108 protein-coding genes, 3 tRNA genes and 1 other RNA gene (1 of these 112 running past the window's edge) are annotated in these 115,343 nt (G+C 41.6%); 47 read left to right on the forward strand and 65 right to left on the reverse strand.

Going from position 1 to position 115,343, the window contains the following annotated elements; genetic code table 11:
• The 3 genes from OO007_RS00005 to OO007_RS00015 form a co-directional block, all read left to right on the forward strand.
• Positions 1–765: IS3 family transposase (locus OO007_RS00005; protein WP_325807104.1), on the forward strand; the 765-nt coding region annotated here is incomplete at its 5' end.
• A gap of 1,013 nt (positions 766–1,778) precedes the next feature.
• On the forward strand, positions 1,779–2,222 hold the full coding sequence (locus OO007_RS00010; protein ID WP_325807105.1) for a pilin: 444 nt from the start codon (positions 1,779–1,781) through the stop codon (positions 2,220–2,222).
• Positions 2,223–2,326: 104 nt separating this feature from the next.
• Positions 2,327–2,440, forward strand: a complete 114-nt coding sequence (locus OO007_RS00015) for a pilin (protein ID WP_325807106.1) — start codon at positions 2,327–2,329, stop codon at positions 2,438–2,440.
• 111 nt (positions 2,441–2,551) lie between these two features.
• On the opposite strand, the gene OO007_RS00020 is transcribed toward OO007_RS00015, so the two are convergent.
• On the reverse strand, positions 2,552–3,289 hold the full coding sequence (locus OO007_RS00020; protein ID WP_325807107.1) for a UDP-2,3-diacylglucosamine diphosphatase: 738 nt from the start codon (positions 3,287–3,289) through the stop codon (positions 2,552–2,554).
• 60 nt (positions 3,290–3,349) lie between these two features.
• Positions 3,350–4,042: a peptidylprolyl isomerase gene (locus tag OO007_RS00025; protein WP_424273793.1), complete on the reverse strand. Its 693-nt coding sequence runs from the start codon at positions 4,040–4,042 to the stop codon at positions 3,350–3,352.
• 115 nt (positions 4,043–4,157) lie between these two features.
• Here OO007_RS00025 and cysS point away from each other — a divergent pair, with 115 nt between their 5' ends.
• A complete protein-coding gene (gene cysS, locus OO007_RS00030; protein WP_325807108.1) occupies positions 4,158–5,579 on the forward strand; it encodes a cysteine--tRNA ligase in 1,422 nt (473 codons plus the stop codon).
• Positions 5,580–5,852: 273 nt separating this feature from the next.
• Here the strand turns inward: cysS and ftsZ are convergent, their stop codons facing one another.
• From ftsZ to OO007_RS00120, 18 genes are all read right to left on the reverse strand, one after another.
• Complete coding sequence (ftsZ, locus tag OO007_RS00035; RefSeq protein WP_131904011.1) at positions 5,853–7,007, reverse strand: cell division protein FtsZ; 1,155 nt, start codon at positions 7,005–7,007, stop codon at positions 5,853–5,855.
• A 129-nt stretch (positions 7,008–7,136) separates the two neighbouring features.
• A complete protein-coding gene (gene ftsA, locus OO007_RS00040; RefSeq protein WP_131905019.1) occupies positions 7,137–8,372 on the reverse strand; it encodes a cell division protein FtsA in 1,236 nt (411 codons plus the stop codon).
• A gap of 95 nt (positions 8,373–8,467) precedes the next feature.
• Positions 8,468–9,289: a cell division protein FtsQ/DivIB gene (locus tag OO007_RS00045; protein ID WP_325807110.1), complete on the reverse strand. Its 822-nt coding sequence runs from the start codon at positions 9,287–9,289 to the stop codon at positions 8,468–8,470.
• Between the two features lie 7 nt (positions 9,290–9,296).
• Positions 9,297–10,250, reverse strand: a complete 954-nt coding sequence (locus tag OO007_RS00050; RefSeq protein ID WP_325807111.1) for a D-alanine--D-alanine ligase — start codon at positions 10,248–10,250, stop codon at positions 9,297–9,299.
• Complete coding sequence (murC, locus tag OO007_RS00055; RefSeq protein ID WP_131904013.1) at positions 10,250–11,671, reverse strand: UDP-N-acetylmuramate--L-alanine ligase; 1,422 nt, start codon at positions 11,669–11,671, stop codon at positions 10,250–10,252. The genes OO007_RS00050 and murC overlap by 1 nt, the downstream gene beginning before the upstream one ends.
• Positions 11,658–12,983 carry an undecaprenyldiphospho-muramoylpentapeptide beta-N-acetylglucosaminyltransferase gene (gene murG / locus OO007_RS00060; RefSeq protein ID WP_325807113.1) on the reverse strand — a complete coding sequence of 442 codons (1,326 nt, stop codon included), beginning with the start codon at positions 12,981–12,983 and terminating at the stop codon, positions 11,658–11,660. Before murG ends, murC begins: the two co-directional genes overlap by 14 nt.
• Positions 12,973–14,223, reverse strand: coding sequence for a putative lipid II flippase FtsW (ftsW, locus tag OO007_RS00065; RefSeq protein ID WP_325807115.1), 1,251 nt, complete (start codon positions 14,221–14,223; stop codon positions 12,973–12,975). Before ftsW ends, murG begins: the two co-directional genes overlap by 11 nt.
• Positions 14,220–15,650 carry a UDP-N-acetylmuramoyl-L-alanine--D-glutamate ligase gene (murD, locus tag OO007_RS00070; RefSeq protein WP_325807116.1) on the reverse strand — a complete coding sequence of 477 codons (1,431 nt, stop codon included), beginning with the start codon at positions 15,648–15,650 and terminating at the stop codon, positions 14,220–14,222. Before murD ends, ftsW begins: the two co-directional genes overlap by 4 nt.
• 117 nt (positions 15,651–15,767) lie before the next feature.
• Complete coding sequence (gene mraY / locus OO007_RS00075; RefSeq protein WP_325807117.1) at positions 15,768–16,850, reverse strand: phospho-N-acetylmuramoyl-pentapeptide-transferase; 1,083 nt, start codon at positions 16,848–16,850, stop codon at positions 15,768–15,770.
• Complete coding sequence (locus tag OO007_RS00080) at positions 16,850–18,217, reverse strand: UDP-N-acetylmuramoyl-tripeptide--D-alanyl-D-alanine ligase (RefSeq protein ID WP_325807118.1); 1,368 nt, start codon at positions 18,215–18,217, stop codon at positions 16,850–16,852. The genes mraY and OO007_RS00080 overlap by 1 nt, the downstream gene beginning before the upstream one ends.
• The gene (locus OO007_RS00085) at positions 18,217–19,689 is read right to left on the reverse strand and encodes a UDP-N-acetylmuramoyl-L-alanyl-D-glutamate--2,6-diaminopimelate ligase (RefSeq protein WP_325807120.1); all 1,473 of its coding nucleotides are present in this window, start codon (positions 19,687–19,689) and stop codon (positions 18,217–18,219) included. The genes OO007_RS00080 and OO007_RS00085 overlap by 1 nt, the downstream gene beginning before the upstream one ends.
• Positions 19,686–21,596 carry a peptidoglycan D,D-transpeptidase FtsI family protein gene (locus tag OO007_RS00090; RefSeq protein WP_243651414.1) on the reverse strand — a complete coding sequence of 637 codons (1,911 nt, stop codon included), beginning with the start codon at positions 21,594–21,596 and terminating at the stop codon, positions 19,686–19,688. Before OO007_RS00090 ends, OO007_RS00085 begins: the two co-directional genes overlap by 4 nt.
• Positions 21,589–22,002, reverse strand: a complete 414-nt coding sequence (gene ftsL, locus OO007_RS00095; protein ID WP_325807122.1) for a cell division protein FtsL — start codon at positions 22,000–22,002, stop codon at positions 21,589–21,591. Before ftsL ends, OO007_RS00090 begins: the two co-directional genes overlap by 8 nt.
• A complete protein-coding gene (gene rsmH / locus OO007_RS00100; RefSeq protein WP_325807123.1) occupies positions 21,999–22,943 on the reverse strand; it encodes a 16S rRNA (cytosine(1402)-N(4))-methyltransferase RsmH in 945 nt (314 codons plus the stop codon). Before rsmH ends, ftsL begins: the two co-directional genes overlap by 4 nt.
• 13 nt (positions 22,944–22,956) lie before the next feature.
• Positions 22,957–23,412 (reverse strand): division/cell wall cluster transcriptional repressor MraZ, encoded by a 456-nt coding sequence (mraZ, locus tag OO007_RS00105; protein ID WP_131904020.1) that lies wholly within the window; start codon positions 23,410–23,412, stop codon positions 22,957–22,959.
• A gap of 353 nt (positions 23,413–23,765) precedes the next feature.
• Positions 23,766–24,506, reverse strand: a complete 741-nt coding sequence (locus OO007_RS00110; protein WP_325807125.1) for a hypothetical protein — start codon at positions 24,504–24,506, stop codon at positions 23,766–23,768.
• A 262-nt stretch (positions 24,507–24,768) separates the two neighbouring features.
• Positions 24,769–25,126: RNase P RNA component class A (gene rnpB / locus OO007_RS00115), an RNA gene on the reverse strand.
• A gap of 63 nt (positions 25,127–25,189) precedes the next feature.
• Entirely contained in the window at positions 25,190–25,942 is a 753-nt protein-coding gene (locus tag OO007_RS00120) for a TetR/AcrR family transcriptional regulator (RefSeq protein ID WP_325807126.1), read from the reverse strand.
• Between the two features lie 174 nt (positions 25,943–26,116).
• Between OO007_RS00120 and OO007_RS00125 the strand changes: the two genes are divergently transcribed.
• The 8 genes from OO007_RS00125 (at position 26,117) to OO007_RS00160 (ending at position 37,962) form a co-directional block, all read left to right on the forward strand.
• Positions 26,117–28,588, forward strand: coding sequence for an acyl-CoA dehydrogenase (locus OO007_RS00125; protein ID WP_325807128.1), 2,472 nt, complete (start codon positions 26,117–26,119; stop codon positions 28,586–28,588).
• 173 nt (positions 28,589–28,761) lie between these two features.
• Positions 28,762–31,185, forward strand: a complete 2,424-nt coding sequence (locus OO007_RS00130; RefSeq protein WP_325807130.1) for a 3-hydroxyacyl-CoA dehydrogenase/enoyl-CoA hydratase family protein — start codon at positions 28,762–28,764, stop codon at positions 31,183–31,185.
• Between the two features lie 263 nt (positions 31,186–31,448).
• Positions 31,449–32,633 carry an acetyl-CoA C-acyltransferase gene (locus tag OO007_RS00135; RefSeq protein WP_325807131.1) on the forward strand — a complete coding sequence of 395 codons (1,185 nt, stop codon included), beginning with the start codon at positions 31,449–31,451 and terminating at the stop codon, positions 32,631–32,633.
• A 348-nt stretch (positions 32,634–32,981) separates the two neighbouring features.
• Positions 32,982–33,788 (forward strand): SDR family oxidoreductase, encoded by an 807-nt coding sequence (locus OO007_RS00140; protein WP_325807133.1) that lies wholly within the window; start codon positions 32,982–32,984, stop codon positions 33,786–33,788.
• 186 nt (positions 33,789–33,974) lie between these two features.
• Positions 33,975–34,853 (forward strand): LysR substrate-binding domain-containing protein, encoded by an 879-nt coding sequence (locus tag OO007_RS00145; RefSeq protein ID WP_325807134.1) that lies wholly within the window; start codon positions 33,975–33,977, stop codon positions 34,851–34,853.
• A 249-nt stretch (positions 34,854–35,102) separates the two neighbouring features.
• Positions 35,103–36,161 (forward strand): sterol desaturase family protein, encoded by a 1,059-nt coding sequence (locus OO007_RS00150; protein WP_325807136.1) that lies wholly within the window; start codon positions 35,103–35,105, stop codon positions 36,159–36,161.
• Complete coding sequence (locus OO007_RS00155; RefSeq protein WP_325807138.1) at positions 36,154–36,948, forward strand: 3-methyl-2-oxobutanoate hydroxymethyltransferase; 795 nt, start codon at positions 36,154–36,156, stop codon at positions 36,946–36,948. Before OO007_RS00150 ends, OO007_RS00155 begins: the two co-directional genes overlap by 8 nt.
• 66 nt (positions 36,949–37,014) lie before the next feature.
• The gene (locus tag OO007_RS00160) at positions 37,015–37,962 is read left to right on the forward strand and encodes a PDR/VanB family oxidoreductase (RefSeq protein WP_325807140.1); all 948 of its coding nucleotides are present in this window, start codon (positions 37,015–37,017) and stop codon (positions 37,960–37,962) included.
• 138 nt (positions 37,963–38,100) lie between these two features.
• On the opposite strand, the gene OO007_RS00165 is transcribed toward OO007_RS00160, so the two are convergent.
• Together OO007_RS00165 and rsmI are read right to left on the reverse strand one after the other, a co-directional pair.
• Complete coding sequence (locus tag OO007_RS00165; protein WP_325807142.1) at positions 38,101–38,937, reverse strand: GIY-YIG nuclease family protein; 837 nt, start codon at positions 38,935–38,937, stop codon at positions 38,101–38,103.
• A gap of 154 nt (positions 38,938–39,091) precedes the next feature.
• Entirely contained in the window at positions 39,092–39,958 is an 867-nt protein-coding gene (gene rsmI, locus OO007_RS00170) for a 16S rRNA (cytidine(1402)-2'-O)-methyltransferase (RefSeq protein WP_325807144.1), read from the reverse strand.
• A 116-nt stretch (positions 39,959–40,074) separates the two neighbouring features.
• Here rsmI and OO007_RS00175 point away from each other — a divergent pair, with 116 nt between their 5' ends.
• The 4 genes from OO007_RS00175 (at position 40,075) to OO007_RS00190 (ending at position 44,334) form a co-directional block, all read left to right on the forward strand.
• Positions 40,075–41,946, forward strand: coding sequence for a penicillin-binding protein activator (locus OO007_RS00175; RefSeq protein ID WP_325807146.1), 1,872 nt, complete (start codon positions 40,075–40,077; stop codon positions 41,944–41,946).
• 38 nt (positions 41,947–41,984) lie between these two features.
• Positions 41,985–42,464, forward strand: coding sequence for a YraN family protein (locus OO007_RS00180; RefSeq protein ID WP_325807147.1), 480 nt, complete (start codon positions 41,985–41,987; stop codon positions 42,462–42,464).
• A 68-nt stretch (positions 42,465–42,532) separates the two neighbouring features.
• On the forward strand, positions 42,533–43,822 hold the full coding sequence (argA, locus tag OO007_RS00185; protein WP_325807149.1) for an amino-acid N-acetyltransferase: 1,290 nt from the start codon (positions 42,533–42,535) through the stop codon (positions 43,820–43,822).
• 74 nt (positions 43,823–43,896) lie between these two features.
• Positions 43,897–44,334 carry a protein tyrosine phosphatase family protein gene (locus tag OO007_RS00190; protein WP_325807151.1) on the forward strand — a complete coding sequence of 146 codons (438 nt, stop codon included), beginning with the start codon at positions 43,897–43,899 and terminating at the stop codon, positions 44,332–44,334.
• A gap of 279 nt (positions 44,335–44,613) precedes the next feature.
• Here the strand turns inward: OO007_RS00190 and OO007_RS00195 are convergent, their stop codons facing one another.
• From OO007_RS00195 to OO007_RS00225, 7 genes are all read right to left on the reverse strand, one after another.
• Positions 44,614–45,438 (reverse strand): dienelactone hydrolase family protein, encoded by an 825-nt coding sequence (locus OO007_RS00195; protein WP_325807153.1) that lies wholly within the window; start codon positions 45,436–45,438, stop codon positions 44,614–44,616.
• 226 nt (positions 45,439–45,664) lie between these two features.
• On the reverse strand, positions 45,665–45,976 hold the full coding sequence (locus OO007_RS00200; protein WP_325807154.1) for a c-type cytochrome: 312 nt from the start codon (positions 45,974–45,976) through the stop codon (positions 45,665–45,667).
• Positions 45,977–46,064: 88 nt separating this feature from the next.
• A complete protein-coding gene (locus tag OO007_RS00205) occupies positions 46,065–46,523 on the reverse strand; it encodes a copper chaperone PCu(A)C (protein ID WP_325807155.1) in 459 nt (152 codons plus the stop codon).
• Positions 46,516–47,151: an SCO family protein gene (locus OO007_RS00210; protein ID WP_325807156.1), complete on the reverse strand. Its 636-nt coding sequence runs from the start codon at positions 47,149–47,151 to the stop codon at positions 46,516–46,518. The genes OO007_RS00205 and OO007_RS00210 overlap by 8 nt, the downstream gene beginning before the upstream one ends.
• On the reverse strand, positions 47,145–48,122 hold the full coding sequence (locus tag OO007_RS00215) for a hypothetical protein (protein WP_325807157.1): 978 nt from the start codon (positions 48,120–48,122) through the stop codon (positions 47,145–47,147). Before OO007_RS00215 ends, OO007_RS00210 begins: the two co-directional genes overlap by 7 nt.
• A 28-nt stretch (positions 48,123–48,150) precedes the next feature.
• Positions 48,151–49,284, reverse strand: coding sequence for a copper-containing nitrite reductase (gene nirK, locus OO007_RS00220; protein ID WP_325807158.1), 1,134 nt, complete (start codon positions 49,282–49,284; stop codon positions 48,151–48,153).
• A gap of 332 nt (positions 49,285–49,616) precedes the next feature.
• Entirely contained in the window at positions 49,617–50,309 is a 693-nt protein-coding gene (locus tag OO007_RS00225; RefSeq protein ID WP_325807160.1) for a Crp/Fnr family transcriptional regulator, read from the reverse strand.
• 494 nt (positions 50,310–50,803) lie between these two features.
• On the opposite strand from OO007_RS00225, the gene OO007_RS00230 reads away from it, so the two are divergent.
• The 9 genes from OO007_RS00230 to OO007_RS00270 all read left to right on the forward strand — a co-directional run bounded on the left by OO007_RS00230 (position 50,804) and on the right by OO007_RS00270 (position 57,624).
• Entirely contained in the window at positions 50,804–51,241 is a 438-nt protein-coding gene (locus OO007_RS00230; RefSeq protein ID WP_131904040.1) for a c-type cytochrome, read from the forward strand.
• A gap of 12 nt (positions 51,242–51,253) precedes the next feature.
• Positions 51,254–52,648, forward strand: coding sequence for a cbb3-type cytochrome c oxidase subunit I (locus OO007_RS00235; protein ID WP_131904041.1), 1,395 nt, complete (start codon positions 51,254–51,256; stop codon positions 52,646–52,648).
• 108 nt (positions 52,649–52,756) lie between these two features.
• Complete coding sequence (locus tag OO007_RS00240) at positions 52,757–53,134, forward strand: hypothetical protein (protein WP_325807163.1); 378 nt, start codon at positions 52,757–52,759, stop codon at positions 53,132–53,134.
• Between the two features lie 137 nt (positions 53,135–53,271).
• The gene (locus OO007_RS00245) at positions 53,272–53,856 is read left to right on the forward strand and encodes a cytochrome c oxidase subunit 3 family protein (RefSeq protein ID WP_325807164.1); all 585 of its coding nucleotides are present in this window, start codon (positions 53,272–53,274) and stop codon (positions 53,854–53,856) included.
• A gap of 13 nt (positions 53,857–53,869) precedes the next feature.
• Positions 53,870–54,130, forward strand: a complete 261-nt coding sequence (locus OO007_RS00250; RefSeq protein WP_131904043.1) for a cytochrome C oxidase subunit IV family protein — start codon at positions 53,870–53,872, stop codon at positions 54,128–54,130.
• A 35-nt stretch (positions 54,131–54,165) separates the two neighbouring features.
• Positions 54,166–54,978 carry a CbbQ/NirQ/NorQ/GpvN family protein gene (locus OO007_RS00255; RefSeq protein ID WP_325807166.1) on the forward strand — a complete coding sequence of 271 codons (813 nt, stop codon included), beginning with the start codon at positions 54,166–54,168 and terminating at the stop codon, positions 54,976–54,978.
• A gap of 11 nt (positions 54,979–54,989) precedes the next feature.
• A complete protein-coding gene (locus OO007_RS00260) occupies positions 54,990–55,421 on the forward strand; it encodes a hypothetical protein (protein ID WP_325807167.1) in 432 nt (143 codons plus the stop codon).
• Positions 55,422–55,557: 136 nt separating this feature from the next.
• Complete coding sequence (locus OO007_RS00265; protein WP_325807168.1) at positions 55,558–55,764, forward strand: zinc-ribbon domain-containing protein; 207 nt, start codon at positions 55,558–55,560, stop codon at positions 55,762–55,764.
• Positions 55,765–55,767: 3 nt separating this feature from the next.
• Positions 55,768–57,624, forward strand: a complete 1,857-nt coding sequence (locus OO007_RS00270; protein WP_325807169.1) for a nitric oxide reductase activation protein NorD — start codon at positions 55,768–55,770, stop codon at positions 57,622–57,624.
• 31 nt (positions 57,625–57,655) lie between these two features.
• On the opposite strand, the gene OO007_RS00275 is transcribed toward OO007_RS00270, so the two are convergent.
• From OO007_RS00275 to exbB, 5 genes are read right to left on the reverse strand one after another with little or no spacing between them, the layout of a single operon-like run.
• Complete coding sequence (locus OO007_RS00275; protein WP_325807171.1) at positions 57,656–58,606, reverse strand: sigma 54-interacting transcriptional regulator; 951 nt, start codon at positions 58,604–58,606, stop codon at positions 57,656–57,658.
• A gap of 15 nt (positions 58,607–58,621) precedes the next feature.
• On the reverse strand, positions 58,622–59,323 hold the full coding sequence (locus tag OO007_RS00280) for a sulfite exporter TauE/SafE family protein (protein WP_325807173.1): 702 nt from the start codon (positions 59,321–59,323) through the stop codon (positions 58,622–58,624).
• 3 nt (positions 59,324–59,326) lie between these two features.
• Positions 59,327–60,466 (reverse strand): energy transducer TonB, encoded by a 1,140-nt coding sequence (locus OO007_RS00285; protein ID WP_325807175.1) that lies wholly within the window; start codon positions 60,464–60,466, stop codon positions 59,327–59,329.
• Positions 60,463–60,849 (reverse strand): TonB system transport protein ExbD, encoded by a 387-nt coding sequence (gene exbD / locus OO007_RS00290; RefSeq protein ID WP_325807177.1) that lies wholly within the window; start codon positions 60,847–60,849, stop codon positions 60,463–60,465. Before exbD ends, OO007_RS00285 begins: the two co-directional genes overlap by 4 nt.
• Complete coding sequence (gene exbB, locus OO007_RS00295) at positions 60,846–61,307, reverse strand: TonB-system energizer ExbB (protein ID WP_325807179.1); 462 nt, start codon at positions 61,305–61,307, stop codon at positions 60,846–60,848. Before exbB ends, exbD begins: the two co-directional genes overlap by 4 nt.
• A 200-nt stretch (positions 61,308–61,507) precedes the next feature.
• Between exbB and OO007_RS00300 the strand changes: the two genes are divergently transcribed.
• A complete protein-coding gene (locus tag OO007_RS00300) occupies positions 61,508–63,631 on the forward strand; it encodes a TonB-dependent copper receptor (RefSeq protein ID WP_325807180.1) in 2,124 nt (707 codons plus the stop codon).
• A 237-nt stretch (positions 63,632–63,868) separates the two neighbouring features.
• On the opposite strand, the gene OO007_RS00305 is transcribed toward OO007_RS00300, so the two are convergent.
• From OO007_RS00305 to rlmE, 22 genes are all read right to left on the reverse strand, one after another.
• Positions 63,869–64,345 (reverse strand): hypothetical protein, encoded by a 477-nt coding sequence (locus OO007_RS00305; protein ID WP_325807181.1) that lies wholly within the window; start codon positions 64,343–64,345, stop codon positions 63,869–63,871.
• Positions 64,346–64,386: 41 nt separating this feature from the next.
• The gene (gene nuoN / locus OO007_RS00310) at positions 64,387–65,922 is read right to left on the reverse strand and encodes an NADH-quinone oxidoreductase subunit NuoN (protein ID WP_325807182.1); all 1,536 of its coding nucleotides are present in this window, start codon (positions 65,920–65,922) and stop codon (positions 64,387–64,389) included.
• A gap of 7 nt (positions 65,923–65,929) precedes the next feature.
• The gene (locus OO007_RS00315; protein WP_325807184.1) at positions 65,930–67,441 is read right to left on the reverse strand and encodes an NADH-quinone oxidoreductase subunit M; all 1,512 of its coding nucleotides are present in this window, start codon (positions 67,439–67,441) and stop codon (positions 65,930–65,932) included.
• Complete coding sequence (gene nuoL / locus OO007_RS00320; protein ID WP_325807186.1) at positions 67,434–69,449, reverse strand: NADH-quinone oxidoreductase subunit L; 2,016 nt, start codon at positions 69,447–69,449, stop codon at positions 67,434–67,436. Before nuoL ends, OO007_RS00315 begins: the two co-directional genes overlap by 8 nt.
• A gap of 7 nt (positions 69,450–69,456) precedes the next feature.
• Positions 69,457–69,762, reverse strand: a complete 306-nt coding sequence (gene nuoK / locus OO007_RS00325) for an NADH-quinone oxidoreductase subunit NuoK (RefSeq protein WP_131904057.1) — start codon at positions 69,760–69,762, stop codon at positions 69,457–69,459.
• Complete coding sequence (locus OO007_RS00330; protein WP_131904058.1) at positions 69,762–70,367, reverse strand: NADH-quinone oxidoreductase subunit J; 606 nt, start codon at positions 70,365–70,367, stop codon at positions 69,762–69,764. The genes nuoK and OO007_RS00330 overlap by 1 nt, the downstream gene beginning before the upstream one ends.
• A 62-nt stretch (positions 70,368–70,429) precedes the next feature.
• Positions 70,430–70,921: an NADH-quinone oxidoreductase subunit NuoI gene (gene nuoI, locus OO007_RS00335; protein WP_131904059.1), complete on the reverse strand. Its 492-nt coding sequence runs from the start codon at positions 70,919–70,921 to the stop codon at positions 70,430–70,432.
• Between the two features lie 114 nt (positions 70,922–71,035).
• A complete protein-coding gene (nuoH, locus tag OO007_RS00340; RefSeq protein WP_325807191.1) occupies positions 71,036–72,097 on the reverse strand; it encodes an NADH-quinone oxidoreductase subunit NuoH in 1,062 nt (353 codons plus the stop codon).
• Between the two features lie 84 nt (positions 72,098–72,181).
• Positions 72,182–74,593: an NADH-quinone oxidoreductase subunit NuoG gene (nuoG, locus tag OO007_RS00345; protein WP_325807193.1), complete on the reverse strand. Its 2,412-nt coding sequence runs from the start codon at positions 74,591–74,593 to the stop codon at positions 72,182–72,184.
• Complete coding sequence (nuoF, locus tag OO007_RS00350; RefSeq protein WP_325807195.1) at positions 74,590–75,870, reverse strand: NADH-quinone oxidoreductase subunit NuoF; 1,281 nt, start codon at positions 75,868–75,870, stop codon at positions 74,590–74,592. Before nuoF ends, nuoG begins: the two co-directional genes overlap by 4 nt.
• Positions 75,870–76,400 carry an NADH-quinone oxidoreductase subunit NuoE family protein gene (locus tag OO007_RS00355; protein WP_131904063.1) on the reverse strand — a complete coding sequence of 177 codons (531 nt, stop codon included), beginning with the start codon at positions 76,398–76,400 and terminating at the stop codon, positions 75,870–75,872. The genes nuoF and OO007_RS00355 overlap by 1 nt, the downstream gene beginning before the upstream one ends.
• Complete coding sequence (locus tag OO007_RS00360; protein ID WP_325807197.1) at positions 76,400–77,653, reverse strand: NADH-quinone oxidoreductase subunit D; 1,254 nt, start codon at positions 77,651–77,653, stop codon at positions 76,400–76,402. Before OO007_RS00360 ends, OO007_RS00355 begins: the two co-directional genes overlap by 1 nt.
• Entirely contained in the window at positions 77,653–78,390 is a 738-nt protein-coding gene (locus tag OO007_RS00365) for an NADH-quinone oxidoreductase subunit C (protein ID WP_325807199.1), read from the reverse strand. The genes OO007_RS00360 and OO007_RS00365 overlap by 1 nt, the downstream gene beginning before the upstream one ends.
• On the reverse strand, positions 78,387–78,878 hold the full coding sequence (locus OO007_RS00370; RefSeq protein WP_131904066.1) for a NuoB/complex I 20 kDa subunit family protein: 492 nt from the start codon (positions 78,876–78,878) through the stop codon (positions 78,387–78,389). Before OO007_RS00370 ends, OO007_RS00365 begins: the two co-directional genes overlap by 4 nt.
• Positions 78,869–79,225, reverse strand: a complete 357-nt coding sequence (locus OO007_RS00375) for an NADH-quinone oxidoreductase subunit A (RefSeq protein ID WP_131904067.1) — start codon at positions 79,223–79,225, stop codon at positions 78,869–78,871. Before OO007_RS00375 ends, OO007_RS00370 begins: the two co-directional genes overlap by 10 nt.
• Positions 79,226–79,614: 389 nt before the next feature.
• On the reverse strand, positions 79,615–81,849 hold the full coding sequence (locus OO007_RS00380) for an NADP-dependent isocitrate dehydrogenase (protein ID WP_325807202.1): 2,235 nt from the start codon (positions 81,847–81,849) through the stop codon (positions 79,615–79,617).
• Positions 81,850–82,060: 211 nt separating this feature from the next.
• Positions 82,061–82,145: transfer RNA gene (locus OO007_RS00385), tRNA-Leu, on the reverse strand.
• A 10-nt stretch (positions 82,146–82,155) separates the two neighbouring features.
• Complete coding sequence (gene secG, locus OO007_RS00390; RefSeq protein WP_131904069.1) at positions 82,156–82,530, reverse strand: preprotein translocase subunit SecG; 375 nt, start codon at positions 82,528–82,530, stop codon at positions 82,156–82,158.
• A 58-nt stretch (positions 82,531–82,588) separates the two neighbouring features.
• Entirely contained in the window at positions 82,589–83,335 is a 747-nt protein-coding gene (gene tpiA, locus OO007_RS00395; protein WP_325807204.1) for a triose-phosphate isomerase, read from the reverse strand.
• A gap of 74 nt (positions 83,336–83,409) precedes the next feature.
• A complete protein-coding gene (gene glmM, locus OO007_RS00400) occupies positions 83,410–84,747 on the reverse strand; it encodes a phosphoglucosamine mutase (RefSeq protein WP_131904071.1) in 1,338 nt (445 codons plus the stop codon).
• 224 nt (positions 84,748–84,971) lie between these two features.
• Positions 84,972–86,906: an ATP-dependent zinc metalloprotease FtsH gene (ftsH, locus tag OO007_RS00405; protein WP_442784322.1), complete on the reverse strand. Its 1,935-nt coding sequence runs from the start codon at positions 86,904–86,906 to the stop codon at positions 84,972–84,974.
• 84 nt (positions 86,907–86,990) lie between these two features.
• Positions 86,991–87,623, reverse strand: coding sequence for a 23S rRNA (uridine(2552)-2'-O)-methyltransferase RlmE (gene rlmE / locus OO007_RS00410; protein ID WP_131904073.1), 633 nt, complete (start codon positions 87,621–87,623; stop codon positions 86,991–86,993).
• 29 nt (positions 87,624–87,652) lie between these two features.
• On the opposite strand from rlmE, the gene OO007_RS00415 reads away from it, so the two are divergent.
• Positions 87,653–87,943, forward strand: a complete 291-nt coding sequence (locus tag OO007_RS00415) for a YhbY family RNA-binding protein (RefSeq protein WP_131904074.1) — start codon at positions 87,653–87,655, stop codon at positions 87,941–87,943.
• 44 nt (positions 87,944–87,987) lie between these two features.
• On the opposite strand, the gene OO007_RS00420 is transcribed toward OO007_RS00415, so the two are convergent.
• The 7 genes from OO007_RS00420 to OO007_RS00450 form a co-directional block, all read right to left on the reverse strand.
• A complete protein-coding gene (locus OO007_RS00420) occupies positions 87,988–88,236 on the reverse strand; it encodes a CDGSH iron-sulfur domain-containing protein (protein ID WP_131904075.1) in 249 nt (82 codons plus the stop codon).
• 83 nt (positions 88,237–88,319) lie between these two features.
• A complete protein-coding gene (locus tag OO007_RS00425; RefSeq protein ID WP_325807206.1) occupies positions 88,320–91,322 on the reverse strand; it encodes a pentapeptide repeat-containing protein in 3,003 nt (1,000 codons plus the stop codon).
• A gap of 362 nt (positions 91,323–91,684) precedes the next feature.
• A complete protein-coding gene (locus OO007_RS00430; RefSeq protein ID WP_325807207.1) occupies positions 91,685–91,933 on the reverse strand; it encodes a hypothetical protein in 249 nt (82 codons plus the stop codon).
• A 122-nt stretch (positions 91,934–92,055) separates the two neighbouring features.
• A complete protein-coding gene (gene cybH / locus OO007_RS00435; RefSeq protein ID WP_325807208.1) occupies positions 92,056–92,769 on the reverse strand; it encodes a Ni/Fe-hydrogenase, b-type cytochrome subunit in 714 nt (237 codons plus the stop codon).
• Between the two features lie 13 nt (positions 92,770–92,782).
• Positions 92,783–93,040, reverse strand: a complete 258-nt coding sequence (locus tag OO007_RS00440; protein WP_131904079.1) for a hypothetical protein — start codon at positions 93,038–93,040, stop codon at positions 92,783–92,785.
• Positions 93,041–93,057: 17 nt separating this feature from the next.
• On the reverse strand, positions 93,058–94,872 hold the full coding sequence (locus tag OO007_RS00445) for a nickel-dependent hydrogenase large subunit (RefSeq protein WP_325807209.1): 1,815 nt from the start codon (positions 94,870–94,872) through the stop codon (positions 93,058–93,060).
• A complete protein-coding gene (locus tag OO007_RS00450) occupies positions 94,872–95,942 on the reverse strand; it encodes a hydrogenase small subunit (protein WP_131904081.1) in 1,071 nt (356 codons plus the stop codon). The genes OO007_RS00445 and OO007_RS00450 overlap by 1 nt, the downstream gene beginning before the upstream one ends.
• Before the next feature lie 330 nt (positions 95,943–96,272).
• On the opposite strand from OO007_RS00450, the gene OO007_RS00455 reads away from it, so the two are divergent.
• The 19 genes from OO007_RS00455 (at position 96,273) to hypE (ending at position 114,131) form a co-directional block, all read left to right on the forward strand.
• A complete protein-coding gene (locus OO007_RS00455; RefSeq protein WP_325807210.1) occupies positions 96,273–96,590 on the forward strand; it encodes a DUF3144 domain-containing protein in 318 nt (105 codons plus the stop codon).
• 513 nt (positions 96,591–97,103) lie between these two features.
• Complete coding sequence (locus OO007_RS00460) at positions 97,104–97,799, forward strand: HyaD/HybD family hydrogenase maturation endopeptidase (protein WP_325807212.1); 696 nt, start codon at positions 97,104–97,106, stop codon at positions 97,797–97,799.
• The gene (locus OO007_RS00465) at positions 97,799–98,134 is read left to right on the forward strand and encodes a HypC/HybG/HupF family hydrogenase formation chaperone (RefSeq protein ID WP_325807214.1); all 336 of its coding nucleotides are present in this window, start codon (positions 97,799–97,801) and stop codon (positions 98,132–98,134) included. Before OO007_RS00460 ends, OO007_RS00465 begins: the two co-directional genes overlap by 1 nt.
• A gap of 17 nt (positions 98,135–98,151) precedes the next feature.
• Positions 98,152–98,574, forward strand: a complete 423-nt coding sequence (locus tag OO007_RS00470) for a hydrogenase-1 expression HyaE (RefSeq protein ID WP_325807216.1) — start codon at positions 98,152–98,154, stop codon at positions 98,572–98,574.
• A gap of 11 nt (positions 98,575–98,585) precedes the next feature.
• Positions 98,586–99,470 carry a hydrogenase expression/formation protein gene (locus OO007_RS00475; protein WP_325807218.1) on the forward strand — a complete coding sequence of 295 codons (885 nt, stop codon included), beginning with the start codon at positions 98,586–98,588 and terminating at the stop codon, positions 99,468–99,470.
• Between the two features lie 4 nt (positions 99,471–99,474).
• A complete protein-coding gene (locus tag OO007_RS00480) occupies positions 99,475–99,723 on the forward strand; it encodes a rubredoxin (RefSeq protein WP_131904087.1) in 249 nt (82 codons plus the stop codon).
• Complete coding sequence (gene hybE, locus OO007_RS00485) at positions 99,723–100,370, forward strand: [NiFe]-hydrogenase assembly chaperone HybE (RefSeq protein WP_325807220.1); 648 nt, start codon at positions 99,723–99,725, stop codon at positions 100,368–100,370. Before OO007_RS00480 ends, hybE begins: the two co-directional genes overlap by 1 nt.
• The gene (locus tag OO007_RS00490; RefSeq protein ID WP_325807222.1) at positions 100,370–101,515 is read left to right on the forward strand and encodes a nickel-dependent hydrogenase large subunit; all 1,146 of its coding nucleotides are present in this window, start codon (positions 100,370–100,372) and stop codon (positions 101,513–101,515) included. The genes hybE and OO007_RS00490 overlap by 1 nt, the downstream gene beginning before the upstream one ends.
• A gap of 8 nt (positions 101,516–101,523) precedes the next feature.
• Positions 101,524–101,865 (forward strand): hydrogenase maturation nickel metallochaperone HypA, encoded by a 342-nt coding sequence (gene hypA, locus OO007_RS00495; RefSeq protein WP_325807223.1) that lies wholly within the window; start codon positions 101,524–101,526, stop codon positions 101,863–101,865.
• A 20-nt stretch (positions 101,866–101,885) separates the two neighbouring features.
• Positions 101,886–102,809, forward strand: coding sequence for a hydrogenase nickel incorporation protein HypB (gene hypB, locus OO007_RS00500; RefSeq protein WP_325807224.1), 924 nt, complete (start codon positions 101,886–101,888; stop codon positions 102,807–102,809).
• A complete protein-coding gene (locus tag OO007_RS00505; RefSeq protein ID WP_131904092.1) occupies positions 102,806–104,317 on the forward strand; it encodes a sigma-54-dependent transcriptional regulator in 1,512 nt (503 codons plus the stop codon). Before hypB ends, OO007_RS00505 begins: the two co-directional genes overlap by 4 nt.
• Positions 104,318–104,380: 63 nt before the next feature.
• A complete protein-coding gene (locus OO007_RS00510; protein ID WP_325807226.1) occupies positions 104,381–105,772 on the forward strand; it encodes an ATP-binding protein in 1,392 nt (463 codons plus the stop codon).
• Complete coding sequence (locus OO007_RS00515; RefSeq protein WP_325807227.1) at positions 105,765–106,754, forward strand: HupU protein; 990 nt, start codon at positions 105,765–105,767, stop codon at positions 106,752–106,754. The genes OO007_RS00510 and OO007_RS00515 overlap by 8 nt, the downstream gene beginning before the upstream one ends.
• A complete protein-coding gene (locus OO007_RS00520) occupies positions 106,751–108,196 on the forward strand; it encodes a nickel-dependent hydrogenase large subunit (RefSeq protein WP_325807228.1) in 1,446 nt (481 codons plus the stop codon). Before OO007_RS00515 ends, OO007_RS00520 begins: the two co-directional genes overlap by 4 nt.
• A 131-nt stretch (positions 108,197–108,327) precedes the next feature.
• Positions 108,328–110,862, forward strand: a complete 2,535-nt coding sequence (gene hypF, locus OO007_RS00525; protein ID WP_325807230.1) for a carbamoyltransferase HypF — start codon at positions 108,328–108,330, stop codon at positions 110,860–110,862.
• A complete protein-coding gene (locus OO007_RS00530) occupies positions 110,853–111,128 on the forward strand; it encodes a HypC/HybG/HupF family hydrogenase formation chaperone (RefSeq protein ID WP_325807231.1) in 276 nt (91 codons plus the stop codon). Before hypF ends, OO007_RS00530 begins: the two co-directional genes overlap by 10 nt.
• 116 nt (positions 111,129–111,244) lie before the next feature.
• Positions 111,245–111,946, forward strand: a complete 702-nt coding sequence (locus OO007_RS00535) for a D-sedoheptulose-7-phosphate isomerase (RefSeq protein WP_325807232.1) — start codon at positions 111,245–111,247, stop codon at positions 111,944–111,946.
• The gene (gene hypD / locus OO007_RS00540; RefSeq protein WP_325807233.1) at positions 111,943–113,076 is read left to right on the forward strand and encodes a hydrogenase formation protein HypD; all 1,134 of its coding nucleotides are present in this window, start codon (positions 111,943–111,945) and stop codon (positions 113,074–113,076) included. The genes OO007_RS00535 and hypD overlap by 4 nt, the downstream gene beginning before the upstream one ends.
• Positions 113,073–114,131, forward strand: a complete 1,059-nt coding sequence (hypE, locus tag OO007_RS00545) for a hydrogenase expression/formation protein HypE (protein ID WP_325807234.1) — start codon at positions 113,073–113,075, stop codon at positions 114,129–114,131. The genes hypD and hypE overlap by 4 nt, the downstream gene beginning before the upstream one ends.
• Positions 114,132–114,636: 505 nt before the next feature.
• On the opposite strand, the gene OO007_RS00550 is transcribed toward hypE, so the two are convergent.
• Both OO007_RS00550 and OO007_RS00555 read right to left on the reverse strand, forming a co-directional pair.
• Positions 114,637–114,713: transfer RNA gene (locus OO007_RS00550), tRNA-Arg, on the reverse strand.
• Between the two features lie 113 nt (positions 114,714–114,826).
• Positions 114,827–114,918: transfer RNA gene (locus OO007_RS00555), tRNA-Ser, on the reverse strand.
• Between the two features lie 314 nt (positions 114,919–115,232).
• Between OO007_RS00555 and OO007_RS00560 the strand changes: the two genes are divergently transcribed.
• Positions 115,233–115,343 carry the start of a peptidylprolyl isomerase gene (locus OO007_RS00560; RefSeq protein WP_131904101.1) on the forward strand. 171 nt of this gene lie beyond the right edge of the window, so 111 of the gene's 282 nt are visible here — the first part of the coding sequence; it begins with the start codon at positions 115,233–115,235; its stop codon lies beyond the right edge, outside the window.

Here is a 115,343-nt window from a genome sequence, read left to right on the forward strand (position 1 = left end):
CGTCCTATCAGTGACCGAACACAACGTAAATCTCTCTACGAAGAAAAAGTCAGAGAAACGTTTGAACAGTTTGAGGCGATTTATGGTGCACCCCGAATTACTGATGAATTGAACGCACTGGGTTTTCCCTGTAGTGAGAACTTCATCGCCAAAATTATGGCAGAACAAGGTATTCGAGCCAGAAATGGCAAAGGCTTCAAATACTCGAAGCATGGTCTGGCAATGAATAACGTCTCTGACAATCTTTTATGGAGAGACTTTAAAGCCGATAAACCCAATCAAAAGTGGACAAGTGATATTACGTATATCTGGGTCAAAAACAAGTGGTTGTACCTTGCAACTGTAATGGATCTCTACTCCCGTCGTATCATCGGCTGGAGCTTTGATGAGACGATGACGGTGGAGCTGATACAACAAGCTTTAGAGATGGCTTTAAACCAACGGCAAGTTTCACCCGGGTTAGTTGTTCACTCTGATCGGGGCGTACAGTATCGAGCACAGAAATACATTGATCAACTGACGAACAATGGCTGTAGAATCAGCATGAGCAGAAAAGGTAATTGCTGGGATAATGCGCCAATGGAGTCTTTCTTTGGTCGTTTAAAAGTTGAGTGTGTGTATGCCAAAGATTTTCAATCGATTAATGAAGCAAGATCGAGTATCTTTAGTTATATCGAAATATTTTATAACCGCAAAAGAAGACACTCAGCAAACGGCGGAATGAGCCCTGCTGACTTTGAAGAACAAGTGGCATTAGCTGCTTAAATGAAGTGGCTACTTTTCGTGGGGAACACCACTCCTTTAGTTTGATTTCTATGCAGACCAGCAGTGAATAATAACCAAATTTCTTTAGAGCCTTTTAAAACGTTAAGTTCTACTCCAAATCTCAACTTTATTGTAAGTAACCATTTACGACCCTAAACACCTAATACAAGTCTCTTTATCTAGAGCAGACTTATATCAAACTTATGTACTGCAGATCTATGCGTATATTCATGTATAAAAATACTACAACCTAATTGTAAGGGCTTAATCTAATGCTTGCTGATTTACGTCCTGTTTTTTTGCTCTTTCTGCTTAATCTGTTTGCTGCGTATCTCCCCAGTTTTTTCATCTCGCTTTCCGGACGTATAGAAAAATATATTTTTCTATACCATTTACAAACTAAGTAGTCTGTAGATAAACTGATAACCTTTGTCATAGATACATGATGTATTCTTATACTTTATTAACACTAGAGTTTTTTTAATACCTGCGACGATCGCTCTAAACAGAAGCTTTACGACGATTCGATCCATGAATTTCTGGCCCAGAAAGAAGACTCGATTACCTTCTATAAAGAATAATTGGCACATATGGTTTTCATATAAAATAGTTGATGCATCGCCGAGCCAATATTCAAGCAAATCACTCAAAATATATAAACCTCAGCATCAGCTTTAATTTTTCGATAATATTCTTAAAACAACACCTGACAATTTTGGCTCTTTTCGTCATAAAGTGATGATAAAAACTGACAAACTACTCTTATATCAGTTTACTTAAAACCAACCACCATACTTTTTTATATCTATATATATCAATAACTTAAATAATTTTTTGTTTTTTTGGCACGGCAACTGCATTATTATAAACGAACATATTGTTCAGTTTATTAAGTTTTTGATAACACATAATTGAGTAAAATTGAAAAGGTAAGATAAAACTAAACAGTAACAATTAAACTTACTTACATTAATTAATGTTATTAATCATAAAAATAATTTGGAGATTCAAAAATGAAAAAGCAACTACAAAAAGGTTTTACACTTATCGAATTAATGATCGTTGTAGCGATTATCGGTATCCTAGCTTCAATCGCTCTTCCTGCTTACCAGGATTACATTGCACGTTCACAAATGACAGAAGCCGTTACTCTAATGAGTGCGCAAAAAGCAACTATCGCTGAAATAGCAGCTGATGAAGGTATTTTTGATAATGCTGACAATGGTTCACTAGGCCTACCTGCAGCAGCAGATATTGCTGGTAAATACACTGCTTCAGTTGCAATTGCTGATGGTGTAATGACTGCAACAATGGGAGCAGCAGGAACAGTGAGTGCAGGTATCGCTGCTGGTACTTTAACAATGACACCTACACTTAATGCATCAGGAATCATTAGCTGGGATTGTGGAGCTGCTGGTAATGTTGCTGACAAATACCGTCCTAAAGCTTGTCGTTAATAGTTAAATTTGTTTAGTAAATGGCTCGCATATTATGCGGGCCATTTTTTTAGGAAATAATTAAGTAAATTAACAAATATATTCAATAACCCGGAGAATATTAAATGCAATCTCAAAAAGGATTTACTTTAATAGAATTAATGGTTGTAGTCGTTATTACTGGAGTTTTATCGTCATTGGATATAACTGCATATCAAGATTATTTAACTCGCACATAATTGCCAGAATCTCCCCGAGCCTCTTGAGGAACTTAGCTTGACTAAAGATTTCTTTAGTTTTGATTTAGATGCAATTCCAGAAGTGAATAATAAAAATATTCATTAGAATTTTCAAAAATATAGTTTGCACTGTTTACCTGAACCACATTGTAAGTAGCTCCATTTATCACCCCAATCCCCTAGAACTACCCTCTTCTTATTCTTATTCTTATTCTTAGTATAAAACTCATGCTCTGCAGGTCGATGTGTATGCCCATGTATAAGCAATGAAACCCCCTTACTTACAAGGGCTTTTTCTACAGCTTGTTGGTTTACATCTAAGATATTGTAATCTTTCTGTTTAGTCTGTTTGCTTGTTTTGCAGCGTATTTCACTGGCTTTTTTATCGCGTTTTTCTGGGCTCATTGACAGGTAAATTTTCTGTACTATCCATAAGCGAAATATCTTACGCATCAGCTGATAACCTTTATCATCAGTGCACAATGTATCGCCGTGCATGATTAAAGCGGGTGTGCCATAGAGGTCAATGACGATTTCATCAGGTAATAGCACTCCTCCTATTCGGTCCATAAATTTCTGGCCAATCAAGAAGTCTCGATTTCCCTGTATGAAATATATTTTGGTGCCTGAATTAGAGAGTGATCTTAATTGCTCTATTATCGGTAGATAGGGCTTACCAATGGGCAAGTCGATTATGTCGTCACCTATCCAGAATTCGAACAGATCTCCCAAGATGTACAAGGCTTCGGCATCACCCTTGATTTTATCGATGAATTCGTGAAATAACTTGTATAGATGGGGTCTAGAGGGATCTAGATGAAGATCGGAGATGAAATAGGTTTTATTCATTGCGAATAAAAAATCATCATTCCTTGAACCAATAAAGTTCAAGGAATGATTTATCAATATTTATTCTACTGTAGCTTTGATAATTGTAACTGGCTCTAAAGGTACATCACCATGGTGACCGTGATTACCAGTTTTTACTGCTGCGATTTCATCAATCACATCCAGACCTTCTACCACTTTACCAAATACTGCGTATCCCCAACCTGCTGGTGATTCGCTTGTGTGGTTTAGGAAATCATTGTCTTTAAGGTTGATAAAGAACTGTGATGTTGCAGAATGAGGATCGTTAGTACGCGCCATTGCGATTGTTCCGCGATCATTCTTAAGGCCGTTATTAGCTTCGTTTTGAATCGGTGTTTTATTACCTTTTTCGCTCATATCAGGATTCATTCCGCCACCCTGAACCATGAAGTTAGGTATTACACGGTGGAAGATTAATCCATCGTAAAATCCATCGTTTACGTAGTTAACAAAGTTCTCACTTGATTTAGGCGCTTTTTCAGCATCAAGCTCAAGTACCATAGTGCCTTTGCTTGTTTCTAATTTAATTTTTGGGTTCGAGGACATTTTCTCTCCAGATTTTTTAGTTTGATCGGTGGGGGTTTTAGTAGTCTGTACTTTTGTAGATTGCTCTTTAGCTTGCGCATTAGTCTTTTGCTCAGCTGTTTTTTCTGCTGCATTGCAGCCAGTCATCAAAAAGAAGAATGAAAACAACAAAGTAAGTAATTGATTAGGTCTGATAATATTGTTCATTTTTTATACGCCTTTGAGCAATTTCAAAAGCCGAATAATAGCGGAATTAATGTGCTTCTGCTACTATTGCCAGCGTTTATTAACCTCCCTAACAGACCCTATAAGAATTCAAAAAATGTTAAAAATTTATAATAGCCTAAGTAACCAAAAAGAAGTTTTCACCCCCATCACAGACAATAAAATCAATATGTACGTGTGTGGAATGACAGTTTATGATTACTGCCACTTAGGCCATGCGCGCGTTATGGTGGCGTTTGATGTGGTTTACCGTTATCTAATTGCTAAGGGTTATGACGTTACTTATGTTCGTAATATTACCGACATTGATGACAAAATCATTCAGCGAGCTAATGAAAATGGTGAAGTTTTCAGTCAATTAACCGAACGCTTTATCGATGCAATGCATGAAGATGAAAAAGCATTAGGAATACACCCCCCCACTTTCGAGCCAAAAGCCACAGATAACATCGAAGCGATTATCGACATGATTTCAACACTTATTGAAAAGGGCTACGCGTACCAAGGGGCCTCAGACAATGGCTGTACCGATGTCTATTATTCTGTATCCAAATTTGAAGGCTATGGAAAATTATCAGGACGAAACCCTGATGATCTTCGCGCTGGTGAGCGCATTGCGGTAAATACAGACAAACAAGATCCATTAGATTTTGTTTTGTGGAAATGTGCCAAGCCTGATGAGCCTTACTGGGATTCCCCCTGGGGAAAAGGTCGTCCAGGATGGCATATCGAATGTTCCGCGATGTCGACACAAATCCTTGGTAATCATTTTGATATTCATGGCGGTGGACACGATTTACAGTTCCCTCATCACGAAAACGAAATTGCACAGTCTGAAGCTTGTACGGGTGAGCACTTTGCGAACTACTGGATGCATAATGGCTTTATTCGAATAGATGAAGAGAAGATGTCTAAGTCTTTAAACAACTTCTTCACCATTCGCGATGTATTAAAGGACTATAAAGCAGAAGTTATTCGCTACTTTATGCTAACCAGCCAGTATCGTAGCCCACTTAATTACAGCACTGATCAATTAGATGCTGCGCATGCTGCTTTAGATAGATTTTACACTGCTCTACGTGGTCTTGACCTCTCTGCTGGTGACAATGCTGATCAAGCTAAATCTAGCTATGAAGAACGCTATAAAGAAGCGATGGACGATGATTTCAACACACCAGAAGCATTGGCCGTTTTGTTTGAATTAGCTCGAGAAGTTAATCGTGCGAGACAAGCTGAAGATAAAAAAGAAGATAAGTCCGAATCACTCAGACTGGCGAAAATTCTCTTCAAACTCACATCACAGTTAGGACTGCTTACTGGTGATATTGAAGATTGGTTTAAAGGCGATGCTGGTTCTGATGGAATCAGTAATGAAGAAATTGAAACACTTATTCAACAACGTTTAGATGCTAAGGCCAATAAAGACTGGGCATTGGCGGATAAGATTCGTGATGAATTAGTCGCGCAGAATATTTCACTTGAAGATAAAGGGCCAAAAACAATCTGGAGACGTGATTAAGTTAAAAACGCTTTATCACGCGTTCTACAATATTGATCTAATACAAACCAAGTAATAATTAGATCAAAAAAGCCCGTATAAGTAGGGGGGTGTATTTGTAAATACACCCCCCTACTTATACGGGCTTTTTATTAATAACCTATTCAACCTAAACTATTCATTGCTTAGATTGCCTCTAACTTGAGTCAGAATAAGGCGGAAAATGTGAGCTTACAAATGTAAGTGATCATTTTCCAACGCCGTAATGGCTCAAGTTAGAGGTGAGCTAAGTTATTAATCAGCTTGATTGCGTAAAAAAGCTGGTATATCCAGGTAGTTAGACTCCGTAGCCGTTGTTGACTTAGGCGTAGTTTCGTAATGAGGCTGAGTATGCCCACCATTAGCTACCATACGAGGTTGCTCAAGTTCAACAGGACGTAATCTGCTGTTACTTTGTCTTTCTTGAGTAGGAACTGCCTGAAGCTCTGCCCCTTGCTTATCAAGACCTGTAGCTACCAATGTTACGCGAATCTCTTCACTCATATCAGGATCGATTACCGTACCAACCACTACTGTTGCATCATCATGTGCAAATTTACGTACAGCTGCACCCACTTCTTCGAACTCGTGGATTCCCATATCTAGGCCTGCTGTAATATTTACAAGAATACCTTTAGCACCGTTTAGGTTGATATCGTCAAGTAGTGGACTAGAAATTGCAGCTTCAGCCGCTTTAGTCGCTCTATCATCACCACGAGCAATTCCTGTACCCATCATAGACATGCCCATTTCGCTCATAACTGTTCTTACGTCAGCGAAATCCACGTTGATTAAACCAGGACGAGTAATTAAATCTGCAATGCCTTGAACGGCGCCAAGTAGAACATCATTAGCTGCTTTGAAAGCGTCCAGTAATGTTGTATTTTTACCGAGTGAAGTCAATAGTTTAGCGTTAGGAATAGTGATGATTGAATCAACATATTTTCCTAATTCAGCAATCCCTTCTTCAGCCGCTTTCATACGCTTAGGACCTTCAAACGGGAATGGTTTAGTAACTACTGCTACTGTTAACACACCCATTTCTCTAGCCATTTCAGCTACTACTGGTGCAGCACCTGTACCTGTTCCGCCACCCATACCAGCAGTGATGAATAACATATCAGTACCAGAAACCAACTCTTTGATACGCTCACGATCTTCAAGTGCGGCTTCGCGTCCAATTTCTGGGTTTGCGCCTGCACCTAAACCTTTAGTTAATGCATTACCTAATTGAATAAGGTTTTTTACTGGTGATCCATCAAGTGCTTGTGCGTCTGTATTTGCACAGATGAACTCTACCCCTTCAACGCCTGCATCAACCATATTTTGAACAGCATTTCCGCCGCCGCCACCAACTCCGATGACTTTGATATTCGCATTTGTTGCTTCTGTATCCATTAATTCAAACATTAGCCCTAACTCCTTTTATTACTTAATTTCGATGTGATTAAAATTAAAAATGCTTCCTTCTAAAACATTTTTTACTACGTTACTTCTTTGTACTTTTTAAACTTCTAACTTTTGTATCTGTTGCATTTTTTACAAATTACTACCAAACCAATTCTTCATTTTGTCCCATAGATTTTCTTGTGAAACATGAGAAAAACCTTTACCACCTGAAAATTCATTTCTGGCAGCTCCGTATAACAACAAGCCAACACCTGTTGAATGAATTGGGTTTTCTACTTCTCCTTTTAAACCACCAATATTCATTGGTGCTCCGATACGCACTGGCATATGGAAAATTTCTTCTGCTAACTCTACGGCACCACGAATCTTGGAAGACCCACCGGTTAAAACGATGCCTGCGCCGATTCGCTCTTCAAATCCGCTACGTCTGATTTCAGCATGAATCATGGAGAATAATTCTTCATAACGAGGTTCAATGACTGAAGCCAATGTCTGTGGAGAAAGACCTCGAGATTCACGCTCACCAATACCTGGTACTTCGATGACTTCATCACTTGTAACTAGCTGGCGTAACGCGTAACCGTGTTCAATTTTTAGCTTTTCAGCAAACTGAGAAGTCGTGCGCACTGCAACTGCAATGTCATTCGTTACCTGATCTCCAGCAACCGGAATAACTGCAGTGTGTTGAATCGCCCCATCAAGGAAGATTGCGATATCACTGGTTCCACCACCGATATCTACCATGCAAACGCCTAGCTCTTTTTCGTCGTTTTCTAAAACAGCGTAACTAGACGCTACCTGCTCTAGAATCACGTCATCAACATCCAGACCACAACGGTCTACACATTTTATGATGTTCTGTGCCGCACTTTGTGCGCCAGTAATTAGATGAACACGAGCTTCTAAACGCACACCAGACATACCCACTGGCTCACGAATACCTTCTTGCTGATCGATCACATAATCTTGTGGTAACACATGCAAGATGCGTTGATCGGCAGGTATTGCTACAGCTCTCGCTGCATCCATAACGCGCTCAAGATCACCTTCTGTCACTTCTTTTTCTTTAATCGCGACTATACCGTGAGAATTAAGACTCTGAATATGACTACCCGCGATTCCCGCGTATGCAGAGTTAATATTCACTCCAGCCATCAACTCAGCTTCTTCAACAGCACGTTGAATCGCTTCGATGGTTGAATCAATATTGACCACAACACCTTTTTTCATTCCACGGGAAGGATGTTTGCCTATGCCGACTATCTCTACACCGCCCTCTTCGTTGACTTCGCCAATAAGTGCAACAATTTTTGAAGTACCTATATCTAGAGCAACAACCATATTGCCTTCATTACTCACAGACATTGTTATTTCTTTCAATGGTTTCCCCATAACAATTCTCCTAATCCTTCTTTATAAATAAGAAATTTAGTTTCCCTTCGAAAAAACTAAATCTTCTTTTAACCTTTAAAAATGCTGCTTGGTGTCAGCCCCTTTTTCCATTTAACTGCAAGGCCATTGGTATAACGAAGATCTACGACACTGATCTTATCTACCACGTCCTTTAAACTCTCTTGATACGCAACCATAAATCTTTTAAGGCGCTTTTCCTGATGTTCACGCCCTACTTTTAAAGTCATACCGTTTTCTAATTTTATTTTCCACGAACCACGTGCATCTTCTTTAAACTCAACCAGCTTTACTGGAAAGCCTTTCATCATTTGTCTAATCTTTAAGAAACCTGTTGCCATATTTCTGCCCTTATTTTCTGGGCTATATAGCAACGGTAAATCATTCGATTTATCTGCTAGTACCGCTTTAATGATTTCACCATTTTCGGCCAACATGGCTTTATCACCCCAATAAGCAACCGGTTGCTGTTCGTAAATTCTTACTGTTAATTTATCTGGCCACACATGCGTCATTGACGCTGAATGTACCCAGGGGTTACTTTCAATTTTCTTTTCCAAACCTTCCACATCAAGCAGATACAGGTTTGTTTTGGCATAAGACTCAATAATTGGCTGTAATTGCTTTTTATTCAGTACCGACAAATCACCCGTTACTTCTACCGATTTAATCGTCAGATTCTCAGGGTTTTGTATCCATAAATAGCCACCTGTGATTCCTGCAATGGGCGCCACTAAAAGCGCTGTCCACATCAGCGGTCTCCACGAAATAGAAAAATTCCTTTTAATAGAATCACTTTTAGAGACGCGCACTGTAGCCTGTGGTCTTTTTGCTCTTCTATTATTTGGTCTTTTCTTATTTACAGTTTTCATTTCGTTTCTACTTGTTTTGTGTCTTATTGGATAACTTTAAAATTTCAAGTGTTAAATCTGAAAAACTCAATCCATGTTGTTTAGCTGCCATAGGCACTAAAGAATGATCAGTCATCCCCGGGCAAGTATTTACCTCTATCAACCAAAAAGTACCGACATTGTCCTGCATTACATCAACACGTCCCCAACCTTTACCACCAACGATTTCAAAAGCAGTTTTAGACAAAGCTCTCAACGCTTCTTCTGCATCATCATCTAAACCACTTGGGCAGTTATATTGGGTATCATCCGATTCGTATTTAGCATCAAAATCGTAGAACTCTGTATCCGTAACTACATTGATCGATGGTAAAACTTCATCACCTAGAATCGCTACGGTATATTCCTGACCAGTAACCCATTGTTCAGCAAATACGACATCATCAAATTCAGCCGCTTTTTCGTAAGCGCCTTTTAAATCTTTGGCATCATGCACTTTACTCATGCCGATACTCGAACCTTCCTGTGCAGGTTTTACAATCACAGGTAATCCAAGTTTTTCCACAACGTCATCAAAGTTCGACTCGCTATTCAAAATTTCAAACGCTGGAGTCGGTAAACCCGATCCGGTCCAGATGCGTTTGGTCATCAATTTATCCATACTGATAGCCGATGCCATAACACCACAGCCTGTATATGGAATTTGAAGGATTTCTAACGCGCCTTGAATGACACCATCTTCACCACCACGACCATGAAGAATATTGAATACACGATCAAATTTTCCTTCACGAACAACATCAAGCACATTTCTATCTACATCGATCTTATACGCATCAATGCCCTTTTCTAACAACCCTTCTAAAACAGCCTGACCACTTTTCAATGACACACTGCGCTCTGCTGCCCAGCCTCCCATTAAAACGCCTACTTTTCCGAAGCGCTTTTTCATATTCTCGTCGATGGCAGTAACTTCTGACATTAAACCAACGTTCCTTTTGATAATTGAGCAGGTAAACCAGCTGAAATAGTTCCAACGCTACCAGCGCCTAAAGTAAGTAATACATCTCCGTCCTGAAGCTGGTTTTGTAATACTTCGACAATGTCATCCTGATCTGCAACAAATAACGGATCGACACTACCTCTGTTTCTTATTGAACGAGCTAAAGCTCTTCCATCTGCGCCCGCAATAGGCTCTTCACTTGCTGCATACACATCCATTAACACCAAGACATCAGGCTCTGATAATACTTGTGAGAAATCTTCAAAAAGATCACGCGTTCTGGTGTATCTATGCGGCTGGAATAAAACCACCATGCGTCTGTCAGGCCATGCACTTCTGACCGCTTTCATGGTTGCTTCCATTTCTGTTGGATGATGACCATAGTCATCCACTAGCATTACCGTACCCTGATGTGTTTTGATCTCTCCATAACACTGGAATCTTCGACCAACGCCCTGGAATTTATCCAGACCACTCAATATTGCTTCGTCACTTATTTCTAATTCAGTCGCTATTGCAATCGCTGCCAAGGCATTCTGGATATTATGCTCACCCGGCATATTCAACGTGACATCAAGCGTTGGTTTATCTCTACGCTCTACTGTGAAGAAACTTTGCGTGCCTGCGTATCGCACATTTCTTGCACGAATATCAGCATCATAATGAATACCGTAGCTAACAATAGTCCTGGTTATTTCAGGCAGAATATCGCACACATTGTCATCATCCACACATAACACTGCCAAACCGTAGAAAGGCAAATGATGCAGAAACTCAACAAAGGTATCTTTTAACTTTTCAAAATCATTATCGTAAGTTGTAAGGTGATCAGCATCGATATTGGTAACAACTGAAATCAATGGCTGTAACAATAAAAACGAAGCGTCACTTTCGTCAGCTTCAGCTACCAGATACTCACCTGATCCAAGACGAGAATTACTTGCTGTACTGTTTAATCTACCACCAATAACAAATGTTGGGTCTAAGCCACCCTCTGCCAGCAAACTTGTTACTAGACTGGTTGTTGTGGTTTTACCATGCGTACCGGCTACTGCAATTCCATTACTAAAGCGCATGATTTCTGCCAGCATTTCCGCGCGTGGCACCACGGGAATATTCATATTTTTAGCAGCGATTACTTCAGGGTTGTCATCACTTACCGCTGAAGAGGTAACAACTACATTTGCCCCTTCGATATTAGTTGCCGCATGACCTTTAAATATTTTTGCACCCAGTGATGCAAGGCGATCAGTCATTGCATTCTGAGCTAAGTCAGAACCCGTAACTGCATAGCCGATATTGGTCAGTACCTCAGCGATACCTCCCATTCCAGAGCCGCCAATACCGACAAAATGTACTTGTTTAATTCGACGACGAGCTAAATCATTAGGCTGTTTCATAACTTACACCTTTACCTGATTTAACTTTAGTAAGACTAGTTTCATTTAGCGTTCCATCACCATTTTCTATTATTCCTTCTGGGCCAATTGTTTCTACAAATGTTTCCCAACCATCATCTTCAGCTAACTTTTTTGTGTCAGCTGTGATTATTTGTTTATTTCCTTCATCATCGACATGATTACAATCTGATTTATCGAAATCATATCCGGCATATTCTGCGCAAATTGCAGCAACTTCTTTTGTTGCTTCAGGCTTTGCTAATTTTCTTGCTTTAATACTCATTTCGATCAATTTATTTCTATTGCCACAAAGATCTGTCAGCAACGCAGATAAGCTTTCTTTCGTCAGATCATTCTGCGAAAGTAAGATTCCAGCCCCTGATTCACTTAAATATTTTGCGTTCGCGGTTTGGTGATCATCCACTGCATATAAATAAGGAACCATAATTGAAGCCACACCCGCTGCAGCCAACTCAGCTACAGTCAATGCACCTGAACGACAAATCACTAAATCAGCCCATTCATAAGCTTCGGCCATATCTTCAATAAACGGAGTAACTTCAGCAGTCACGCCCATTTTTTCATAGAGGCTTTTTGTTGATTGATCTTTATTCTTACCTGCCTGATGTCTCACAACAGGTCGTTTGTCGATAGGCAATTCATCCAGCGCCATCGGCACCACTTCATTGAGCACTTGTGCGCCCAGACTCCCACCAAAGATAAGAACATTAATATGCCCCCAACGATCACCCATGCGATCAGCCGGCGACGGTATTGATGCGATATCAAGTCGAACGGGATTACCAATACCCACTGAATTACTTTTTGCAAAGGTACCCGGAAATCCTTCTAATATCTTTTTACTCACTCTACTGAGTAGTTTATTGGTTAATCCCGGAATTGCATTTTGTTCATGAATGATTACAGGTTTGCCCAAAAGAGCCGCAACAAGACCACCAGGCCCTGCAACAAAACCACCCATGCCCAAAACTGCCGAAGGCTTAACTTTGAGCATAATATTTAAAGATTGAAATAACGCTTTCATCAACTGAAAAGGTGCTGCCAAAAGCGCAGTAATTCCTTTGCCTCGCAAGCCATTAACAGACAGATACACCATGTCGATACCAGCTTCTGGTATTACTCTTGCTTCTAAGCCTTTATGCGTACCCATCCAGATCACAGGAATATTCTGCTCTTGTAATGCTCTAGCTACCGCTAAACCTGGGTACACATGCCCACCAGTGCCACCGGCAGTAATCAAGATTGGTCCTTTTGGTTTAGCATTCATATTGTTGATAGTTTTATCTTGCATAACTCGCCTTTGTTCTGGCTTTGCTACGAGCTGTTTTCTCAATCATTTTACTTTTTGCTTTTTGTGCTTCTTTATCGCTAAGCCCAAACAGTGCAATTTGCGTATCACGGTGTACACGCATCAATAATGCAATTGCCATGAGTGTAACCAGCAGACTACTCCCCCCATAACTAATCAGAGGTAAAGTCAGACCTTTAGGAGGTAATAAGGCTAGATTCACACCAATATGGAACAACACCTGAAACCCCATCCAGAAGCCAATTCCGTAGGCTAAATAAGCCGCAAAGTTCAGTTTTGCTCTGTCTGCCTTGAAACCAATAACGAATGCACGCTGTACAAACCACGCATACAAAAATAAGACAAATACTATGCCGACAAAACCCATCTCTTCTGCCAATACAGCAAAGATGAAATCGTTATGTGCTTCTGGAAGATAGAATAGTTTCTGTACACTTCCGCCCAAGCCAGCACCAAACCAGCCACCATCACCAACTGCCATTAATGCATGAACAGTCTGGTAAGCTTTGCCTGATGCGTGAGACCAAGGATCTAAGAATGCTGTAACACGAGCGCCACGATAACCCATCATTACTAATGGAATCATAATCGCTATCGCACCAACAAAAAGCAGTGCTAAGCGCGTTAGCTTCAAGCCGCCAAGGTATAAAAGAGCAATTCCAGTAGCAGTCAATACGACAACAGAACCAAAGTCAGGTTCAAGCATTAACAATCCATCTGTCACACCTAAAACCACTAAAGGAATGATTAACGGCTTATAAGAAGTTGAATGTGCGAGCTCTTTGCCATGACGCACCAAGTAACCCGCCATATACATAATGATTATAAGCTTCGCCATCTCAGAAACCTGTAAAGAAACAGGCCCTAGATTAATCCAGCGGTGACTTCCGTTTACTTCTTTACCTATCACAGGTAATAACACCGCCACTAATAACATCAGAACAATCGGCAGTAGTTTTGCACCCATGTGTTGCCACACCGATGTTTTAATTCGATAAACAAAGTAACCGACGACCAGTCCCATGCATAAGAAAACAAGCTGGCGATTAAAGAAGAAGTACATATTGCCAAAGTTCTTCTCTGCAACCGCAATAGATGCGGACATCATAATTACCAGCCCTAAACCTAAGAGCATTATCACGCTCATCAGCAAACCACGATCTACATATCGCTGCCATGATGGCTGAAAATTAGAACAGTAATCTTCGATTATTGCTTTCACCGGCAAGTAACCTCTTTTGCTATTTGTTTTTCTAGTTCATTAACCGCTCGAACAAACTTTTGACCACGTTCTATATAATTTTTAAACATGTCAAAACTGGCACAAGCTGGAGATAGCAACACATTGTCGTTTTCATCAGAGTTAGCTAATTTATTCGCCTCTAAAACCGCCTGTTCCATACTATTTACGTATATCACTGGAATGGATGAATCAACGAACTTCCCAATTTTTTGAGCGTCTTCACCCATCAGAACCACTGCACGAGCTTTTTCGGTAATAACGTTTTGAAGCGGCAAAAAATCCGCACCCTTGCCTTGCCCACCTGCGATCAACACAGTCTTACCAGGCAAACCAGAAAGTGCGGCAAGCGTAGCCCCTACGTTCGTTCCTTTTGAATCGTTGTACCAATTTACATTTTGTATTTCTGCTACCCATTCGGTTCGGTGTGCCATTCCAGCAAACTCTTCAAGTGCTTCGAGCATAGAAGGCATCGGTAAACCTGCCGCTTCACCCAACGCCAATGCCGCTAATGAGTTAGCAATATTGTGTCGACCGGGTTGTTTGATGTTAGAAACTAGCATGAGTAACTCATCACCTTTTGCTAACCACTCCTGATCTGAATCCGGATCTAGTATTAAACCGAAATCACCTGCATCTGGCTGATTTAAACCAAAACTAACCAATGACTTATTTGATGACGCCCCAGATACCGTTTTATTTGCAAAGTCAGACGAGTAACCATCTTCCCGGTTAAAAATAATATGTTCACAATTCTTGTAGATTAGCGCTTTAGCTTGAGCATATTGCTCAATATCATTTTCGTACCGATCCAGATGATCTTCAGAGACATTCAAAATAACTGCCGCCAAGGTTTGTAGTGATGGTGTTGTTTCTAATTGATAACTAGAAAGTTCCAGTACAAATAACTCTGACTCTTTATCTTTTATTAGTTCTAATGCAGGCGTTCCGATATTTCCACCAGTACCAACGTTAACTCCGGCCTTTTTTGCCATGAAGTCAAGCAATGTAGTTACCGTTGTTTTACCGTTAGAACCTGTTATTGCAACAACAGGAACGCTTGGTTGATTCTGATTAGCTTCACGAGCAAATAATTCGATATCACCTATTATTTCCGCACCAGCGTTTTTCGCCTGTGCGATTTCCAGGGTGGATACAGCAATACCCGGATTTACGATCAGTTGTTTTGCTTGAGAGAAAAGCGCTTCATTAAAGCTACCAAAATGGTGTGCAATGGATTGATTCGCCGATTGTTCCATTGTGATGAGTTCGTCAGCACATGGTGGATTTGCACGACTATCCACAACCGTAAAGCCACGTTGTTGACTCGCTAAATAACGCGCAACAGAAAGCCCTGTGGTGCCAAGGCCCACAATCACTGTATCTGATGGTTTTTGTTGCGTATTCATTATTTAACTCTTTTCTCTCTTTGTTTGTATCTTGTTTTCTGTATGTCTATGTCTGTGTAGAAGTTGTGATTAGTCACCCCCCTACTTACAGCCACTTTTTTAACCTATCTAAATCTCTTATCTAACTTTTAGTGTTGCCAAACCAACCAGCACCAACACGATGGTAATAATCCAAAATCGCACAATGACTTTTGGCTCAGCCCATCCTTTTAATTCAAAATGATGATGAATAGGTGCCATGCGGAAGATCCTTCTCCCTGTCAGTTTAAAAGATGCAACTTGTAAAATAACTGACACTGCCTCCATGACAAACACTCCACCCATAATAAACAGCACCAATTCCTGTCTAACCATCACAGCAATTATCCCCAGTGCCGCACCCAACGATAGCGCCCCTACGTCGCCCATGAATACTTGTGCCGGATATGTGTTAAACCACAAGAAACCTAAACCAGCACCAAAAATTGCACCACAGAAAATGAGAATTTCACCCACTCCTGCTACGTACGGAATACCCAGATAATCAGAAAACTTAACGTTTCCGCCCGCTAAAACAAATACACCTAAAGCAGCCGCAACCAAAATGGTTGGCATAATCGCCAACCCATCTAAACCATCGGTTAAGTTCACCGCATTACTCGTACCAACGATGACGAGATAGCTCCAGGGAATAAACATCCAACCCATATTCCAGAACCAATCTTTCACCACGGGAAAATACAAGGTTGTTTCTACCGGCGTTTTTGCTGCTATATATAAATAGGTCACCGCGATAAAAGCAATTAACGACAAGCCGAGGTATTTCCAGCGTGATGCTAAACCTTTACTGCTTTTTTCTTTCAGCTTGAGAAAATCATCGTAACCACCGATTAACCCAGAACCTAAAGTGACAAACAGCGCGATCCAAACATAATGATTAGTCAGGTCAGACCACAATAGCGTTGCCAATACGATTCCTAATAAAATCAAAGCACCACCCATGGTTGGCGTGCCTGCCTTTACTAAATGCGTTTGCGGGCCATCGCCACGAATAGGCTGTCCCATTTTCAGACTTGTTAACGCTCGGATCATCCAGGGACCCATAAGCATCGAAACACCTAAGGCTGTTAACACACCCAGAATGGTACGAAACGTTGAGTACTGAAATACATTAAATCCCGAGTAGAATTGCGACAACCATTCAAATACTGGAAGTAACATTAGGCTGTCTCCCCGTATTCAATTGATAATGCTTCTACTGCTCTTTCCATTCGCATAAAACGCGAGCCCTTTATTAAAATTGTTGTACTGTCAGGAAAGTCATTTTGAAGATCTGTCTTTAATTCACTTAACAGATCATCCATCTCTTCAAAACTCTTGCCATTCTTGCCAAAACTATTACAGGCATTTGCACTGTAATCTCCTAAACAATACATATGCTTTATACCTACTGCTTTTGCTTTTTCGCCGATTTTTTCGTGCACTTTTTCAGGATTCTCTCCAAGCTCACCTAAATCACCTAAAACGAAAACAGTGTTTTTTCTTTGCGCAAGCACATCGAGTGCCGCCACGACAGAGTCTGGATTTGCATTGTAAGTATCATCCAGAATCTGTGAGTTATTAATGCCAGCTACGGGGGCTAATCGCCCCTTAACTGGCAACATGGATTCCAAACCTTTGACAATAGTCTCTAGTTTGATCCCCAAAGCGGACGTTGCCGCCGCTGCCGCGAGTGCATTCATTGCATTATGACGACCGAGTAACTTGAGATTAGCCCTAACCTCGTTTTCACCCATTTTTATCATCAGACCCCCATCCGATAATAAACTGCCGCTTATTGTTGCTACATTATTAATGCCAAATGCTATGACCTCACGGTCTTTGTTGGAATCCATCCAATAATCCGCAAATGTATCATCTGCATTGATTACGGCGATTCCGTGAGTCCCCAACCCAATAAAAATTTCTCCTTTTGCCTGCGCGACACCCTCAAGGTTTATGAACCCCTCAAGATGTGCTGCACCAGCGTTATTCACAACAGCCACGTCGGGTTTTGCAATTGTTGTTAAGAATTCGATTTCACCAAAATGGTTTGCGCCCATTTCGATAACAGCGAAATCGTGTTCTTCACGAAGTCGCAATAGTGTCAACGGCATCCCAATATTGTTATTGAGATTACCCATCGTTGCTAATACCTTTCCTTGTTGAGATAGAATCGCAGCGATCATTTCTTTTAAGGTTGTTTTACCGTTACTACCCGTTAATGCGATCAGAGGCTTGGTATATTGTTGACGCCAGGCTGCTGCCAAATCCGCAAGGGCTTGCAAGGTATCTTCGACAACGATTTGTGGTAGATCACAATCTATTTTTTTACTGACTAACGCTGCACCTGCGACTCCTGTCAAATCAGCAACGAAATCATGCGCATCAAAACGCTCGCCTATGATTGCAATGAATAATTGATCACTTTTCACTAGACGTGAATCAGTCGAAACCGAATCAATCATCAAATCATCACCATGGAGGACACCCCCCACCTTTTGCGCGATTTCTGACAGACTTAAGAATTTATTAGCTGTTTGAGTCATTAAGCCGCTAGCTCCAGTAACACTTTATTAGCATGTTCACGATCACTAAACGGAATGCTACCAGTAGCCAGAATTTGTACTTTTTCGTGTCCTTTACCTGCGATAAGAACGGTATCCCCAAGCTTTGCCTGAGTTAAGGCTTTACTAATTGCACTCGCACGATCATGTTCGATAACAGCGGCTGAAGGATTAATAAATCCTGCAACAATATCTTTCATGATTAACTCAGGGTTTTCAGTACGCGGATTGTCATCAGTCACAATAACCACATCTGCATTTGCTTCAGCGATTTGAGCCATCATCGGACGCTTACCTGCATCACGATCACCACCACAGCCAAACACACAAATCAGATTATTTTCGGTATGTTCACGCAATGCTTTTAAAACAGTTTCCAAGGCATTCGGCGTATGTGCATAATCCACAACGGCCAACACGTCTGAATTTGCTACTTTTTCCATACGACCTGCAACTGTTTCCACATGATTCAGTCTTGCAAGTGCCGACTCTAATGAATCACCTAAAGCCAACATTGCACCCAAAGCTGCTAATAAATTACTTAAGTTAAAACGCCCAAGCACAGATGCATTTAACTTAGCTTGTTTACCGGCAAAGTGAATATCCGCTGAAATGCCTTTATGTGTGAATTTCGCATTTACTGCCACTAAAGAACCTTCAGGATAATCAATTAACTGCCCAACACCATAAGCAATGACACCCCCCGACTTTAAGGCCATTTTTCGACCAAACTTATCATCAAGGTTTACAACAATTGCCTTTAATCCAGCCCAGTCAAACAGCTTTTCTTTAGCTTCTGCGTAAGCCTCAAGAGTCTTATGATAATCAAGATGATCACGACTAAGATTAGTAAGCACTGCCACATCAAATGCAACACCAGCCACTCGCGCTTGATCCAGAGCATGAGAAGAAACTTCCATTGCTACTGTTTTAATATTTTTAGCTTTCAATGCGACTAAACTTTCATGCACACTAAATACATCGGGTGTTGTGTGCGTAGCAGTTTGCAAATCATCAAGTGAACCGATACCCAACGTACCAATCACAGCACTGTCATTCATAGCCTGTGCGATGAAGTGACTCACACTGGTTTTACCATCAGTTCCAGTGATTCCAATCATATTGAGAGACTCACTAACCGAACCAAAAAAGCGATTCGAAATTTCACCCAGAAAATCTCGTAAATTGGTAATTTCGAATTGAGGTATATTTAACTCAGAAGACTCAGTGATACCGTCCTGTTCCCAGACTATTGCAGACGCACCTTGCTTCGCCACATCATGAGCGTAATTGAGGCCATGTTGTTGTGTCCCCTTAAGGGCAACAAACAATGTACCTGATTTGGCTTCACGACTATCTAATGTTATTGACGTAATATCACACTCCAATGCTGGAGTTACTTGAGCAATACCTTCCAATAGAACAGATAGCTTTGTGGGGAAAAGTTTATTCACGCCTCTCCTTCCTTTTCAACAAATCCAGAAGGCCTGGGAGAGTCAAACGAAACCGGAATTGCTGATTTTGAAGGAGAGTGTGGTTTTGCCTGTTTTAACTGTGGTAAATCGTCAGGTGCGATATCCATAATGCGCAGTGCATTCGTCATGATTTTTGAAAATAAAGGAGCAGCCAATCGTCCGCCACCCGCTTTTTCAACTTTAGGATCATCGATCATCACCGCAACTACCAAGCGAGGATTTGATGCTGGTGCTAGACCAATAAAACTAACGACTTTATTGTGCTTGCTATAGCGACCATTTATTAATTTGTATGCAGTTCCTGTTTTACCTGCAACACTGTAACCGTCAATGGCCGCGTTTTTACCCGTAGCGTCGTCTTGTACTACTGCAGTCATCATTTTCAATACAGCATCAGCGTTTGCCTTAGACATAACTCGTTGACCAAGTGGCTGACTATCTCTTTTATAAATACTCGCAGGATTTAAAATACCGCCGGTGGCAAATACGGTATACGCATGTGCCAACTGCAATAAACTTGCAGATATACCATAACCGTAACCATGAGAAGCTCTATCAACGCTTCCCCATTTATCGTAGTACGCTAATTTACCTTCTGTTTCACTAAAGAAACCTGCATCAGGTTTACGACCAAAACCAACGCGATTCAAAAATTTCCAATGCTCGCTAGATTTCATCAACAAAGCGACTTTGCTCGCACCAACATTACTGGACTTTGCCAGTAATTTAGAAAGAGTAATCGTTCCGTAGTTCTTAGGATCTTTGACGGTTACCTTGCCAATTTTGAGATTACCAGGAGAGGTTTCGATCGATACGTCTTCACCGATTGCCCGTGCCTCAAGTGCAGCAGCAATAGTAATAGGCTTTAATGTTGAACCTGGCTCAAATGCATCCACAACAGCACGATTACGATACTGATAAGGTTTCAGCGAGGTACGATTATTAGGATTAAAACCTGGCATATTCGCCATAGCCAATACTTCGCCAGTTACAGTATCTAATACAACCACTGAACCCGACTTAGCGTTTAATTTATAAACTTCACCTTTCAACAACTTATAAGCCGCATATTGAATACGATGATCAAGACTCAATTGAACCGTTTCGCCCGGCACCATTGTTTCGATTTCTTCGATACTTTCTACTAAACGACCACGTCCATCACGAATAACTCTATTTCTACCAGAGTGCCCAGCTAATCGAGTGTTCATTGAACGCTCAACGCCTTCTATGCCCTGATCATCAATATTGGTAAAACCAACGACGTGAGAAGTAGTTTCAGCCATTGGGTAAAAACGACGATACTCTCGCTTAACACTTACCGCAGGAATTTGCAGATCTGCAATTTCTTGTGCCTTTTCAGGCTCTACATGTCGACCCAGATAATGAAAACGCTTGCCAGACATAGAATCCAGTTTGCTTAACAGTGATCCTTCAGGCATCTCTAATAAAAGCTCTACACTCTTTAGCTTTGCATCCAGTATCTCTAGATCTTCTCTTGCCAATGCACCACTTTCATTCTTTTCTAATGCAATCTTTTTCATTGCACGTTTTGCATCTGCAAGTTTTCGAGGATCTATTGAAATCGAAGAAACAGGTGAACTGACAGCCAAAGCCTCACCATTTCTATCCACAATCATTCCTCTGTAAGGAGGAACAGTTAAGGTTCTTAATTGACGCTTACCTGCCTGTTTTTTCAACCAGCTTTGCTGAAATACATCGAGATATGCAGCACGCATCAACAGCACACAAATACCTGCCAACAATAAAAGCATAAGTATCAAGCGACGACCACGATAAACGGGCGACACTATTGCTGAATTTCGTCTAGTAGACGCGCGGCTATTAACGTTGCGACTATTAGTGCTTTTACGCCTATTAGTCACTCAGACTTACCTTAGATAATTTATCGTGATCAATCATAGTTTGATTAGAAACCACAGCATCAACTGCTGCTTGAGGCTCTCTAACAATTCGAATTTCTGACGCTTTAGGGATTTTCATTTTCAAATCCCAGCGAGCATACTGCTCAACACGAACCTGATTCAATGCAGTACCCTGCTCTAATTTCAAGCGACTCCACTGAGCAGCCAACTTGTCTCTTTCTTTTTCCAGGGTTTGTAATTTCATATAAGCAGTTCTTGACTCATGACGTTGAACCACGGTTTTAATAGCCACAAATACTATTGAAACGAACAGGATAGCCAATAAAGGCAACTGCCAATTAGTTACTGAATCTACAGTTACTTGTTTGTTAGTAGCATTTACATCAACCGGATCTTGAACACTCATTGCTTCTCTCCAATTCTCATAATGGCACTTCGCGAACGAACATTAACCTGCACTTCAGACTTTGAGGGCTTGATAGCTTTACCAATTGACTTCATTAAGGGAACCGACATTTTATCTTCCATAATAGGTAGACCACGAGGGAGCTGGGGAGCACTAGAGTGCAATTTCAAAAATCGCTTAACGATTCGATCTTCCAGAGAGTGAAAACTAATCACCACTAATCTTCCTTTGGTAGCCAAAAACTCTTTCGAGTTATCAAGACAATCAATTAAATCCTCAAGTTCACGGTTTATAAATATCCGAATAGCCTGAAAACTACGGGTTGCCGGGTGCTTTCCCGGTTCTTTTCTCTGTATTTTTTTGGGAATCGAAGATGCAACGATTTCAGCCAACTGTAACGTCGTACTGATTGGGGTAGCTGCTCTTTTCTCCACTATATTTCTCGCAATGCGTCGCGAGAGTCTTTCATCGCCATACTGATAGAGGACATTGGCAATCTCTTCTTCTGGGGCTTTGCCAAGCCACTCGGCAGCGCTCATCCCAAAATCAGGATTCATACGCATATCGAGTTCACCATCACGCATAAAACTAAAACCACGCGACGCGTCATCTAACTGAGGTGATGAAACACCTAAGTCCAGCAGCAGCCCATCCATTTCTTGAAGCCCTATTTCTGCCAGAGCATCAGGAAAATCTTTGAAAGACCCCTGCCAAACAAAAACCCGCTTATCATCTTTATAAACTCCCTTCGCATGAGCGATGGCAAGCGGATCTTTATCTATCAACAACATTCGTCCGTTCGGACCAAGCTGTTCAATTACCTTTGCCGAGTGACCTCCTCGACCGAAAGTGGCGTCTATATAAACACCATCTTCTTTAATATTTAACGCTTCTACTGCTTCTTCTAACAGTACCGTTTCGTGTTTGAATTTATCTGACATGGGCTTCCCATCACTAGATTGATAACCCTTTTAGGGATTCGTCATTCTGAATATTAACTGGAGCAGACTCTCTCATATTTTCACAGCCCTGCTTCCAGGCATCCTCATCCCACAATTCAAACTTGTCGCCTTGACCGATCATGATTAACTTCTTTTCCATGCCCGCATATTCCCTTAAAGGTGATGCCAACATTATTCTGCCTTGTCCATCCATCTCAACATCCGACGCATGACCAATTACTAAACGTTTAATTTCTCGAGCAGCTTCAGAGAGATTCGGCAAACTTAAAATGTTTTGCTCTGTCTCAACCCATTTAGACATCGGATATAAAACCAGGCAACGAACACCATAATCCACTGTCAAAATCATCTGCCCTTCAAAATCAGAAGTTATCTCATCACGATACTTGGTCGGAATCGCTAATCGACCCTTCGCATCAAGATTTAAATTTGAGATACCTCTGAACACTTTCTTATTTAGTTCCTTATTAGAAGTTCAAACTCTGATTAAGTCATATTAACCACTATTTACCACAAATATACACTTATTTTCCCATATTACCACTTATTAACCACAAAACAAGCACTCTTTTAGGTAAGAAACCTCTTTAAAAGACAAGCAGTTAGAGGTATCGAGAAGATTTCGACACAAGATAGATTGGATTAATTTTCTTAATTAGATAGATACAAAGTAGATTCTAGATATTACATTAAGAGTGTATCTTTTTTGTTCGCTAAAAAGTGATATTGATGATATTTAGGGCGAGTTTTACCCGGATATCTAGATCATTAGATATCCGAAAGTATATAAATTGTGATTGATTACAGGGCTTTACTATTTATTATAAAATTCAAACACTTTTTATCTTCTGTAATACCTGCATTCGAACCGTCTTTCGCGCTAACGCTCTCTTCGAATATGACGTTATCCGCACTAATAAGGAGATTTCCCCCATTTCTTAAGTAACACTCAAGATGGCTAAACTCCTGCTGCGACATACCGGGCTCAACAATTAAAAACGGACAATAGGCGGGATTACACAACAATAGGTTGCCATCAATTTTCTGATACTTTAACCCTACTGGCCTGAGCGCTTCAGACAAACCGAAGTCATCATTACCTTCTATCTGATCACTAATTTCAGGAAGACAAGCGACAGAATTACCGCCAGCCCCTTCATTTAGATTTGAAAAGGCTCCCCAGAGTAATTCTAAACGCGAACTATATGACCAACCTTTTCTCAGCATGCCAGATATTCTTTCAGGGAGTATCCCAATAATGCTGGAACCTACAATGCCATAAACCACCATATCCAGGTACGGCTCACTAGGCTGTATGATTTTGGGAGAAGAAGAAGAAGAAGAAGAAGAAGAAGAAGAACAATCAAGAGAAGACTTACCCGGAACAACTTCCGAATAAAGGAACGTTAAGTTAGACAGTCGTCTTTTAATTCCTATATTTTGATACAGGATTGTCTGCTGATCGTAGTCACGACCGAGCAATGTTTCCGTCAAATTTAACAGCAAGGTTTCATCTGGGTCCAACGCATAGCTAGCGAGCATAACCATCTCCTTACAATGAGTAACATCGACTTTGATGCATAACTCACTATAAGCATTAACCATGCCAAATAACGACAAAAGGTAATTCTTATTTAATTACAAAGACTTAGAGGAAGCGCAAAAGAATAAAGTAATATTTTAAGAAAACTAATTGCAAACAATCAACTACTTTAAGTGTAAAGATTTGTCTCTACACTCAAACCCTCAAGATATTGATTTCAATATTAATTTAACTACCCGAACGGGTATAAGAACAGATAAAAGTGTGAGTTGACCTATAAGCCGGGTTCTGTCGTGAACAATCATTCATCTGGATGATACGTCGCCGCACACCTCAAGCGATCTACCCGGATGCAGTGCGGGTACACACCTATTGCATCCCTATTTGATCTTGCTCCGGACGGGGTTTACCTTGCCACAAACTGTTACCAGTTGTGCGGTGCGCTCTTACCGCACCCTTTCACCCTTACCTCACTATCCGAAGATAATAAGGCGGTCTTCTCTCTGCTGCACTAGCCGTCAGCTTGCGCTGCCCAGACGTTATCTGGCGTCCTACCCTGCGGAGCCCGGACTTTCCTCGATTCAGGACTAGCCTGAAGCGCGATTGCTCGGTCAACTCACGCGCGCAGTGTAACAAAGTACAAACAAAAGTAACGATAAATGTTAGACAGATTCAAGATAAATTAGACCTCAGCTATTGCCGTCTTGCAGGGAGAGACTTCCTCAAGACAAGCCGCTCTATAAATTAGCTGCAAACAGCTATCCGCATACTCATCAACCGTCTGCTCGGCATTATGATATTTCCACGGCTTTAGATAACGCTCCTGAATCATCGAAAGCGCCATCGTCGCAACAAAACCAGATTTGTGACAAGCCTGTAAATCAGGAGATAATTTAGATATTAATTTATCCAGCTCCCCTACTTGGGCTAACTCTAGGTTCTTTGATTCTTCCTGATCTATTTGCGGTAGACATTTTGTTTCGAAATACAGGAAATTAAACCATGCCTGCATAATCGTCGACGCATAGAGATAACCTTTCACAAGCACTCTTAGGGCTTCCATAGGGTCTTCCTGCTCTCGCGACTCTTCAACGATATCTTCACAAATGAAAGCAACCACATCTTTTACTATAATAGCTATAGCATCTTTGCTTGAAATACTGGAATAGAGCCCTCCCATGCTCAAACCCGTTTCAGCAGAAAGGTCTCTAAGTGACATGGCATGAAAACCAATTTTTGGTGATATCAAAAAGGTCGCATTAAAGATTTTTTGCAAATTACGTATCGCAAATTTCTCTTTACTGACCTTAATTTTGTCCTTATTTCTCTCAAAGATCATTGAGTATAAACGGTCACCTTTATATTCAAAGTGCTCTTCAAACTCTTTAAATGTAGTAAAGGTATGTTGCTGTATTTCAGGAGATGTCGATGACACGTATTAAAACCCTATTGTTATAAATAATAAAAAATGATCTAGAAACAAAACGATTATAGAAATGTTCTTGACAAAAAGCATACTACAGTCTTTAATAAAAAGCGAACGCTCGCTCTATTTTTAATTTCATGAGATAGAGTTCAACAATAAAAACTTAAATCAGGATTTTTTAATATGTTAAATCTTTTTCTTATTCTCATTGCTGTTGCAGGTTTTGTAGCCATCGCATATCGCGGTGACCGTATTATGTATACAAGTATCCTTGGTGCAGTATTAACACTGATCACACTTGTTAGTAGTGCGAGTGGCATTTTAACCGTGCTTTTTGCATTGATAACCGCGGCTACTTTGGTCTTCTCTCTTCCGGGTGTACGCACCAAGTTGATCTCGGCACCGATGCTATCAATGGTACGTAAAATATTGCCGCCAATTTCAGAAACGGAACAAGAAGCTATTGATGCTGGAACTGTATGGTGGGACGGCGAACTCTTTAGTGGTAAGCCAAACTGGAATAGCTTACTGAGTGCAGCAAAACCAGAATTATCAGAAGAAGAACAAGCTTTTCTGGATGGCCCAGTAAATGAATTGTCACGCATGTCTAATGCATGGAAGATCAACCACGACTGGAGCATCATCCCGGATGAGATCATCCAGTACGTACTCGATAATGGCTTCCTTGGGATGATTATTCCGAAAAAATACGGCGGTCTTGATTTCTCTGCAGTAGCTCAGTCTAGAGTTCTACTTAAGCTCAGCAACACAGGTAGTGGTATCAGTTACCTAGTAGGCGTACCTAATTCATTAGGTCCTGGTGAGCTATTAATTAAATACGGTACAGAAGCGCAAAAAGAATACTACCTGCCACGTTTAGCTAGCGGTAAAGAAATCCCATGTTTCGCGCTAACAAGTCCAACCGCGGGGTCAGATGCAACATCGATTTCTGATACTGGTGTGGTTTGCATGGGCGAGCACGAAGGCGAACAAGTATTAGGTATCAAACTTAATTTCTCTAAGCGTTACATTACATTAGCGCCAATCGCTACATTGATTGGTTTGGCTTTCCGCTTACAAGATCCTGATGGATTAATTGGCGATACAGAAGATTACGGTATCACTTGCGCCCTAATCCCACGCTCTACTCCAGGCTTAGAAATTGGCCGTAGACATTTACCAATTGGCGATGCGTTCTTAAACGGCCCTATAAAGGGTGAAGATCTGTTTGTACCACTCGATTCTATTATCGGTGGCAAGGAAATGGCCGGTAAAGGCTGGCGCATGCTGGTTAACTGTTTATCAGTAGGCCGAGCAGTGACATTACCGACAACAGGTCAGGTTATCAGTAAGCGCTGTACTTTAGGTACTAGTTCTTATGCCAACCTACGTAGTCAGTTTGGCGTTAACATCGCTAAGTTCGAAGGCGTACAAAAGCCCCTCGCACGCATGGCTGGTTTAACGTACATCATTGAAGCAGCAAGTATTCAGACGATTCAATCAATCGTTGATGGCAACAAGCCAAGCGTACCTTCGGCTATACTTAAATATCACTGTACTGAAATGGCACGTCAATGTGTGATTGATGCGATGGATATTCATGGTGGCAAGGCAGTAATGAAAGGTCCGGGTAACTATATCTCTTCATTATACGAATCAGTACCGGTTGCGATTACGGTAGAAGGTGCAAACATTCTTACGCGTAACCTAATGATCTTTGGTCAAGGTGCAATCCGCTCTCATCCTTATGTATTAGATGAAATGGAATTAGCACATGCAGAAGACAATCAGGAGACATTGAAGAAGTTTGATACAGTTCTGTCATCGCATATTGGTTATGGCGCGACAAACTTCGCTCGCTCTTTAGTACTTGGCTTAGGCTTCCCTGGCGCGAGTATTAAAGAAAACAAGAACGTTGATCCTTACTACAAGCATATCAATCGCTTAAGTGGCATCTTCGCTTTAGCTGCCGATGCATCAATGCTAAGTCTTGGCGCAAAGCTTAAGTTCAAAGAAAACCTATCTGCACGTTTAGGCGATTTACTCAGCACCTTATTCCTCGCGAGTATGGTACTCAAGCATCACAAAGATACTGGGTATAACGAAGAAGAATGGCCGATTGTTCAGTGGTCTTTAGATCACCTGTTACATGAATACCAGATAGCTTTTGATGAGTTAATGGCTAACTTCCCGAACCGCGCTGTCGCATTCATGGTTAAGAAAGCAGCTTTCCCAATTGGCGGAGGCTTCAAAGCACCAACTGATAATCTTGAAAAGAAAGTGGTAGAAGTAATCAGCACTAACAACGCATCAAGAGATCGTTTAACTGACGGACTATATATGGAGCTTGAAGAGCTGAACCCACTGGCACAGGCAAATAAGGTATTCCTTGATAGTCTTGAGTTACAACCGTTACAGGCAAAACTCAAAACCGCTATTAAAGACGGCACTCTGCCTAAAACCTTTGGCCAGGAGTTATTAGATGCAGCTGTTAAACAAGCTGTTATTACGGCCCAGGAAGCTGAGCAACTAAGCAATCATTACGCGGATGTGATGGGCGTTGTGAACGTAGATGACTTTGACGAGTCTGAATTAATTCGTGTTGCTTACAAAAAACCAAGAGCCAAGAAAGCAGCTCTTAAAAAAGCAGTTTAATGGCTTAACATTGGGCGCTTCATATAACAGAAGCGCTCAATAAAAAAACCAGTGTTATCGGTGATAAAGAACATTAAAAATGTCACCCCCCTACTTACAGGCTGTTTTTTAAAACAAGAAAAATTGTAATAAATAAATAGTAGTTAAAGAAAACAATTAGGAGAAATTAAATCATGGCAGAGATTGCCTTTTCGGATATCAAGTTGATTAACAAGATACCAGTTATAAAGAAAGCCGCTATTCTTGGCGCAGGCGTCATGGGCGCTCAGATTGCAGCACATTTTGCAAATGCAGGAATACCAGCATTACTTTTCGATCTACCTGCTGAAGGTAAAGACAATGTTGCCACAGCGGATAAGAGTGCCACTGCAACAGGTGCAATAAAAGCACTCGCCAAACAAAAGCCAGAGCCACTTGCTCTAGGCCGTTTAAGCAAATTACTGACGGCTTGTAACTACGATGACGATCTAGACAAACTAGATGATTGTGATTTAATTATCGAAGTTATCGCAGAACGCGCTGACTGGAAAATTGATCTTTACAAAAAGCTTGTTCCGCATCTGAATGAAAATACCATTCTTGCGAGTAACACTTCGGGTATCTCCATTGAGTTATTGGCAGAAGGTGTGCCAGATCAGTTTAAAGATCAGTTCCTCGGCATTCACTTCTTTAACCCACCACGTTATATGCCTTTGGTTGAAATCATCGGCCATCCGGGCACACGTGCGGATGTAATGGATAATGTTGAAGCATTCCTGGTTAGTACATTAGGTAAAGGCGTGGTTCGTGCTAAAGACACCACTAACTTTATCGCGAACCGTATCGGTGTATTCTCAATTTTAGTCACGCTTTATCACGCAGAACGTTTGGGCATTAACTTTGAAACAGTTGATGAACTCACAGGCGCAAAAATTGGCCGTCCTAAAAGTGCAACCCTTCGTACAGCGGACGTTGTTGGTTTAGACACACTACGTCACGTTATTAATGGCGTAGTTGACAACCTAAAAGACGATCCTTGGGCTGACCTTTTCAAAGTACCTGCGTGGATGGATACGCTCGTTGAAAATGGCGCACTGGGCTCAAAAACCAGAAAAGGTGTTTACAAGAAAGAAGGTAAAGACATTCTCGTATTCGAACCTAAAGATGGTTCGTACCGTAAACGTAAAGTGAAAATTCCGGGTAAAGTTGAAAAAGCGGTTAAAGATTTCAAAAACCCAGACAGACTTGCAAACCTCCGTGGCATCAATGACCCACACGCAGAGTTCCTTTGGTGTATTCACCGTGATGCAATGCATTACTGTGCGCATCTATTAGAAGACATTGCTGATAACGCGCGCGATATCGACATGGCAATTCGTTGGGGCTTCGGCTGGAAACAAGGTCCTTTCGAAATCTGGCAGTCTGCAGGTTGGAATAAAGTTGCAGGCATGATCAAAGAAGACATCGCTGCAGGCAAAACTCCTTGTGACCTCCCTCTTCCAAATTGGGTTTCTGAAATCGATGCGGTACACAACGAAGAAGGCTCATGGTCTGCGAGCACTAATGCTTACAAAGCACCATCATCTCTTGATGTTTACAAGCGTCAGCGCTGGCCAGAAAGTGTGGTTGGAGCAAAGAAACCAGAACAGAAAACTATCTTCGAAAACGATGCGTGTCACTTCTGGCTTACGGATGATGATATCGGTGTTATTAGTTTCAAAACTAAAATGCACACCATCAGTGATCCTGTTTTAGAAAGCTTAAATCAAGCACTTGATATTAGTGAAAAGCAATTACGCGGCATGGTTATCTGGCATCCAGATGCACCATTCAGCGCAGGTGCTGACCTTAAGTCATTTATGCCCGTAGCGATGAAGAGCATGCTCCCTGGCAATAATGGTCTGGATGAGCTATTAGCGAAATTCCAGGCTACATTATGTCGCCTGCGTAAATCTAATGTACCTGTCGTTTCAGGTGTTCAAGGACTAACACTGGGTGGTGGTTGCGAAATGATGATGCAAACCGACCGTGCAGTAGTCGCACTAGAAAGTTACATTGGTTTGGTTGAAGTCGGTGTTGGCTTAATCCCTGCGGCGAGTGGTTGCATGGAATTCGCACGACGCGCCAGCATTGCAGCCAAAGGCGGTGATGTATTTGAAGGCATCAAAAATGCGTTCGAAGTTATCGGCATGGGTAAGGTTGCGACCAGCGCACATCAAGCAAAAGACTTCGGCTTCTTACGTGAAACCGACATCATTGTGATGAACAAAGACGAAGTGCTTCACACTGCACTGGCTCAAGTTCGTGCATTAGATGCAGCAAACTACAGACCACAGCCAGAGCTACCGATTACAGCAGCAGGTCGTGGCGCAATTGCCAATATCAAAGCAGCGATGACAAATATGCACGCGGGTCAGTTTATCTCTGATTACGATATGGAAATCGGTGTAAAAGTGGCAGAAGCATTATGTGGCGGCGATGTTGATACAGGTACACCACTGACTGAAGAATGGTATTTACGCAAAGAGCGCGAAGGTTTCCGTAGTCTAATCAAGAACCTTAAAACGCATAAACGTGTTAAGCACATGCTAGATACTGGCAAGCCGCTTCGTAACTAAGAGTGTAATTAAATAAAAATGACACCCCCCACCTTTAAGGCACTTTTTAGTAAAGTGAAAGGGGCTCAGAAAAATAATGAGTGCTTTGGATGAGAAAATGACGAGAGAAAAATAAGCGCAATTTCACAGATACTTTTTAAAAATGAGGAGAATAGCATCGCTCTTCGCCGAATTTTTAGGAAGAATCTGGGGAATTTAAGCTGTTTTTATCCGTCATCTTTCTCGTTCAAAGGGCTCATCACAAACTTACAGGATTATTAAAAATGACAGAACAAGCATATATTGTTGCTGCAAGAAGAACCCCGGTTGGTAAAGCGCCACGTGGTGTTTTTAGCACAACTCGACCAGATGATTTACTGGTTCATGTATTAAAAGGCGCAATCGAAGATTGTGGCGGATTAAAAGGGCAACAAATCGATGACCTGGTTATCGGTTGTGCAATGCCAGAAGCAGAGCAAGGTCTCAACGTCGCACGTATCGCAGGATTACTTGCGGGATTACCTGAAAGCGTACCGGGTTACACCGTCAACCGTTTTTGTGCATCGGGACTTCAAAGTGTTGCTAATGCAGCCGACCAGATTCGTTTAGGCGAAGCGGATATCGTCATCGCAGGTGGTCTGGAATCAATGAGCATCGTGCCAATGATGGGTCACAAAGTATCGATGAATCCAGCAATCTTTGAGAACGATGACGTGGCGATTGCCTACGGCATGGGAATCACCGCAGAAAACGTCGCTAAGAAATGGAAAGTTAGCCGTGAAGCGCAAGATGAATTCGCACTAAACAGTCATTTGAAAGCACTAGCCGCTCAAGAAGCCGGCCACTTCAATGCAGAGATACTGCCGTTTGAAGTACAACAACACGTACCGGGCGCTGATGGCACCGTACAAATTGTAAAGAGAATGGTATCTGCAGACGAAGGACCACGTGCAGGCAGTACGCTTGAAGGTCTTGCAAAGCTACGTCCAGTATTTGCCGCAGAAGGCAGCGTAACTGCAGGCAACAGCTCACAGATGAGTGATGGCGCAGGCGCAGTGGTACTAATGAGTGAATCTAAAATGAAAGAGCTTGGCCTAGAGCCACTAGCACGTTTCGTAGGTTACTCGGTGGCAGGTGTTCCACCAGAAATTATGGGTATTGGGCCGAAAGAAGCGATTCCAAAATTACTCAAACAAACAGGCGTTAGCTTAAATAGCGTTGACTGGATCGAGCTTAACGAAGCATTCGCAGCTCAAGCTATAGCCGTTATGCAAGAAGTTAACCTTGACCCAAGCAAAGTAAACCCACTCGGTGGCGCAATCGCATGGGGACATCCTTTGGGTGCAACTGGCGCAGTGCGTACCGCAACTATGGTTCACGGTTTGCAACGCACTGGAGGATCACATGGCATGGTTTCTATGTGTATTGGAACAGGAATGGGAGCGGCAGGGCTGTTCGAGCGTTGCTAAATTGTTTTTGGATTAAAATGGCTTGAATCTCCTACCTTCTCCTTAAAAACTCGCAAAATAGTCATACTATTCTGCTCGCTTTTATGAAGAAGGTAGAAAATTACGCTCATTTTTCTCTCAACAAATTCGGATATAAAGATATACCTACATAAGAACACTAACTAGTAAAAAGCGTAACACGCAAAGTGGCGGGGGGGATTTTCTTCTTGCCGAACCTCACCACTTTGTTTTTTATTTCTGTTTTTTTATTCATGCTTACTTTGTGTTTATTCATTTATAGTTTATTCATATAAGCATTCAATTCGCTGTATTCTCTTCGTTTAACAAAAACGTTTAAAAAGGCTAACTATGACCAACCCTCTAAAGTTTATTGATAAAACCGTATTCGTTGCTGGTGGCACCAGTGGCATCAATTTTGGTATTGCGGAAAACTTCGCTGCTTGCGGTGCAAATGTCGCCGTAATGAGCCGTTCAGAAGATAAAGTCAATGCAGCTGTTGAAAAGCTCCAGAGTTATGGCACCAAGGCATTAGGCTTTTCAGCCGATGTACGCGATTACGACGCCGTTGCAAACGCACTCGCAGAAACTGAAAAACAGTTTGGTAAAATTGATGTACTGATATCCGGTGCGGCAGGTAACTTCCCCGCAAAAGCGAGCGATATGTCACCTAATGCCTTTAAATCGGTGGTCGACATTGACCTGCTTGGTAGCTACCACGTATTACGTGCAGCCTACCCTCACCTGAAAAAGCCAGGGGCATCAGTAGTCAATATCTCAGCGCCACAAGCATTTGTACCAATGCAGTTACAATCTCACGTATGTGCCGCCAAAGCAGGTGTTGATATGCTAACGCGCGTTCTTGCAATGGAATGGGGCGCTGAAAAAATCAGAGTCAATTCAATCGTACCCGGCCCGATTCAAAATACCGAAGGCATGGCGCGACTAGCCCCTTCTGAAAAAATGATTGATGCCGTAAAACACTCAGTACCTTTACAGGAACTAGGCACAGCAGACGATATCGCCAATGCAGCGATGTTCTTATCATCACCGATGGCAAGCTACATCAGTGGCGTGGTATTACCTGTTGACGGTGGCTGGTCACTGAATGGTGCGGGACAGATGATGGATACGTTGGCAAGACAGCTATCTAAATAAACCAATACGGTTTAACAAAAAAAGTGCCCGTAAGTAGGGGGGTGTCCTTATCGATGTATTGATAAAGCCCCCCCCCCCTACTTACGACCCGTTTTTTAATTTACTTCTTCATACATCTGCCAACTGAAGCGTTATTGATAAATCAATTAATTTGCTTCATAGTGGTTTCATGTTGAAGGTAGTTTTATGTTGAAGAATATTGGTTCCCTAAATAGCTTACGTGTATTTGAAGTAGCCGGGCGTAAAATGAGTTTTACCAAGGCGGCCGAAGAATTGCATTTAAGTCAGGGTGCAGTTAGTTATCAAATTCGTGAACTTGAATCTCGATTAGGCTTAAAGTTATTTAAGAGAGAGATTCGCAAGGTCAGTCTTACGGATGCTGGCGAACGTCTCTACAAAGTTACCCGCCGCGCGTTAATCGATATTGATTCGGAAATTGAAGCGCTTACTAGCAATAAAAACTCAGCAACTCTGACTGTTGCGGCAAGCACGTACGTCACTACTCGCTGGTTATCAAAACGACTCACGAGTTTCATCAACGCCCATCCAGATACTGCCCTACAACTCCAACATTCGGTCAATACCCCGGATTTTAAAGTCGGCATGTATGATCTCGCCATTCGCTGGGGAAAGTCTCCGTGGCCAGGTGCTGTATCGCGTGAACTACTTCCCATGCCAATGCTACCGGTGTGTTCTCCTGACCTTTTACAAGGGGATAAAAGCATTACCAGAAATCCTAAGAATTTGCGTTTTTGCACCCTACTTCGTGATCAGGAAAACGTAGATTTATGGCCAGAATGGCTCGATAAAGCCGGAGTCCCCCAAGCATCCATTAGTGCTAGTCGTGTCATTGCAGACCCGGTGGTACGCACTCAGGCTGCGCTTGATGGTCAAGGTGTGATGCTCGCCGATGGATTGGTAGATGCTGAACTTGCCAGTGGTGAGCTGGTAGCACCTTTCGACATTAGCTTAGAAGGTTACGGCTACCATATTCTATGGGATCAAAACGAAGAGCTAAATGAGATTACGGTCAACTTTCTAGACTGGATTATGACGCAGACATAAAAACCTATGGATTAAATTATTTAATTCATGGCCTATTTTACTCGTTTGTAGCACGATTTTTTTTGTGGGATGGTTATCCGATCAAATCATTTTTTGATTACAGGGAACCGACCATTGACTGCTCGATGAGACAACCATTCACAACTCTTAATCACCATAGTCAGACAGATACCCTTTAGTTTTGAGATAGGCAGATGCCTCTGTCGATGCTCACTTTCACCTGCTTTCACATAATTGAGAGGTATTGATATGAGTGCTACACAGAATCAAGGGGCTGCTTCAGCCCAGGGAAAACCCAAAAGAACACCTCGGCCAAAACCAAAGCTATGGAATTACCTGCCCCCATTACCGCTTCAAGTCTCAGGATATTTCCGTCGACCTTTTTCTTTAATTGCGGCCATTAAATGGATGCTTTCTGGCTGGTTTCCAATCTCAGAGCGACTCATTATTTTATTGCTATCAGTTCTGTCGTGGGCATTTTTTCACCCTGCTATTGAGGCTTGCAGTGAATTTGCATTTGGCTGGATTGCACAAATTTACTTACGTAATCTGGTTTTGATGATTGTCGTCGCAGGTGGTCTTCATTTGTATTTTTATCGCTGGCGCAAACAGGATGATGATCTAAAATACGACGCGCGCCCACTCATCAGCAACAACAAGAAATTCACCTTTAACTCTCAGGTTCTGGACAATATGTTCTGGTCTATCGCCAGTGGTGTGACCATCTGGAGCGGTTATGAAGTCTTAATGATGTGGTCGATGGCCAATGGCTTTGTACCGATGCTGTCACTTCCGGAAGATTATCTCTTATTTGGGCTTATCGTATTTTTAATTCCAATTTGGGAAACGGTTTATTTCTTCTTCGTACATCGCCTTTTGCACTGGCCACCTTTGTATCGTTCTGTTCATCAATTACACCATCGCAACACCAATGTTGCGCCGTGGGCAGGCATGTCAATGCACCCTGTCGAGCACCTTATCTTTTTGGGGTCGGTACTCATCCACTTTGTTATTCCAGCCAATCCACTACTGATTATTTTTCATTTGCAGTATTACGTCCTGAGTGCAATCACAACGCATACGGGCTATCACGGTTTGTCTATAGGAAAACGCATGGTTATGGCATTAGGAACCTTTCATCATCAACTGCACCATCGTTACTTCGAGTGCAATTATGGTGGGCTAGAAATCCCATTGGATAAATGGACTGGAACCTTCCATGACGGCACCGATGAATCTCATCGACAATTTATCGAAAGACGTCGACAACAATCTCTTGCAGAACGTAAGGAAAAAACAAATGGCTAAATTAACCGTTAAAGAATTACTGGAATTAAAAGGGGTTCGACAGATTTCTTTTGTACAGGTGGCAAGAGCCGAAGAAGCAATCGCGGCTTCTGAAGCGGGTATTGATATGGCAGGTACTGCATTTCGTGACGATACCTCTCATTACCCTTCCCTAATTCCTGATACTCATTTCCAGTTTGGCCTCAGCTGGGGTAAACATGCGAATGCCGACGAAGCTTTACGCGATGCGATGAAAGCAATGGAAGCGGGTGCTGAATCGGTTTACTGCGGCATGAGCCCGCAAATCGTAGAGGTATTAGCAAGAGAAGGGGTGCCAGTTATTGCGCATGTTGGACTCGTGCCACCTAAGGCAACGTGGGTAGGCGGAATGCGTGCAGTAGGACGCAACGCCAAGCAGGCATCACAGGTTTATCAAGACAGTAAAGCGTTTGAATCCGCAGGTGCGTTTGCGCTAGAAATGGAAGTGGTGCCAGCAAAGGTTGCGGCAGAGATTACCCAACGAGTATCGATACTGACCATCTCTTTAGGCTCTGGACCAGATTGTGATGTTACCTATCTTTTCTCCGCCGATTTACTCGGTGAAAACCGTGGGCATATTCCGCGTCATGCAAAAACATACCGCAACTTTGCTGCGGAACGTGACCGTTTACAACAAGAGCGTATCGCTGCCTATCAAGAATATATCGCTGATATCTCGAACAAGACCTACCCAGCCAAAGAGCAGGAAGTCTCGATCGATAGTGATGAGTTTGACCAGTTTATAGAGACAATCAGTAACACTAAATAATCAATCACTGATAACCAGCCCCAAAAACTTAAAAAAATCGCATAAAGCTTAAAGAGGAATAACCAGATGACCACCGAGCAAATAGCATGTCGCATTAAAAGTGTGGAAAAACTCAACGATCAGATCAGTGCGTTTGAATTGCAAACCATCGATTCGGACTTTGTTGATATCGAATCGGGTGCACATCTGGATGTCATTTTAGGTGATGATTTGATTCGCCAGTATTCCATTTTCAGACATTCGGCAGACAATAAAAGCTGTCATATCGCCGTAAAAAGAGAAGATGAAGGCCGTGGAGGCTCGTTACACATGCACGGCTTAAGTGAAGGTGATCTTTTGACAGTGAGTCAGCCACGCAATAATTTCCAATTAGATTCTGACCTTGAACATTACACACTAATTGCTGGTGGAATTGGTGTTACGCCGATATTTTCAATGGCGAACACATTGAAATTAAGTGGTAAACGTTTTGATGTGTATTACCTGATTCAATCAGCGCAAGACGCTGCCTTTACTCATTTATTCGAAGCCCTTGATCTAGGGGACAATCTGCACATTCATGTATCGGATGAAAGCGGACTGACTGACTTCCCTTCTGTGTTTGAAAATCTACCAGATCAGTCTGTCATCCACACCTGTGGCCCAGAATCCATGATGCAAGCCGTCGAACAAGCAGCCAAGGCTAAAGACATTGATGTATATCTCGAACGTTTCAGCGCCCTGCCCATTGATACCGATCAGGAGAACGAAAACTTTCAGGTCGAAATTCGTTCAACAGGTGCGGTATACACCATCGAAGAAGATGCAAGCATTCTGGACATACTACTAGAAGAAGGCGTTGAAGTAGATTTCGGTTGCATGGAAGGCGTTTGCGGCGCTTGCGTAACAGACGTACTCGATGGAGACATTGAGCACCGCGACAGTATACTGACAGACAAAGAACAAGCGGCAAATAACACAATGTGTGTTTGTGTATCACGCGCGCTTTCACCGAGATTGGTGCTGGACTTGTAATTGCTTTGAGAGTTTAAAAGAAAAAAATGCCTGTAAGTAGAGGGGTGGCCCATTCAATTAATAAATCATCCCCTACTTTTATATGATTATTATTTACATATTCTAAATGTGATGAGTATTAATCGAATATCACCAATATTAAGTTTCATTAGCCTCGATTTCTTTAAGTTGGACTCCATTACTATTTCTCCAATATGTGAGACCGTTAGTATTCCCGCCACGCACAACACTTCCAGCGGTACTAGGTGAGCCAAATTCAACATCCTTTGTGAAAATCAAATGATCACCATTTGGAACAAGCAAATCTTTATCTATTAAGTGTTCTCGCTTAGCTCTCATATTTTTAGCGGATGGCCTATGTTCTAGAACTGCCTGCGAACCAGCAAATACGATAAAACCATTAGCCGTCCTTTTTCCTGTAGCTACAAGACCTTTAATTTTGCAATACAATAGCTCATTTGACTCACTTGCCTGATCAAGTTTTTCATTAAAATCAGAAACTCCTAAAACTGGCATTAGTTGGAGACATTTTTCTAAGAAAACATCCATTTCTGCTGCATCAGACTCAGGAAGTCTAGCTCCACTACTTGCTGCATTCATTACTACCGCATTACCATTATTATTTGCTTTTACAATTAGAATTCCTTCTAAGTAACGTATGTGAGCCTTAGTTAAGTTTTCATCTTTGGAAACAAAAACTGTGACAGAATTCCAAAAATCTTTTGAAGCATGTCCTTTTAAACGAATAGCAACATTTTCAGCTTCACCAATATAAATAGCACGATCACCCGATTCAGGGTCAACACCTGTTAATAGATAAAATCCCGGGCTAGAAAGTTCTTCTCGTTTTAGAAGCTCTGGAATTTCTGTTCGAGGAGCTGCGACAGCCTTACCTGACCAATTAGAAAGTTCAGCAGTCCTCAGACCATTTGGACTACCATGAACAAGAAATAATTTTATTGTGGCTGCTTGCAATGCACTCTCCGCTAATCTTAAGTTTTACTTATTATCTCAGAATTATAGATTTCATTAGATGTTTATCTGACTATAAAAACATCTAAAAATAGGGGGCGGGGGATCTATTCAATACTTTGATTAAGTCACCCCCCTACTTATAGGCTGTTTTTTATTACTTACCCTTCAACTCCATCGCCAAACGATACAACTCATTCTTCTTTCTACCCGTTATCTTCGACGCTATTGCTGCCGCCTGTTTAACCGGTAATTCATCCAGCAATATGGTGAGTAATTCTTCGCTGGAGCTATTGATTGCTTCGCTGTCGGTTTCTTCTTCGTGTCCATCGACCATTAACACGAATTCACCTTTTTGATGCATTGGGTCTGCGTTTATCCAGTCCAGCAATCCTTCTAAATCTCCACGAAAAACCTGTTCGTACATTTTGGTTAATTCCCGCGCTAGTACGACTTTTCTCTCTGCACCAAAGATGGTGTGCATGGCTGCGATGGTGTCGTCGATTCTATGGCTGGATTCATAATACACCTGAGTGCGGGTTTCTTTGGCATTGGCTTGTAATGCTTTGTTTCTGCCAACTGATTTAGCCGGTAGAAAGCCTTCGAAGGTGAAGCGATCTGTAGGTAAGCCTGCGATTGAAAGTGCGGTGATTATTGCACTCGCGCCCGGGATGGGTTCGATGCGATATCCTTCTCCACCCAGATCATTTACCAAGTGATAACCAGGATCACTTATTAGCGGTGTGCCTGCGTCGCTGACGAGTGCGATATTTTCCCCGGCATCTAACCAGTTTTTGATCTGTGCGATTTTGTGTTGTTCATTGTGATCGTGCAGCGCTTGCAGATCGGCTTGAATGCCGAAATGCGTGAGTAATTTACGCGTATTTCGGGTGTCTTCGGCACAGACTTTATCGACCTTTTTTAAAGTCTCGATAGCGCGATGTGTAATATCACCCAGGTTACCAATGGGTGTCGCTACGATATATAAAATTCCGCTGTTCGTGTCTGTGTTTTTTGTTGTCATTAATGATATTCTTAGTTGATGTTGGCTAAATTTTGTACATTTCAAATAAATGCCAAACAAGAAATGTACACGCTAAAAAATACAAACTAAATAAAGCATATAAATGGGGATTTATTATGAAATGCAAACTGGCTAAAACCAAGAAACTGAGCTTGTTACCAGTCTCATTACTTTTTGCCGTTGTGGTTCTAGGAGGCTGTGCCTCGTTACCAAATATTGTACCGCAATTACCTTCACCCCGAGCTGATAATTACTCTTTACCTGCAGGTCAGGATATTGGTCGTGCGAATGCTTTTTTAACCCAAGGTAAAAAACGTGAAGCGGCAGCGGCTTATTTTGAAGCATCTAATAATTACCGCTCACCAGAGCGCGAAAGACTAATTTTACAAGCCGCTGAACTTGCAGCGGTATTGAAAGATACGCCACTTACACAACGCTATTTAGCCCCTGTAAATTACGCGAATTTAAACGCTGAGAACCAAGCCCGTTTTCGCTTTACTCAGGCACAGCTTGCGTTAAATGATAATAACTACCGCGAGACATTACGTATTCTGCCACAGCGTGTGAATACCTTGCCGATGGAGCTTGGCACTAAAATCTTGAATGCGCGTATGAGTGCGGCGCAATCGAGCGGTGACAAACTGGCATTGGTGCAAGAGTTAGTGCTGCAAGAGTCTAGCCTTAAAGAGCAACATCAGATTGATCTTAATCACGATCGTATCTGGAATCATGCGCAACAAATCCCTAATTTTCAGCTGGATGAAGGCATCGGTAGAATCAATCATCCTGTACTCAAAAGCTGGTTGACGCTGGCGAAGCTTGGAAAAATTTCAAAGAGCAATACTGCGAGTGCTAAGACGTCTCTGCGTGGTGATACGGCTAAATGGTTACAACAAAATCCGAATCACCCCGGTAAAAGTAAAGCGATTGAGTTGTTGAATGTTGTGCCATCAACGACGGTTACGCCCTACCAGACTGATGCCACAACAAACACAACGAATAGCACTGTTGCCGCTGCTAAACCAGGTCAATCAAGCAGCTCTAAAAAACAAATCGCGGTGCTTTTACCGTTAACCGGCAATCTTTCTGGAATCGGTAAAACCTTGTTGAGCGGGATTCAGGATGCGCACAAATTGAACCCTAACAACAGCGAATTAAAAGTGTTGAATACGGCAAGTGGCAGCATTGATGGCATTTACAGAACGGCATTAAATGGCGGCGCTCAAACGGTCATCGGGCCATTTATTAAACCTGCATTGAGCAGTTTATCGAGAAGCACGATTCCTGTGCCTACGATTGGCTTGAATTACGTTGAAGGCTTACAGAATACATCTGGCAATTTATACCAGTTTGGCTTATCACCCGAAGATGAAGCGAGACAGATTGTGGATTATGCGATGAGCAAAGGTTTACAACGCGTAGCTATCTTAACGCCAGATTCTGACTGGGGTAATCGCCTACACGATGCAATGCGCAGAGCGACGATTGAGAAACAAGGCAAGGTTGTGATGAGTGAAAGCTTCCGCAATAGCGCGATTAGCTATGCAAAACCCGCAGAGAGTATCGGCGCACGCGAAAACGAACTTGATGCGATTTTGGTGGCTGCATCTCCGACTCAAATCAGACGTTTATACCCTGATTTACGCCAGAAGATTCGCGCCTTGCCTGTTTACGCAACATCGCATGTATACAGCGGTTTGCCAGACACGGATAAAGACTCTGTTCTGGAAGGTTTAGTCTTCACCGAAACGCCTTGGGTACTGGATAGCGCAAGTCGTCAAAATTCTGCATCTAGCGCCTTCCCTCGTTTGTATGCGATGGGTATGGACGCTTACAAGCTTTCATCAAGTACTGAATCTCTTAAAGCCTACGGCAGTACTGTTAGTGGCAAGACAGGCACGATTAGCCTTGAGAAAGATGGCAGCTTCCATCGTAAATCCGGTTTAGCGCGATTCAATAAAGGCGTGGCGATGCCATTTGGCGGTTAGGTGTATCAATACACCACTAAGTCATTAATGACACGCTAATGCCGAAGCAGTTATCTTTATTTGCGAAACAGCTGGATAAGTTAAAGTCGCTAAAATCTGGTGCAACTAATCCTGCTAAAAAGCAACTGACGGCTAAACGCAAAAAAGGCAATCTGGCGGAAGAGATCGCTTGTGACTATTTGCTTAAAAAAGGGCTGATTCTCAAACAGCAGAATTTCAATACGCCTGCGGGTGAGGTTGATTTGATTATGCTTGATACTAGAACTAGCAATAATAGCAACTCCGATGAGACACTGGTTTTCATTGAAGTGCGTTATCGTAAAAATGCAGATTTTGGTGGAGCTGCCGCCAGCGTTACCCCTAAAAAACAGCAACGAATCATTAAAGCCGCCCTTGCCTATCAGCAGCAGAATGCGCCCCAATCGTCTTTGCGTTTTGACGTGGTTGCTATAGAAGGCGATAATATAAACGATAACCCGAAAATCGACTGGATAGAAAATGCTTTCAGTGGTTTTTGAATGTGAAAAATAAAACGTAGATAAATACGAAATCGATAAGCAAATAATGAACAGTAGCGTTAACTTTTATGAATAACTCGCGCATCGACTTCCTTAGGGAAGCGGCACCTTACATCCACAAACATCGTGGCAAAATTTTTGTCATCGCCTTTGCCGGTGAGGTTATCGAGAACGAGAAGTTTTCACAACTCATCAAAGATATTGCGATTCTGTCAGCGCTTGGCACTCAAATTGTTTTGGTTCACGGCGCACGTCCGCAAGTCGATAGACATCTTCAAGCACTCGATCATGATATTCAAGTGGTTGATGATATGCGCGTGACTGATAGCGTGACCTTGCAAACAGCCAAAGAAGCCATTGGCGCATTGCGCGTTGAGATAGAAAACCAGTTGAGCCATGCACTGAGCATGCCACCTGTGGTGAATGAAAGTCTGGGTGTGTTATCGGGTAATTTTATTACGGCACAACCGTTAGGAATTCATAACGGCACTGATTTTCAACACACCGGAACGGTAAGAAAAATCAACGCTAAGCTGATCAAACAATTAACCGCTGCAGGAAGCATCGTTTTATTGTCATCACTCGGTTTTTCACCGTCTGGAGAAGCGTTCAATCTACGCTATGAAGATGTGGCGAGTTTTGCCGCAAAGTCCTTACAGGCTGACAAACTGATCTTTATCCATGCGGATGCGGCAACCCCTACACTCGATATAGACTTGCAACAACTGGATAGTTTTATCGAAGCGAATCCGGAGCAAAGTCGTTTGCTCAACCACATTAAAGCCGCGATGAATGATGGCGTTGAACGCGTCCATCTGGTCAGCACCGAAACCAAAGATGGTTTGTTGTTAGAGATTTATACTCGCGATGGTATCGGCACCATGTTTAACGCCAGCCAGTATGAAAATATCCGTCAAGCAAAAATCGAAGACGTCAGCGGAATTATTGATGTGATCGAGCCGCTGGAATTAAAAGGTGCTTTGATCAAACGTTCTCGTGAACAGCTGGAACTAGAAATCGATAAATTCAGCGTCATAGAACGCGATGGAAAAATTATCGCCTGCGCAGCCTTATATTTAATCGCAAATACCAATATGGGCGAACTCGCCTGCCTTGCCGTTCACCCAGATTATAAAGGTGGAGAACGTGGCGACAGACTGCTGAAGCGCATTAGTCAGGAAGCGATGAATCGAAAACTCAGTCAGTTGCTGGTTTTGACAACCCAATCTATCGACTGGTTTAAAGAGCGTGGGTTTAAACCCGGCGAGGTTGAAGACTTACCTGATCAGAAAAAGGCTCTGTATAATTTTCAGCGAAAGTCGAAGATTCTATTGAAAGAATTGTTGATTAAAACCTGATACTCGCCTTTCTTTAATATATTTAAATAAAGCCACCCTTGCTTATCGGCACTTTTTAATGGAGTAACGTGAAAATGACTACTAAAGACATTTTTAACTTCATCCAGATTTCTGATGTTATCAGCACGTCAGGCCAACCTACCCCTTTCGAATTCGAAGTTATTGCGGATGCCGGTTTTCAGCACGTAATAAATCTTGCCATGCATGATTCAGATAATGCCTTACCCGAGGAAGGTAGTTATGTAGCAGAAGCAGGAATGAACTACTTTCACATTCCAGTCCCGTTTGATGCCCCAACGATAGATCATCTCCAATTATTTCTAAAGCAAATGCGTATTTTAGAAGGCGACAAAGTCTGGGTACATTGCGCGTTAAATCACAGAATTTCTGCTTTTATGCAACATTACCAACGCAGCGTAATGCATCGAACTGAGGATGAGATTATCCCAATGGTATCCAGTTGGGAGCCTAGTGAAGTTTGGAGAAAGTTTTTGATACTTGATTTAGACTGATCAATTAATAAAAAAGTGCCTATATACACGCAAAGTTCTAGTATCTCCTTTCGGTCGAGCCATAACTGAGCTTTTACATAAATTCGTTCTAACGTTTTAAAAAACAAAACGAGAACTCATTCAAGTAGTGGGGTGACTTAATTTTAGTCACCCCCCTACTTTTATGAGGTTTTTCCATTCTTTAAATGAAAACCTCACCCTTCGGGCCGTCGTCATTGCATTCCAACGTTGTCTCAGCTGCGCCTGGCTAGGCTCTTTTTTCGCTCTAGCTAATGAATACTAACTAAGGTTAGCTTTCAAAAACTCAGTCGTTCTCTTCCATGCAGTTGCAGCATCTTCAGCGTCATAACGCGCACCTGTTGGATTAGCGAAAGCGTGATTAGCGTCGTACCAATTGACTGATAACGAATCCTTCTTGCCTGCTTTTTCCATTTCAGCTTCGAAGCCTCCGACCATTTCTTTATTGATGTTTTGATCTTGAGTACCAAAGTGACCAAGTACCGGGCCTTTTAGTGATTTAAGTTGATCTGCTTTTTGGGTGACATAACCGTAGTAAACGATGGTTGCATCAACAGGTGTTGCGATTGATGCATTCACAGACCAACCGCCACCGAAGCACCAACCCATGGTGCCCACTTTGCCATTAGATTGTTTGTGATTTTTGAGATAATCAACCCAACCGACCAGTGTTTCTGTTGCCTTGTCTTTATCAACGGCTGACATTAATGCTTTCGCTGATGGCGCATCCGTTCCGACTTTGCCGCCATATAAATCGACTGCCAAAGCGACATAACCTATTTCTGCCAATTCGGCAGCGACCGCTTTGATTTGATCATTTAAACCCCACCACTCATGAATCAATAAGACTGTGGGTGCTTTTTCTGCTTTGGGTAACGCGATTACCGCACTGACTTCTGTGCCATCTGCTAGTTTAATCGATACGTTATCGAGCTTTGCTGCAGCTGCCTGAGAGAGCTCAGGAAAGGCCAGCACTGATGCCAAAGGTAAACTCGCTAATCCTTTTAAGAATAAACGCCTGTCTTCTGGTTTTATTTTTATTTCTGGTAGATGACTCTGATCACCACACCCGTCTAAATCACACATTTACAATCTCCCGTATTTATTCAATGAATTAATCAATTTTTGTTAACTGCAAATATCTTCTTCTATTAAGAATTCTAGTACAGAGTTGAGAAATTAATACGTAAATATGAAAGTTTGACTGCAAAAAAAGGGGCTATAAGTAGGGGGGTGTGTTTGAATAAAAGCAGAACGTGAGCGCCCTGCTTTTATTCGGGCACTATTGCATGCCTTGAAAAATTATTTTCTATTAACTTGATGAAGCTAAAAACTCAGCAATTGCCTTAATTTCTTCATCAGTAACAGCTGCCATAATGCCTTTCATGACTGCTGATTGACCATTACTGCGCACGCCGCTTTTAATATCTTTCATCTGTTGTTCTGTGTATTCCTTGCTTTGACCTACAACCTTTGGATACGCAGGCGCAATTGGGCTCTTACCGTCAGCACCATGACATGCCAGACAACCTTTAGACGCATATAAAGCCTCTCCATCAGCGGCGAACACACTCGGACTCATAACAAGCATTAAGGTAGTTGCTAATAATATTTTTTTTGACATTGTTGATCACTCCAAAGTGGGTTTAGTTTAAGTTCTTTGTACATCTTAGTGCGACTCCACTATAAAAGCCTTGAGGTATATCAAGCGCTCATTCGGCTGAAACTGGAACGTTGATTTTTAATTTTCCGGCTTTTTCAAATTCCAGAGTAACTAAGACCTCCCCATCTTGTTTGATCACATCATGGTTAATATTCATAAACATTAAATGATATGACATCGGTTTTAATATCAACTGAGCCCCTGGCTCGAATACATAATCTTCGACATGATTCATTTTTGCCATGCCATCTATGATCTCTGACTTATGTAGCATAATCATGCCTGCATCAGAACTGATGTTGATGAGGGTATCCTGAACATTTCCAGTATTTTCAATAACGCCATACGCCGCAGCGCTTGTTGCAACAGGGGGAGGTAAAATCACACGCAGCTGCAGTGTAGAAATAGTAGAACTATTGTCTGCCAATACATTTACCGTACAGCTTACGAAAAAAAATAACCAAAAAAATCTTTTGATCGCATCTATCATTCGCGTATTTTTATTCATTGATTAACATCCTTATTTTATGCGCAAAGTCATCTCTGGGGGTTCCTGTGTATTCCAGGCTTCTGGTGTAACCCTCCTTATCTATAAGGTAGAGCACAACAGTGTGTGAAAAGAGTGACGCTTTTTCATTTGTGTCGCTGGTTTTTTGTGGGGTTGTTCTTCTGATTTCTTTGGTGGCAACTTTGCCTTCAGAAAGATCACTATATTCGGCTTTATACAACGATGTTATGTGTTTGATTTGTTCATTTGAACCTGACAAACCGATAAAATCTTTATTGAAAAATTGAACAAATGCTTTTAAATGCTCAGGGGTATCATAATCAGGATCAATCGTTACAAAGATAAAACGACTCTGTTCTTGTTCTTCTTTTGATAAGTTACTGTAAAGCTTTTTCAAATAGCCCAAGGTAAACGGACAGATATCGGCGCAATTGGTATACCCAAAGGCCAGTACAACCGTTTTGCCTTTATAGTCTGCAAACGTTACGTTGTTGCCATCACTATCTACAGCCGTAAAATCCCCACCTACACCACTTAAAATGGGTAAGCTCATTTGATTGGCCAACGATATTTGAGAGATGCCAAATATCATTAGAGCCATGACTAAATTTTTGATTATCTTTAACATACCAAGCCCATCCATGGAGCGGTTACAGGAAGTAGATGTTCTTCAGTGATTGAGATTACTTCCCATGATTGATCGGTTTTAATGTGTACTTTAATTTCTTGATGAATTCGGGCAATTACTGGCTTACCTTTCGGGCTAGTGCCTTTCCATTCGAGGATAAGATCAATAACAAAAGTATTTGATTCATTGTCTTGATTTTTAATATCTAGAGAACGTAGTAGGTGACCACCCTTTGCAAGGAGTTGCCTTCTTTTTTCTAATATTGAAGGTATCGAGTCTTCTGAATGATCCGACCCCATATTCAGTGAATATGTCGCTTTATCTAACCACGCTGATGCATTCATTGTGGGTTTTAATATTTTCACGCCATCAATATAGGCTAACCATGCATAGGTAAACTCCCTCACCTTGTAATGCGAGCGATTGTATTGATATGTATTTGCCTTTTTTGTATCTACAGTTTCTGTATCTGTGCTTTGTATCGTTTCACTTTTATTTCTGCTTATGGTTTTTATCAGAGGCTGATTTTCCTTAAGTAGAAAATCGTTTTTAAACACAAAGGTTTCATCGAGTAATTGCGTCTGCAATTGATTTTTCACGCTATGTATAATTTTTGATTTAACGTTGAACTGATAACCATTGTCGTTTTCAAGTTTTAGCAAGTCAGTACTAGTGATCAGTATTTGAGAAATATTCTTAGGGTATTGAGACCGATAATCACTCCATTGATCTCCAGTATTTTTAGTGTTGAAACTAGATTGTCTATCTTCAGCCTGATTATCAGTAATCAAACTTCCGTACCAATTCATAATCACCGCGGCGATGGTATTTAGTGACGTACTATATTCGCTACGATCTTCTATTTTAGTGGGAGCTGCATGAGCAACTCCCGCTAAAACTTGAGGAATAAATAGTGGCATAAAGAGTGACAAAAAGAGTGCCATAAAGGTAATGATGCTTGTTAATTTCATGGCTATTTCCTATCAATCTAAGCTGCTATTAAACAATAGGACCTGCTTTTTGTACCTGCTCCATCAGATCATTATTCCATTCACCTTCAACAGACACATGACCTAAGGCGCCCAACATAACCGCTTCAATTAAGTTGTGGTTTACATAGGCATAAACACCGGGCTGCTTGAAGGTATACATTGCTGCACCTGCTTCACCACCAAGAATCGACCATGTTTCTCTGTCTACTGTTGGTGTGTTATTAAACGAGCCACCTGGCCAGACCAGATCACCATGTCCGCCAATCAAATGGATACGTGTATCTTCATTGGCTTGCGAATGAAGGAATAAAACAGTCTCTCCAACTTTTGCTGTCATCGCGTTATCGCCAGTTAACGCACCGACTTTGCCATTAAACGTAATATGCGTTGGATTCAATCCTTCCATAATTTTCAATGTATCTCCCATTGCTGCTATTGGAGAACTGTAACGCTTATATTTACCTGTCTTATCATCAAAAGGAACGTACCAACCCTGTTCACCGATATAATAAACTTTGTCGTAGGTAACTGATTTACCGTGATTATCTTTCAAACCATCGCGAGGTAATACTAAAAGTGCGCCGTACATTCCTGTTACTACATGATAAGGAATCATGATGCCACCAGGTGCACAGTGATAAACAAATACGCCTGGTCTATCACATTTAATACGAAGAATTGTTTGCTGACCTGGTGCAACGTGAGTTAACCCACCTCCACCTAATGCTCCCGTTGAAGCATGGAAGTCAATATTATGTGTCATCGTATTGGTTAGAGGATTTCTAAGCGTTAACTCAAGATAGTCACCTTCATGAACAACCATCATTGGCCCAGGGTTTGTACCATTGAATGTCATTGCCTGAACAAATACTCCTGGCTTTATTTCAATCTCTTTTTCTTCGATATCCATCACCACCTGAACCACTTTTGGTCCACCTTTAGCGACTTGGTCGTGCTCAGGTAAAAACGGAGGGTTTACAAGTTTTTGAGAAACTCTCTCCAAATCTTTAACATTTGCTTCTACACCGATTTCACCAATTTTGGTGGGTGCTTCTGCAACAGCAGAAGAGCTAGTTACTAGGGCCGCTGATGTAGCAGCAATCGCGGAAAGTAAAAAATCTCTCCTTTTCATTTGCATCATTTGTTTCACTTTATACTCCAATAAGTTTGTATGTCTGAATTCAGGAGTAGTATGAGGTTAAAAGAAGGAGCACCTCCTTGATGTAAATCAACGGCTCCTCTTTATAAGTTGATAAATATCAAACTATAGAGATTAACGGAAAGATGATTGGAAGCATTCTTATTGAATATGAAGTTGCTGTTTTAAATCTTCGCACACAATACAAATGTAGCTTCTGGTTTGATCACTCGACCTGCATCAAGTCAAAAGGACTATATTTAGACAAACAGTTTTGTTAAGGAGGTAAAGAGGTTAAAAGACGATAGTTAAATTAAAGATTTCATTAATTTCTATTAAATAAATAACATTTCTCTTAGTTTAGACGGATCTTTAACAAGGATATGTTCATCATATACTTCTATTAATTCATCTTGTGAAAGGCTTTTCAGAGTACGTGAAAATGTTTCAGGGGTGACTGAAATTCTGGAAGCAATGATACGTTTAGGCGCACCTAACATTACTTTGGTTTCTTCAACACTTCCATGCGGAATATCTTCAAGTAAATAACTGATCAAACGATAAGATGCATTGTGCAGGCTTAAGCGCTCCATTTCATTCATCAACCAATGCAAGCGAGCACTTAATCGGCCAATGACTTTGAGACAGGCTTCGGATGAATTGCTCAACACCTGTATATATTTTTCAGCATTGATACGAAGTACTTTGGCATTACTCAACGCTTTTGCATTAACGGGATAGCCTTCCATGCCGTTTAAAATAATCACTTCCGCGAATGTATTGCCAGGATTGATGATATCGACGACTTTCTGCGTTCCTTCAAATGACAATAAGCTTATCTTGATCTTGCCTTCAACCAGCAAGAAAAATTCGGTTGCCGGTTGCTTTTGTGAAAACAGAATTTCACCGGCACTCAATTCACAGACAGAAGTCCCCTGCAAGATCGTCGCAAAATCGCCTTCTTCAATATCCATAAACAGGTAATTGCTTCGCATCGCTTCTTTGTATTCAGGGTTTAAAACTTGCATTGCTATCCTTCGATTGATTATTCATTTTATAGCGACCATTTAAGCCTCTCAGTGCTATCAAAAGAGTATACCGAATCACTGCATAGTTGTAATAACTTGATCAACATCAAGGTCATCCTTATTTCATCACTAATATCCAAACTCGTAAGCCATGAAGCGCACAGTTTTGTTGCTTATTTTTAGATTGCATTTTCAATTACGTTTTCAAATTAAGAGCAAGTGCTGACGGAGACTTTTCATGATCTTTTCTACTAGCTGAAATCATTCATCGATCGTAGCCTTAAAAAAGTGCCTCAAAGGTGGGGGGTGCCTTTACACATTCCGGAATGAATTAACAACAGTGCCTTTGTTCGTAGCAAAGAATATTCACTGCCGAATTGATTTTTATCAATTAACTTTTATTAGCTATAGATCACTTGATGCACATCAAGGCTAGCCGAGTCCTATGTGGATACAGTCGCGGCAACTATTAATGGACTGGAGTGTATATTGCTATGAGAGAGACCTTTACAAAAGGTATGGCTCGCAACATTTATTATGGAGGAGGGGTTTTCTTCTTCCTGGTACTTATTGGATTAACCGTGGATACGGTGAGAGGCCTACCAAAAACCGATAATTCACAGAACCTTACCGAGGAAGTCGCAGCGGGTAAGAGATTGTGGGAAATAAATAACTGCATTGGATGCCACACTTTATTGGGAGAAGGCGCTTACTTTGCACCTGAACTGGGTAATGTTTACACCCGATTTGGCGAAAGCACTGATGCAATCAAAGGCTTTATTATGAGCCGTCCTAAAGATGGTATTCCGGGTCGACGCAGCATGCCGCAATTCAACTTTACTCCTGATGAGTTAGAAGAAATTGCGCAGTTTCTTAAGTACGTTGATGGCATTAAAGTCGCCAGAGACTGGCCACCAAATAAAGAAGGGTAAGGGAGAAATTACATGAAATATCAATCACAATCCATAGCAAAGCTGTATTTTATTGCCGCTATTGGACTCTTCGTGGGACAAATCCTTTTTGGTGTCACGCTGGGTCTTCAATATGTCATCGGTGATTTCCTATTCCCCGAGATTCCTTTTAACGTGGCACGTATGGTTCACACCAACCTATTAATCGTTTGGCTTCTGTTTGGCTTTATGGGTTCGGCTTATTATCTGGTTCCTGAAGAATCAGAGCGTGAGCTTTACGCCCCTTGGCTGGCCAAGTTAATGTTCTGGATATTCTTAATCGCTGGCGCGTTAACCATTCTTGGTTACTTGATGGTGCCTTATGCAACCTTGGCAGAAATCACCATGAATGATTTATTGCCAACCATGGGACGAGAGTTTTTAGAGCAACCAACTATTACTAAAATAGGCATCGTTATTGTTGCACTGGCTTTCTTGTTCAATATCGGCATGACCATTCTTACTGGTCGTAAAACCGTTATCTCGCTGGTTTTATTGACGGGCTTAATTGGTCTTGCAGTGTTCTTCCTGTTCTCATTCTACAACCCAGACAACGTGGTTATGGATAAGTACTTCTGGTGGTTTGTGGTACATCTATGGGTAGAAGGTGTGTGGGAGTTGATCATGGCTGCAATGCTGGCTTATGTATTGATTAAGGTTACAGGTGTTGACCGCGAAGTTATCGAAAAATGGTTATACATCATTATCGCGATGGCATTGATCTCTGGGCTAATCGGTACAGGTCATCACTTCTTCTGGATTGGTGCACCGGATTACTGGCAGTGGTTGGGTTCTATATTCTCTGCAATCGAGCCAATTCCATTCTTCATGATGACTTTATTTGCTTTCAATGTGGTGAATAAAAGACGCCGCGACCATCCAAATAAAGCAGCGGTATTATGGGCACTCGGTACAGCGGTTATGGCATTCCTTGGCGCTGGTGTTTGGGGCTTCCTACACACACTTGCACCGGTTAACTTTTACACTCATGGTACTCAAATCACAGCGGCTCATGGCCACATGGCGTTCTACGGTGCTTATGTAATGGTAATTTTAACCATGATCTCTTACTCAATGCCATTAATGCGCGGTAAACAGGCAGGCAATGCAAGAGCTCAGGTTATTGAAATGTGGTCATTCTGGTTGATGACTGTAGCGATGGTGTTTATCACCCTATTCCTTACAGGTGCTGGTATCTTGCAGGTTTATTTACAGCGATATTCAGATACACCATTAGGTTTTATGGCAACTCAGGACAAGCTCGAGATATTCTATTGGGCACGTGAAGGAGCTGGCGTTATCTTCCTCATTGGCTTATTCCTTTATATCTACAGTTTCTTTGCGAAAGGTGAAGACGTTGTGATGCCTGAAGCTGCAGTGGCTAGTTAACAGATTCTGTTAATGTGTCTTTAAAAAATACCGCTTCTAAAGCGGTATTTTTTTAGTCACGAACTCTGTCCAATTAAACGATCAAAATACTTAAAAGGAAAATGAGCGATGATGAAATCTGAAACATCCAAAAACAATGAGCAACAGCTCAAAAATGCATCGAATGCTGCCCTCGCCTCTTTGTTAAATTTAACGATTTTACCCGTCATTAGTTTTATCGCGTTGTTGTTTATTTATAAGAAAACACAACCCGGAAACATAGATCATTATCATGCAGTTCTTGGCATAAAAATAAACATTACAGCAGCGCTGGCATTATTTTTAGTCAGCACATTGATGATAATGCTGGGTGGTTTTCATTCGCCCTGGACGTGGGTGTATGTAATCACTTATTTCACCATTGTACATACGATATTTATCGTTTTTGCGATCTGGGCATTAGTACGATCATGGTCTGGAGACAAACTAAGGTCTAAACACAATTAGTTAATACTAAAAGCCACCCCCCACCTTTGGGGCACTTTTTTTATTAGGCGAATCGTTATTCATCACTTGATGATCATCAAGGCATTAGCCACTAATCATCATTACAGTTAAGTCATTAAAATTAGAATAGAAATACTGTGAATACTGCAATTATCGAACAAGAACCAAAGCTACTTCCCGGCGATTTAGCCATCTGGTTTTTTATATTTATGGAACTGCTGGTTTTCGGCATTGCTTTTATTAGTTATGCCGTAGTTCGTGTACAAAATGAGGATATGTTTAATCAATTCCAGTTAACGCTGAATACCGAATTAGGCGCGATTAACACTATTGTATTGATAACTTCCAGCTACTTTGTCGTACGTGCTGTGCATACGATTAAAAATCACGGTGATTATATTGGCTGTTCACGATGGCTATATGCTGCAGTAGCAGGTGGTGGTGTATTTCTCGTTTTAAAATCTTTCGAATACTACGACAAGTTTTCAGCAGGCATTAGCCTCAGTACAAATACGTTTTACATGTTTTATCTATCACTAACGATGTTCCACTTTTTGCACGTCATCCTCGGCATGATTATCTTGCTGGCAATTGCGATAAAAGCGCAACGCGGAGGCTATAGCGCAAGTAATCACATCGGTGTTGAATCCGGTGCTTCCTATTGGCACATGGTGGATTTGGTCTGGATTATTTTATTCCCCCTTGTCTATGTAATGCGCTAGTGAGCAATCGATTATGAGAAGTTATTTCAACATTCACACCATCTGGATTGCATTGATATTACTCACGCTTTCCACTTACGCCATGGGAGCACTTGGTTTTAGCGGACTTCCTATTGTGATTGTGCTGTTACTCACCGCTGCAATTAAAGGCGTATTGATCATCAGTGAATTTATGGAGTTGCGTGGCGTTTCTTTGTTATGGCGAGTCATTATGTATGGCTGGCTATGGACCGTAATTATTGTGATCGCGATTACTTACGCTATCACTATTTAGCTTAAATATTTATCAACTCAAACAGGCACCATTACATGAGTAATATCCCTTTTTATCAAAGCCAGAACAATGAAGTTGAATTGTTTGGTCACGCTTACAACAACCAGCTCCCACTATTGATCAAGGGACCAACTGGCTGTGGTAAAACGCGTTTTATTCAGCACATGGCAGCCAAATTAAACCGCCCACTTTATACCGTTGCCTGTCATGATGACCTTACAGCAGCAGACCTTGTTGGTAGACATTTAATTGGTGATGGCGAAACCTATTGGCAAGATGGCCCACTGACTAAAGCAGTTCGGGAAGGTGCTATTTGTTATCTGGATGAAGTGGTTGAAGCGCGTAAAGATACGACTGTTGTGCTTCACCCTCTCACTGATGATCGTCGCATTTTACCTATCGAACGTACTGGTGAAGTGCTGACTGCCTCACCAGAATTTATGCTGGTTGTTTCTTATAACCCTGGTTACCAAAATCTGCTAAAAGGGATGAAACCCTCAACACGCCAGCGCTTTATCTCCATGCGGTTTGATTACCCAGATATTGAAACCGAAACCACTATCGTCCAGCAAGAAGCAGCGATTGATAAAGATACCGCCATCCAGTTGATCGAATTGGCGCACGCTTTGCGTGTATTGAAAGATCATGATCTGGAAGAGTCTGCATCTACCCGTTTATTGGTTTATGCGGCTACCTTAATAAAGTCCGGATTTGATCCCATCGATGCTTGCCGCGCTGCAATTATTGAGCCTTTGAGTGATGATGAAGAAACGGTTGAAGCGTTGATGGAAGTAGTCAGAGCTAAAATTGTGCCAACGAATTATGTACGAACCAAGAAAGTCGTATAGGTTGCAAATCGATGAAATCACAAAACACCAAGGTCGCTAGCGAGTTTATCGCAATAGAGCCAAGACAAGCCGAAGATCATGCGGGCACTATTGCTGAAGCATTCTTCATTGCGAATCTGCTGTTTGTGGGCATTTTTTATGTTCTGCTTTGGGGCTTATATTTTATGGCCTACAAGAATGCATCTGCCGTGAGTAAACACCACCTTAAACAAACGTTAATCGCGAGCAGCGTGAGTACATCTATCGCAATATTACTCAATATTATTATTCTGCTAACGACAGGATATGCTTCAGCGACTGCGCTTATTTTAGCGGAAGTGTATCTGATGGTCGTTGTTCCTGCTTTTTTGATTGCAGGTATTCTTGGGTTTACCAAAGCGGTTCAGGGATTGGACTTTACTTTCCCCTTAATTGGCCGTTTTGCTGCGAGAGCACAAACCTAATGAATAAGCTTGTCACACATTATTCTAAAAAAACGGCCCCGCGAAGCATAAATTCTATTTACGTTTTAAAACAACAAAAACGTAATATCATTCATAAGTGGGGGGGTGCCTTTGCTTGCTTAGAGGTTGATATAACATGAGAGAGCTGAGCTGCACCCATTGTGGCAAAACCCTATCTGCTGATGATAAATACTGTCCTCATTGCGGTATGCCGTTAGCCCCCAATCAGAGAAAGACGCCACAAGGTAAATTCATACTCTGGTTTATCGCCATCGTGATTTTCTGTGCGCTAATGATTTACCTTCTGCCCTTTTTAGGCTCAACAAGATTTCCGGGGCGATAACTTATGTTAGAGGAATTTGTTGGCGAAACCTGGCACAAGTTTATTACAAAACGTGCGGATAAAAGCTATCCGGAAGCGGTTGTGCATCTGGATGAGGTACGACGCACTGCTGGCATTTTCTTTCGTGCGCTTGGTGGCGAAGGCGGCTTACGCGTTGAAAACGCAACGGATTCTGAAGTTCATGCAAAACGCACTATTTTGCAACGCATAGCGGGTATTGGCGATAAAACCCAATACGCCTGGAGAGACGAAGAAACACTTCGCTTACCCGATAGCATTGCCCTATTTCCTACTCGTCAGCTGAATCTGGATTTATACCTCTGGTTAACCGCCTTATCGGTGATTGATAGTAATAATGCTACCGCTAAAGACTGGATTAGCCGTAATCAATACTGCACCTTAAGCACACTAGCCATCTGGCCGGGCTTGAAGCCACGTTATCACAATCTACTGCAGGCGCATTTACAGCAACGACCAGACCCTAAACACTTAAGCAAAGGCGAAGCGAACCAGGAAACTGCAATCCAGAATGCTTTAATGGATTCTGACAAAGCAGTACAGCTTCAGTATGCCAAAAGACCACCTCAACCTGTACCGTTGTGGTTACACCCATCACCACCTGAAGAAGAATTTTCTAACAGCATACCTCCCCAAGATCCTGATTTTGACGAGGCTGCTCAATCCAAAGAACAGAAAAAAAATCAGGAAAAACAACAAAAGCGCAAACAGGGAAACCGTACTGAAATGCCGGATGGTAATTCAGGTTTGATGAGTTTTCGCCTTGAAAGTCTCTGGAGTTGGGCCGAATACAGCAAAGTAGATCGCACCAGTACCGAAGATGACGATGACAATGCCATGCGCACCGCAGAAGACATGGATAACATTACCGTTGCTCAAGACAGCAAGACCACATCAAGCAAGATTAAACTGGATCTCGATTTACCTTCCAGCAACTATGATGACATCGTATTAGGTGAAGGGCTTCCTATCGATGAATGGGATTATAAGCAACAGCGCATGCAAAAAGACCACTGCCGTTTACAAACCATGGTGTCACGCGATGCAATCCCTACTGAATTGCCCGAGAGGCTTAGGGCTCAGGCACATAAAGTACGTCGCCAATTTGAGGTTTTAAAACCACAACGCGTATGGAAGAATCGCCAAAACGATGGTACTGAATTAGATCTGGAAAACTATGTTAACTACCTCACTGATCGCAGGCATGGTCATGTGCAAAGTGACACACCGGTTTATCGAGAGTTGAGAAACCAGAACCGCGACCTTTCCTGTTTATTGCTGGCTGATCTTTCACTCTCAACCGATGCACATATTAATAATGATTCACGCGTGATCGATGTGATTCGTGACTCTTTGTATTTATTCTCTGAAGCATTGCACGCAACGGGCGATCGTTTTGCCTTACATGGCTTTTCTTCACGAAACCGTAATCATGTTCGTTTCTACAATATCAAAGATTTCGATGAAAATTACAATGATGAAGTCCGTGGACATATCGATGCTGTAAGGCCGGGTTATTACACGCGCATGGGTGCGGCAATTCGACATGCAACCGAGCAATTATCCAAACAGGCAACCAGCCAAAAACTCTTATTAATTCTCACCGATGGTAAGCCAAATGATCTTGATAAGTATGAAGGTCGTTATGGAATTGAAGATACGCGCATGGCAGTGCTAGAAGCGGAAAAATTAGGCGTGAGACCGTTCTGCGTCACCATTGACGAACAAGCTGAAGATTACCTGCCTTATCTATTTGGTAGTCGCTCTTTTGTGCTTATTCGAAATGCCGCGGAGTTACCGAAGAAGCTGCCACTATTATACTTACGACTAACTAAAAACTAGCTATAAGTAGGGGGGTGTCTTTCACTAGATACTATAAATTGATCGAATACTTTTTTAATCGGTATAGCAGTGTATCTCTAGTTAAACCTAATAAGCGCGCCGCCTGGGATTTATTACCGCCGCTATTACGCAATGCCTGCTGCATCAAATCGACTTCTAAAACCTCTAACTCAACGCCAGATTCGGGTAGTGTAAAAATCGATTTGGAACTTAACTCGGTATAGTTTCTAATTTCCGCGGGAAGATTCGTCACTTCAATGTTTTTGTTTTGGAATAACAAAAACATGCGTTCACAGAAATTGCTTAACTCCTGAATATTACCGGGCCAGTTATATTGCTTTAATTTGTGGATGGCTGGTGTACTAAATTCTGGAGCAGGTCTTCGATGTTGTTTTACCAATTGCTTGAAAAAATGGTCTGCTAATAACATGACATCATCTTCTCTTTCAGACAGCTTAGGTAGCTCAACTGGGATAGTACATAACCTGTAATACAAATCTGCGTTGAATTTACCTTCGGCGACTAAATCTCTTAAGTTCTCAGAACTACTAGCTACTATTCTTACATCTAATTTTTGTTTCTTGAGTGACTTGAATTGTTGAGTTGAAAGTACTTGTGCATTATCGATCAAATACAGTAATTGAGCTTGAGCCTCAAGATTCAGGTGAGTGACTTCTTGCAGATAGAGTGTTCCTGTATGAGCCTGAAAGACAAATCCATTTTGTTCTGGTGTTAATTTACTAGCATAAGAAAACAATAACGATTCAGACGTTTCAGCAGAAATTGCAGCACAATTCACATTTATCAAATGATTACGTTTACTTGTTTCATGTAAATATCGAGCTATCGATTCTTTTCCGGAGCCAGTTTCACCCAAAACCAAAACCGGCACATCGAGTTTTGCAATTAAATCAGTAACTCTAAGCGCTTCTTGAAACTTGGTTGAGTTACCTATTAATTTTATTTTTTCTCGATTCGTCATAATGAAATGTGTTTTCTACAATAATTGGAAATGTAACTGATGATGTAGATGCGGATAAACCACCAGTATCAAACTTATAATACCCATTATTATCAATAGCAAACCTGATATAGATTGGATTTTTTTAGAATTCCTGAACTGAGTAATCTTTCCGGTCAAAAATCCAGTACTCATCATCGGTATCAGTGTGCCAATCCCAAAAACCATCATAAATAATGCGGAGTTAATTGCACCATCGCTTGCTGGCGACATCAATAACATATAGTACACTAATCCGCAGGGCAACCAGCCCCATACGAGACCGAACATAGTTGCCTTCCATATTTTATCTACCGGTAATAACTTCTGCCCTAAAGGTTGTAATAAAGACCAAATGGGAACACCGATTTTTTCAATACGAGAAAACTGCGGAAACAAGCCTGCAATATAGAAACCCATAGCAATTATCATGAAAGAGGCGATTAAACGAAGTAGGCCAATGCCATGCTCTGGCATAATGAAATCTTTAAAAACCTGGCCTAATAAACCAACCAATAATCCGGCAATCATGTAACTGATGATTCGCCCAAGATTATATGCAAATGTGTATTGCGCGAGTTTCAACTGGTTTTGTCTTATTTCAGGGCTTAAGCTCATTGTCATTGCGCCAACCAGCCCACCGCACATGCCGATACAGTGAATAGTGCTCAGTAAACCGACAACAAAAGCAATTAGCATAAATTACCTGAGCCTATACGTTACAGGTATCGAAATCTGCCATTGTGCTTTTTTCAGCTCTCTTGGAATGGGCAATTTTCCTGAAATAGACTGGATAGCTTTGATTGCAGCTTTATCCAGAGTTGCATGCCCTGAGCTTTTAATTGCCCTTATTTGAGTGATCTGGCCATTAGCAAGTAGCACAAATGAAACAGTGACTGTTCCTTGTTCGCGGCGACGCTTTGCACGTTTTGGATAACGCTTATTCTTTGCGATTAACTGTCTAAGTCTCGACTTGTAAGATGCCTCTAACTTTTTAGTCTGCGCGCTGTTTGTAGCAGGTTTATTTACAGGCCTTGGTTTTGCCACAGCTTTTGGCTGAGGTTTACGTTGTGGCGCAGTTCGTACTGCATTATTAGGTTTAGCCTGAGGTCTTTGTACTCTATTCGGCGCTGGTCTTTGTGCAACTTTTGGTTTTGCCTGTGGTTTTGGCTTATGAACAACTTTTGGACGTGGCGGATCCTTTCTAACAACTTTTTTAGGTGCGATTTTCTTTGGCTTTGAAACAACCTTTTTCTTTTTAACCGGCTTTTTTACTATTTTTTTCTTGATCGGCTTTTTCTTGATGGGCTTTTTCTGGATCAGCTCTTTCTTGATAGGTTTTGGCTTAACCGTTTTCTTTTTTTCAACAGGTTTGGGTTCTACTGTCTTTGGCTCAATTTTTTGAACTGGCTTTGGCTCAAGCTTTTTAACAACAGGCTCAATAGCTTTTTTGATAATAGGCGCAGCTAGAACTTCTGGAACTATCGTTGGTTCTGGTTCTGGTTCTGGTTCTGGTTCTGGTTCTGGTTCTGGTTCTGGTTCTGGTTCTGGCTCTGGTTCTGGTTCTGGCTCTGGCTCTGGCTCTGGCAGAGTTTTTTCTGCGATTTTAGGAAGCACAATAGGTTCAGGCTTCACTTCTTCAATGGGTGCTTCAACAGGAGCCACCTTTGCAAGTGCTTCTTCAAACATAGACAGGGAGATCGCAATTTCTTCTGGCTCAGATGGTTTAGACACATCTTTGGAGTCAAAATTAATGACTAACGCAGCTACTCCAAGATGGAGGAATGCTGAAAGTAAAAAGCCTGCGAGATAGTTATTCATCGAAAGAGCGGATCTAATCAAGACCCTTCTTTGGTAATAATTTTGAGTTTTTCGAGATTATTCTTTTTCAATAAATCGATGACATCAACAAAGTTTTTAAAAGCGACTTCTTGATCAACTCGTAAGCGTATCGGGGTATCCTTAGCTATATTTTCTAGCTTAGTTGCAAGAATTTCTCGTGTTGCAGGCTCACCATCAATATAAAGTTCCTTATTTGCATTGATCGATATTTCGATGGTTGTGACTTCTGCTTGTTCTGATATCGGCTTGGCACTTTGTGCTTCAGGTAGATTGATATCAATCACTCCTTGAGAAATAAAGGTAGCCGTTGTTAGCACAATCGCGAGTAACACCAACATGATATCAATAAATGGAATCATATTGATTTGGTCAAATCGTTTCATGAGTTGTTTTGCGCTTCTTTATTAGTAGTATTTTGTGTGTCTCTAAACTCACGCCATCTTGCCGTTACCACATCCACTTTTCTAAGCAGGGCGTTGTAAAATATGATCGCTGGAATAGCGACTAACAAACCACCCGCGGTCGCTTTTAGTGCCAATGCCAGTCCGGTCATAATATTCTGTACATCTATCTTTCCACCTTGCCCCATATCGTAGAAAGTTATGATAATTCCAAGTACTGTCCCTAATAGACCAACATACGGCGCATTCGCTGCAATCGTAGAAATAACAGTAAGATTCTGGGTTAGTGACACATTCAAATTATCTTCATGGGTAAAACCCTCTACTTTTACACGCGCGAAGTAGAAATATCTTTCTATGACGAACCACAGCATAAAAAAACTCATCAGGCCCAGAACGCCAAAGACCATATAGTCTAAATTATCTCTCAAAAAATCCATCGTTATATTTCTTCACTCATGTAAAACGCAAACAGAATCTAACATTTATATTCTTTTGCAAATAATAATTACGTCCAAAGTGTGTGATATCACACACTTCTGTGTCAATTAACCTATTCGAAATTTTATCCGTATCACCCTCAAATACTAATTCATATACTTGGGCGGATACATTATATGACTTATTAACGGGTATAAACATGGGAAATAAAAACCTCTTATTTTTGCTTTCACTTTCATTGGCGGTATCTTCAAATGTGCTTGCAGAAGAACTAGATAATATCGTTATTGAAGATGTATTAACTATTAATCCGAATTCAGCCGATGCTAATGATATTAATCGAGTTAGCCCTACCAGTTCTGATGGAGGGGACTTTTTAACACAGGTGAATGGCGTATCTATGAGCCGTTTTGGTGGCAGGGGTTTAGAGCCGATAGTGCGCGGCCAAAGTCAAACCCGTCTAAATATTTTATTAGATGGGGCATATATCCATGGCGGCTGTCCTAATCGTATGGATCCTCCAGCAAGTTGGGCTGCATTGGAAACTTACGAGAATGTTACGGTACTTAAAGGCGTTCAAACACTTGCTTACGGCAGCGGTGGAAGTGGTGGAACCGTTTTGTTTGAACGAGATACTAGAGATCTGGCCGAAGATAAAGGCGTCCATGGTCGAGTAAGTGCAACTTTTACTGATAATGCGATTTCTCATGACCTACTTGCAGATGTTGTCGCGGCGGGTGAAAAAGGTTATCTACGTGGTATTGGAGAAATCAAAAAAGCGCAAAACTATGAAGATGGGGATGGTGTCGAAGTTCGATCATCCTATGATCACAAACAGGCTGGCATCATCGCTGGTTTCACACCCACAGAAGATAGGCTTTTCGAGTTTAGTTTCGAAAGAAACTCATTTTCTGATGCACTTTACCCCGGTGCAGGAATGGATAGTCCAACCGAAGATGCCGATATCATTCGACTACGTTATGAAGATAAACCTGCCACAGATAAAATCGATAGTATAAAAGCAGAAGTTTATTTAAGTGATGTAGATCATCTGATGGATAATTATAGCTTGCGCACACCACCTACTTATATGGCTTGGCACCCAAAAGCGGGGCAGGATATGTTACGCGCAACACCAACAACGTCTAAAACGACTGGCGGAAGAATAATTCTCAATTCAACAGCTGGCGCAAACAAATGGGAATATGGGGTTGATCTTCAACGTAACACCAGAAATGCATCACTTGATAATATGGATAGCGGGACTGCAGTACCCATCACATTGATGTGGCCCGATATTACTATTCAACAGTTAGGACTGTTTGCCGAAAGTACTCGATCACTATCTAAAAAAGATACTTTAAAATACGGATTAAGAATTGATCAAGTCGATGTCTCAGCGGGTAAAGCTAACGATATGATCGGTAGTATGCCAATGGGTGGTCACTCTGCAAACCAGTCTTATGCCGAATACTATGGCAGTAACGCGGATGATAAAGATGAAACCAACATTGGTGGCTTACTGCGTTATGACAAAGACATGGGTAACGGAATATCGCTATTTACTGGCCTAAGCCGAAGTGTAAGAACGGCTGATAGTACTGAAAGAGGAATCAACAAATGGTCAGCTGTGCCAGGAACCGCGCCTGTTGAAGCGCAAGAAACTATTTTAGCTGGGCGCTGGATCGGAAACCCGGATATCAAACCTGAGAAACACCATCAATTTGATATTGGTTTAAGTAAAACAACTGATACATTAGATTTCAGTGCCGTTGCATTTTATGACAAGGTTGACGATTACATCTTGCGTGATACTGCCCGCGGACAAGATGGAATTCTCAAATCTGACGGTGCGGATATTTACCGGAATGTTGATGCTGAACTTTATGGCCTGGAGTTTGAAAGCAAAATTAAACTCTCAAACCGATTAGATTTAAGTGGCAGTATTGCATTCGTTCGAGCCACAAATACCACTGATGATAATCGGCCCATTGCTCAAACGCCGCCTATTAACGGAAAGCTACAACTGGATTATACAGGTGGTAAATGGGGCGCAGGAGCAAGAGTCAATTTTGCGTCTCGTCAAGATAGAATCGATGTCCTTAGCAAGCAGGAAGTTGGAGAAACGGCAGGCTACGGCACTTTAGATCTTTACGGTAATTACAAGTTAAATAAGACCGTTAGCCTTCGCGCTGGAATAGATAATGTGATGGATAAGACCTATGCTGAACACGCAAGCCGATCTAACATTATGGATATTAATTCAATCAAAGTTAATGAGCCTGGACGAACTGCCTGGCTTAAAATAACCGCTGAGTTCTAAGTAGTAGTAATAATAGTTGTAGTTGAAAAGTAATAAGTAATAATTTCATCAAATGTACTTACAGTTAACATTCTTGTTAATTGTAAGTACACCCCCCTACTTTTACGTGTTTTTCCATTTAGACTAATGAAAACCACGCCCTTCGGGTCGTCGTCACTGAGTTCCAACGTTGTCTTCGCTGCGCTTCGGCTTGGTACTTTTTTAAAGCGTTTTTTTAATGCGCTTAATTTAGTAATTTTACCTAACAGTATAAAAACGAAACGGCGCCATCATCACGCCTTTTTCCGTTTCTAACTTTACTTGGGCTTCCCATTCCATTCGCGTATTCACACAAATAGGAATAGTAAATTTACCGCTATAACTATTTGGTGTTTCCAGTTTTAACTCACTGCGGTTAAAACCCATATCCATATTCAAACCGACAAAATCCACTTTGACTGATGAAGCTGTGATTCCTTTGGTTTCAACATGTAACGATAGTGGCGTTAAAATTGGTATGTCTTTGGGGTTTAATGAAAAAGTGACAGATTCGCCATTAGGAAACACATTGATACAAGAGTCTTGCCTAAGATCACAGGGTTCTTGCAAGGATGCTTCGGCAATATAATTTGATACCAGGAATTTTTTATAAAAATAGCTCGCGGCAATACCGCCAGCAAAAACAAGCAAAGCAACAATCGTCAGGAAGTTCGAGGATTTTTTGGTGTCGGACATGATTCAGCTAAATTAAACGATAAAAAAACTAAGACAGACTATTATAAACTGGCTTCAACCGCGAGAACACATAAAGACATCAATGCGCCAGGTAAAATCCCTAGTGCTAATACTGATAGGCCATTCACGCTTAATAGTAATTTAAAATCGAAACCCGATTTAGCAGGTACGAGTAATTCTTCATCACCAACAAATTCATCGGGCTGATCAAAGTACATAAGCTTTATCGCACGCAAGTAATAGTAAGCACCAATGACAGACATCACTACTGCAAACACTGCAAGCCAAATCACTTCTGCACCAACTACCGCCTTTAATACAGACAGTTTTGCGTAAAAACCTACCGTTGGTGGAACACCAGCCATGGAGAATAAAAACAACATCATCATAAAGGCATACCAGGGATGGCGTGTGCTCAAGCCTTGTAAATCGATCAATCGATCCGCTTCATAACCATCTCTACTTAGTAGGATAATGATTCCGAATGCGCCCATCGCGACTATTGAGTAAGTGATGATATAGAACATTGATGATGCATAACCTACTTCGGTTCCAGCAAGAATACCGAGTAGCACAAAACCCATGTGCGAAATTGTAGAATACGCCAGCATACGTTTGATATTAGTTTGTGCGATGGCAACAACGTTACCAATGAATAAAGATAATGCTGCAAGCAATGATAGTATTTGCTGCCAGCCCAGTAACATTTCATCTAGCCCTTCGACGAGCAAACGGAACATCATCGCAAAAGCAGCAATTTTTGGTGCTGTTCCCAGGAACAAGGTTACCGCTGTCGGTGAGCCATCATAAACATCGGGCACCCACATGTGAAAGGGTACGACACCGAGTTTGAAGCCAAGCCCTACAAGAACAAAAGACAAGCCCAACAACAAGCCCATATTTGTCATCACATTATGGCCCATCATGAAACTATCAATATGATCAAGATGCAGGCTACCGGTAACACCGTAAATAATCGACATACCGTAGAGCAACATGCCGGATGCAATCGCCCCCAGTACAAAATATTTCATCCCTGCTTCGGACGCTCTTCCGTCATTTCTTCTGAATGCTACCATCGCGTACATGGCTAACGAAAGAAGCTCTAATCCTAAATAGATGACTAACATGGTTTTCGCAGAAACCATGATCATCATTCCAAGAACCGCAAACAATCCCAGGGTAAAGTATTCGCCCTTGAACATTTGTCGTGTTTTTAAATAAGGGCGAGAATAAACGAAAACGCCAACAGTAATCAGCAGGATCGAAACTTTCAGTACTTGTGACATAGGATCGAGCACAAACATCTCGCTAAACGTCGTTAAACTCGCTTTACCTGTTGTTTGCAATGCTTCTGCCATACTCACATCATTGATGCCACTAATGACTAGATAGGCAGTAATCAACAGCACGGTTTGTGATAGTAGGTATGTGATGTAACGATTTGAGTCTTTTAAAAACAAATCGACCAACAATACCAAACAGGTTCCTGCCAACAGGAATATTTCAGGTATTGCCGGAGCAAAATCTGGAATAGCGAATTGCATCGGAATTAATGTAGCCGTTGTAAATGACATAAACATTTTAATTCCCCAACTTACTGGTAGTGGCTTGCTCAACAACATGAGCCAGTGAATCATTCATCACATGTACCAAAGGCTCTGGCCAAAGACCGAGAAGCAATACGAAAAAGGCTAAAGCAGCAAGTATGACGGTTTCACGCTTATTGATATCCGTTAATTCAGCAACATTACTGTTGGCGACGGCACCGAAAATTACGCGTTTGACCAGCCATAAGGTATAGGCAGCGCCAATAATTAAGGTAGTCGCTGCAAGAAATGCTATCCAGAAATTCGCTTTGAAACTAGTGAGAATAACCATGAACTCACCGACAAAACCCGAGGTGCCCGGTAGGCCTGTATTCGCCATCGCGAATAATACAAAGAATCCAGCAAACCATGGCATTCTATTCGAAACACCACCATAAGCGGTGATATCACGCGTATGCATTCGATCATATAAAACGCCGATACATAGGAACATCGCACCTGAAATAAAGCCATGTGACATCATCTGAACCATACCGCCCTGTAAACCTAAAAGCGTTCCTTCGGCGCTGCCTGTTTTTGTCACAATTGGGAATAGCACAAAGAAACCTAAAGTCACAAACCCCATATGCGCTATTGAAGAATACGCCACAAGCTTCTTCATATCGTTTTGTACCAAAGCGATAAAGCCGATATAGACAATCGCGGTTAATGACATAAAGATCACCAACCACGCAAGCTCACTTGAAGCATCGGGAACCATAGGCAAAGAGAAGCGTATAAAGCCATATCCGCCTATTTTAAGCATCACTGCGGCTAGTATCACCGAACCACCCGTTGGTGCCTGTACGTGAGCATCTGGCAGCCACGTATGTACTGGCCACATCGGTACTTTGACACCAAAGGCGATCAAGAAAGACAAGAAGATAAGAATCTGGGGCGTCATGCCCAATTTCACACTATGGAAATCTGCAATTGCAAAACTATCCGCTTGTGAATACATGTAAACCAAACTGATCAGCATAAATACTGAGCCAAAAAAGGTATAGAGGAAGAACTTGATAGTCGCATAAATACGATTATCGCCACCCCATATTCCAATCACGATAAACATCGGAATCAACATCGCTTCGAAGAACACATAAAACAAGATAGAGTCTTGCGCGGCAAACACGCCATTGATGATGCCTTCCATGATTAAGAAAGCAGCCATATATTGCGCAGGCTTATGTTTAATCACTTCCCATCCTGCAATAACAATCAAAACAGTAATGAAGGCATTGAGCAGTATTAGTGGCATTGAAATACCATCAACGCCTAAGTGATAATTTATTTTGAAGGCCTCAATCCACGGCGCTAATTCAACAAACTGCATTTGATGACCGACGGGATTAAAGTCAGTCCAGAGTGGAATACTGAGCAAAAAGGTTAAGACACTGAATATCAATGCTATAGGTCGAGGCGCAAACTTGTCGCCAGTAAACAGCAATATCAATCCACCGATGATCGGCAGCCAAATTAAAATACTGAGCAAATTACCCTCAAACATTATTCGCTCCAAACAATAACCAACTCATAATTGCTAGAACACCAATGATGATTGAGAAAGCATAGTGATATAAATAACCCGTTTGCATGTGTCTGATAATCGATGAGAACCAGCCGGTCACTTTGGCAGAACCATTTACGACTAAACCATCGATCAAGAAACGATCTCCAACAGACCACAATGTTTTGCCAAGAGCGATTGCCCCTCCAGCAAATACAGCCATATTGAACTCATCCGCGAAATATTTTTTATCTAGAATTACGTAGATGAAACGCAATTTGTCATAACCCCATTTGGCAATTGAAGGCTGCTTCATATAGATATAATACGCGCTACCTGCACCAGCCATTGCTAACCAGAATGGAAGGGCAATCAAACCATGCCCGACAAAACTAAATATATTCACTATCCAAGTTTCACTTCCATGAAAGTGATGTGTAATCGTTTCAACAGCAGGATGGCTTTCATCAACATGTATTACACCATCAAAGAAATCACCCACAACCATCGGGTCTAAAAAGTAACCTGTTAACACTGCTGGAATAGCTAATGCTATCAAAGGCCACGTCACGACTTTTGCAGGCTCATGTAAATGAGATTTAGTGTGTTCATCCATGCGCTCTTCACCGTGGAATACCAGGAAGAACATTCTGAAGCTATAAAATGCGGTAACGAATACGCCGAGTAAAACCATCCAGTAAGCGTATTCTGATCCGGGAATATTTGCAGCATGGACTGCTTCGATTATTAAATCTTTGGAGAAGAAACCAGAAAAGAATGGAAAGCCAATTAAGGCTAAAGAACCCACTAGTGAAGTCCAGTAAGTAATCGGTAGATACTTTTTCAATCCCCCCATTTTACGAATATCTTGTTCGTGATGCATGGCAATAATGACAGAACCAGCCGCCAAGAATAATAGTGCTTTAAAGAAGGCATGAGTCATCAAGTGGAACACAGCAGCGCTGTAAGCCGAAGCACCTAGCGCCACTGTCATATAACCGAGCTGTGACAACGTAGAGTAAGCAACAACGCGTTTGATATCGTTTTGCACTATACCAATCAGCCCCATAAAAAATGCCGTTGTGGCTCCAATGATTAGCACCATACTCAATGCTGTATCCGACATTTCAAAGATGGGTGACATACGCGCCACCATGAAAATGCCCGCGGTCACCATTGTCGCCGCATGTATCAACGCTGAAATGGGTGTTGGGCCTTCCATCGAGTCGGGTAACCACACATGCAATGGTACCTGCGCTGATTTACCCATGGCGCCGATGAATAAGCAGATCGCAATAATACTGACCAACATCCATTCGGTATTCGGCAAAATTGTCAGGGTAATATGTTCAATTGCCGGTAGGCGCTCAAACACTTCTTTGTAATCGACAGATCCCGTATAAGTCCAGATTGCCGCGATACCTAATAGGAATCCAAAGTCACCGACACGATTCACTAAAAAGGCTTTCATATTGGCAAAAATTGCCGTTTCTCGAGTAGACCAGAAACCAATCAATAAATAAGAGACAAGACCTACCGCTTCCCAACCAAAAAACAGCTGCATGAAGTTATTCGACATAACCAGCATTAACATGGAGAAGGTAAATAACGAGATATAAGCAAAGAAGCGCTGGTAACTATTTGTGCCACCACGACTATCTTCAGGCCAATTATGCTTATCGTCTTGCATATAACCGATGGTGTAGATATGCACCATTAATGACACAAAGGTCACCACAACCATCATCATCGAGGTTAGGCGGTCTATCTGAAAACCGACAGCGAATTTCGTATTGCCTACTTGCGCCCAGGTATACACATCACCATAAAAAGTATGCCCATCAAAACCCACATGCTTAAGTACAACAAAAGACAAGAAGCACGAAATACCTACACCTAAAATGGTAATTGCATGTGCGCCTTTTCGGCCAATGATACCGCCGAATAAACCGGCGATAATTGCACCAATAAGAGAAGCAAGAGGAATTGCTAGATAGATACTTTCCATAGCGCCCCTACCCTTTCATATCATCAAGCTCTTGCACATTGATGGTTCGACGATTTCGAAAAACCGTAACCAGAATTGCAAGCCCGATAGCGGCTTCAGCAGCAGCAACGGTGAGAATAAAAAATACAAAAACCTGTCCAGCCATATCACCTAGATAATGAGAAAAGGCGATAAAGTTCAGATTCACTGCGAGTAGCATGAGCTCGATACACATCAAAAGAATAATCATATTCTTCCGATTGAGAAAAATTCCAGCCACAGCAATTGAAAACAGCAAAGCACCAACAATGAGAAAATGCGACAAAGGTATCATTATCTTTCTCCCTGCTTAGCTTCTGTTTTCATTTTAACGATGCGTAATCGATCTTCTTTGCGGGTTCGAATTTGCGCTCCCTGATCCTGCTTTTTAACGCCTTCACGTCGACGCAGTGTTAACGCGATAGCAGCGATAATAGCGACCACTAAAATGACTGCTGCAATTTCGAATGGGTAGACATATTCAGTGTATAGAATCTCGCCGATTGCTTCGGTATTGCTACTGTCTAACGGCGCAGCTTCTGGTATCGGACGATCAAAGGTTTTTGACTTCATCACCAGAATCATTTCAGCGGCGACAGCCACGGCAACCAGAATTCCTATGGGCATATATCGCGTAAAGCCTTCTTTCAGCGTATCTATATTGATATCAAGCATCATGATCACGAATAAAAACAGCACCATAACCGCACCGACATAGACCAGCACCAAAACCACACCAAGGAATTCAGCTTCAAGTAATACCCATGTTGCAGCACTGGTAAAAAACGCCAGAATCAAAAATAAGGCGGCATAAACAGGATTACGCGCAGTCACTACACCGACTGCAGAAAACAGTGTTACTGCTGAAAAAACGTAAAATATGAATAGCTCGAATGTCATTTTCTTCCTTGTTTAACCTTACTTACTTCTTAGTTCTACAAAATTAGTTCTATCAAGTAGCACTATTTATAAGGTGCGTCTGCTGCTTTTCGTTTTGCGATTTCGCTTTCATGTTTATCACCAAAGGCTAATAACTCTTCCTTTGTGATGATGTTTTTGCCACGTTCTTCAAAGTGATATTCAAAAATATGGGTTTCTACAATAGCATCTACTGGACAGGCTTCTTCGCAGAACCCACAGTAAATACACTTAAAGAAATCGATGTCATATTTAGTGGTACGACGGGTTCCGTCTGCGCGTTCTTCCATTTCAATATCAATCGCCAACGCAGGACAAACTGCTTCACACAATTTACACGCGATACAACGCTCTTGCCCGTTGGGGTATCTGCGTAATGCATGATGTCCTCTAAAACGAGGAGACATCGGCGTTTTCTGTTCTGGATATTGGATCGTAACTTTGCGTTTAAATAAGTATTTACCGGTAACGCCCAGGCCTTGAAACAATTCAAATAGCGTAAAGGATTTGATGAAATGCTTGATTGATCTAATCATGACAACCTCTTTTACATTTCATCTTTGCTAACGATATACCCTTTCCCAAAAAAACTGCCTGTAAGTGGGGGGGTGCCTTTTTACTTTTATTGATAAACGTATTCTCAATGATGTTTACAACCATGGCTGCCACCCTAGAGCAATTGCAATGCCCTCGCCAAAGATCCAGACTAACGTGACAGGTATTAATATTTTCCAGCCTAAACGCATAATCTGATCGTATCGATATCTGGGGAATGTCGCTCTAAACCATAAATAACAGAATAGGAAAAACATCGCTTTTAAAAGTAACCAGTGAAAACCATCACCCATTAGAAAGCCGAGCACAGGAATATCATCCATAGCTGTGCCAAATGGAGACAGCCAGCCGCCAAAAAACAGCAAAGCGGTTAATGTTGATATTAATATCATGCTGGCATATTCCGCGAGGAAGAATAGCGCAAACGCCATTCCGGAATACTCGACGTGAAAACCAGCAACGATTTCAGATTCGCCTTCTGCCACATCAAATGGAGCACGATTCGTTTCAGCGACTCCAGAGATGAAAAACACTACGAACAAACCAAAAAGAGTCCAGACATTCCAATCGAACAGCCCCCCACTTTGAGCCCTTACTATGTCGGTCAGATTCAAACTTCCTGAAACCATTAATACGCCAACCAAGGCGAAACCCATGGCAATTTCGTACGAGACTACCTGTGCGCCAACTCGAAGTGAACTCAAAATCGCATACTTGGAATTTGATGCCCAACCAGCGAGGATAATGCCAAAAACATCCAGTGAGTTAATCGCCAAAATGAGCAGTAAGCCTGCATTTACATTGGCTAGAACACCGCCATCCCAAAATGGAATTACTGACCATACGGCTAATGCTGGTGCCAATGCCAACATCGGAGCAATAAAAAACACCACTTTGCTGGAGTTCGTAGGCGTAATAATCTCCTTAAACATCAGCTTTACTGTATCTGCGATGGGTTGCAACCACCCTTTTGGCCCAACACGGTTTGGCCCCATTCGGGCTTGCATATAACCAATAACTTTTCTTTCAGCAAATGTGGTGTAAGCGACAGCAAGTATTAAAGGCAATAGGATAGCGATGATCTTAAGCAAGATCACAATCAGAGTGGCTAAACCCTCTGGTAGGAAACTGTTTAAAAATGTCGTTAAAGTATCCAATTTATCCCTGTTACATTTATCTATTTAAAATCTGGTTTAAATCACGTCGTACTGCACCAAAACTATTCTAAATCTATTCTAAATCTATGCGGTTATTTCTATCTCTCCAAAAGCTGAACCTAATAAGCTACTCGATTTAGTACCCGAAGCCAGTAAAGCACATTTATCTGGAATATTGTCATTGATCAACAGTGGCATTGAAACAACCACTTCACCCTGCTTTACATCAACCATTATTTCATTCTCAGCGTGTTCATTATCTACTGTAGGCAAATCTTTCAAACCTAACAAAGCAGCTTGTTTAGCATTGAGTTGCACTGCGTTTTGCTCTGGGCTGCTTTTTTGTAATGCTGTGGCTCTTCTTACTAGTGAGTCCCCAGAAAATTCGCCCACATTACCGATGCGATACAAAGACTGGCTTGTAACGTCATCAAGTTTTGTATAAATGCCTTCAACACTCACAGGATTTTCATTATTAACATTTTCACAAAGGCCTTGAAGTTCGTTTCTAACATCTTTAGAACTTACGTAATCAAAACCTTTAACGTCTAATTTATTTCCTAATACACGTAGAATTTTCCACGCTGGTCTTGCTTCGCCATAGCTTTTAGCGGCAGCTTTAAAACTTTGCCAGGTACCTTCGGCATTCACATAAGTGCCCGATGTTTCAGCATAGGCAGCGCTAGGTAAAATGATATCCGCTAAAGACAATAAGGTTTTATTGGCGTAAGGAGTCACAGCAATGATCGTATCTGCCTGATTCATGGCTGCTTTGGCTTGTTGAGGATTATCGGAGTCTCGCTCTAGCTCCAAATCCAAAAGCATATACACTTTCTTCGTTTTCGAGAGCATCTCGCCCGCATTTTTCCCGATAATATCGGCTTTTTGACCCGCTTCTTTTTGATGTGGTACGACACCGGCTAACCAGGCTCCGGCTGAGTTTGAAGCACCTGATAAGTACGCCAATGTGGATCCCGTATTACCGGCGATTGCTTTAGATAATGCTCGTAACGTTGAATAACCAGGATGTTGCATCGAAATACTACCCAGAAATACCGCTGAATTTTTCGATGCAATCAAGTTTTCAGCAAATGCCTTATCTGCTTTATTCACCCTGACGGCAGTAAAAAGATCATTCAACCCTGCTGGAATTTCTGTTTTACTCAAGGTATAGCTGGCTTTAGCGATGATCGCCAACGTTTTAATCATTTCAACGGGGTTACTTACTCGTTGCGCATCAACATCGTAATTAAAATCCAATTCAAGCGGATTCACGCACATTATCTTAGCGCCATTTAAAGCCGCTTTACGAATCCTCTGATTAATCATTGGTTGCTCTTTTCTTACATTAGAGCCGACCAAAAGAATGCTATCTAGATTTTCTATATCTGCAATCTTCATGCCCAGCGAAGGGTATGCGCCCGAACTTTCCTGATCATTAAAATCAACCTGACGTAAGCGATGATCGATATTCGCAACACCAATACTGCGCATAGACTTTTGCAGCAAATAAAGCTCTTCAAGCGTTGCGCGGGCAGAAGCTAATACAGCAATATCCTTTGCCGAAACCTCTGTTAGTTTTTCAACGGTTCTATCAAGTGCTGTTGACCAATCGACTTCTTTCCAGATGCCGTTATATTTTATCATCGGTTTTTCTACGCGATCATCCGCATAAACCCCTTGATAACTGAAACGGTCACGGTCAGAAATCCAACACTCATTAATATCTTCATTCTCGGCGGCTATCACGCGCACTAATTTTTTCTTGAACGTATGCAATTTAACATTAGAACCGACACAATCATGCGATGCGATTGATGGTGTTTGCATCATTTCCCATGCTCGGGAATGGTATCGTGAAGGTTTTGCGGTAAGCGCCCCAACCGGGCAAATATCGATGATATTTCCTGAAATTTCTGAATTCAGGCTTTTTTCAACAAAGGTGCCTATTTCCATTCGATCGCCACGACCCGTTGCACCCATTTCACGCATTCCAGCAATTTCTTCACCGAAACGGACACAACGCGTACATTGAATACAGCGTGTCATTTCAGTAGCGACAAGCTCTCCGATATCCTTATCAACGACAACACGTTTCATTTCATGGAAATTTGATGTACCGCTACCAAACTCCATAGATAAATCTTGCAACTCGCACTCACCACCCTGATCGCATATAGGGCAATCCAATGGATGATTAATCAGCAAAAACTCCATGGTATCTTTTTGTGCGGTTAATGCTCTTTCAGATTTTGTCCATACGACCATGCCCTCATTAACGGGAGTGGCACAAGCGGGTAAAGGCTTGGGTGCTTTTTCTACATCAACAAGACACATCCGGCAGTTTGCGGCTACGGATAGTTTTTTGTGATAACAAAATCGTGGGATATGAATATCTGATTTATCAGCAACATCAATCAGCATCGACCCTGGAACAGCCTCTATCTCCTTATCATTGATAGTAATTGTTACGAATTGTTTATCCGTATTACTCATCTGCCATCCACCATTGAACAACCGTTTTCAACATAATGAACAAACTCTTCTCTAAAGCTTTTCACAAAGCTCCACACTGGCATTGCAGCGGCATCGCCTAAAGCACAGATAGTGCGACCTTCTATTTTGTGTGCAACTTCGTCTAGGCGATCAATATCTTCTAAACTCCCTTTGCCTTCGACAATGCGACACAGCATACGATACAACCAGCCTGTACCTTCACGACAAGGCGTGCATTGCCCACACGATTCAGAAAAATAGAAACGAGAAATTCGTTGCAGCACTTTTACCATATCGGTCGTTTCATCCATGACGATAACAGCACCAGAACCTAAAAAGGATCCTGCTTTAGCAATGGTGTCGTAATCCATCGTCAATTTCATCATTTCATCGCCTGTTAATACTGGAACTGACGAACCACCTGGAATCACTGCCTTAAGTCTATTGCCATTTCTAACACCACCGGCCATCTCTAGTAATTCTTCAAATGGTATTCCCATAGGAACTTCAAAATTACCGGCATTATTAACGTGACCAGAAACAGAAAATAGTTTTTCTCCTCCTGAGCCTTCAACTCCCATATTTTTAAACCACTCGCTTCCGCCCCTTAGGATTGCAGGTATTGAGGATAAACTTTCGGTGTTGTTGATAGTTGTAGGTCGCCCGTACAAACCAAAACTAGCAGGAAATGGAGGTTTAAATCGTGGCTGCCCTTTTTTTCCTTCTAAAGATTCAAGTAATGCGGTTTCTTCTCCACAGATATAAGCGCCTGCACCTAAAGCGCCATATAATTCAAAATCCACACCACTTTTTTGTATATTCTTTCCAAGATAACCAGCGTCATAAGCCTCTTTTACGGCTTGTTCAAAACGAATAAAGGGTTCATCCATAAATTCGCCGCGCATATAGTTGTATCCAACGGTTGCGCCAATGCAATACCCAGCAATCGCCATTCCTTCAACCAAGGCATGGGGATTAAATCGAAGGATATCCCGGTCTTTACAGGTACCAGGCTCAGACTCATCTGAATTACAAACAATGTATTTTTGACCGGGCATATTGCGCGGCATAAAACTCCACTTTAATCCGGTAGGGAAACCAGCCCCGCCTCTTCCTCGTAAACCTGAGTTTTTGATCTCTTCAATCAGGTCATTAGCATCCGTTCCCTCTTTCAGAATTTTTTGCCAGGATTGATAACCACCTAACTTCAAATAGTTTTCAAGAGAATAGCAGTCATCACCATATTGTTTCGTTGCAAAGCAAACTTGATCGACCATTAGCTCACCTCCTTATTTTTTAAGGAAGCTTTACTTCTAACACCATCAAGAAGCTCATCAACTTTTTCAGGTGTTAGATTTTCGTGGTAAACGTGATTCAACTGCATCATTGGCGCACCACAACAGGCAGCCAGACATTCTTCTTCGATTTTGAAGAAAAACTCGCCGTCGGGAGTTGTTTCACCCATCTTGATACCGAGCTTTTCTTCAATATGTTCCACAATATTATCTGAACCATTCAGCATACAAGAGATATTAGTACAAACAGCGATAGTGTTTTTAGCCGCTGCTTTTTCTTCTAATTCGTACATTGAATAAAAACTGGCAACCTCGTAAACAGCAATCTTTGAAAGCCCCAGGTAATCAGCAACGGCATCCATCTTCTCTGTAGAAAGATAATGATCCTCATGCATCACAGCTCTTAACGCTGCTAATAACGCTGATTGTCCACGATCTTCAGGAAAGCGCTTTAACCACATATCGATTTCGTCAGTTTCGTGCTTCGTCAGAATTGTTTGAGTAGCAGCCATTATCTGTCTACCTCACCAAATACGATATCCATAGTGCCTATAATAGTAACCACGTCAGCCAACATATGTCCTTTGGTTAGTTCATCCATAGCCGACATATGAGCAAAACCCGGAGCACGAATTTTTAGGCGATATGGCTTGTTTGCACCATCCGATACGATATAACAACCAAACTCTCCTTTAGGGTGCTCAATCGCAGCATAGGCTTCTCCTTCTGGTAAACAATAGCCTTCTGTTGCTAGTTTAAAGTGATGAATCAATGCTTCCATATCACCCTTCATATCTTCGCGTTTTGGTGGTGTGATTTTATGATCGGCATGCATCACAGGGCCCGGATTTTTACGTAGCCAATCAACACACTGCTTAATAATTCGATTCGACTGACGGAATTCTTCAATACGTACCAAATAGCGATCATAGCTATCCCCGTTTTTGCCAACGGGAATATCAAAGTCTACTTGATCATACATTGCGTATGGCTGCTTCTTTCTCAAATCCCACTCAACACCAGAGCCACGCAACATTGCACCGGTTAAACCAAGTTGCAATGCCCTTTCTGGAGAAACAATACCAATGTCGACCAAACGTTGCTTCCAAATTCGATTATCAGTTAATAGTGTTTCGTATTCATCCACACATTTAGGGAAACGGTTTGTGAAATCCTCAATAAAATCCAATACGCTTCCACTACGGGTCTGATTCAAACGTTCGATATCAGCATCACTATGCCAGCGTGATTTTTCATGAAGCGGCATCACGTCGGGCAAGTCTCTGTAAACGCCACCCGGACGATAATAAGTAGCGTGAAGACGTGCCCCCGAAACGGCTTCATATACATCCATTAAATCTTCGCGCTCACGGAACGCATATAAAAACATGGTCATCGCACCAACGTCTAAAGCATGAGCACCAATCCAGAGAAGATGATTCAGGATTCGCGTAATTTCATCAAACATGGTTCGAATGTATTGCGCACGAATAGGCGCTTCGATTCCCAGCATTTTCTCTAACGCCAGAACATAACCATGCTCATTAGACATCATTGATACATAGTCGAGACGATCCATATAACCAATGCTTTGATTATAGGGTTTGCTTTCCGCTAACTTCTCGGTGCCACGATGTAGCAACCCTATATGAGGATCGGCTCGCTGAATGACTTCGCCGTCCATCTCCAACACTAATCGCAATACACCATGCGCCGCGGGATGAGCCGGACCAAAATTTAATGTAAAATTACGAATCTCAGGCATTATTCTTGTGCCTCTTTATCTGTTTGATTCGTTTTATCCGTTTCTTTTTCTTTGCTTGCGGTAAAGCGCAAATCATCTCTAATGACTCTGGGCACAAGCACACGCGGCTCTATCGATACGGGCTCATACACTACTCTTTGTTGCTGTTCATCGTAGCGCATTTCTACTTGCCCAATTAACGGAAAGTCTTTTCTGAATGGATGACCAGAAAAACCATAATCAGTTAGTATTCTGCGTAGGTCGGGGTGACCACTATACATAATTCCAAAAAGATCAAATGCTTCACGCTCGAACCAATTTGCAGAATTCCAGATAGGTGTCACCGAATCTATAATTGGAAATTCATTATCATCGCAGTATGTTTTTAAACGGATTCGATGATTGTGTTTCAGTGAAAGTAAATGAATCACAGAAGCAAAACGCTTGCCTTGAAATTCGATGTCAGTTTCATCCATTTCGCTGTCATCAAATGAAAATTCTCTTTTGACACCTCTAGAAAAACTACTTGCATCGATATCCCATTCAGATTCGCCATAAGCGAGATAATCGACGCCGCAAAGGTCGATTAATTGTTCGAAACAGCATGAATCATCATCGCGTAAAAATTGCGCCGTTGAAATCAAATCAACAGTCGCCACTTCAATCGTAAGCTCGTTGATTGCGATTTTACTGGAAATTAGTTTATCGGATAAAGACTCAAGCAAATGTGTCTTTAACACTCTTAAAGCTTCCGTCATGCAACTTCTTCCTGACGGGCAATTGTGTTTGTATTTTTTATTTTATTTTGCAATTGAATGATTCCGTACAACAACGCTTCCGCTGTTGGAGGGCAACCAGGTACGTAGATATCTACTGGCACGATACGATCACAACCACGCACAACCGCATAAGAATAGTGATAATAGCCGCCACCATTCGCACAAGACCCCATTGATATCACCCAGCGAGGCTCAGCCATCTGATCGTATACTTTACGTAATGCCGGAGCCATTTTATTGGTAAGTGTGCCAGCAACAATCATGACATCTGATTGACGAGGACTGGGGCGAAACAGGATTCCGAAACGATCCATATCATAACGAGACGCGCCTGCTTGCATCATCTCTACAGCACAACATGCCAAACCAAATGTCATTGGCCACATTGAACCGGTTCTTGCCCAGTTGATCAACTTGTCTGCACTGGTAGTTACAAAGCCTTCGTTAAGTTTTCCTTCTATTCCCATTCCAAGGCTCCTTTCTTCCACTCGTAAATAAAGCCGATGATTAGAATACCGAGGAATATGCCCATTGCTATAAGACCAAACAATCCTATTTTATCGAGCACAACTGCCCATGGAAAAAGAAAAGCTATTTCAAGGTCAAAGATAATAAATAGAATGGCAACCAGATAGTAACGCACATCAAACTTCATACGCGCATCGCCAAATGCTTCAAAGCCACATTCAAATGGGGAGTCTTTCGCTTCGCCAGGACGACGTGGAGAGAGTAATGACCCAAGTAGCAACATTAAAATCGCCATTGCAAATCCAACACTCAGAAATACAAGAACAGGCAAATATTCTGCAAGCATAAACTCTCCATAGCGTTTAAGGTTTTATTATTATATAAAATAACCACCAAATCCTTAATGATGTTTATTTACTAACTAACAAGAATATACACTTATTTTTACCCAGTTCACAACTAAGCTGGCGAATAATTCCGAGAAAAGTCTAACTCATTGACCTGATGATTTACGGACTTCCTGATGGTGCTTGCCATTAAAGAATGACGCTATGAACACTTATCAGTTACTTACCGCATAGAGAAAAACGATATAATAAAACGTAAGTACACCCCCCTACTTACAGGCACTTTTTTTTATATTATTGATGTGCGTCAATAAGCTCAGAAATCTAACTCATTAAATACATTCTGACGTATCAAATGATATACATTTGATACGTCAGGTAAAAACAGTTAAACCTTAAATTCTCTGATCGCCTGGTTAAACGTCTCACTAGGTCTCATTACTACTTTTGTTTTTTCTGGGTCCGCATAGAAATAACCACCGATGTCTACGGCATCACCTTGCACCGCATTCATTTCTTCAATGATTTTTTGCTCATTTTCAGCTAATTGTTTAGCTAAAGGTGCATACTGTTTTGCAAGATCAGCATCTTCAGTTTGCTCTGCGAGCATCTTTGACCAATACATAGCCAGATAGAAATGACTTCCTCGGCTATCTAATTCTCCCGTACGCTGAGATGGAGACTTGTTCTCATCGAGTAGTACACCGATCGCCTGATCCAGAGTTTTAGCCAATATTTTGGCTTTATTATTTCCTGTAAATTCACCAGCTTTTTCTAGTGATACAGTAATTGCCAAGAACTCACCTAGGGAATCCCAACTCAAATGATTTTCTTCTAATAGCTGTTTAACTAAAACAGGAGCAGTTCCACCAGCACCAGTTTCAAACAAGCCACCACCTGCCATTAGAGGAACCACTGATAACATTTTTGCGCTGGTACCTAATTCCATAATTGGGAAAAGGTCTGTCAGGTAATCTCGTAGGATATTACCCGTTACAGAGATTGTATCTTTACCACGAATAATTCTTTCAAGGGTATAACGCATCGAACGCAACGGAGACATAATTTCAATATCCACCCCCGTAAGATCATGATCTTTTAGGTAGTGTTTTACCTTTTTAATGATTTCAAAATCATGCGGGCGATATTCATCAAGCCAGAATACTGCAGGAATTTGCGCTTCACGCGCACGATCAACCGCCAGCTTAATCCAATCTTGAACAGGAATATCTTTAGTTTGACACATTCTCCAGATATCACCTTCTTCGACTTCCTGCTCAATGACAAAGTTACCTTCATCACAAACGATTCTTGCCGTACCTGCTTCTTTTATTTCGAAGGTTTTATCATGTGAACCATATTCTTCAGCTTTTTGTGCCATCAAACCAACGTTTGGTACTGTACCCATTGTTGTTGGATCAAACTTTCCGTTACTTTTACAGAAATTGATCATCTCTTGATAGATACGCGCATAGGTACTTTCTGGCATTACTGCTTTTGTGTCCTTAGGCTTTGCGTCAGGCCCCCACATTTTACCGCCATTACGAATCATTGCAGGCATAGACGCATCGACAATCACATCATTCGGCGCATGCAGATTGGAAATGCCTTTAGCGGCATTTACCATCGCTAACTCTGGACGTTCTGCGTAACACTTATGAATATCTTCCAGAATTTCTTCTTTAATTGATCCTGGTAGCGTTTCGATTTTTTCATAAACACTACTAATTCCATTATTAGGATTAACGCCTAACTTATCGAAAAGCTCACCATGTTTTTCAAACAGGTGTTTATAAAATACTTTTACAGCGTGACCAAATACAATGGGATGCGATACTTTCATCATCGTGGCTTTTACATGCAAGGAGTACATGACACCCGTTTCTTTTGCATCTTCCATCGTATCTTCAAGAAATTCGCAAAGTGCTTTCTTGCTCATAAACATGCTGTCTATGATTTCACCCTTGAGCAAATCTGTTTTTTCTTTTAGAACGGTTACTTTGCCTTCTTTATTCACAAACTCCATTCTAACAGTGCAGTCATTTTCAACCGTTTTGCATTTTTCACTGGAATAAAAATCACCATGACGCATATGTGCCACATGGGTTCTCGATGCAGGACTCCAGTCAGCCATTTCATGAGGATTCTTTTGCGCATAACGTTTTACAGCAGGTGGTGCTCTTCGATCTGAGTTACCTTCGCGTAAAATAGGATTAACCGCACTACCTAATACTTTCGCATAACGCTCGTAGACTGCCTTTTGCTCATCGGTTTCTGGCGCTTCAGGATAATCTGGAAGGGCAAAACCATGCGATTGCAACTCTGCAATAGCCGTCAGTAATTGCGGCACAGACGCGCTAATATTTGGCAACTTGATTATATTCGCACTAGACTCACCAATTACTCTTCCCAGATCCGCTAAATTATCAGGAATTCTCTGATCTTCTTCGAGGTAATCACCAAACTCTCCAATAATTCTTGCTGCAAGAGAGATATCACTCTTCTCTATTTCGACACCTGCCGCTGACATAAATGCTCTCAAAATGGGAAGCAAAGAAGCAGTTGCTAAAAGTGGCGCCTCATCAGTGAGTGTATAAATTATTTTTGAGCCTTCTGTTCCCATTTGCAGTATTTCTCCATTGCGATTAATTAAACTTATGTGCGAATTAAAATACTTGAGTATATAACGTTTAAACTCTTACGACCCTTACTTTCTTCAATGAAGGGTATTTGACTGTAGAAATTCACAACCAAATAACTCGAATAGCATAAATCCCAGATACAAAAAATCCTGCTCGAAGCAGGATTTTTGTATCTGAAAATATTCAGGAATTTGGTGCCGATGGCCGGAGTCGAACCGGCACTGCTTGCGCAACACGCCCCTCAAGCGTGCGTGTCTACCAATTTCACCACATCGGCTAATTTGATACTACTTAGGTATATCTGAGGGAGCTTCTTCTTTGGCAGGAGCAACTTCGCCCGAACCTTTTGGTAGATCTATTTCAGGAGATCCTGCTGGTGCAGGCTCCGTAATCGCAGTAGGTATAATTGATTCACTAACAACACCGTCTGGGTGTGCAACCAACCACGCTAACATAAGCGAGTTCGCAAAAAATACTGTTGCAAGAACTGCAGTAAGTTTGGTTAAAAAGTTACCAGAACCACGCGAACCAAAAACTGTACCCGAAGCACCACCACCAAAAGCTGCACCTGCATCCGCGCCTTTACCATGCTGAATTAATACTAGGCCAATAATACCTAGCGCCACCATGATCTGAATAATTAACATTACGTTATATAACATGTAAAACCTTTTACCTTATTAAGCCTGTATCGCAAACCGGAAGAAATTTATTTAATCTCTAACCTGCTTTGCAAATTGCCAAAAAATCTTCTGCTTTCAATGAAGCGCCACCGATAAGACCACCGTCTATATCAGCCATAGCAAAAAGCTCATCGGCATTTCCACCATTTACGCTTCCGCCGTATAAAATTTGTACTTTTTCAGCCACACCTGCATTTAATGCTGCAATTTTTCCACGAATAAATGCATGTACATCCTGTGCTTGCTGAGGCGATGCCGTCATGCCTGTACCTATAGCCCAAACCGGTTCATAAGCAATAACACCATCTGCAAGAGCTTCCACACCTTCTAATTCAATCACAGCGTCTAATTGACGAGCAACTACTTCTTCAGTGATACCCTGCTCTCTTTCTTCCAATAACTCACCAACACATAAAATCGGCTTCAAACCATGGTTACGTGCTGCTGCAAATTTATTTGCTGTATCTGAGTCTTTCTCAGCAAATAGAGTACGTCTTTCCGAGTGACCTACGATTGCATATTCACAATCAAAGTCCTTTAACATAGCACCCGATATTTCACCGGTATAAGCACCCGAATCATATTCAGAAATACTCTCTGATCCGTATGCCACATCAGTACCCGACAACAACTCTTGTACTAGCGGAATGTAAATATAAGGAGCACATACAGCAACATCTGATTTTGCTTCCGACATTCCCGCCAGAACACCACCCAACAATTCTTTAATACTATCTTTAGAACCATTAAGCTTCCAATTACCAGCTACCAGAGTTTTACGCATGTGTTTCCCTGCTGTGTTTTTTTGAATCGCGGAAGGTTAACCCTAGGTCACGCAGAAATCAAATGTTTTGTGCATTAGCGCGCGACTTTCTCAACAACATCTGCAATATATTGTGCATATTGTTGTGTATGCTTCTCTTCTTCCGCCTCAACCATTACCCGAATAAGTGGCTCTGTGCCCGATGCTCTTAAAAGCACACGACCACTACTACCCATCTGGGTTTCAGCTTCTTTGACAGCATCTTGAATTTTTTTATTTTCCTTCAAATCAATTTTATTATTAATACGTACATTAATTAATTTTTGAGGATATTTAGTCATAACTTGCTTCAACTCATGCAAGTTTTTACCACTAGCAATAACCGCATAAAGCACTTGAAGCGCAGCAATTGTGCCATCACCTGTTGCGATACGATCACGAACAATTATATGACCAGATGATTCGCCACCGAGAATACCGCCTGACTTGCGCAATAACTCCATCACATATCGATCACCAACATCAGCACGATGAAAATTCAATCCCATGCCTGCCATGGCTTTTTCCAAGCCAAGGTTACTCATCAAGGTTCCGACCACATCCTTTTTGAGCCCTTCTTTCTGCATTCGATGCGCCGCTATGATGGCCAATATTTCATCACCATCGACCACTTCACCCTTATGATCCACCATCATTAAACGGTCGCCATCACCATCTAAAGCTATGCCGAGATCAGCCCGATACTCTTTGACGCTTTTTTGCAATAAAGCCAAAGACGTCGCACCGCAGCCATCATTGATATTAAAACCATCTGGTCTCGCTGCTATCTTAACCACATCAGCACCGAGCTCAGAAAAAACATGAGGACTAACGTGATAAGTAGCTCCGTTAGCACAGTCGACAACAATGCGAAGCCCATCTAACGTCACATGCGAGGGAATTGCACGTTTGCAAAACTCTATATAACGTCCCGCAGCATCATCAACGCGCTCTACTTTCCCTAATTTATCAGAACTTACAGTAACCAGATCTCGCTCTAAATAATCTTCAATTTCTAACTCTGTCTCATCTGAAAGCTTTGTACCTTCGGCAGAAAAGAATTTCACCCCATTATCTTGATAAGGATTATGCGAAGCACTGATAACCACGCCCGCTGAAGCTCTAAAGGTTGTCGTTAGATAAGCTACCGCCGGAGTAGGCATTGGCCCTAACAAGCGTATATTGACTCCTGCAGCCACAAGACCAGCCTCAAGTGCTGATTCAAGCATGTAGCCTGATATTCGCGTGTCTTTACCTATTATAACGAGGGGCGTGCCATGAGCGGCCAACACCTTACCCGCAGCCCAACCCAGTTTTAAAACAAAATCTGGCGTCATAGGCGTTTTGCCTATTTCTCCACGAATACCGTCGGTGCCAAAATACTTTCTACTCATAAATTCCGTACTGTTTAACGTTTGATTAAATTTGTGTGACAAACTATAGCATTTTTCTTTTGTTTAATGACCATTTACCACATTCAAAATATCGCAAGAAAACAGATAAACCAGAAATCATCTAACAAAAAAGTGCCTATCAGTAGGGAGGTGCCTTTTGAAAAAAGTTCAGAATAAAAAAAGGACGCTAAATGCGTCCTTTTTTACAGAATATAACAATTCTATTAAAGAGATTCAGCAGGATCGCCTATTACATCTTTTTTAGATTTTTTATCATCCTTAGATGAATCAGCTTCTACAGCAGAACCACCGTCATCGCCATCAATTGGAGAATCATCATCAGTCCAACCTTCAGGTGGAGGTGGAACATCACCCTTCATGATTGCTGCAATTTGCTCCTGATCAATTGTTTCATATTTAATCAGCGCTTTAGCCATTGCATCCAACTTATCTATATTCTCTTTCAGAATAGTTTCAGCACGAACGTAATTAGTGTCTATTATTTTTCGAACTTCATCATCAATTTCATGAGCCGTATCATCAGATACACTCTTAGTTGGTGCGCCCATAAAACCTTGATTTTCATCATCACTGTATGACAATGGTCCTAGCTTTTCAGACAAGCCCCATTTAGTCACCATATTGCGAGCGATGGATGTGGCGCGTTCGATATCGTTTGATGCTCCGGTAGTTACACCTTCTTTACCAAGAATCATTTCCTCAGCAATTCGCCCACCAAACAAGGTCGAAATCTGACTTTCCAGATTTTGTTTACTGGCACTGTACTTATCTTCCTCAGGTAAAAACATGGTCACACCCAAAGCACGACCACGAGGAATAATTGTCACCTTATAAACAGGATCATGATCTGGAACAATCAAACCAACGATCGCGTGACCTGCTTCATGATAAGCCGTGTTCGATTTCTCTTTCTCATTCATCACCATAGACTTGCGCTCTGCGCCCATCATGATTTTGTCTTTAGCCTTTTCAAACTCTTCCATGCTAACTACGCGTTTATCACCTCTAGCAGAGAAAAGTGCAGCCTCATTCACAAGGTTCGCTAGATCAGCACCAGAAAAACCCGGAGTACCACGCGCTAATATTGCTGGCTTAACATCATCACCTAAAGGTACTTTACGCATATGTACTTTCAAGATTTGCTCACGACCACGAACATCTGGCAACGGAACAACGACTTGACGATCAAAACGACCCGGGCGAAGTAATGCTTCATCCAGAACATCAGGGCGGTTGGTAGCAGCAACTACAATAACACCTTCAGTACCTTCAAAGCCGTCCATTTCAACCAATAACTGGTTTAGTGTTTGCTCACGCTCGTCATTACCGCCACCCATTCCAGAGCCACGCTTACGACCTACCGCATCAATTTCATCAATAAAAATTATGCAAGGCGCATGCTTCTTTGCTTGTTCAAACATATCACGAACACGAGATGCACCAACACCAACAAACATTTCAACGAAGTCAGAACCAGAAATACTAAAGAAAGGTACTTTAGCCTCACCAGCAATTGCTTTAGCAAGAAGCGTTTTACCTGTACCAGGAGAACCAGCTAATAAAACGCCGCGAGGAATTTTTCCACCCAATTTCTGGAATTTGCTCGGGTCACGTAAGAACTCCACTATTTCAAAAACTTCTTCTTTCGCTTCTTCACAACCTGCAACGTCATTAAATGTTACTTTAACCTGGTCTTCCGTCATCATTCGCGCTTTACTTTTACCGAATGACATTGGACCACCTTTACCACCACCGCCTTGCATTTGGCGCATGATGTAAATCCAAAGACCGATAATCAATAAAAATGGAATAGTATTCACTAGAATATCTACAAGAACTGAACGACCTTCTGGCTCTTTTACGTTAATTTTCACATCATTAACGATTAACTCATCCACTAATTTTGGATCGTTGTAAGGTGCATAAGTCTGAAACTTTTCACCAGAGGTGCTTTGACCAGTGATTGTTTGACCGCTAATTTCAACTTCTTTAACGCCCTTGTTATCAACGCGCTTAATAAAGTCCGAATAAGACATGCCAGTCGATTGCGCTGTTGGCACATTGAATTTGCTGAAAACAGCAACCAATACCAGCGCTATTACCACCCACATGACTATATTTTTATTTAAATCGTTCAAGAAATATTCCTCTACTTAAAATATTATGTTTGTTGAAAAAACAAACCATTTACATCTGATCTTACACTAATATTTCTGACTTTATTAGTTATAAAAACCTTGAGCTACAACATAAACTTCGCGACTACGGGGCCTAGAAGCCTTTGGTTTTCGTACCTTTACTTTCTTAAAATGACTTCGAACATCTTTTAAAAATGCATCCGATCCATCACCCTGAAACACCTTTGCAACAAACGATCCACCTGGCTTTAATATCTGACAAGCCATGTCTAATGAAAGTTCGCATAAGTAAATAGAACGGGGCTGATCTGTTGCTTCCACACCTGACATGTTTGGGGCCATATCTGAAATTACAACATCTGCCTTGTAATTAGTTGAATCTTTATACAATACGTTCAATATATCATTTAAGACGCTTTCTTCTGTAAAGTCACCTTTGACAAATTCCACGAATGGAAGCGGATCGATATCTAAAATATCGCTAGCAACAACACGACCATTTTTTCCCACCAACTCTACAGCATACTGGCTCCAACCACCTGGAGCAGCACCCAAATCGACAACTTGCATATTTGGACGGATTAAATTGTCTTTCTGTTGAATCTCTTCAAGCTTATAAACCGCTCTTGATCGATAGCCATCATTTTGTGATCTTTTGACATATTCATCATTAAAGTGTTCTTTTAACCAGTCTCCACTGGTTTTGCTTCTAGCCATTTACATCTACCCGCATTATGATTGCGCCCATGAATAAATTAGAAATTAAACAGCTTAAAGCATTAGCTCACAAACTCAAGCCGATTGTTACTGTTGGTCAACACGGCATGAAAGACTCAATTGGCGAAGAATTAGATTCTGCGCTCGATTTTCATCAACTCGTAAAACTGAAAGTAAATTTGGGTGATCGTGATGCCAGAGATGCTTTAGTTGAAGAATTAGCAACAAAGTACAAAGCGGAACTCGTACAGCGCATTGGGAATATTGCTGTCTACTACCGTAGAAACTTCGACAAAGAAAATCTACTTAAAAAATCCTAAGCAACATGCTTTCTAACTTTTAACTTTATATTATTTAATAAAGATTAAAGCTTACTATGCTCGCGATCGCAAAAAGGGGCATTTTTAGTGTGCTTACAGCCGCATAAACCATATTTTTTCTGCTCATCAACCTCGAACTTTAACGGTTCGAGGTTTGTATCTTTATGAGAACCATCGCAAAAAGGCTGATTTTCAGACCTTCCACAAGCACACCAGAAATAGGTCTTACCCTGCTCTAACTCAACAACATAAGGTCCTTTCTTTGCAATAACAGGATTAGATCGATGTGGCACAATAGTTTTCCTTTATATTTTTCATAGATATTTATGTACAAGTAATACAAAAATTACTACAGACATAAATTTATTGGAAGTACTTACTTTTCTTTGCGTTTAAAAAATCTACTAAATATTTTTTTCGGAGCATCTTCTTTTTTCGACGCAGACGATTTATTAGCTCTATCCGCACCTGGATTAAACTCAATCAAGCTAAGACTTAATAATGCACTATAAACATCAGCCAGATTCGCTTGCTCAATCCCCAAATGCTGCTGAATCCCCGACAAGCTATATGAACCCTCATCCAATAAATCAACAATTTCAATCATATTAGGCATAACGGCCATTTGAGTCAAAACAGGCTTATTTTTCAAACCAATAACCCTTGCCAAATCAGTGCCTTCTGGCATTCTACCTTTAGATGTATATTTACTCGCAGCCCAGACGAACGCTTCTACCGAATGAGAAAGTTCCGGCTTTTCACGCCTAAAACTCTGATGTGTTTTAGCCTCATCATAATTTAACTCGGAGATTGAACAAACTTCTGATTCAATCAACATAGAGCAATGCTCTTCAAACTTTTCGGAATCCAAAGCAGTATTACAGTAAACCGTGTTCAACGTATGATCGATAATTATCAAGATACCTTTACACTTAATTTCAATGAGCTTATAAACCTGCTTCGCTATTTCTAATTGATGTAAAAAGGTAGATAAGAGATATTTTTCAGGAATAAAGTATTCCAGCTCCTCTGGCACAACCTCTAGCCCCCTATCAGCAAATAACTCCACCCCCCCACTTTCAGGGCTTTTTTCTAAATCCTCTTCAAAATCACTTATAATGTCATCATTATTTTGAGGCAACTGATCGAAACTAGAAGCCTTTTCAGTTTCAACAACCTCTAAAATTTCAACTGTTTCTTCCTCTACGGTTAAAGCTTCAGACTCCTGATTCTTTTGTGCTTTTTTAGATTGCACTTCTAATGCCTGATTAAGTTTCGCTGCCAGATCATTAGGTTCCGATACTTTATTACTATTCTGGTTTTGGGCTTGAATCTTCTGCTGCTTGAGTAGATATTTTTCGTGCTTTAATTTTTCCCGCTCCAATCTTAGCTTTTCTTGCTCGCGGCCAATCCTCTCCATGGCGAGGCGTTCTTTTTCTAAAGCGGCATTCTCTCTTTTTTCTATTTCTAGCCTTTCTTGCTCTATTCTGGCCAACTCAAGATTTTCCTGAGCCTTCTGTTCTTTTTCGGTTTTTTCTTTCTCTAACCGCTCTTCCTCAAGACGTTCTGCCTCGAGTCGTTTGGCTTTAATTTGCTCGGCTTTAATTTGCTCGGCTTCGATTCGTTCGGCTTCAAGCCGTTCTGCTTCGACTCGTTCCGCTTCAAGTCGTTCCGCTTCAAGTCGTTCCGCTTCAATCCGTTCCGCTTCAATACGTTCCGCTTCAATACGTTCGGCTTCGATACGTTCGGCTTCGATTCGTTCGGCTTCGATTCGTTCGGCTTCGATTCGTTCTGCTTCGATTCGTTCGGCTTCGATTCGTTCGGCTTCGATTCGTTCCGCTTCGATTCGTTCTGCTTCTACTCGTTCCGCTTCAAGTCGTTCCGCTTCAAGTCGTTCCGCTTCGATTCGTTCTGCTTCGATTCGTTCTGCTTCGATTCGTTCTGCTTCGATTCGTTCTGCTTCGATTCGTTCGGCTTCGATTCGTTCGGCTTCGATTCGTTCGGCTTCGATTCGTTCTGCTTCGATTCGTTCTGCTTCGATTCGTTCGGCTTCAAGCCGTTCTGCTTCGACTCGTTCCGCTTCAAGTCGTTCCGCTTCAAGTCGTTCCGCTTCAAGTCGTTTCGCTTCAATACGTTCCGCTTCAATACGTTCGGCTTCAATACGTTCGGCTTCAATACGTTCGGCTTCGATTCGTTCGGCTTCGATTCGTTCGGCTTCGATTCGTTCGGCTTCGATTCGTTCGGCTTCGATTCGTTCTGCTTCGATTCGTTCTGCTTCGATTCGTTCTGCTTCGATTCGTTCTGCTTCGACTCGTTCTGCCTCAAGTCGTTCTGCCTCAAGTCGCTCTGCCTCAAGTCGTTCTGCCTCAAGTCGCTCTACCTCAAATCGCTCTGCCTCAAGTCGTTCTGCCTCAAGTCGCTCTGCCTCAAGTCGCTCTGCCTCAAGTCGCTCTGCCTCAAGTCGTTCTGCTTTGATTCGTTCTGCTTTGATTCGTTCTGCTTCGATTCGCTCTGCTTCGATTCGCTCTGCTTCGATTCGCTCTGCTTCGATTCGCTCTGCTTCGATTCGCTCTGCTTCGATTCGTTCGGCTTCAATTCGTTCTGCTTCGATTCGTTCCGCTTCAATTCGTTCCGCTTCAATTCGTTCCGCTTCAATTCGTTCCGCTTCAATTCGTTCCGCTTCAATTCGTTCCGCTTTTATTCGTTCCGCTTTTATTCGTTCGGCTTTTATTCGTTCGGCTTCGAGTCGTTCCGCTTCGAGACGTTCTCGCTCGAGTCTTATCTTTTCTAGTTTTGCTTGCTTGAGCCTTGCTTTCTCTAACTTTGCCTTCTCGAGTCTTGCTTTCTCAAGCTTTGCTTTTTCTAGTCTCGCTTTTTCGATCCTAGCTTTCTCAAGTTTTGCTTTCTCGAGTCTCGCTTTTTCTAATTTCGCCTGTTCTAACTTAGCTTTCTCTAACTGTTCTTGTTTTATTCGTTCTTTTTCAAGCTTTTCTTGCTCCAGTCTTTGCTGATGAGAATGATCAACATCATCTTCCGTTGATTTATGAACATGCAGAGTTGAACGGAGTTTTTCAAAAACACTCGGCTTGGTTTTTACTGTTAAAGCAGGAGGCTTCGGAGGCACGACAGGCTGATCATTATTTTTAGCTTGCTGTGGTTCTGGTTGCTTTTCGGGAGTTTCTGTTTTTTCAGGCGCTTGTACTTGATCTTCTTCAGCCAGAGAGGCCAAGATCATATCTAACTCATCCTCTGAACTAATGATTTCCATAGGATCGATAGCGCTATCATTCTGTTTTTCAGATGCACTTAATTCTTCAGATACCAGCTTTTCACCCAGCTCTGATAAAGACGATTTTAATGGAGTCCTATCCACAGACATTTCAACAACCTATACATTCTTTTTTATTATTTTTGCCCAGTATATTCTGGAGACGTTATCTTTTAGCAACCAAAAGAGCGCATAAAGACATAACAATTATTTTTTTGTTTGTACTTTTTTACTATAAGTTATTTTATAAATTCAGTCACTCTCTACCAGATAGAGGGACTTACTTTTTGTAATTTTTCATAATTTTTATGATTATTTTTCCTTTGGAGAAACCTCTAATGAAAATAACAAGCATAAAAAAACCAGCTATGAACTGGCTTTAAATATTTGGCGTACTGAGGACAACTCGACCCCTGACACTCTAATTCATGGAAAAATAAAAACACCCACATTATAAAAAATTGAAGTATCAATTAATCAGATTTAGATTCAGTTGATTGCTGCTCTTCAATGACTCGTTCAACCTTTTCAACAGATACTTCTTTTTCTTTTTTCCACTCAGACAAAACAAAAGCCACACCTCCACCATACCAAGTTCTTGATGAAGAACCGGTATAAACATTCGCTGCAGACGTATAACCATTATTAGAGCCAGCAACAGAAAGACTGGAGCTTGCCAAAAAAAGTAGAGCGACTAATAACTTAATTAAACTATATTTCATAAAGCCTCCTTAATTTATCTTTTTAAAAAAAAATCGACTATTTGATGCGTCATACCGCTAACTTAAAGGAAAAGAATCAGCATCAAACAGTCGAAATTATTAGGCATTGAAAACAAGGCTATTTAGCGCCCATCATCAATTTTTCCGTCGTCTTTAAAGTTACGCCAACCACTAATCATTGAACTAACAATAGATTGCCTGGACATAATATCTTCACGAATCGCCACGTAAATATGTACTATCGCAAAAATAATAATCCACCACATTCCAAAATGATGCCATGTATGAACATCCATACTTTGTCCCATCAGTGGAATAATCCATGAAGAAAACAAGTTATGCGACCATGAACCAGGCCCTGTGCCTTCTCCATACAGCGCAAAACCGGTAAAGATCATAAATATCATTCCCCATACAAACATGAAATGCATTGTAAGTAAGGCCAATGGATTATGACCAGTATATTTGCGTGGCTCTTTTGCCATGAATAAATACCATTTCAATTCATGCTTTACGCCACCCCAAAAACCTGGGCTAAAAAAGGGAGGAAAGAAAATTTCTCGTGAATGAGAATTACCTACCAACATCCAATAAATACGACCTAGAAAACTAACTAATAAAATATATCCTGCCGCAAAGTGCGCAAATCGAATATATCCCATTAAATAATGGTCACTTGCCTCTCCAGACATTGTGGGCAAAGGGCTACCCACAAAATACCCTGAAACACCTAATACCAGAATGGCAAAGGCATTAACCCAATGCCATAACCTGATAGGAGCCTCATAGACATAAACGGAAGGTTCACTACGCGTAATGTGAGCTTCTGAACTCATAACTTCCTCCTTATTATTTGTTAGTATCCTTCGACTTAGCTCTTTTTATTGCTTTATGTTTAGCGCCTTTCTTGAGAAGAAGGGCGGTTATCAAAACCCCACTTGCAATAATTCCAACATGAAATGGGCTAGCAAATACGTGACTGATTATTTGAGACATCGAAAATTCCATATGACCACCAGGGTGGGCATTTGCTTCAAATACTACTAACAAAGCAGGTATAGCAAGCGATACACGTGTTAATGAATTTTTTAACTTAGTTTTAAACATTCTCATACTCCCTTTGATTAGCGTACTTTTACGTTTGCAAGCTCTTCACCATCTTCACTCATCACATGCGTGGAACACGCAAGACATGGATCGAAGCTATGAAGATTACGCAAAATCTCTACAGGCTCATCTGCACGCTCAACAGGTGTCCCCATCAAACTAGCTTCAAATGCACCAATATTACCTGCCGGGTCACGAGGAGAACCATTCCAGGTTGTTGGAACAACGCATTGATAATTTTCTATCTTTCCATCTTTGATTCGAATCCAGTGCCCCAATGCTCCACGAGGCGCTGCAGTTGTTCCTACTCCTTTCGCTTCTTTAGGCCAGGTAGAAGGATCCCACTTATCCATGTTTGCTGTAGAAGTATCGCCATTCTTGATATTACTGATTAACTCATTCCAATCATCAACCATCATGTCTCCACAATATTCCGATTCCAAAGCACGAGCCAAAGTACGACCTATCGTTGAATTAAGTGCAGTTTTTGCATCAAGATCTGTACCTGCTAACTGATTAAATCCTGCAAGACTCCGGTTAACTTGCTCTACTACATAATCAACTCCATGCGCATAAGCCAATGTATATCGAGATAATGGCCCGACTTCAACAGCATGACCTTTCCAGCGCGGCGCTTTGATCCACGAGTATTTCGCTTCTTCATCCAACTCTTCTATATTGGTGCTTGTACCTTTGGCATTTGGACCAAGCTTGTAGTTGGGTTCAGTAATTCCATCCCAGGGATGCAAACCTTTTGTTTCATCAGGGTAGCTATACCAGGCATGATCAACAAATTCCTGAACCTGCTCAGGATCGCGCGGGTCTACGGGGTAAATCTCATCCCAATTTCCATTGAGTATCACGCCACCAGGGAGTTGATCAGTTGATTTGTCGTAATTAACCTTTGGATACGCACCGTAGTCCATGACGCTTAAGGCACCCAGACCGCCACCCCATAGTTGCTTCTTGTAGAAACTTGCTATCGCTATAACATCAGGAACATATACATTCTTATTGAAATCCACCATCTCTTGAATACGGGCAAAAACAAAATTTAAGCGTTCCATATTAAGCGGAGCACCAGCAGACATATCTCCATCCATGTTTATGGCACAAGGCACACCACCTACAAGATAATTCGGATGAGGATTTTTACCGCCAAATACAGTGTGTAATTTTACAAATTCTTTTTGCAGATCTAGTGCCTCAAGATAATGAGCGACCGCCATTAAATCCGCTTCTGGTGACAATTTATAAGCAGGATTATCCCAATAGCCATTCTTAAAGGGCCCTAATTGTCCAGACTCTATAAATCGTTTAATACGAGTTTGTACATCTCGAAAATACCCAGGGCTAGACATTGGATGATGAGGAGAAACGACAGCTTGTAAGCTAGAAGTCGCTTTAGGGTCGGCTTTCAGCGCATTTACTGGATTAACCCAATCTAAAGCATGCAAATGATAAAAATGAACAACATGATCATGAACCTGAAGGGTTTTAGCCATCATTTCGCGAATCAAATGAGCATTGGGTGGAATTTTTATATCTAAAGCATCTTCTACAGCTCGAACCGAGGTCAGCGCATGACAACCTGTACACACACCACAAATACGCTCTACAAATGCCCAAGCATCCCGCGGGTCGCGCCCTCTTAATATTACCTCGAGACCGCGCCACATTGTTCCTGTCGAAACTGCATTTACAATTACGTTATTTTCATCCAGATTAACTTCACACCGCATGTGACCTTCAATGCGTGTAACCGGATCTACAACAACTCGCTTACCAGAATTATCTAACCTATATCCATTGGGAGTATTTATAACACTCATTATGCATTCTCCTTCTTCTGTGCACGTTTAACAGCGGATATCGCCGCATGTGCTGCCACCGCTGTCCCAACTACAGCAGCTGCTGTGCCACCCACTTTATCTGCGTTACCTTCTATTCCAAACTGATGCACATCAGTAAGGCGGGCATACCAGGAACCTTTATCCCAGAAACCATCTTCTGAACAACCAATACAACCATGCCCAGCCTGAATTGGAAAAGAGGTACCTTCATTCCAGCGAATCGTAGAACAGGCGTTATAGGTCGTAGGTCCTTTGCAACCTACCTTGTATAAGCAATAGCCTTTTCGCGCACCTTCATCATCAAATTTCTCAACAAACTGCCCAGCATCAAAATGAGGACGGCGATAACATTTATCGTGAATACGCTGGCTATAAAACATTTTAGGGCGACCTTGACGATCAAGCTCCGGAAACCTCTCAAAGGTTAAAATATAAGTAACAACTGCGGTCATTACCTCTGCAATAGGTGGGCACCCCGGAACCTTTATAATTGGCTTATTTGTTTTTATCGCTTTATGTGTAGGTGTTGCTTTAGTTGGATTAGGATGAGCTGCCTGAACACAGCCATACGAAGCACAAGACCCCCAAGATATTATCGCCTTACAGTGTTCTGCAACATGATTTAATTGCTCTAAAAAAGGCTTGCCAGCAATAATACAGGACATTCCTTCTTGATTTAGCGGCGCATTACCTTCAACCGCCAGTATGAAATTTCCGTCATACTTTTTGATAGTCTCTTCAATTATTGCCTCTGCCTGAGTACCCGCCGCTGCCATGATCGTGTCATCGTAATCCAGAGATACCATTGATAAGACAACATCTTTAGCTAAAGGGTGAGCAGAACGAATAAACGATTCAGAGCAACAAGTACACTCTAATCCATGCAACCAGAGAATAGGTATTCGAGGTTTGGTTTCCATAGCATGTGCTATCTTTCCCGCAAACTCTGGCGCAAGCCCTAATGCCGCTGCGGTTAAACTGCAATATTTCAAGAAACTTCTACGAGATATTCCTTGCCTACGCATTACTTCATAAAATGTTTCGGTCATTTATGACTCCTCCTATTTAATCGATAGCCATGCTTTATCCAAAATGCACTTAGAATATTTAATTTATTTTTTCTAAATCGAAGCGGCTATATCGTGGAGATAGCAAAACCTGTGCCAACTTTGAGAAACGTTGCCACACCAAGCTCGAACACAAAATTCGATCACTTATACAAACAAAACCCAGACAGAAAACTCCCGACTTACCTCAGTTATTGGAAAGTAACTTTCCACCAAAAGCAGATCCAGTTTCAGAATTATTTAAAATACAGGCTCGTAATTATTTTTTTTATTCCATAATATGCATGTAAAATACCTAAAAGAGATCCTCTAATGAGCCAAAATGAGAAAGACAAGCAGCTAGAAGCAGACAAAAAATTTATCAAAATAGCTGATCAATTTATCAATCAAGCCAATCAGCAATGCAATGAAAATGATCATCAGCTAGTTAATGCATCTTTACTTTATGCATCAGCTAGATTCAGCGCATTCATCACTGCATCGTTATCAGAATCGAAAGAAGCATTTGAAGATGGAACCGATGAAGCGGTTGAATTCTACGTAGAAGAATTTGAGAAAATGCTGAGAGAGCACATGAAACAATACAAATCTACATTTGATAAAAAAGTTACTCCCCCTTATCCTCATTAATGTGAAATAGAGATATAATTCATTTTAATTCAACTAGTTATAAATTTTTTATTTTTATAAATTGTTAATAAAGTTCTACAATCTAGTTATTTTTTTCCAATACGACTCTTCGGACAGAACACTTAATTAAAAAAAACCTCAAAAAAACCATCTCAAACTTATTCACAATATTTTTATTTAGACAAACCTTCCTGCCCTCCTTCGCACAATATTCTTCAATACATTTGGCAGGCTTATCTTTTAACTTTATTTCCTGATGCTCAAATACCAGATACAAAGCGAGCATTTAAGAGATAAAAGTCTTTATCAATCGTGATTAAGACCTGCGTACCAGCTACCCCAAAAAAACAACTAAGTAAACATCTCTGTATCAAAATGAGATCTACTCCTTGATGAGTGACACGAAAATAACACATCAAACACAAGGCTTTTTAAAATATCGGAAAGTATTATTGCGCTTTAGCACAAAAATGTAATAGTATATTACAGCAAATAACTATTTAACCTAACCTAATGACAAGCAAAAAAACCTTAATTCTAGGCATTGGAAATGTACTTTGGGCCGACGAGGGATTTGGAGTTCGATGCGTGGAAGCCATCAATCGAAAATATGAATTTTCGGAAAACGTTGAATTAATGGATGGTGGAACTCAAGGCATTTACCTTGTTCAGCACGTACAAGCTTGCGACTACCTTATTGTCTTTGATGCGATTGATTACAACCTTGAAGGTGGCACCATGAAAATAATTCAAGATAAGGATGTGCCAAATTTCATGGGCGCAAAAAAGATGAGTTTACATCAAACCGGCTTCCAAGAAGTTCTATCTACAGCTGAATTACTCGACGACTATCCTGAAAAAATCCTGCTCATTGGCGTTCAACCCGTTGAACTAGAAGACTTTGGAGGGAGTCTACGCCCTGCCGTCAAAGCACAAATTGAACCAGCCATTAATATCGCAATTAACTATTTAAAAGATTTAGGTATTGAGTGTAAAAAACGCACGAAACCCTTAGCAGAAACCGAAGCATTATCTCCTTCTGAGTTAGCTTTAGAACAATACGAAAATGGACGACCTTCAGCCGAAAAAGCCTGCAGAACAGGCGATGAACGCATACTATCGAATAAAAAAATGAAGTTTGACCCTAAAGCCCCCACTCTTGAGAACCCTCTTGCTGTCGATGTAGATTACCGGGGCCAATACGACTAATGTGCATAGGAATCCCCATGCAAGTTATCGAAATGCGTGAATCTCACGCACTTTGCGAAGCCGACGGAAAGCAAGAACTCATAGACATGTTATTGGTAGGCGATCAACCAAAAGGCACATGGATTCTCAATTTTTTAGGTGCCGCACGTGAAGTTATGTCCAATGAATTTGCAGAGCAAACACGCCAGGCATTGAAAGCATTAGACAATGTGATTAATGGCGAAACAGATGATTGCCAACAGTTTGACCATCTGTTTCCTGACTTAATAAACCAAGAACCTAAATTACCAGAACACCTAAAAGAACTTGTGCCACCGAACACTATCAAGCAATAAATTATTAAGGATACAAAATGCAAAAAGAGACTACTCCTGCTCCATTAATCGATAGGCTCACTGCTGAGTTAAAATACCCTGTCCTTGATCTAACAAATATTGATGAGTTTTTAGAAAACAATGAGTTTTCAGTTTTATTCTTTACAGAAGATATAAAACGTTTTCCAGAAACAAATGATGTTGCGGTTGTATTACCCGAATTACTCAGCGTATTTCCAGATTTAAGCCCGGCAATAATTGCTCGCAATGATGAGAAAAAAATACAAAGCCTGTATGGATTTCGCGCATGGCCAGCATTGGTTTTTATGCGCCGAGATCAATATCTGGATGCAATCACAGGAATACAAGATTGGGGGGACTACCTTACCCAAATCAAATCCATACTAACATCAGAACCCAAGCGCCCTCTTTCGATTGGCGTCCCTGTAGTTAGCAGCTAAAGGAAAATAATATGCCAGATAAACCCTATTACGGAAGACCAATAGATATTCCTGTCATTGGAGAAGGCTCACAACCAGGTATTGATGGAGACGAAAACTTCAACTTCACTCAGTCACCAGGGGCGATGCACACCTATGACATGCCGCTCATTCCTGAGCCCGAAGAGGTAAAAAACCTTACTATAGCAAAATCTATACTGGCCCAGCTTTTAAAGACAATCGAAGCCTACAAAGTAGGCGATCCTGCAGTAGGGTTTGATATAAGTCATATAGATGCAGCCAATACCGATCTGATTAATCAGGTTTTTAACGAAGGTGAAGTTAGTGTCCTTTACCAATCTGATACCTCCGTACAAATACAGGAATCAGTACTAACAGGCATTTGGCGTATTCGAGTAACTAATGAATCAGGAGAGCCTATCAGCGATAAAATCGAAATAGGTGACATTCCCTCCATCGTCAGGGAAAAGACTTTTTTAAACTCAACACCTATTGACACCAACCTAGAAAAAATTCCTGAAAATGTATTAAACGCTCCACCATTAGTGATCGAACTTTCCGAAAAAATGGAAGCATGGAAAAAAGGAGATATGCACCATGTGATTAATCTAACCTTGCTCCCACTTTCTACCGAAGATTTACATTTTCTTGGTGAGCGTCTAGGCGTAGGACCCATTACTATACTTTCACGAGGTTACGGCAATTGCCGTATTGGTAGCACCTCCAAGAAAAATATATGGTGGGTAAAATACTTTAATTCTGAAGACAAATTAATACTGAATACGATTGAAGTCATTGATATCCCAGAGGTAGCAACTGCCGCACCTGAAGACTTGCGAGATAGTGCTGAACGCCTCAGGGAAATTTTAGAAGTTTATGATGTTGATATTGGATAAAACCATGAAAGAAACAAACATAAAAAACGAATTTGGAAGCGGGTCATTTGAGGGTTCTTATGGCGGAGATGATGCTCGAATCTCTGATGATGACAAAATGGAGTGTAAAATTTGCTGGAAAGTATACGACCCCACTGAAGGCGATGATTACTGGCAAATTCCTGCTGGCACACCGTTTTCGCAATTACCCGATCATTGGCGATGCCCCGAGTGTGACGGCACAAAAGATCAGTTTATGGTAATACTGAGCTAATGCCCTTTTCTACCACAAACCTGGAAGAGACATTTCGCAAAATTCAAAACACGCGAATGAAGGGAGTGCCTGTTATCAATAAACATCTAAATGTTAAAACCGTTGATTTTCAAGAATGGAATAATTACCACCTAGGTATATTAATCACCCCATGGTTTATGAATTTAATGCTCTTTCAAAAAAGCGGCGATGCAAACACCACTTCTTTAAAAACAGGCTCTGTCACTCAGCACACTTTTCCCTCTGGGTCTTATGAATTTGTATCAGGTTTTGAAGAGGAAATTGGCCACTACCAAAGCTGTTCTCTATTTTCTCCTATGCTTGAATTTGAAAACCAGGAAGCAGCCGAAATAGTAGCAAGTGAAGCCTTAAAAGCGATTATGGATGAAGAAAATATAGACACTTCATCACAAAATCCTGCTGATGAAATTGAACAAATCTGGAAAGGTGAAAAGCCGCAACCCAAAATCACCCATAATTTTGATGGTTCAGAAATACTTAATGCGTCAAAAGAAGAAATTAGCAAACCAGGAAGCACAATATCAGAAAGATTAGCAGAGCCAACATCTAGAAGGGATTTTTTACGAGGAAAAGCATTCAAGAAGGAATCACTCAATAATAACAATTTGAGTGAGCATAAATCCTAATGACGAGCATAGCTGGCGAATTGAATATTTCAATATCCTATACAGATACAAACATTGATAGCCGAATTGAATCAAGCCGCCCTTTGCACGCGTCAAAAATTTTTACAGGAAAATCGATTACACATACACTAACTACAATTCCTTTATTATTTAATATCTGCGCTAAAGCACAAACTGTTACGGCAGTCCGCGCAATTGAAAGTGCCACAGAAAAACCTTCATACAAACAAACAGAATCTTTTCGAGAAGCATTAATAACTCTTGAAAACCTGCGAGAACAATCTTTACGTGTGGTAATGGATTGGCCGAAATACAGAAACGAACAAGCTGAAGTTGAATGCATATCTCATATATCCTTAGGTATAGCAAAGCTCATGCATGCCCTAGAACCTGTCAAAGTATTAGACTACCAAGGCCAACCTTCACCGAATTACTCTTTTAAAACCAGCGTAGAATTATGGATGATCTTTAGCGAAAAACTATCACAAACTATTTTCGGATCATCAGCGAATGATTGGCTCGAAAACACATACAAAAAAGAACAGCTGGACATCTGGGCAAGCAAAGAACAATCTCAAGCAGCAAAATTCATTCACTGGTTAAATCAGAAAAAATGGAAGCATTCGGGTAAATCAAACATCACACATATCCCCGATATAAATGACATTGAGGTGCGAGAACTACTAAAAACACAAGGACATCAGTTTACAGGACACCCTAAATGGGATGACCAATGCTATGAATTAAGCTGGTTTAGTCGCAAGCAATGCCAACCACATCAGGATAATGGCATTTATAGTCGTATGATTGGTCGACTTGAGGAAATCGCCGATTTAATTTTAAAACTGGATACGTTTTATATTAAAGGCACCCAACTCGAATCAGGCAAAAGTTCTGTTAGCGGCATGGCACATAGTGAAGCTGCTCGTGGTCGTTTAACGCATTTTGTAGAAATTGAAAATGAAACGATTAAAAAACTAGTCATACTTGCGCCTACAGAATGGAATTTCCACCCTGAAGGGGTCGCCGTTAAAAGCCTAAATAATTTAGATGCAAAATCCCCCCATGAATTGCTTCAACAAGCCGAACTATTGATTCATGCAATTGACCCTTGCGTGGGTTTTAACTTAAGCATCGAAGGATAAAATAGCACATGCATGAAATGTCTCTTTGCGAGGGTGTATTACAAATAATTGAAACAGAAGCCAGGAATCAGGATTTCGACAAGGTTAAACGAGTCATACTTGATGTTGGAGTATTATCTGGAGTAGAGATTCCCGCATTAGAATTTGCTTTTGAGGTAGTAATGCGGGGATCGATCGCAGAAAACGCTACACTTGAAATCAATGAATTAGAAGCACAGGCATGGTGTATGCAATGTGCGGGAACAGTTACGGTAAAACAGCGCTATGACGCTTGCCCCAAATGTGAAAGTTACCAACTACAGATCAGTAGTGGTGATGAAATGCGTATTAAAGAACTAGAAGTAGATTAAATTCAAAAGAGGACAAAAGAATGTGCACAGTATGCGGATGCGGTAGCGATGAAGTTAAGGTTGAAGGACATTCTCACAATCATAGCCACGATCATGATCACAGTCACCATAATCACAGCCATGAGCACTCTCATGCCGATGGTCACACGCATAGTCATGAACATAACAATCATGAACACAACCAAGACACCCACTATGGCTTAGGTCCAGCTCATGCTCACGTCCCGGGACTTAGCCAATCGAGAATGATAGAAATCGAACAAAATATTCTCGGAAAAAATGATGAATACGCAAATGAAAATCGACGCTTTTTTACCGAACAAGGCGTACTCAGTTTAAATCTAGTATCAAGCCCAGGCTCAGGCAAAACAACACTGCTAACTCAAACGATAACTGACCTAAAAGATGATTTATCACTGTCTGTTATCGAAGGGGATCAACAAACCGCAAATGATGCCGAACGCATCCGTGCCACGGGCATTCCCGCACTACAAATCAACACAGGCAAAGGCTGTCACCTTGATGCGCATATGGTCGGACATGCAATGGAAAAAATGACACCAGAAGAAGGCGGCGTATTATTCATTGAAAATGTTGGAAATCTGGTTTGCCCTGCTGCATTTGATTTAGGTGAAGCACATAAAGTGGCCATACTTTCGGTAACAGAAGGTGAGGACAAACCACTAAAATACCCTGATATGTTTCATGCTGCAGATATCATGCTTTTGAATAAAATTGATCTATTACCTTACCTACAATTTGATGTAGACAAATGTATCGAATATGCTCGACGAGTTAATCCAAGCATTCAAGTATTACAAGTTTCCGCCACATCAGGCGAAGGCATGGAAAACTGGTATCATTGGATTAAATCAACACGTCAAATGAAACTCATTGGACACCCTAGTTTTAATACGACTACAGCAACCGAAAACCATTTATGAGTGATACCTCTGCCAATTTATTACCAAGTATTCTCATCGTTGATGATGAGGCCCGCTCTATAGAAACGTTAGAGCGCATCCTTGATGAATACTTTGATGTTCACACCGCTAGCAATGCAAAAGAAGCGCTCGACATTCTCGAACAAGAGTGGATACAAGTAGTGCTATGCGACCAGAGAATGCCTGATGTTACAGGCGTAGAATTGTGCGGACAGATTCGTGAAACCTGGCCTGAAGTTATACGCATGATTATCTCAGGCTACACTGACTCAGAAGATATTATAAACGCGATCAACGAAGGCGGAATTTACCAATACATTAGTAAACCCTGGCACCCGGAAGACGTAATTTTAAAACTTAAAAATGCCGTGGAGTTATCCGAACTCCATCGAAAAAATGAAAGACTAGCTATCGAATTAAAGCTACACCCTAAAACACTAAAAGAAGCGATAGAAGTACAACGAAAAGCCCTGCAATCACATTATAGCTGGGAAGGTATCGTAAGAAGCCCCGACAGCATCATGAACGCGACCTGCGACACAGTAAAGCAAGTCTCTCCTTTTGATGTCAGCGTGTTAATAACCGGCGAATCAGGAACTGGCAAGGAGCTTTGCTCTCGTGCTTTGCATTACAACAGCCTGCGCCAGAATGAGCCATTCGTTGCAGAAAATTGTGGTGCACTGCCTGACGAATTATTAGAAAGTGAATTATTCGGCCACAAAAAAGGAGCTTTTACAGGTGCAGTTGAAGATCGGATAGGTCTCTTCGAATCAGCGAATGGCGGCACTATTTTTCTCGATGAAATCGGTGACATCTCCCCCGCTTTTCAACTGAAACTCTTACGAGTCTTGCAAGAAAAAGAAGTTCGCCCGCTGGGTAGCAACAAACGCCGCCCGGTAGATGTTCGCATTGTTGCAGCTACCAATAAAAACCTTGAAGATGAGGTACGAGAAGGTCGATTTCGCCAAGACCTATATTATCGCCTTGCGACATTTACCATCCAATTGCCTCCTCTGCGTGACAGACTCGAAGACATCCCTTACCTCACCACTTTCCTACTTGATGAAATAATGAATGAACTAGGAAAACGTGTAGACGGCATCACAACCGAGACCATGGATTGCTTTCAAAAATACCAATGGCCAGGCAATGTTCGCGAACTACAAAACGAACTAAAACGGATGCTGGTATTGACCCAAACAAACAAACTAGAAGCTAATACAATATCCCCACATATTTTACGCGCTACTCCCGATCATATGCGAAAAGATATGTCTCTTGTGACAGGTAACACAAACGGCACCTTAAAAGACCGGATCGAACAGCTAGAGTCGCGCGTTCTGAAAGAAACCCTAGTAAGGCACAGCTGGAACAAAACACGTGCAGCAGAAGAACTCGGACTATCCAGAGTCGGCCTGCGTAGCAAACTAGAACGCTACGGTTTAGAGCAAGCTGATCAGGATGTGGTACAGTTACCAAGTAAAAAGAAAATAAGTAATAGCAGTTAAATTTAAATACACCCCCCTACTTATAGGCACTTTTTTAAGAGAATTAGGAACCATAAAACGACTATGGCATCACAAATAATTCCCCACCACTCTCTAACAGAACAGGTTCCTGATGCACAACAACTAAGCCCAGCGATGGCAGATGATGCATGGATAGAAGTCATCCAGCGAATGGATGCTATCTATGCCGACCTTGTAAATTCCCAAGTTGCACTAGAAGAAAAAAATTCAGAACTAGAACAAACCCAACAATTTATTGAAAGCGTTCTATCATCCATGCACGATGTATTAGTGGTTACAGATATCAATGGAAACATTCAACGCGCCAATCTTGCCCTTGAAAAACTGACAGGAAAAAATAGCCAACAGCTCTGCAATAAACCTTTGAATATTCTTTTCCCTGAATCTGCGATCACGCAAGTTGATGAATTCCCAGAAAAGATTCGCTCAGGTAATCTGGTTGATTGTGAAATCGACATGCTCAATGCCAACAAAGAATCTGTGCCAATGGCCGTCATCTGTAAAGCACATTATGACAACGAAGGTAGACTGCTCGGCTCAGTATTAACCGGCAGGCCTTTATATGAAATTCGTAAAGCATACCGCGAACTGAAAGAGACCCACGAAGCTTTAAAAGCAACCCAGCAACAATTGATACAGTCTGAAAAAATGGCATCTTTAGGTAGACTAGTTGCAGGCGTAGCACATGAATTAAACAATCCAATCAGCTTTGTATTTGGCAACATGTATGCCTTGCAAAATTACGAAGTACGCTTTAGTAAATACCTCAAGGCGGTTCACAAAAACATCAGCATCGAGGAGCGCGACAAGTTACGAGCCGAACTTAAAATTGACCGCATTCTGGATGATGTAAAACCACTTTTAGAGGGCTCGCTCGAAGGCTCTACCAGAGTAAAAACAATTGTTCAGGAACTACGTCGCTTCTCAACCCCTAAGCTAAACACCTTAGAACGTTTCGACCTGGTAGACCTTATAAAAAGTTCTATTCACTGGGTAACTCACTCCGCGCGCACCAAGCCAAAACTCATTACAGAACTACCAGAAACCTTAGAGATCACCGCTAACGAAGGCTATATACATCAAATATTAATAAACCTTTTGCAAAATGCATTAGATGCCCTTGAAGAATGTTCGGACCCGACTCTAGAAATCACTCTTATCGAAAAAAAGAATGAGGTAGACATTATTTGCCGAGACAATGGCAAAGGCATTTCTGATAAACACCTATTAAGTATTTTTGACCCTTTCTTCACTACCAAACCTGTTGGCAAAGGAACCGGGCTTGGTTTATATATTAGCTATGGACTTGCAACCGAACAGTGCAATGGAAGCTTAAAGGTCGACAACCACCCTGATGGAGGTGCCATGTTCACCTTATCCCTTCCGTTAAATCATGAACCTTTATCCACAACAACACATACTACCAATGTTTAATGTCTTATGGTTACAATCAGGAGGGTGCGGAGGCTGCAGCTTATCATTGCTCAATGCAGAATCCCCCAACTTAATCACTCGATTCAAAAGCGCTCAAATCAATATGCTTTGGCACCCATCATTAAGCGAAGCCTCGGCTGATGAGTTTATTAATATTCTTGACGATATACTGTCAGACAAAATCCAACTCGACGCGCTTTGCCTTGAAGGTTCTGTCATGCAGGGTCCAAATGGCACCGGCAAATTCCACATGCTAGCCGGCACTGGTAAACCCATGATGACATGGCTGCAAGAATTAGCAGAAAAAGCACATTACACATTAGCGATTGGCTCATGCGCTGCTTTTGGCGGTATCACGGCTGCCGGAAATAACCCTGGTGAAGCCTGCGGATTACAATATGACGGCAAAAAAGCCGGCGGTTTACTTGGAGCCGAATGGCGAACAGCAAGCCAATTTCCTGTCATTAATGTGGCAGGTTGCCCCACTCATCCCGACTGGGTGACAGATGTTCTGAGCCAATTAGCTATGGGTGACTTAAAACTCAACCATCTCGATGAACTCAACCGTCCACGCGCTTACACCGATCACCTTGTACACCATGGCTGTGGTCGTAGCGAGTATTATGAATACAAAGCAAGCGCGGAAGAACTCGGTGACATAGGTTGCTTTATGGAACACAAGGGCTGTTTAGGCACGCAAGCTCGTGCCGATTGTAATATCCGTCCATGGAATGGAAAAGGCTCTTGCCTTAATGGTGGCTACCCATGCATCAATTGCACCGCCCCAGAATTTGAAGAACCAAGACTAAACTTTACCGAAACACCTAAAATCGCAGGCATTCCCATCGGTCTACCTACCGATATGCCAAAAGCATGGTTTGTTGCACTTTCTTCTCTTTCAAAAGCAGCCACTCCCAAACGTCTAAAAGATAACGCCACCGCCAGTACAATTATTACCCCACCAGGAAATAAGACACCATGACGCGCAAAATCTTAGGACCTTTCAACCGTGTTGAAGGCGACCTTGAAGTCGAAGTAGAAATCGCTGATGGCATCGTGACCAAGGCATGGGTGAACTCTCCACTTTATCGTGGCTTCGAACAAATCCTGCAAGGCAAACCACCAATGGATGCGCTCACCTATACACCGCGCATCTGTGGCATCTGCTCTGTCTCGCAATCCATTGCTTGCGCAAGCGCCCTCGCACAAATACAAAACATCACACCACCTAGTAATGGCCAATTAGTTTCAAACCTTATTCTTGCCTGTGAAAATATTGCTGATCATTTGACGCACTTTTATCTGTTTTTTATGCCCGACTTCGCCAGAGACAGCTATCAAAATAAATCGTGGCATAAAAACATCTCTAACCGCTTTCGCGCCCAAACAGGCACCGCAACACCCACCATGCTAAAAGCCCGCGCTGAATTTATGCACATCACAGGAATACTTGCAGGCAAATGGCCGCACACACTTAGCATTCAACCCGGCGGAACAACCACCTCTGTCAGCGCATCAGATAAAATACAACTTTTGGGAATATTAACCAGTTTCCGTGAGTTTCTGGAAACTCAACTTTTTGCAGACACTCTAGAAAACATTATCCAACTTGAAACGGATGACTCACTCAAAACATGGATGGAAAACCACCCACAAGCGGACTTTGCCGAGTTTTTACAGATAGCCGAAGATTTAGATCTGCACAAACTCGGAAAAATCGATGCAAAGTTTATGAGTTATGGCGTTTATACGCATGAAGACAACTCATTCTTACCACAGGGACTCTGGGCGAATGGTGAGCTCAGTGAGCTGGATACCAACCTAATCAAAGAAGACATATCCAGCAGCTGGATGCTCTCTCAAAATGGAGCTAAACACCCCTATCAAGGCAACACATTGCCTGACCCAGATCAAGCTGATGGTTATAGCTGGTGCAAAGCTCCAAGATACAATGAGCAAGTTATCGAAGTCGGCGCGCACGCTCGGCAAACTATCGCACAGCACCCGTTAGCACTCGACCTGGCAAAAAATAGCCAAAGCAATGTTCGAAACCGGGTTATTGCAAGGCTTCTAGAACTTGCGAGAATTGTCCCAGAAATGGAAAAGTGGGTAAGACAAATTAACCCTGAAGAACCATTTCAAATTATTAGCAAACTGCCAGATGAAGCTGAAGGACAAGGCATCATAGAAGCCGCACGCGGAAGTTTAGGGCACTGGATAAGAGTTCGAAACGGCAGAATTTTAAATTATCAGATCATAGCCCCCACAACGTGGAATTTCTCACCAAGAGATAAAGATGATATTGCAGGAGCTTTAGAACAGGCTCTGATTGGAACAGAAGTTGATGATGAAGGAAATGGAAGCGTTGCTATTCAACACGTAGTCAGATCATTCGATCCCTGCATGGTATGCACGGTTCACTGATTGATTTGTATATTCACGACCTAGTCCGCTTCTTATTTGCATAAAACTAAAATATCGGATAGTTTTATTACACTTTATCATTAAAACGTAATATTATATTACATAAATACAGATACGAGAAAAATGTAAAAGTGACTCTCCTCCCCAAAACCTCAACCAAACATGCTGAAACGATACGTGTTCGCGGCATTGTTCAGGGTGTAGGTTTTCGTCCTACGGTTTGGAAGATAGCACAGCAATTAGGGCTTTGCGGATGTGTAAGTAATGATGGTGATGGCGTACTAATTAAACTACAAGGTCAGTCTTTATCTATCGATGCATTTATTAATTGTTTAAGCAAAGAAAAGCCAACACTGGCTCGCATTGACAGCATTGAACGGGAACGCAATGAATATATTGGCGATAATAGTCAAAATACGGCTTCTAGCTTTGAAATCATTGAGTCTAACCAGTCTAATGCGAACACAGGCATTACCGCAGATGCGGCGACTTGCGATGCTTGTCTGAGCGATATCTTTGATAACAATTTTAATAACACCCTTGATAACACCCCGAAGAAAAAAACCAAAGAAAACCATCGCAAAGGATATCCTTTCACTAACTGCACTCATTGCGGCCCTAGACTAAGCATTATTCGCGGGATTCCTTATGATCGTGCTCAAACAAGTATGGATGAATTTGAGATGTGCCCATCCTGTTTGCACGAATATAACTCTCCTGCAGATCGTCGATTTCACGCCCAACCTAACGCCTGCCCAAATTGTGGCCCACACGTCTGGCTTGAAGACAATAATGGAAAGTTAGTTTCCGGCTCATACAAAAAAGAGCATTTCAAAGACCCCATCAATGACATACCTATCACCAAAGCAGCTTTATGCATACGGAATAAAGCAATAGTTGCAATCAAAGGGATTGGGGGCATTCACTTAGCCGCTTGCGCCTGTGATGACGGGAATGGAGAAAGCGCAATACAAAAGCTCCGAATTAGAAAAAAACGCCCACACAAACCTTTCGCCATCATGACAAAAGACATATCAATGATTGAGCAGTATTGCTACGTAAGTGAGAAAGAGAGAAATTTACTAACTAGCCCTGCTGCCCCTATTGTTATACTAAAGAGGCGCAGTGATAGCATAAAAAACACATCACAACTCTCGAATGATCTGGCGCCTGGACAAAAAACACTTGGCGTAATGTTGCCATACAGCCCGATACATCATTTATTACTTAATGCATTAAACACACCGATTGTTTTAACCTCTGCAAATCCCAGTCACGAACCACAGTGCATTGATAACAACCACGCACACAAAACACTGAGCGATATTGCAGATTACTATTTACTGCATAACCGCAAGATTGAAAGTCGGGTTGATGACTCAGTCGTTCGCATCATGGCAGGCAAGCCTCAATTTTATCGCCGCGCCAGAGGTTATGCCCCTGAATCTTTGCCGTTACCAAAAGATTTTGAAAAAGCTGATGACATTCTAGCGATGGGGGGCGAATTAAAAAACACCTTCTGCCTGATTAAAAACGGACAGGCAATTTTATCCCAACACATGGGAGATTTAGAAAACTACAAAACTTATGAAGACTATCGCCACAATCTGTCTTTATATGAGAACCTATTCCAACACAATGCCAAACATATCGCGGTAGATTCACACCCTGAATACATCTCCAATAAAGCAGGACTTGAGCTTGCAGAAGAGAGAAATATCACACTCCATCGTATTCAGCATCACCATGCACATATCGCTTCTTGTCTTGCGGACAATCTATACCCACTAAATGGATCAACTGTTCTAGGCATTGCACTGGATGGATTAGGTTATGGGAGTGGTGATAACAATGACATACAGCTTTGGGGTGGTGAATTCTTATTAGCTGATTACCAGCAAAGCCAACGCCTTGCACACTTTAAAGCCGTTGCTTTACTAGGCGGCTCAATCGCAATGAAACAACCTTGGCGGAATACCTATGCTCATTTACAAACTTGCCTAAATAATGGGAATGGCTGGGATTGGGTAGTAAAAAATCACCCTGACTTAGAGCTGGTAAAAAACTTATCAACCAAGCCGCTTGCTACTTTTGATGCCATGATGAATAAAGGATTGAATTGCCCACAAGCTTCATCCGCAGGTCGTCTATTTGATGCAGTTGCAGGTGCAATAGGCATTTGTCAGGAGCAAATTCAATACGAAGGACAAGCTGCAATAGAACTGGAAAGCTCCATTACAGAATCAGACTGGCTAGACTCTCAAACATCAGCTTATCTATTCGACACCAAAAACGAGCTAGACCCAACACCCATGTGGAAAGGACTATTAAACGACTTATCCTTATCAACTCCTAGAGGATTAATATCTGCTCGATTCCACAAAGGCTTATCTATTGCGATTCAAACAATGGCAATAAGATTAGCCGCAGACAACAATATACAAACTATCGCCCTATCGGGCGGTGTTTTTCAAAACAAAACTCTATTTGAAGATGTAAAACAGGAGTTAGAAAAACAAGATTTTTCTGTTTTAGTACATCGCCATGTACCCGCCAATGATGGTGGCATTGCATTAGGACAGGCAGTAATCACTGCAGCAAGAATACTATCTGAAAAGAATACCAACAAACAAACAGGCAACGCGAGGTCAAATCTATGTGCTTAGGTATACCGGGCCAAATAACAGAAATTACCGATAGCGAAAAATTGCTCGCTAAAGTTGATGTTTCTGGCATCAAACGAGAAATCAATATCGCCTGTATTATTGATGATGCACACCCACCTGAAAAATGTGTAGGAGACTGGGTACTGGTGCATGTGGGTTTTGCTATGAGCCGTATTGATGAAGACGAAGCAGCTCGAACCTTGCAAATATTAGAGGAGCTTGGTGAAGTTGAAGAAGAACTTAGCGCCATGCAAAACAGTGCTTAAAATGACCACAAGAAAACTCACAAACAAACAAAACGATAACGAAAGCGCCCAATATACACAAAAAAAGGCTCATAAGTGGGGGGGTGTACTTTTAAGTCTATCTCTAGGTACTTTCAATGCCTGAGAATGACAATAAACAACATTTATCGGACCTCTACCCTTTTTTACACAATAAAGAGAAAAATGCTGAACAAGATACTGCGGGCCTATTAGAATCCATCAAACAAAAATCAGAAGAAAGCATTAAAGCCAAACAGCAGTTTTTTTCAAAAAATGCAGAGGCATTACTTGAAGCAGCGCGAGCCATCGCAACGGTATATCAAAATGGTGGCCGCATGTATGCCGCTGGAAATGGCGGCTCGAGCTGTGATGCGGCGCACTTTTGCGTTGAGTTTCAACACCCTGTAACAGCGGGTCGCCCTGCTTTACCAGCAATGGATTTACTCGCCGATACCGCCATGAATTCTGCGGTTGCTAACGACGTGGGTTACTCACATATTTTTGTTCGTCAATTAGATGCTCATGCACGCGAAGGCGATGGTTTTATCGGGTTTTCTACCAGTGGTTGCTCTGAGAATTTACTGGCAGCCTATCATAGAGCGAAAGAAATGAAGCTAGTCACATTAGGCTTGGCAGGTGGCGATGGAGGCGACATGAAAAGCAGCGGTCAAGTCGATCATTGTCTAATCGTGGAAAGTGACTCAATTCATCGCACCCAAGAAGTTCATGTCGCCTGCTATCACATTATTTGGGATTTAGTGCACACCTTATTAGCAGATAGCCGCGGACTAGTTTCTCAAGAAGAGGATTTAAAATGAAATTTGTAGATGAATTCCGTGATACGGAAAAAGCAAAAACATTAACCAAAGAAATCCATCGACTAGCAAAAAAACTGGAAAATAAACAGGGAATAAACCAATCCAGACCACTGCAGATCATGGAATTTTGCGGCGGTCACACCCATACCATTTTTCGTTATGGCATCGAACAAATGCTGCCAGATAATATCGAAATGGTGCATGGCCCAGGTTGCCCTGTATGCGTCCTCCCCATGGGACGTGTTGATGATTGTGTGACATTAGCCGAACGACCAGAGGTGATTTTCACCACCTTCGGTGATGCGATGCGCGTACCGGGATCAAAGAAAAGCTTACTACAAGCAAAGGCAGATGGCGCAGATATACGGATGACATACTCACCTATGGATGCACTTAACCTTGCACGTAAAAATCCTGATCGCGAAGTTATTTTCTTTGGACTAGGCTTTGAAACCACCATGCCCAGCACAGCGCTCACAGTATTACAGGCAGAGCGTGAAGGTATTAAAAACTTCTCATTATTCTGCAACCACATCACAACAGTTCCCACCATAAAAGCAGTGCTCGATTCGCCAGATATGCAACTGGATGGTTTTTTAGCACCTGGTCATGTGGCGATGGTGATTGGCGAACGCCCCTTTGATTTCATTGCCAAGGATTATCACAAACCTTTAGTCATAACCGGTTTTGAGCCTTTGGATATTTTGCATTCAATGTGGATGCTACTCAAACAGATAAATGAAGATCGCAGCGAAGTTGAAAACCAATACACACGCATCGTACCAGCAGAAGGCAACACCCCTGCACTTGAAGCGATAAGCAAAGTATTTGAAGTCCGAGAATTCTTTGAATGGCGCGGCTTAGGTTCGATCGATCATTCAGGGGTTCGAATGAAAAAAGAATATACCGCTTATGACGCAGAACAGAAATTCTCAGTGCCTAATTTAAAAATTGCCGACCCTAAATCGTGCCAGTGCGGCGAGGTAGTCAAAGGTGTTATTAAACCTTGGGACTGTAAAATTTTCGGCACAAAGTGCAACCCTGAAAACCCTATGGGTGCATTGATGGTCTCATCCGAAGGGGCTTGTGCGGCTTATTACAAGAATGGCTACGAGAAGAAAATCGCATGATTGATTTAGAAAACCTACCCAAAACAAAGTTTAGAGGCAAAAATATAACACTGGCCCACGGCGCTGGCGGAAAAGCCATGCGCGATCTTATCGATGAAATATTTGTAGCAGGCTTTGATAGCCCAGAATTAACGCTATTAGAAGATCAGGCACGCTTTGATCTAAGCAATCTAAACAAACTCGGCAATCGTTTGGCAATGACCACTGACTGCTATGTAGTTGACCCACTATTTTTTCCCGGGGGAGACATTGGTAAGCTCGCAGTAACCGGTACGGTCAATGATCTAGCCGTTGGTGGAGCAACACCGCTATACCTCACCTGTGGCATGATTATCGAAGAAGGCTTCCCTATAGATGACCTACAACGCATCGTGGCATCCATGAAATCTACCGCAGATTCTGCAGGTGTTCGCATCGTTACAGGCGACACAAAAGTCGTCCCCAGAGGTGCCGCAGATAAGTTATTCATCAATACTGCAGGTGTTGGTGTAATACCTGAAACCAGCAACATTCAGGCTAACCGTGCACAAGCCGGTGACGTCGTCATCATAAACGGTTTCGTCGGTGATCACGGTGCGGCTATCGTCGACGCACGTGGCGAGTTAGCTTTAGAAATTAGTACCGTAACCGACTGCCAACCACTCAACGGTCTAATCACCGAAATGCTAAAAGTGTGCCCCGACATCCACTGCATGCGTGATGCTACACGAGGCGGATTAGCCACCGTGCTCAATGAATTTGCCAGTAGCAGTGAGGTTGCGATACAACTAGATAACACCAAAATCCCTGTCAGAGAAGAAGTACGCGGTGTTTGTGAAATTTTAGGACTAGACCCACTCTATTTAGCCAACGAAGGAAAGCTTATTGCAATAGTCTCAAAAGAGGATTCGGAATCTTTATTAGCTGCCATGCAAAAACACCCTATTGGGAAAGACAGCTGTATTATTGGCGCTGTGGAAGAATCTCCTCAAGGGAAAGTCATTCTAGAAACAGGCTTTGGGGGAAATCGAATTATTGATATGTTAATTGGAGAACAATTGCCCAGAATTTGCTAGCTAATTACAGACAATTAATTAAAAATCTGGACAGATACCGAATCAGTTCAATCTAAAACGAAGATTAGAATCCGCAACAAACAAATATAATGCATTTGTTATCCCTGATTCCACAATGAAAAACCATAATATGCCTAGATTAGCTTGAATAGCGTCTCTCAGAGTACTTTAGAGACGCTTACAATTTTACACCCCACATCTGTTATCCTTTGACATAGAAAATCCCGTCAAGACCTTAATAATGCCGCACGTGGCAAAACCCAAAAACGAACAGATCTTCCCATATTCGTCAAATTCACAAAACTAGAAGATAACTTTCTAAGCACAAAATAGAGTCATCGCTAATCACTTCTCTCAAAACGAGACAGAGGATAGCTAATGCATTTAAATTACTGGTGATCCAGAAGAAGCAAGCTCAGATCTAAAGCCTACAGGGAAAAATGTCGGACATAAAAAAGCAGCTAGAGGTTATGTAAACCTAAATAGCTGCTTTATATACGTAATATGGCGCGCTGGGGAGGATTCGAACCCCCGACCCTCTGGTTCGTAGCCAGATACTCTATCCAACTGAGCTACCAGCGCAGGTCTTGATAAATCAAGGATGCGTATTCTGCTTTTTTAAACTTTACAAGTCAAGTGATAGATAATCTCTTGTTATAAAGTTTGCAAATTAATACGACTTAACGCAATTAAAATGGCGGAGAAGGAGGGATTCGAACCCTCGATCCGGGATAAACCAGATACTCCCTTAGCAGGGGAGCGCCTTCGGCCACTCGGCCACTTCTCCAATTTCAATCGTGTTTTTTTACGAAGCGCAAGAATACCTGTGCTAGAGACTAAGGTAAAGTCTGAATTTCAAAAAAACACATACAATTTTAGGTTTATTCAAAAAACAGCCCCAAAGTCGGGGGGTGGCTTATTTTTTATATAAAAACGGACTAAATTTTTCTTCTTCATTATTATTAATCACAATATCTAACGCTACTTTTCTCTCCAACACTTCAAAAAATTGTGATAACCACACGAAAAGTAGATTTTTACCCGCAAGAAACCTTTTCTTATATATAATCCATTCCGAATTTATTCTATTAGGAGAATACCATGGCACAAGCCAGCGCTCGTCATTTACTCGTTGATACTGAAGAAAAGTGCAACGAATTGAAAAAACAAATTGAAGAAGGTGCCGATTTCGGTGCAATCGCTCAACAACAT

Source organism: Cocleimonas sp. KMM 6892 (assembly GCF_035798195.1).
In the GTDB taxonomy this organism is placed as follows: Bacteria; Pseudomonadota; Gammaproteobacteria; order Thiotrichales; family Thiotrichaceae; genus Cocleimonas; species Cocleimonas flava.

Excerpts from the sequence above, each read along its gene's own strand:
- argA (WP_325807149.1), top strand. The coding sequence starts at position 42,533 with ATGAATAACTCGCGCATCGACTTCCTTAGGGAAGCGGCACCTTACATC.
- OO007_RS00375 (WP_131904067.1), bottom strand. The coding sequence starts at position 79,225 with ATGCTTGCAGAATATTTGCCTGTTCTTGTATTTCTGAGTGTTGGATTT.
- OO007_RS00050 (WP_325807111.1), bottom strand. The coding sequence starts at position 10,250 with ATGTCAGAAGTTACTGCCATCGACGAGAATATGAAAAAGCGCTTCGGA.
- hypD (WP_325807233.1), top strand. The coding sequence starts at position 111,943 with ATGAAATTTGTAGATGAATTCCGTGATACGGAAAAAGCAAAAACATTA.
- ftsA (WP_131905019.1), bottom strand. The coding sequence starts at position 8,372 with ATGTCTGTGAGTAATGAAGGCAATATGGTTGTTGCTCTAGATATAGGT.
- OO007_RS00145 (WP_325807134.1), top strand. The coding sequence starts at position 33,975 with ATGTTGAAGAATATTGGTTCCCTAAATAGCTTACGTGTATTTGAAGTA.
- OO007_RS00380 (WP_325807202.1), bottom strand. The coding sequence starts at position 81,849 with ATGGGAACAGAAGGCTCAAAAATAATTTATACACTCACTGATGAGGCG.
- OO007_RS00195 (WP_325807153.1), bottom strand. The coding sequence starts at position 45,438 with ATGTGTGATTTAGACGGGTGTGGTGATCAGAGTCATCTACCAGAAATA.
- nuoL (WP_325807186.1), bottom strand. The coding sequence starts at position 69,449 with ATGGAAAGTATCTATCTAGCAATTCCTCTTGCTTCTCTTATTGGTGCA.
- OO007_RS00300 (WP_325807180.1), top strand. The coding sequence starts at position 61,508 with ATGGGAAATAAAAACCTCTTATTTTTGCTTTCACTTTCATTGGCGGTA.
- OO007_RS00515 (WP_325807227.1), top strand. The coding sequence starts at position 105,765 with ATGTTTAATGTCTTATGGTTACAATCAGGAGGGTGCGGAGGCTGCAGC.
- OO007_RS00020 (WP_325807107.1), bottom strand. The coding sequence starts at position 3,289 with ATGAATAAAACCTATTTCATCTCCGATCTTCATCTAGATCCCTCTAGA.
- OO007_RS00475 (WP_325807218.1), top strand. The coding sequence starts at position 98,586 with ATGCCAGATAAACCCTATTACGGAAGACCAATAGATATTCCTGTCATT.
- OO007_RS00130 (WP_325807130.1), top strand. The coding sequence starts at position 28,762 with ATGGCAGAGATTGCCTTTTCGGATATCAAGTTGATTAACAAGATACCA.
- nuoI (WP_131904059.1), bottom strand. The coding sequence starts at position 70,921 with ATGATTAGATCAATCAAGCATTTCATCAAATCCTTTACGCTATTTGAA.
- OO007_RS00355 (WP_131904063.1), bottom strand. The coding sequence starts at position 76,400 with ATGGCTGCTACTCAAACAATTCTGACGAAGCACGAAACTGACGAAATC.
- OO007_RS00125 (WP_325807128.1), top strand. The coding sequence starts at position 26,117 with ATGTTAAATCTTTTTCTTATTCTCATTGCTGTTGCAGGTTTTGTAGCC.
- OO007_RS00175 (WP_325807146.1), top strand. The coding sequence starts at position 40,075 with ATGAAATGCAAACTGGCTAAAACCAAGAAACTGAGCTTGTTACCAGTC.
- rsmH (WP_325807123.1), bottom strand. The coding sequence starts at position 22,943 with ATGTCAGATAAATTCAAACACGAAACGGTACTGTTAGAAGAAGCAGTA.
- OO007_RS00240 (WP_325807163.1), top strand. The coding sequence starts at position 52,757 with ATGATGAAATCTGAAACATCCAAAAACAATGAGCAACAGCTCAAAAAT.
- exbB (WP_325807179.1), bottom strand. The coding sequence starts at position 61,307 with ATGGATTTTTTGAGAGATAATTTAGACTATATGGTCTTTGGCGTTCTG.
- OO007_RS00190 (WP_325807151.1), top strand. The coding sequence starts at position 43,897 with ATGACTACTAAAGACATTTTTAACTTCATCCAGATTTCTGATGTTATC.
- ftsL (WP_325807122.1), bottom strand. The coding sequence starts at position 22,002 with ATGAGTGTTCAAGATCCGGTTGATGTAAATGCTACTAACAAACAAGTA.
- OO007_RS00230 (WP_131904040.1), top strand. The coding sequence starts at position 50,804 with ATGAGAGAGACCTTTACAAAAGGTATGGCTCGCAACATTTATTATGGA.
- cybH (WP_325807208.1), bottom strand. The coding sequence starts at position 92,769 with ATGAGTTCAGAAGCTCACATTACGCGTAGTGAACCTTCCGTTTATGTC.
- hypE (WP_325807234.1), top strand. The coding sequence starts at position 113,073 with ATGATTGATTTAGAAAACCTACCCAAAACAAAGTTTAGAGGCAAAAAT.
- OO007_RS00270 (WP_325807169.1), top strand. The coding sequence starts at position 55,768 with ATGTTAGAGGAATTTGTTGGCGAAACCTGGCACAAGTTTATTACAAAA.
- hypA (WP_325807223.1), top strand. The coding sequence starts at position 101,524 with ATGCATGAAATGTCTCTTTGCGAGGGTGTATTACAAATAATTGAAACA.
- OO007_RS00275 (WP_325807171.1), bottom strand. The coding sequence starts at position 58,606 with ATGACGAATCGAGAAAAAATAAAATTAATAGGTAACTCAACCAAGTTT.
- OO007_RS00510 (WP_325807226.1), top strand. The coding sequence starts at position 104,381 with ATGGCATCACAAATAATTCCCCACCACTCTCTAACAGAACAGGTTCCT.
- OO007_RS00315 (WP_325807184.1), bottom strand. The coding sequence starts at position 67,441 with ATGTTTGAGGGTAATTTGCTCAGTATTTTAATTTGGCTGCCGATCATC.
- nuoF (WP_325807195.1), bottom strand. The coding sequence starts at position 75,870 with ATGGTCGATCAAGTTTGCTTTGCAACGAAACAATATGGTGATGACTGC.
- OO007_RS00235 (WP_131904041.1), top strand. The coding sequence starts at position 51,254 with ATGAAATATCAATCACAATCCATAGCAAAGCTGTATTTTATTGCCGCT.
- OO007_RS00425 (WP_325807206.1), bottom strand. The coding sequence starts at position 91,322 with ATGTCTGTGGATAGGACTCCATTAAAATCGTCTTTATCAGAGCTGGGT.
- OO007_RS00045 (WP_325807110.1), bottom strand. The coding sequence starts at position 9,289 with ATGAAAACTGTAAATAAGAAAAGACCAAATAATAGAAGAGCAAAAAGA.
- OO007_RS00530 (WP_325807231.1), top strand. The coding sequence starts at position 110,853 with ATGTGCTTAGGTATACCGGGCCAAATAACAGAAATTACCGATAGCGAA.
- OO007_RS00080 (WP_325807118.1), bottom strand. The coding sequence starts at position 18,217 with ATGACTCAAACAGCTAATAAATTCTTAAGTCTGTCAGAAATCGCGCAA.
- OO007_RS00180 (WP_325807147.1), top strand. The coding sequence starts at position 41,985 with ATGCCGAAGCAGTTATCTTTATTTGCGAAACAGCTGGATAAGTTAAAG.
- rsmI (WP_325807144.1), bottom strand. The coding sequence starts at position 39,958 with ATGACAACAAAAAACACAGACACGAACAGCGGAATTTTATATATCGTA.
- murG (WP_325807113.1), bottom strand. The coding sequence starts at position 12,983 with ATGCAAGATAAAACTATCAACAATATGAATGCTAAACCAAAAGGACCA.
- OO007_RS00160 (WP_325807140.1), top strand. The coding sequence starts at position 37,015 with ATGACCACCGAGCAAATAGCATGTCGCATTAAAAGTGTGGAAAAACTC.
- OO007_RS00225 (WP_325807160.1), bottom strand. The coding sequence starts at position 50,309 with ATGCAAGTTTTAAACCCTGAATACAAAGAAGCGATGCGAAGCAATTAC.
- OO007_RS00255 (WP_325807166.1), top strand. The coding sequence starts at position 54,166 with ATGAGTAATATCCCTTTTTATCAAAGCCAGAACAATGAAGTTGAATTG.
- OO007_RS00150 (WP_325807136.1), top strand. The coding sequence starts at position 35,103 with ATGAGTGCTACACAGAATCAAGGGGCTGCTTCAGCCCAGGGAAAACCC.
- nuoG (WP_325807193.1), bottom strand. The coding sequence starts at position 74,593 with ATGAGTAATACGGATAAACAATTCGTAACAATTACTATCAATGATAAG.
- OO007_RS00440 (WP_131904079.1), bottom strand. The coding sequence starts at position 93,040 with ATGTTTAAAACTAAGTTAAAAAATTCATTAACACGTGTATCGCTTGCT.
- OO007_RS00365 (WP_325807199.1), bottom strand. The coding sequence starts at position 78,390 with ATGACGGAAGCTTTAAGAGTGTTAAAGACACATTTGCTTGAGTCTTTA.
- OO007_RS00210 (WP_325807156.1), bottom strand. The coding sequence starts at position 47,151 with ATGTTAAAGATAATCAAAAATTTAGTCATGGCTCTAATGATATTTGGC.
- OO007_RS00140 (WP_325807133.1), top strand. The coding sequence starts at position 32,982 with ATGACCAACCCTCTAAAGTTTATTGATAAAACCGTATTCGTTGCTGGT.
- OO007_RS00505 (WP_131904092.1), top strand. The coding sequence starts at position 102,806 with ATGAGTGATACCTCTGCCAATTTATTACCAAGTATTCTCATCGTTGAT.
- OO007_RS00455 (WP_325807210.1), top strand. The coding sequence starts at position 96,273 with ATGAGCCAAAATGAGAAAGACAAGCAGCTAGAAGCAGACAAAAAATTT.
- OO007_RS00265 (WP_325807168.1), top strand. The coding sequence starts at position 55,558 with ATGAGAGAGCTGAGCTGCACCCATTGTGGCAAAACCCTATCTGCTGAT.
- OO007_RS00205 (WP_325807155.1), bottom strand. The coding sequence starts at position 46,523 with ATGAATAAAAATACGCGAATGATAGATGCGATCAAAAGATTTTTTTGG.
- OO007_RS00490 (WP_325807222.1), top strand. The coding sequence starts at position 100,370 with ATGACGAGCATAGCTGGCGAATTGAATATTTCAATATCCTATACAGAT.
- OO007_RS00470 (WP_325807216.1), top strand. The coding sequence starts at position 98,152 with ATGCAAAAAGAGACTACTCCTGCTCCATTAATCGATAGGCTCACTGCT.
- OO007_RS00025 (WP_424273793.1), bottom strand. The coding sequence starts at position 4,042 with ATGAACAATATTATCAGACCTAATCAATTACTTACTTTGTTGTTTTCA.
- OO007_RS00445 (WP_325807209.1), bottom strand. The coding sequence starts at position 94,872 with ATGAGTGTTATAAATACTCCCAATGGATATAGGTTAGATAATTCTGGT.
- tpiA (WP_325807204.1), bottom strand. The coding sequence starts at position 83,335 with ATGCGTAAAACTCTGGTAGCTGGTAATTGGAAGCTTAATGGTTCTAAA.
- exbD (WP_325807177.1), bottom strand. The coding sequence starts at position 60,849 with ATGAAACGATTTGACCAAATCAATATGATTCCATTTATTGATATCATG.
- nirK (WP_325807158.1), bottom strand. The coding sequence starts at position 49,284 with ATGATGCAAATGAAAAGGAGAGATTTTTTACTTTCCGCGATTGCTGCT.
- OO007_RS00520 (WP_325807228.1), top strand. The coding sequence starts at position 106,751 with ATGACGCGCAAAATCTTAGGACCTTTCAACCGTGTTGAAGGCGACCTT.
- OO007_RS00155 (WP_325807138.1), top strand. The coding sequence starts at position 36,154 with ATGGCTAAATTAACCGTTAAAGAATTACTGGAATTAAAAGGGGTTCGA.
- OO007_RS00370 (WP_131904066.1), bottom strand. The coding sequence starts at position 78,878 with ATGGGAATAGAAGGAAAACTTAACGAAGGCTTTGTAACTACCAGTGCA.
- nuoN (WP_325807182.1), bottom strand. The coding sequence starts at position 65,922 with ATGTCATTTACAACGGCTACATTAATTCCGATGCAATTCGCTATTCCA.
- OO007_RS00465 (WP_325807214.1), top strand. The coding sequence starts at position 97,799 with ATGTGCATAGGAATCCCCATGCAAGTTATCGAAATGCGTGAATCTCAC.
- OO007_RS00110 (WP_325807125.1), bottom strand. The coding sequence starts at position 24,506 with ATGCTCGCTAGCTATGCGTTGGACCCAGATGAAACCTTGCTGTTAAAT.
- OO007_RS00535 (WP_325807232.1), top strand. The coding sequence starts at position 111,245 with ATGCCTGAGAATGACAATAAACAACATTTATCGGACCTCTACCCTTTT.
- OO007_RS00415 (WP_131904074.1), top strand. The coding sequence starts at position 87,653 with ATGAATAAATTAGAAATTAAACAGCTTAAAGCATTAGCTCACAAACTC.
- cysS (WP_325807108.1), top strand. The coding sequence starts at position 4,158 with ATGTTAAAAATTTATAATAGCCTAAGTAACCAAAAAGAAGTTTTCACC.
- OO007_RS00305 (WP_325807181.1), bottom strand. The coding sequence starts at position 64,345 with ATGTCCGACACCAAAAAATCCTCGAACTTCCTGACGATTGTTGCTTTG.
- OO007_RS00250 (WP_131904043.1), top strand. The coding sequence starts at position 53,870 with ATGAGAAGTTATTTCAACATTCACACCATCTGGATTGCATTGATATTA.
- murC (WP_131904013.1), bottom strand. The coding sequence starts at position 11,671 with ATGAAACAGCCTAATGATTTAGCTCGTCGTCGAATTAAACAAGTACAT.
- OO007_RS00215 (WP_325807157.1), bottom strand. The coding sequence starts at position 48,122 with ATGAAATTAACAAGCATCATTACCTTTATGGCACTCTTTTTGTCACTC.
- OO007_RS00200 (WP_325807154.1), bottom strand. The coding sequence starts at position 45,976 with ATGTCAAAAAAAATATTATTAGCAACTACCTTAATGCTTGTTATGAGT.
- OO007_RS00260 (WP_325807167.1), top strand. The coding sequence starts at position 54,990 with ATGAAATCACAAAACACCAAGGTCGCTAGCGAGTTTATCGCAATAGAG.
- hypB (WP_325807224.1), top strand. The coding sequence starts at position 101,886 with ATGTGCACAGTATGCGGATGCGGTAGCGATGAAGTTAAGGTTGAAGGA.
- OO007_RS00330 (WP_131904058.1), bottom strand. The coding sequence starts at position 70,367 with ATGACATTCGAGCTATTCATATTTTACGTTTTTTCAGCAGTAACACTG.
- OO007_RS00480 (WP_131904087.1), top strand. The coding sequence starts at position 99,475 with ATGAAAGAAACAAACATAAAAAACGAATTTGGAAGCGGGTCATTTGAG.
- OO007_RS00460 (WP_325807212.1), top strand. The coding sequence starts at position 97,104 with ATGACAAGCAAAAAAACCTTAATTCTAGGCATTGGAAATGTACTTTGG.
- OO007_RS00015 (WP_325807106.1), top strand. The coding sequence starts at position 2,327 with ATGCAATCTCAAAAAGGATTTACTTTAATAGAATTAATGGTTGTAGTC.
- OO007_RS00450 (WP_131904081.1), bottom strand. The coding sequence starts at position 95,942 with ATGACCGAAACATTTTATGAAGTAATGCGTAGGCAAGGAATATCTCGT.
- secG (WP_131904069.1), bottom strand. The coding sequence starts at position 82,530 with ATGTTATATAACGTAATGTTAATTATTCAGATCATGGTGGCGCTAGGT.
- OO007_RS00360 (WP_325807197.1), bottom strand. The coding sequence starts at position 77,653 with ATGCCTGAGATTCGTAATTTTACATTAAATTTTGGTCCGGCTCATCCC.
- murD (WP_325807116.1), bottom strand. The coding sequence starts at position 15,650 with ATGAATACGCAACAAAAACCATCAGATACAGTGATTGTGGGCCTTGGC.
- hybE (WP_325807220.1), top strand. The coding sequence starts at position 99,723 with ATGCCCTTTTCTACCACAAACCTGGAAGAGACATTTCGCAAAATTCAA.
- OO007_RS00280 (WP_325807173.1), bottom strand. The coding sequence starts at position 59,323 with ATGCTAATTGCTTTTGTTGTCGGTTTACTGAGCACTATTCACTGTATC.
- OO007_RS00135 (WP_325807131.1), top strand. The coding sequence starts at position 31,449 with ATGACAGAACAAGCATATATTGTTGCTGCAAGAAGAACCCCGGTTGGT.
- rlmE (WP_131904073.1), bottom strand. The coding sequence starts at position 87,623 with ATGGCTAGAAGCAAAACCAGTGGAGACTGGTTAAAAGAACACTTTAAT.
- OO007_RS00010 (WP_325807105.1), top strand. The coding sequence starts at position 1,779 with ATGAAAAAGCAACTACAAAAAGGTTTTACACTTATCGAATTAATGATC.
- mraY (WP_325807117.1), bottom strand. The coding sequence starts at position 16,850 with ATGTTACTTCCAGTATTTGAATGGTTGTCGCAATTCTACTCGGGATTT.
- nuoK (WP_131904057.1), bottom strand. The coding sequence starts at position 69,762 with ATGATACCTTTGTCGCATTTTCTCATTGTTGGTGCTTTGCTGTTTTCA.
- glmM (WP_131904071.1), bottom strand. The coding sequence starts at position 84,747 with ATGAGTAGAAAGTATTTTGGCACCGACGGTATTCGTGGAGAAATAGGC.
- ftsZ (WP_131904011.1), bottom strand. The coding sequence starts at position 7,007 with ATGTTTGAATTAATGGATACAGAAGCAACAAATGCGAATATCAAAGTC.
- OO007_RS00430 (WP_325807207.1), bottom strand. The coding sequence starts at position 91,933 with ATGAAATATAGTTTAATTAAGTTATTAGTCGCTCTACTTTTTTTGGCA.